General features: G+C 47.4%; 94 protein-coding genes and 1 riboswitch (2 of these 95 running past the window's edge). Of the genes, 17 read left to right on the top strand and 77 right to left on the bottom strand.

The genetic code is table 11. The features are described from left to right. The 45 genes from BLS69_RS22270 to prfA form a co-directional block, all read right to left on the bottom strand. Positions 1–2712: the 5' portion of a SwmB domain-containing protein gene (locus BLS69_RS22270; protein WP_091036344.1), read on the bottom strand. Its footprint begins 999 nt before the window's first position; the window shows 2712 of its 3711 coding nt (coding positions 1–2712); it begins with the start codon at positions 2710–2712; the stop codon falls past the left edge of the window. A gap of 192 nt (positions 2713–2904) precedes the next feature. After that, entirely contained in the window at positions 2905–4107 is a 1203-nt protein-coding gene (gene metK / locus BLS69_RS22265; RefSeq protein ID WP_091036339.1) for a methionine adenosyltransferase, read from the bottom strand. Between the two features lie 255 nt (positions 4108–4362). Continuing rightward, entirely contained in the window at positions 4363–4635 is a 273-nt protein-coding gene (locus BLS69_RS22260) for an alpha/beta-type small acid-soluble spore protein (protein WP_091036337.1), read from the bottom strand. 148 nt (positions 4636–4783) lie between these two features. Beyond that, entirely contained in the window at positions 4784–5350 is a 567-nt protein-coding gene (locus BLS69_RS22255) for a hypothetical protein (RefSeq protein WP_091036335.1), read from the bottom strand. Positions 5351–5490: 140 nt separating this feature from the next. Next, positions 5491–8091, bottom strand: coding sequence for a hypothetical protein (locus BLS69_RS22250; RefSeq protein ID WP_091036332.1), 2601 nt, complete (start codon positions 8089–8091; stop codon positions 5491–5493). Between the two features lie 128 nt (positions 8092–8219). Next, complete coding sequence (locus BLS69_RS22245) at positions 8220–11513, bottom strand: S-layer homology domain-containing protein (protein WP_176872931.1); 3294 nt, start codon at positions 11511–11513, stop codon at positions 8220–8222. Between the two features lie 586 nt (positions 11514–12099). Then, on the bottom strand, positions 12100–12441 hold the full coding sequence (locus BLS69_RS22240) for a hypothetical protein (protein ID WP_076332560.1): 342 nt from the start codon (positions 12439–12441) through the stop codon (positions 12100–12102). Between the two features lie 204 nt (positions 12442–12645). Beyond that, positions 12646–16608 carry an S-layer homology domain-containing protein gene (locus BLS69_RS22235; protein WP_091036327.1) on the bottom strand — a complete coding sequence of 1321 codons (3963 nt, stop codon included), beginning with the start codon at positions 16606–16608 and terminating at the stop codon, positions 12646–12648. A 165-nt stretch (positions 16609–16773) separates the two neighbouring features. After that, on the bottom strand, positions 16774–17901 hold the full coding sequence (locus BLS69_RS22230) for a glycosyltransferase family 4 protein (RefSeq protein ID WP_036612523.1): 1128 nt from the start codon (positions 17899–17901) through the stop codon (positions 16774–16776). 374 nt (positions 17902–18275) lie between these two features. Beyond that, entirely contained in the window at positions 18276–19034 is a 759-nt protein-coding gene (locus BLS69_RS22225; RefSeq protein ID WP_091036322.1) for a WecB/TagA/CpsF family glycosyltransferase, read from the bottom strand. Between the two features lie 7 nt (positions 19035–19041). Beyond that, positions 19042–20223 carry a polysaccharide pyruvyl transferase CsaB gene (gene csaB, locus BLS69_RS22220; RefSeq protein WP_091036320.1) on the bottom strand — a complete coding sequence of 394 codons (1182 nt, stop codon included), beginning with the start codon at positions 20221–20223 and terminating at the stop codon, positions 19042–19044. Beyond that, a complete protein-coding gene (locus BLS69_RS22215) occupies positions 20199–22220 on the bottom strand; it encodes a DUF5693 family protein (RefSeq protein WP_091036317.1) in 2022 nt (673 codons plus the stop codon). Before BLS69_RS22215 ends, csaB begins: the two co-directional genes overlap by 25 nt. 217 nt (positions 22221–22437) lie before the next feature. Beyond that, entirely contained in the window at positions 22438–24159 is a 1722-nt protein-coding gene (locus BLS69_RS22210; RefSeq protein ID WP_091036315.1) for a phospho-sugar mutase, read from the bottom strand. A gap of 111 nt (positions 24160–24270) precedes the next feature. Next, the gene (gene fabZ / locus BLS69_RS22205) at positions 24271–24702 is read right to left on the bottom strand and encodes a 3-hydroxyacyl-ACP dehydratase FabZ (RefSeq protein ID WP_076332554.1); all 432 of its coding nucleotides are present in this window, start codon (positions 24700–24702) and stop codon (positions 24271–24273) included. A gap of 486 nt (positions 24703–25188) precedes the next feature. After that, positions 25189–25413, bottom strand: coding sequence for a DNA-directed RNA polymerase subunit beta (locus tag BLS69_RS22200; protein WP_017691949.1), 225 nt, complete (start codon positions 25411–25413; stop codon positions 25189–25191). Positions 25414–25425: 12 nt separating this feature from the next. Further along, positions 25426–26265, bottom strand: a complete 840-nt coding sequence (locus BLS69_RS22195; protein ID WP_091036310.1) for a flagellar hook-basal body protein — start codon at positions 26263–26265, stop codon at positions 25426–25428. Positions 26266–26310: 45 nt separating this feature from the next. Further along, entirely contained in the window at positions 26311–27195 is an 885-nt protein-coding gene (locus BLS69_RS22190; RefSeq protein WP_091036308.1) for a flagellar hook-basal body protein, read from the bottom strand. A 102-nt stretch (positions 27196–27297) separates the two neighbouring features. Then, a complete protein-coding gene (locus BLS69_RS22185; RefSeq protein ID WP_036612542.1) occupies positions 27298–28296 on the bottom strand; it encodes a rod shape-determining protein in 999 nt (332 codons plus the stop codon). A 219-nt stretch (positions 28297–28515) separates the two neighbouring features. Further along, the gene (spoIIID, locus tag BLS69_RS22180) at positions 28516–28803 is read right to left on the bottom strand and encodes a sporulation transcriptional regulator SpoIIID (protein WP_024632710.1); all 288 of its coding nucleotides are present in this window, start codon (positions 28801–28803) and stop codon (positions 28516–28518) included. Between the two features lie 170 nt (positions 28804–28973). Next, entirely contained in the window at positions 28974–29711 is a 738-nt protein-coding gene (locus BLS69_RS22175) for a stage II sporulation protein SpoIIQ (protein WP_091036305.1), read from the bottom strand. Between the two features lie 1043 nt (positions 29712–30754). After that, positions 30755–32095, bottom strand: coding sequence for a stage II sporulation protein D (gene spoIID, locus BLS69_RS22170; RefSeq protein WP_091036302.1), 1341 nt, complete (start codon positions 32093–32095; stop codon positions 30755–30757). Positions 32096–32564: 469 nt separating this feature from the next. Further along, complete coding sequence (gene murA / locus BLS69_RS22165) at positions 32565–33911, bottom strand: UDP-N-acetylglucosamine 1-carboxyvinyltransferase (RefSeq protein ID WP_082762960.1); 1347 nt, start codon at positions 33909–33911, stop codon at positions 32565–32567. 521 nt (positions 33912–34432) lie between these two features. Beyond that, entirely contained in the window at positions 34433–34690 is a 258-nt protein-coding gene (locus BLS69_RS22160; RefSeq protein ID WP_017691941.1) for a DUF1146 family protein, read from the bottom strand. 607 nt (positions 34691–35297) lie between these two features. Then, a complete protein-coding gene (locus tag BLS69_RS22155) occupies positions 35298–35702 on the bottom strand; it encodes a F0F1 ATP synthase subunit epsilon (protein WP_091036299.1) in 405 nt (134 codons plus the stop codon). Between the two features lie 62 nt (positions 35703–35764). Then, positions 35765–37168, bottom strand: a complete 1404-nt coding sequence (atpD, locus tag BLS69_RS22150; protein WP_047840699.1) for a F0F1 ATP synthase subunit beta — start codon at positions 37166–37168, stop codon at positions 35765–35767. A 95-nt stretch (positions 37169–37263) separates the two neighbouring features. Further along, positions 37264–38136: an ATP synthase F1 subunit gamma gene (gene atpG / locus BLS69_RS22145; protein WP_076209796.1), complete on the bottom strand. Its 873-nt coding sequence runs from the start codon at positions 38134–38136 to the stop codon at positions 37264–37266. 209 nt (positions 38137–38345) lie between these two features. Further along, positions 38346–39860, bottom strand: a complete 1515-nt coding sequence (gene atpA / locus BLS69_RS22140; RefSeq protein WP_047840700.1) for a F0F1 ATP synthase subunit alpha — start codon at positions 39858–39860, stop codon at positions 38346–38348. Positions 39861–39876: 16 nt separating this feature from the next. After that, complete coding sequence (locus BLS69_RS22135) at positions 39877–40425, bottom strand: F0F1 ATP synthase subunit delta (protein ID WP_091036296.1); 549 nt, start codon at positions 40423–40425, stop codon at positions 39877–39879. Beyond that, a complete protein-coding gene (atpF, locus tag BLS69_RS22130; protein ID WP_036612568.1) occupies positions 40422–40910 on the bottom strand; it encodes a F0F1 ATP synthase subunit B in 489 nt (162 codons plus the stop codon). Before atpF ends, BLS69_RS22135 begins: the two co-directional genes overlap by 4 nt. A 113-nt stretch (positions 40911–41023) precedes the next feature. Beyond that, entirely contained in the window at positions 41024–41248 is a 225-nt protein-coding gene (gene atpE / locus BLS69_RS22125) for a F0F1 ATP synthase subunit C (RefSeq protein ID WP_017691934.1), read from the bottom strand. Positions 41249–41326: 78 nt separating this feature from the next. Next, on the bottom strand, positions 41327–42145 hold the full coding sequence (atpB, locus tag BLS69_RS22120; RefSeq protein ID WP_091036293.1) for a F0F1 ATP synthase subunit A: 819 nt from the start codon (positions 42143–42145) through the stop codon (positions 41327–41329). Between the two features lie 45 nt (positions 42146–42190). Then, positions 42191–42568: an ATP synthase subunit I gene (locus BLS69_RS22115; RefSeq protein ID WP_062836961.1), complete on the bottom strand. Its 378-nt coding sequence runs from the start codon at positions 42566–42568 to the stop codon at positions 42191–42193. Further along, positions 42561–42815, bottom strand: a complete 255-nt coding sequence (locus BLS69_RS22110) for an AtpZ/AtpI family protein (RefSeq protein WP_024632723.1) — start codon at positions 42813–42815, stop codon at positions 42561–42563. The genes BLS69_RS22115 and BLS69_RS22110 overlap by 8 nt, the downstream gene beginning before the upstream one ends. A gap of 186 nt (positions 42816–43001) precedes the next feature. Beyond that, a complete protein-coding gene (gene wecB / locus BLS69_RS22105) occupies positions 43002–44159 on the bottom strand; it encodes a non-hydrolyzing UDP-N-acetylglucosamine 2-epimerase (protein WP_036667768.1) in 1158 nt (385 codons plus the stop codon). A gap of 38 nt (positions 44160–44197) precedes the next feature. After that, positions 44198–44827, bottom strand: a complete 630-nt coding sequence (gene upp / locus BLS69_RS22100; protein WP_017691929.1) for a uracil phosphoribosyltransferase — start codon at positions 44825–44827, stop codon at positions 44198–44200. A 426-nt stretch (positions 44828–45253) separates the two neighbouring features. Beyond that, positions 45254–46501 carry a serine hydroxymethyltransferase gene (glyA, locus tag BLS69_RS22095; protein WP_165980299.1) on the bottom strand — a complete coding sequence of 416 codons (1248 nt, stop codon included), beginning with the start codon at positions 46499–46501 and terminating at the stop codon, positions 45254–45256. Positions 46502–46719: 218 nt separating this feature from the next. Next, positions 46720–47313, bottom strand: a complete 594-nt coding sequence (locus BLS69_RS22090) for a TIGR01440 family protein (RefSeq protein WP_091036289.1) — start codon at positions 47311–47313, stop codon at positions 46720–46722. Positions 47314–47454: 141 nt separating this feature from the next. Next, a riboswitch (ZMP/ZTP riboswitch) is annotated at positions 47455–47536 on the bottom strand. Between the two features lie 96 nt (positions 47537–47632). Further along, a complete protein-coding gene (locus tag BLS69_RS22085; RefSeq protein WP_036612575.1) occupies positions 47633–48205 on the bottom strand; it encodes a low molecular weight protein arginine phosphatase in 573 nt (190 codons plus the stop codon). Between the two features lie 58 nt (positions 48206–48263). Beyond that, positions 48264–48824: a manganese efflux pump MntP gene (locus BLS69_RS22080; protein ID WP_091036287.1), complete on the bottom strand. Its 561-nt coding sequence runs from the start codon at positions 48822–48824 to the stop codon at positions 48264–48266. A gap of 175 nt (positions 48825–48999) precedes the next feature. Next, the gene (locus BLS69_RS22075) at positions 49000–50199 is read right to left on the bottom strand and encodes an L-threonylcarbamoyladenylate synthase (protein WP_371129086.1); all 1200 of its coding nucleotides are present in this window, start codon (positions 50197–50199) and stop codon (positions 49000–49002) included. 237 nt (positions 50200–50436) lie between these two features. Further along, positions 50437–51096 (bottom strand): stage II sporulation protein R, encoded by a 660-nt coding sequence (gene spoIIR, locus BLS69_RS22070; RefSeq protein ID WP_091036283.1) that lies wholly within the window; start codon positions 51094–51096, stop codon positions 50437–50439. Between the two features lie 901 nt (positions 51097–51997). Then, complete coding sequence (locus BLS69_RS22065) at positions 51998–53218, bottom strand: FtsW/RodA/SpoVE family cell cycle protein (protein WP_091036280.1); 1221 nt, start codon at positions 53216–53218, stop codon at positions 51998–52000. A gap of 269 nt (positions 53219–53487) precedes the next feature. Beyond that, a complete protein-coding gene (locus BLS69_RS22060) occupies positions 53488–54708 on the bottom strand; it encodes an FtsW/RodA/SpoVE family cell cycle protein (protein ID WP_091036279.1) in 1221 nt (406 codons plus the stop codon). 85 nt (positions 54709–54793) lie between these two features. Continuing rightward, positions 54794–55678, bottom strand: a complete 885-nt coding sequence (prmC, locus tag BLS69_RS22055; RefSeq protein ID WP_091036570.1) for a peptide chain release factor N(5)-glutamine methyltransferase — start codon at positions 55676–55678, stop codon at positions 54794–54796. A 24-nt stretch (positions 55679–55702) separates the two neighbouring features. Beyond that, complete coding sequence (prfA, locus tag BLS69_RS22050) at positions 55703–56770, bottom strand: peptide chain release factor 1 (RefSeq protein ID WP_091036276.1); 1068 nt, start codon at positions 56768–56770, stop codon at positions 55703–55705. A 520-nt stretch (positions 56771–57290) separates the two neighbouring features. Between prfA and BLS69_RS22045 the strand changes: the two genes are divergently transcribed. Beyond that, complete coding sequence (locus BLS69_RS22045; RefSeq protein WP_176872929.1) at positions 57291–58145, top strand: carbon-nitrogen hydrolase family protein; 855 nt, start codon at positions 57291–57293, stop codon at positions 58143–58145. 140 nt (positions 58146–58285) lie between these two features. Here BLS69_RS22045 and ychF read toward each other — a convergent pair whose 3' ends face one another. Both ychF and BLS69_RS22035 read right to left on the bottom strand, forming a co-directional pair. Then, entirely contained in the window at positions 58286–59386 is a 1101-nt protein-coding gene (gene ychF / locus BLS69_RS22040) for a redox-regulated ATPase YchF (RefSeq protein ID WP_062836948.1), read from the bottom strand. Positions 59387–59578: 192 nt separating this feature from the next. Beyond that, positions 59579–60049, bottom strand: a complete 471-nt coding sequence (locus BLS69_RS22035) for a GNAT family N-acetyltransferase (protein WP_256332385.1) — start codon at positions 60047–60049, stop codon at positions 59579–59581. Positions 60050–60264: 215 nt separating this feature from the next. On the opposite strand from BLS69_RS22035, the gene BLS69_RS22030 reads away from it, so the two are divergent. Further along, positions 60265–60699 carry a hypothetical protein gene (locus tag BLS69_RS22030; RefSeq protein WP_091036271.1) on the top strand — a complete coding sequence of 145 codons (435 nt, stop codon included), beginning with the start codon at positions 60265–60267 and terminating at the stop codon, positions 60697–60699. Positions 60700–60774: 75 nt separating this feature from the next. Beyond that, positions 60775–61227, top strand: a complete 453-nt coding sequence (locus tag BLS69_RS22025) for a hypothetical protein (RefSeq protein ID WP_091036269.1) — start codon at positions 60775–60777, stop codon at positions 61225–61227. A gap of 150 nt (positions 61228–61377) precedes the next feature. Here BLS69_RS22025 and fni read toward each other — a convergent pair whose 3' ends face one another. The 9 genes from fni to BLS69_RS21980 all read right to left on the bottom strand — a co-directional run bounded on the left by fni (position 61378) and on the right by BLS69_RS21980 (position 71986). Then, positions 61378–62445 (bottom strand): type 2 isopentenyl-diphosphate Delta-isomerase, encoded by a 1068-nt coding sequence (fni, locus tag BLS69_RS22020; RefSeq protein WP_091036266.1) that lies wholly within the window; start codon positions 62443–62445, stop codon positions 61378–61380. 326 nt (positions 62446–62771) lie between these two features. Then, positions 62772–64253 (bottom strand): phytoene desaturase family protein, encoded by a 1482-nt coding sequence (locus BLS69_RS22015; protein ID WP_091036264.1) that lies wholly within the window; start codon positions 64251–64253, stop codon positions 62772–62774. Then, complete coding sequence (locus tag BLS69_RS22010; RefSeq protein ID WP_091036260.1) at positions 64250–65398, bottom strand: glycosyltransferase family 2 protein; 1149 nt, start codon at positions 65396–65398, stop codon at positions 64250–64252. Before BLS69_RS22010 ends, BLS69_RS22015 begins: the two co-directional genes overlap by 4 nt. Before the next feature lies 1 nt (position 65399). Next, the gene (locus BLS69_RS22005) at positions 65400–66161 is read right to left on the bottom strand and encodes a lysophospholipid acyltransferase family protein (RefSeq protein WP_091036257.1); all 762 of its coding nucleotides are present in this window, start codon (positions 66159–66161) and stop codon (positions 65400–65402) included. Then, positions 66130–66897 (bottom strand): carotenoid biosynthesis protein, encoded by a 768-nt coding sequence (locus BLS69_RS22000; RefSeq protein ID WP_091036254.1) that lies wholly within the window; start codon positions 66895–66897, stop codon positions 66130–66132. The genes BLS69_RS22005 and BLS69_RS22000 overlap by 32 nt, the downstream gene beginning before the upstream one ends. Next, complete coding sequence (locus tag BLS69_RS21995; RefSeq protein WP_091036253.1) at positions 66897–67769, bottom strand: phytoene/squalene synthase family protein; 873 nt, start codon at positions 67767–67769, stop codon at positions 66897–66899. The genes BLS69_RS22000 and BLS69_RS21995 overlap by 1 nt, the downstream gene beginning before the upstream one ends. After that, entirely contained in the window at positions 67766–69229 is a 1464-nt protein-coding gene (locus BLS69_RS21990) for a phytoene desaturase family protein (protein ID WP_091036250.1), read from the bottom strand. Before BLS69_RS21990 ends, BLS69_RS21995 begins: the two co-directional genes overlap by 4 nt. Continuing rightward, positions 69226–70776 carry a phytoene desaturase family protein gene (locus BLS69_RS21985; RefSeq protein ID WP_091036245.1) on the bottom strand — a complete coding sequence of 517 codons (1551 nt, stop codon included), beginning with the start codon at positions 70774–70776 and terminating at the stop codon, positions 69226–69228. Before BLS69_RS21985 ends, BLS69_RS21990 begins: the two co-directional genes overlap by 4 nt. Positions 70777–71041: 265 nt before the next feature. Further along, complete coding sequence (locus tag BLS69_RS21980; RefSeq protein ID WP_091036242.1) at positions 71042–71986, bottom strand: MerR family transcriptional regulator; 945 nt, start codon at positions 71984–71986, stop codon at positions 71042–71044. 268 nt (positions 71987–72254) lie between these two features. Here BLS69_RS21980 and BLS69_RS21975 point away from each other — a divergent pair, with 268 nt between their 5' ends. The 8 genes from BLS69_RS21975 (at position 72255) to BLS69_RS21945 (ending at position 82040) form a co-directional block, all read left to right on the top strand. Further along, positions 72255–73730, top strand: coding sequence for a phospholipase D family protein (locus tag BLS69_RS21975; protein ID WP_091036240.1), 1476 nt, complete (start codon positions 72255–72257; stop codon positions 73728–73730). 126 nt (positions 73731–73856) lie between these two features. Further along, positions 73857–74480, top strand: a complete 624-nt coding sequence (locus tag BLS69_RS21970) for a TetR/AcrR family transcriptional regulator (RefSeq protein WP_091036238.1) — start codon at positions 73857–73859, stop codon at positions 74478–74480. Further along, positions 74477–74818 (top strand): DMT family transporter, encoded by a 342-nt coding sequence (locus BLS69_RS21965; RefSeq protein WP_091036235.1) that lies wholly within the window; start codon positions 74477–74479, stop codon positions 74816–74818. Before BLS69_RS21970 ends, BLS69_RS21965 begins: the two co-directional genes overlap by 4 nt. Beyond that, a complete protein-coding gene (locus tag BLS69_RS21960; protein ID WP_017691901.1) occupies positions 74818–75132 on the top strand; it encodes a DMT family transporter in 315 nt (104 codons plus the stop codon). Before BLS69_RS21965 ends, BLS69_RS21960 begins: the two co-directional genes overlap by 1 nt. A 267-nt stretch (positions 75133–75399) precedes the next feature. Then, positions 75400–75531: a hypothetical protein gene (locus BLS69_RS32680; RefSeq protein ID WP_256332384.1), complete on the top strand. Its 132-nt coding sequence runs from the start codon at positions 75400–75402 to the stop codon at positions 75529–75531. Between the two features lie 213 nt (positions 75532–75744). Then, complete coding sequence (locus BLS69_RS21955) at positions 75745–76692, top strand: TetR/AcrR family transcriptional regulator (RefSeq protein ID WP_091036233.1); 948 nt, start codon at positions 75745–75747, stop codon at positions 76690–76692. Positions 76693–76725: 33 nt separating this feature from the next. Continuing rightward, positions 76726–79950, top strand: coding sequence for an efflux RND transporter permease subunit (locus BLS69_RS21950; protein ID WP_091036231.1), 3225 nt, complete (start codon positions 76726–76728; stop codon positions 79948–79950). Between the two features lie 413 nt (positions 79951–80363). Further along, complete coding sequence (locus BLS69_RS21945; protein ID WP_256332383.1) at positions 80364–82040, top strand: PucR family transcriptional regulator; 1677 nt, start codon at positions 80364–80366, stop codon at positions 82038–82040. Between the two features lie 16 nt (positions 82041–82056). Here the strand turns inward: BLS69_RS21945 and BLS69_RS21940 are convergent, their stop codons facing one another. The 11 genes from BLS69_RS21940 to BLS69_RS21890 all read right to left on the bottom strand — a co-directional run bounded on the left by BLS69_RS21940 (position 82057) and on the right by BLS69_RS21890 (position 94387). Continuing rightward, on the bottom strand, positions 82057–82284 hold the full coding sequence (locus tag BLS69_RS21940) for a hypothetical protein (RefSeq protein WP_091036229.1): 228 nt from the start codon (positions 82282–82284) through the stop codon (positions 82057–82059). After that, the gene (gene hydA / locus BLS69_RS21935; RefSeq protein WP_091036227.1) at positions 82284–83729 is read right to left on the bottom strand and encodes a dihydropyrimidinase; all 1446 of its coding nucleotides are present in this window, start codon (positions 83727–83729) and stop codon (positions 82284–82286) included. Before hydA ends, BLS69_RS21940 begins: the two co-directional genes overlap by 1 nt. Beyond that, positions 83726–85021 carry an NAD-dependent dihydropyrimidine dehydrogenase subunit PreA gene (gene preA, locus BLS69_RS21930; RefSeq protein WP_091036224.1) on the bottom strand — a complete coding sequence of 432 codons (1296 nt, stop codon included), beginning with the start codon at positions 85019–85021 and terminating at the stop codon, positions 83726–83728. Before preA ends, hydA begins: the two co-directional genes overlap by 4 nt. Before the next feature lie 646 nt (positions 85022–85667). After that, complete coding sequence (locus tag BLS69_RS21925; RefSeq protein WP_091036221.1) at positions 85668–87035, bottom strand: NAD(P)-dependent oxidoreductase; 1368 nt, start codon at positions 87033–87035, stop codon at positions 85668–85670. A gap of 50 nt (positions 87036–87085) precedes the next feature. Further along, entirely contained in the window at positions 87086–87967 is an 882-nt protein-coding gene (locus tag BLS69_RS21920; RefSeq protein WP_091036219.1) for a nitrilase-related carbon-nitrogen hydrolase, read from the bottom strand. A 4-nt stretch (positions 87968–87971) separates the two neighbouring features. After that, a complete protein-coding gene (locus BLS69_RS21915; RefSeq protein WP_091036216.1) occupies positions 87972–89261 on the bottom strand; it encodes a M20 family metallo-hydrolase in 1290 nt (429 codons plus the stop codon). 32 nt (positions 89262–89293) lie between these two features. Then, positions 89294–90667, bottom strand: a complete 1374-nt coding sequence (locus BLS69_RS21910; RefSeq protein WP_091036213.1) for an aspartate aminotransferase family protein — start codon at positions 90665–90667, stop codon at positions 89294–89296. A gap of 19 nt (positions 90668–90686) precedes the next feature. Further along, positions 90687–91751 carry an ABC transporter substrate-binding protein gene (locus BLS69_RS21905; RefSeq protein ID WP_091036210.1) on the bottom strand — a complete coding sequence of 355 codons (1065 nt, stop codon included), beginning with the start codon at positions 91749–91751 and terminating at the stop codon, positions 90687–90689. Positions 91752–91834: 83 nt separating this feature from the next. Further along, positions 91835–92773 (bottom strand): ABC transporter permease, encoded by a 939-nt coding sequence (locus BLS69_RS21900; protein WP_091036207.1) that lies wholly within the window; start codon positions 92771–92773, stop codon positions 91835–91837. Beyond that, positions 92770–93582 carry an ABC transporter permease gene (locus BLS69_RS21895; RefSeq protein WP_091036204.1) on the bottom strand — a complete coding sequence of 271 codons (813 nt, stop codon included), beginning with the start codon at positions 93580–93582 and terminating at the stop codon, positions 92770–92772. The genes BLS69_RS21900 and BLS69_RS21895 overlap by 4 nt, the downstream gene beginning before the upstream one ends. After that, entirely contained in the window at positions 93563–94387 is an 825-nt protein-coding gene (locus tag BLS69_RS21890; RefSeq protein WP_091036202.1) for an ABC transporter ATP-binding protein, read from the bottom strand. Before BLS69_RS21890 ends, BLS69_RS21895 begins: the two co-directional genes overlap by 20 nt. 443 nt (positions 94388–94830) lie before the next feature. Between BLS69_RS21890 and BLS69_RS21885 the strand changes: the two genes are divergently transcribed. The 3 genes from BLS69_RS21885 to BLS69_RS32870 all read left to right on the top strand — a co-directional run bounded on the left by BLS69_RS21885 (position 94831) and on the right by BLS69_RS32870 (position 99392). Then, positions 94831–97056, top strand: coding sequence for a methyl-accepting chemotaxis protein (locus tag BLS69_RS21885; protein ID WP_371129084.1), 2226 nt, complete (start codon positions 94831–94833; stop codon positions 97054–97056). A gap of 119 nt (positions 97057–97175) precedes the next feature. Next, entirely contained in the window at positions 97176–98177 is a 1002-nt protein-coding gene (gene moaA, locus BLS69_RS21880; protein ID WP_091036195.1) for a GTP 3',8-cyclase MoaA, read from the top strand. Between the two features lie 378 nt (positions 98178–98555). After that, complete coding sequence (locus BLS69_RS32870) at positions 98556–99392, top strand: methyl-accepting chemotaxis protein (protein WP_036612668.1); 837 nt, start codon at positions 98556–98558, stop codon at positions 99390–99392. 210 nt (positions 99393–99602) lie between these two features. Here BLS69_RS32870 and BLS69_RS21870 read toward each other — a convergent pair whose 3' ends face one another. Continuing rightward, positions 99603–100211: a LysE/ArgO family amino acid transporter gene (locus tag BLS69_RS21870; RefSeq protein WP_091036193.1), complete on the bottom strand. Its 609-nt coding sequence runs from the start codon at positions 100209–100211 to the stop codon at positions 99603–99605. A 135-nt stretch (positions 100212–100346) separates the two neighbouring features. Between BLS69_RS21870 and BLS69_RS21865 the strand changes: the two genes are divergently transcribed. Then, positions 100347–101840, top strand: coding sequence for an aminotransferase-like domain-containing protein (locus tag BLS69_RS21865; protein ID WP_091036190.1), 1494 nt, complete (start codon positions 100347–100349; stop codon positions 101838–101840). 159 nt (positions 101841–101999) lie between these two features. Here BLS69_RS21865 and BLS69_RS21860 read toward each other — a convergent pair whose 3' ends face one another. The 6 genes from BLS69_RS21860 to BLS69_RS21835 form a co-directional block, all read right to left on the bottom strand. Next, complete coding sequence (locus BLS69_RS21860; RefSeq protein WP_062836914.1) at positions 102000–102827, bottom strand: carbohydrate ABC transporter permease; 828 nt, start codon at positions 102825–102827, stop codon at positions 102000–102002. Then, positions 102824–103708, bottom strand: a complete 885-nt coding sequence (locus BLS69_RS21855) for a carbohydrate ABC transporter permease (RefSeq protein WP_017691891.1) — start codon at positions 103706–103708, stop codon at positions 102824–102826. Before BLS69_RS21855 ends, BLS69_RS21860 begins: the two co-directional genes overlap by 4 nt. A gap of 181 nt (positions 103709–103889) precedes the next feature. Then, entirely contained in the window at positions 103890–105170 is a 1281-nt protein-coding gene (locus tag BLS69_RS21850) for an ABC transporter substrate-binding protein (RefSeq protein WP_091036187.1), read from the bottom strand. A 147-nt stretch (positions 105171–105317) separates the two neighbouring features. Further along, the gene (locus BLS69_RS21845; protein WP_256332382.1) at positions 105318–106427 is read right to left on the bottom strand and encodes a response regulator transcription factor; all 1110 of its coding nucleotides are present in this window, start codon (positions 106425–106427) and stop codon (positions 105318–105320) included. Beyond that, the gene (locus BLS69_RS21840; RefSeq protein ID WP_091036185.1) at positions 106424–108214 is read right to left on the bottom strand and encodes a sensor histidine kinase; all 1791 of its coding nucleotides are present in this window, start codon (positions 108212–108214) and stop codon (positions 106424–106426) included. The genes BLS69_RS21845 and BLS69_RS21840 overlap by 4 nt, the downstream gene beginning before the upstream one ends. A gap of 347 nt (positions 108215–108561) precedes the next feature. Next, a complete protein-coding gene (locus BLS69_RS21835; RefSeq protein ID WP_091036182.1) occupies positions 108562–110565 on the bottom strand; it encodes a beta-galactosidase in 2004 nt (667 codons plus the stop codon). Between the two features lie 248 nt (positions 110566–110813). Here BLS69_RS21835 and BLS69_RS21830 point away from each other — a divergent pair, with 248 nt between their 5' ends. Then, on the top strand, positions 110814–111785 hold the full coding sequence (locus tag BLS69_RS21830; RefSeq protein ID WP_091036180.1) for an AraC family transcriptional regulator: 972 nt from the start codon (positions 110814–110816) through the stop codon (positions 111783–111785). On the opposite strand, the gene BLS69_RS21825 is transcribed toward BLS69_RS21830, so the two are convergent. Beyond that, the gene (locus BLS69_RS21825) at positions 111755–112384 is read right to left on the bottom strand and encodes a molybdenum cofactor guanylyltransferase (protein WP_091036176.1); all 630 of its coding nucleotides are present in this window, start codon (positions 112382–112384) and stop codon (positions 111755–111757) included. The genes BLS69_RS21830 and BLS69_RS21825 overlap by 31 nt on opposite strands. Positions 112385–112546: 162 nt before the next feature. On the opposite strand from BLS69_RS21825, the gene BLS69_RS21820 reads away from it, so the two are divergent. Beyond that, entirely contained in the window at positions 112547–113740 is a 1194-nt protein-coding gene (locus BLS69_RS21820) for an MFS transporter (protein ID WP_091036174.1), read from the top strand. A gap of 221 nt (positions 113741–113961) precedes the next feature. On the opposite strand, the gene BLS69_RS21815 is transcribed toward BLS69_RS21820, so the two are convergent. Both BLS69_RS21815 and BLS69_RS21810 read right to left on the bottom strand, forming a co-directional pair. Further along, positions 113962–114519 (bottom strand): stalk domain-containing protein, encoded by a 558-nt coding sequence (locus tag BLS69_RS21815; protein WP_091036171.1) that lies wholly within the window; start codon positions 114517–114519, stop codon positions 113962–113964. Positions 114520–114781: 262 nt separating this feature from the next. After that, positions 114782–115343 carry the 3' end of a glutamine--tRNA ligase/YqeY domain fusion protein gene (locus BLS69_RS21810; RefSeq protein ID WP_091036167.1) on the bottom strand. 1172 nt of this gene lie beyond the right edge of the window, so only the last 562 of its 1734 coding nucleotides appear in the window; its start codon lies beyond the right edge, outside the window — the gene reads right to left on this strand; it ends in the stop codon at positions 114782–114784.

Genomic DNA, 115343 nt, shown 5'->3' with positions numbered 1-115343 from the left:
GACACCAATTGAACCTGTACGGTTACTCGATGCAACCTGAGCCAATGTATTCAGCGGGAACCCTACATAAGCCGACGATTCGCTGGCAGGAACTTCAAATACAACAGGTTGTGTTGTTTTGCCAGTCGTTGTTGCGTACTGGAAGGCCTGCAAAAGCTTAGTACTATCTACATTGAACTGACGAGTAGAGCGATTGTTGCGTGACATCATGGAAGCTGTAGCTGCCGTATCCGTACTCATCACAAGCAGAGCTTGTCCATAACTTGACGAGTCTTGTTCTGTAAGCCAGGAAGGGCGGCTGTTTGTCTGGTTGCCTGTCGAACTACTGCCATTTTGTTGCAGAGGAAGCGGTCCAAAAGCAGCAATGGTGTTGTTCAACGAATCACGTAGTGGAACTGCCCCCGGAGTATAGCTGACAGTACCTGTCTGTCCTGCTGTTGCCGAGTTCGAAAGATTAAGTGTCACAATAGAACCTGATATCGAAGCATTCAGAACATTTGTTGTTGTTCCTCCAAGCTGTACACTAAACTGTGAAGCAGTTAGTGCCGTCTGAGCCTGAAGCGCATCTCGAAAGTTAATATATACTTTCTCCCCTTGAAGAGTAGCCGACAATATTTTCCCGTTACCAAAGGTATATTTTACTGGAGCCAGATTAACGTATCCTGCAGGATTGTTGTTTAGATCAGTTAACCGCAGGGTACCTGGCACATAAGAAAAGGTTACGTTTTGAGTACTGGCAACTGTGTTGGCCAGCGTTAATGTAATCAGATCATCCTCAATCTCGGAATCATTGACAAATACGGCTTTACCATCTACCAATACCGAATATTGGCTCTTGAGTGGTTTGTTCGTCCGGCTCAGCGGCTCATTATATCTGATCCACATCGTCGTACCACTCACTTCTGCACTCTTGAACTCAGGTGGTTTCGTATCAATACTGTTTCGTACATAGAACCCGATGAATCCAGCGAGAGCTTGACCACGACTGTCTTTCACTGGCCATGTTCCTGGCGCATAGGATACTTGTACCACTTCACCATTCTGGATGGAACGACTGAGATTGAGCGTTACCAACGAACTGTTATTGGTGGACATACTGCTGATGCCCACCGCTGATCCGTCTGCTGTAACACTGAATTGTCTCACCGCATCACTGGAGTTGATATAAACGGTCTCAGGATAGTACAGACTGATTGTATTGTAATACGCTGTACCTTCGCGTGGTTTCGACATAATGGAATCGAGACTGTTCTCTACATCTCTCGCTCCGAATGCTGGAGCCGCGTTAAGAGACAAATCCTGAATTTTACGTGTTCCTGTTCCCGGTGCATAGGCAATGCGGACAACCTGTCCTACAGCTACACCTGTATCCAGAACAACATACACACTGTCTCCAGAAACATAGGAAGAACTTACATTCCGGTTCTCTCCGTTAACCGTCACTGTGAAGCTGGAAGCAAACGGATCAAGGCTGGAGAGCAACTCATCATACGTTAATCGAATGATCGTATTGCTGTACATTTTGGCTGTTTTCAGTACAGGTGGTGTTGTGTCTACGGTCAGTGTTCTAAAGGTCCACGATGTGGCTCCATTCAGGCCAGTAAACAGATTTCCCGTTTGATCCCGGAACACATTTGCAGGAATATCAATCGTATACGTTGTGTTGCTCGTCAGAGTCGTTTGCGGGATGATGCGCAACTGTCTCGGGTTGGACGTACTAATTAATGTCGTCGAAGCCACAATCCCGCCGTTTGCATTCTTAACCGTAGCTGAACTTGTAAAATTCCGGTCCAGGTCTTTGTTGAATGTCAACGTAAACTCATTCGTGAGTGATACGCCTGTTGCTCCGTTTGCAGGAGACAGGCTGGATACGGTCACTGCCGTGGGATCGGATATCACATTGAATCCCCATGTAGTTCGCTGAATGGCTCCCGTATCATTGTTCAGGTCATCACGCAAAAAACCTTCCGGCACTGCTATGTAAATCGTGCTGTTATTCGCCCAATTGTTCACTGGATCAATCGTCACCGTTGTTCTCGCCGTATTGAAACTAATTCGGGTTGAATTGGCATCGATTTCTTCCAATAATGTACTACCATTATAGATCTGAAGCTTGCCTGTGCCGACCTTCATTACCCGATCATACGTAAGCTGAATATTGGCCGAAGGAGATACATTGGATGCCGCATTAAGAGGTGACTGCCCTGTTAATCGAGCTGTACTAACTCCTGCTGTACGAAATGTCCATTCTTTGTTCAAACCCTCAACCGGTTGACCGTCCCCATATACGAAAGACTGGCTACCAATCGTAACATAGAATGACCCTCCAGGTAGAGCCACAGGAAGCTGGATTTGCACACGTTTCCCCAAAGTTGCATCAATAGCAGCATCATCTGCAATGACAGTCACAGCTGCATCCGTTACGGGAACTTTTGTTACGATTGAGTCATCCTGAGCTCTGTAAACAGTAATTTCCTCAGTAGAAGTGTCGATTTTCTTCACTGGCTTAATAAAATCAATCGTCAGTGGTGCTGATCCACTTGCCTGTTGTTCGTTCACAGCAGGTGACGTTGTACTAATCCCTTTCCCCTTCAACTCATCGGCAGCATACGCAGACTCTACTCCTATCCATCCGGCGAGTATTCCTTGAGTGACTAACATCAAAATCATAAGACTAGCCAATCCCTTGCGGGCTATTTTTTTCACAAACACCCAACCTTCCCCCTTATCTCAATATCCTAATTGTCTGATATACAGACCTCTATATTTATGTCGGTCAGAGGGAGATTTTCAATTAACAAAATGGAAATGTATGGTTCTTAATTTTGTAAAAAGATGCAAAAAGCCCCTGATTCCATAGCGGAATCAAGGGCTTCATTGGATGACCATATAGCGTTAGCTAACTTACAGACCTGCTTGAGTTTTCAAAAGGTCTACTTTGTCCACTTGCTCCCAAGGTACATCCAGGTCTGTACGGCCGAAGTGACCGTAAGCAGCGGTTTGTTTGTAGATTGGGCGACGCAGATCCAGCATACGGATGATGCCAGCCGGACGAAGATCGAAGTTGTTGCGTACAAGCTCAACCAATTTCTCGTCGCTGACTTTGCCAGTTCCGTATGTATCCACGTTGATCGATACCGGGTTGGCTACACCAATCGCGTAAGCGAGCTGGATTTCCACTTTGTCTGCAAGTCCTGCAGCTACAAGGTTTTTCGCTACGTAACGAGCCGCATATGCTGCGGAGCGGTCTACTTTTGTTGGATCTTTACCCGAGAACGCACCACCGCCGTGACGTGCATAACCGCCGTAGGTATCTACGATGATTTTACGTCCAGTGAGGCCTGCATCTCCCTGAGGTCCGCCAATAACGAAACGTCCTGTTGGGTTGATGAAATATTTAGTCTGTTCATCCAGCAATTCAGCTGGAACGACAGGCAAGATTACATGTTCTTTGATGTCTTTTTGGATCTGCGCAAGTGTAGTCTCTTCAGCGTGCTGAGTAGACACAACGATTGTATCTACACGTACCGGCTTGTCACCGTCGTATTCAATCGTTACTTGCGTTTTACCATCCGGACGAAGATATTCCAATGTACCGTTCTTACGCACTTCCGCCAGACGGCGTGCGATACGGTGGGACAGGGCGATTGGCAAAGGCATGAGTTCTGGTGTCTCGTTCGTTGCAAAACCGAACATCAGACCTTGGTCACCTGCACCAATGTTTTCTGTTTCACGAGCGACTTGTTCCGGGTCACGATTCTCAAGCGCTGCGTTCACGCCTTGGGCAATATCAGCGGACTGCTCATTCAGAGAAGTCAGAACTGCACAAGTGTTATAATCAAAACCGAACTTGGCACGTGTGTAGCCAATATCCTTAATTGTATTACGAACGATGGACGGAATGTCCACGTATTCAGAAGCTGAACTGATTTCACCGATGACAAGCACTAAGCCTGTGGCTACGGAAACTTCGCAAGCTACGCGAGCATTAGGATCGTTCGCCAGGAACGCGTCCAACACGGCGTCTGAGATCTGATCGCAGATTTTATCCGGATGTCCTTCGGTTACAGACTCCGATGTAAATAGATGCCGGCCTTTAACAGACATGAAGTTTCAACCTCCCATAACTAGTAGTATGGCGATTGCCCGAACAAAACATGACAGCGATTCGTTCACTGTACCCTCGAAGCTTTCCAAAAAGGAATAAGGACGCGGAGTCCGCAGTACCGAAGATAAGGATTTTTCAGGTAATTGCCTCAAACGAAAATCAACCTTTCCCTAGTGGAAAAGGTTGCATACCTCAAGTGCCATCTTAACGTATTTGTCAAGACGTGTCAAACGAAATGGGGTAAGGAAAATGCCCTATAAGTGCTGCTCTGCCTGACGAATTAGCCTTTTGGTGATCTCTCCACCAACCGATCCATTCTCGCGGGAAGTCAGATGTCCCCACCCTTTGTATTGCCCATAAGAATGATCACTCACTTCACCCAGTTCAGATCCAAATTCTGTATCCGAACCAGCCAAACCTCTGCCACCATAGCCCACATTGAGACCAAATTCTGCAGCAATCTCATACTTCATCTGATCCAGCATTTGACGACTTTCGGGTACCACTTTACGATTGCTTCTAGCCATGGTTCCTGCACCTCCATTAATTGATTGTCAACAGTTATAGAGTGAGCAGGAACAAGGCTGGCTAGCCGTATTAATGTTTGTTAGAACTGGTTAATCTGAGCAAATGAAAAGTATGACTAATGAATAATTCCTTTAACAGCTACAAATCCTATTTCAAAGTATATCCACCACGAACCATTACCGTTAGGCTATATTTGTTTCCTTCCAATACCGTAATTCCCCGTCCATCCCTTGGAAAAGAGAGCAGGTGATTGGTCGGCGCTGCCTGTCCATTCGTCAGGTCAATCCCGTCCGTCAGATCCGCTACACCATTCGTACCTTCACTGACGATCACAGCTTTGCCGCTACGTACAATGAACTCCGCGCCAGACTTACCGATCAGCTGTTGACCCGGCTTCACGGTTACGATCTCAACGGCATCAGAAGCTCCTGAGACCAGTGGAGGAAGTGAAGTGTCTCCACCTGTGCTACCTGAGTTCCCGGTTCCCGTAGATCCGGAATTATTACCGGATGAATTGCCAGAACCCGTGCTAACGCCACCACCCAATGCTTTCTGAATCTGCTGATCTACATAGCTCTTCGTTACAACCGGATCGTCTGCTGTTCCTGGCTGGCTTGTACCTGCACCGATAGCTGTATTGCTGTATACCGACCCAACCCATACGCCAACACCAATTGCGAGCGCAGCAAGGGATACTTTCATATAAGGTTTCATGTGAATCATTTTCCTCCTCTGGTAATCTATTAACTTTAACTATAGAGAAAAAATAGGGATGCGACAAGCAAAACCTCGTTTCCTTTAGGATGGAAACGAGGTTTTGTGGACAAATCTAACGATTATTTAAATCTATGCCTCTATCTTATATCGACGGGTTCTTCCTTCGGAAGTTTGGTCAGGTCATATCCGTAGCTTTGTTCCGCAAGACGAACACGTTGTCCTTGGAACTGATCATCTACGCTTAAGCGATAAGAACCGCCACGCAGCTTCTCGAAGAAGCTGTCTTCTACGCTCCAACTCAGTGTCTGGTTGGTTCCCACTTTCAGATCGGTTCCCAAAGTCAGCTCTTTCTCATATGATTTACCTGCTTGATCCGTCATTGTAAGGATTAACTTGTGCTCGTTCTCACCCATCTCAATCTCTTCATTACGTGATAAGCTGTAATTCATCTCAATCTGCACAGATGAGCTGCCTGCCAGATATGCTCTTACACTGTTGGCAGTCCAAGAGTAAGGATAGAGATCAATATTGGTTAACGAGCCTTGAACACTAATGGAGGTTGGCGGCACTTCGAATGCCAGAGCATTCACATAAGCAGTTGCTTCCCCTTCACCCGTTACAAACTTGCTGTCTGCAATACCTTCACCCACAATCAGACGCAGGTCTGAGAAGGTAACGGACTTCGGAATCTTAGCCCAGAACGTAACAATCGACTTCTGTCCCGGACCAGGCAGACGCTCTGCTTGCTTCGCAGTTGCTCTATAATACTGGCCATCCGATGTTTTGAAATAACCTACCAGTTTACCGAGACCACTTTGACGCAGTGATTTGTTCGTCATTTCGAATTCAGTATATACGATGTCCGATGATGTTCCCGGATAACGAATCGTTCTCCGCACACCCATTTCGGTCTCTTTATCAGCCGTACCCGAAGTGTATGTCTTGCCGCTTCCAACATAAGATACCGGTGGAATTAATCCGGACGTATTTAACGTGATCCATTCATTTGTCTCTTCTTCACTAACTTTCTCGTTCAGACTAAGTTCAAGTCGAGATATACGTAACTCAGAAGGAATCTTGGTCAACAGATAAGCCTCAGTTGTCATGCCCGCTCCAAGTAGCTTGCCACTTTGTGTGTAGATTAGCTTCTTGTCTCCCTCAATCTCAGCAGAATCAATCATAAACATCGCTTCAAGCTCAGGAAGTTGAACTGTTTTGTTACCTGCATTACGAATAGTCACTTTAGCAGCAATAATATCATTATCAAGCCACGGCAACCGCTGTAACGATCCAAAAGACACACCAAATGTACCTTTGTTATTCTTAATCACCGCTTCGGTTGTCAATCCGTCTCCGCTGGATACCGATTCAGGAATCGCATAGACGCCTACAGGATAGGAGAAAACAAATCCATTGGTTGGAGAAGAAGCTGTTGCTGACTCTGTACTATCATTTTTGTCCACCGGACTCATTACATACAGCTTGATCTTTTTGGTATCCCCATCACCCTGAAGGGTTACATTTAGCTTAATTGTCTTGATATCACCTGGGTTCAACTTCAATGTATCCAATGCTTTAGTTTCGATCGGATAAACTGTTCCGTCTGTATTCCGTACCTCGAAGGTATATGTCGGTACCTTAATGGCTTTCTTGCCTTCATTCTTGAGCTTCATCTGAAGGTTAAGACTATACTCACCATCATCGATTCGAACTTTGGCGGATTCAAGCAATGTGGACAGTCGTTGTCCTTCAACTGAAATAATATTCGGTTGATTGGCAGCGACTTCTACATTTGTTTTGCTCGCTTCAGGCAGCTGTAATGCAGCAACAGGCAGAACACTCTTCTCTTCACCCTGTTCTTCTACAAGCAACAACTCAGACTTTTGCAGCTTCACTGACGTAGGAAGAGATGCCATCAGACTGAGAGCCTTATTAGCTTGGGCTTGAATACTGACATTCGTGCTGTCTTTATCCGGAGTTAAGGGATAGTTCGTACCACTTGGCGTACGTAAGATCCATTTGATATTCGGATTTTCAAGCAATTTATAACTAATATTGTTTAAATTCACGCCAATTTTCACATACTGTTTCTTATCTTCACCTGGAAACACTTTAATGCCTGATACTTTCACCTTCACCGCAGAGTCGCTCAGACGAACCGTCTTCGGCTTACCTACAGGTGTAGTAATGCTATAGGATGCGGGCACGTTAAACTTACCCAGCGTACGTTCATAGTTAGCTTGACTGAAATCCCATTTCACGATGAGGAAGTTCAGATCGCTCAGTTTCACTTCGCGACCCACTTTCATAACATAGGTCAACTCAACGGTTGATCCCGGCGCGACCGTTTTCTTCTCCTGATCTTTTGCGATCAGTTTAGGTGAGAACGATGTGCCACCCTTGGTTTTCACTTTGCTCCAGTAATCGAGCATCATCATTGGAGTACTGTCATTATTCTTATAAGACAATGTATATGTAACCACATTGCCATCGTCCTGCGCCAAGATATTGACATCTGTTAATCTTACGGAACTTCGTGCTGTCACTTTAACAGCCGATAGGTTACCGAGTGTATGTACAACCTGTTTCGTGGTGGTTGTTGTTTTCTTCGATGTACTGCTATTTGAACTGGTGGCAGACGTTTTATTGGTTGCGCTCGCTGCCATGGCAATGCCAGCCGTTGAACTGATCAACAAGACACTCGCGAGCAAGCTTACAAACATTTTCTTTTGATTCACTTCCAAACCTCCCATAAGTTGCTTGTTGCTATTATAGTATAAACGTTTGGGATGGGGAGAAAGTTACGATGTTGTTAAACAAAAAAAGCAAGCTAGGATATCCTAGCTTGCTTTAAAACAAATATTTATTAGTTTTTAGCTACTGTAATGTTACCTGCATCAGGGATAGTTACAGTGAATGTTTGAGTTGTTGTAGCTGCACCTTTAGTGATAGTAGCTGTTAACACAACTGTGTCAGAACCAGTAGCTGGTCTTGTAACAGCGTATGAACCAGTTGCAGTTGCAGCTGGATCTGCATTAAACTTGGAAGTCCAAGCGATTGCAGTACCGTTAGTTGCATCAGTTGCAGGAAGAGCAATTGTTGTTGTAGTTGCTGCAGTTGCATCAGCTGGAGCTACAGTCAAAGCAGTTTTAGAAGCAGCTACAGATGTTTGGTCAGCAGTGATTGCTGCTGCAGTTTCTGGCAATTCAGCACTGATTCCTTCGAATGCTGCAACAGAGTTACCAGCAAGGTCAGTAAGGATGTTAGTGTCTTTAACAGCTACTTTGTAACCAGTTGCAGCTGTGCGAGTAGCAAGATCATTAACAGTTACAGTTACTTTGTTTGCATCTGCGCCTGCTCCAATTGCAACAGCGAAATCATTATCAGATGCTTTCAATTCTTCGTTGTCACTATTACGGTGGATAGTGAACGCACCAGCTGCAAGAGCGTCAGAAGCAGATTTAACTGGCTCGGAGAATTCAATTACAAATTTATTATTTGTTGCAGTCACAATGTTGAAAGCGAATGAGTCATTAGCTTTAACAACAACTGGTTTAACAGAGTCAGTGAAGTTTGCAGTATTCACAACTGCTCCCGTTCCAGTACCTACGTTTCCAGCGTTAGTAGTCAATTGTGCATAGTTAACAGTCAAGTTAACATCGCTACCATCTGTTTTCAGATCAGAAGCAAATTTAACTGTTACAGTGGAAGTACCATTAACTTCAATGCTGGATACAGCTGGGTTACTAGCTGCATTCGTAATTGCTGCATTGGAAGTGTAGTTGTTGATTCCGCCATTGAATTTGAGTTTAACTGTTCTTCTGTCAACCAACTCAGCTTTTCCTTCGAGAGCAATAGAAGTGCTAGCGTTCAAAGAAATTACATTTGCTGCTCCACCTTGAGTGAACTCTTTCAGAACAACACCTGTAGCACTCTTAACAGCCAATACTGTCAGAGAGTTAATGTTTGTTGTAGTAGTAGAACCTGTACCTGAAGCCAATGCTACAGTTTTACCATTCAAGCTTTCTGCAAATTTGATAGAAACCGCGGAACCATCTTGGAATGGTGTGATTTCAGCAATTGCAGGAGTCAAAGATTGATTTTGGCTATCAATGCTAACCAAGTAGTTAGAATAATTAGTCAAGCTTTCGATATCCATTGCTTTATCGAATTTCACTACTACACGACGCTCAGAAGCTGAAGTATTAATTGTTTTGGACTCAATAACTGGAGCAGCTTTATCAGCCAAGTTTACTTTACCAGTGTAATCCAAGATAGTGTTTTGCAATTTAGTGTCATCTTTCACGTTTTGGATCGTGAATGTGTTATCACCAACAGACAGATCAGTGTACAGTTTCACACGAACAACTTTAGTGTCAAGAGTGTCACGAGTTGCACTTTGTACTGTAACTGTTTTTCCGTCTTTATCTTTTACAGTGTAGTTAGTGCTCAATTGCGCACTAGCTGAATCCACTGATTTCGAGAAAGTTACTTTAATTGTACGAGCGTCTTCAGCAGTTACAGAAGCAACTTCTGGACGAACTTGATCAATTACTGGAGTTACAACAACAGATGTATCTGCAGCAATTTGGTTTCCGGAGTAATCTTTCACACCTTCAACAAAGATCGAAACTGAACCTGTTGGAAGGGATCTGTTAACACCGAAAGTGAACTGCCATTTGTTATCAGCAAGTTGTTTTTTGCTTACTGCTGTAATTTTGTTAGTACCGGATTTCCAGTAAACTTTAGCAGCATCAATTGTATCTACATCTACATCTTCAGAGAAAGTAACTGTTACACTTTCCAAAGTTGCAGTTGCTTCAGAAATTGTAGGAGCAGTAGTATCTTCTACAACTTTGATGTCATGAGTAGAAGCCAAAGATACGAAGTCAGCGAAGTCTTTAACGCCGCTTACTGTAAGTTTGTGATCACCAACAGCCAATGCAGTTGTGCTGTATGGAGTCAATACAACTGTTCTGTAGTTGTTGCTTACAGTTACTTTACCGAAGTACTCTTTGCCATCCAAAGTAAAGTTGGATTGAGCAACGTTTTTAACTGGCTCGCTGAATACTACTTTAACAGATTTAGTTCCCAGAGATTGTACAGATGTAACTTCTGGAAGAACGTTATCTACTGCTGTGAATTCAACGTTAGTAGCGCTAACTGTAGCTGTTCCAGCTTTAACGTTGGAAACAGTTACTGCATCAACACGGTTGTTAGTCAATGCGCTGTCTTTCAAGAGCAATGTTGCAGAAGTTTGATCGTCGGAAAGTGTTACACTATCAACCACTTTACCAGATCTCAGAGTGTAGTTAACTACGTTCTCTGCGGAATCTTTATCAACTTTACCGTCAAATTTAACTACTACTTCTTTGAGGTTAGTTGCAGTTGCACTTTGTACTTTAGTAGCTGTAGTTACTACATAAGTAACTTTCTCAGTGAACTCTTTATCTTTGTAAGTGAATTTCACTTCAGTTTCTTTGTTAGCTTCAAGAGCTTTATCCAAAGTTACTTTTACAGTTTCGCCGTCGCTGATTTTGAACTCAACTACTTTACCAGCTTCAGTTACTGTGTAAGATTCTACTTTCAAGCTTTGAGCTTGATCGATAGAGTAAGCTGCACCTACCAACAATTCGCGGGAAGCATTACCAGAGAAGTTAGCGTTAGCGTCGATCAAACCTGCGTTGATCGCTGCTTGAACATAACCTTTAGCCCATGCTGCTGCATTGTTGTTAGTTTCAGTTGGGATTTCAAGATCAAGTGCACGAGTCAAGATTGTAGCCATTTCAGCTACTGTCACTTTACCATTGAAGTCGAAGATTTTTTTCTCTACGTTTTTACCTTCCATGATACCCGCAGCAGTTACTGCTTCGATGTAAGGTACAGCCCAGTTCTTAGCTGTGTAGTTTTTGTCGTTGTAAGAAAGAGTTCCAGTGATCTCTTTCAGACCCAACAATTTAGTGATAACTTTTGCGAACTCAGCGCGAGTCATCTCTTTGTCCAGACCAGCTGTGCCATCTGGGTAACCATTGAAGATACCTTTTGCTTTCAATGCATCAAACTGTTGTTGTGGTGTTACTGCTGTGTCACCGAATGCTACAGATGCAAACATTGAGAATGCCATTGCTGTAGACAGTGCTACGGATAAAATTTTCTTCATAACCTTTTTGTCTCCTCCTTGGGCGTTCATAACATTGGAATTTTCTTTAATAGGGTCGCTCGTATTCCTCATTCTATTGTCGCACCCCCTTTCCAGAGTTATGAGCAAGTTAATATAAATGATGTCTGTGAGCATATCACAGAAACTTGTAAACAAGAGTAAAAGATAGAATCATACGTAAATAGAGTAGTTTCCTAATCCTACCTTACGTATTATACAATGGGTCTCTCGTGCCGTAAAGCAATTTTTTCTAATAAATAGACAAGATTCTTCACGAGGTCATTCTTGGTAAGTTGCCCAATGTTTTCGACTCTACATCTTAAACGCAGCAGATTTCAAAAAGTTGCGGATTCCTCAAAAAAAGTTTTGAATTTATTTATGTATTGATGCAATGCGGGTCTATAACGGATTCAAAACCTTTAATGCAGTTGAATAAATGACGAATTCTCCGAGATCACCCTGTGTAAGGATTGATGTGGACGTTTATTTATACCCGTTATTTTCCACGATGAAGCGACAAATTCTACAAAATTGAAAATAAAAAAGAGGACCCTCAGGGCCCTCTTCTTGGATCAGTGACTATAACTTAGCGGATCTTCATCGCCAGCTCAATAATCTGAGCACGCATATTTGGATCACTGTTCAATCTCAGATACATATCGTCAATTGGCTGTCTGTTCTCCCGGTATGTCTTCTCATGCTTCATCGTGGTGTGAGACCATTCAATCAATTCATTCTCGGCCAGAACCAGACTGTTATACGCATCATGGAAGCCGGTGGACTGTACAAGTCCTTCCATGACTTCCTGAGAGATCTCCTCTGTCTTACGTGTATCTTCCAACTTTTTCTCCAGAATGACTGCCTGCTTCTCGAACTGTGTCTTTGCCTTCATGTAACCCAACTGGGCTCTCGAATAAATCGGTTTCATTAGCTAACTTCACCCTCTAGATCATTGTGTATTTACCGTTATTGTATCTTAATCTCTAGCAAATTACAAAAATAGTTATTGGTAAAAAACAGATTTCTTCTATTATAAATGAATTCTATACAAGCTCTTCTTCAGTCATAAAAAGAACCCATCCCTTTAGTAAAAGGGACAGGTCCTTCCTAAAATTATCTCAACTATGCTAGATTAGCTCAATGTTTTAGGGAATAACTTCGTGCTCTTCTTAAGAAGTTCTACAGCAATCTTGGCTGCTTCCGCACGAGTCATATTACCTTTTGGATTGAATTGGAATTGCGTTTTGGCTGCACCTGGAATATTTACAGGGCTTCCTTCCATGATTTTTGCTTTGGTAACCGCAACAATGGCTGGTCGTGCATAGAAATCGATAGAAGTTGAATCCAGGAACGATTTGGCCAAAGTAGCCGTCAATTTACTGTCATTGGCTGCAAGCTTGGCATTCATCGCCCGTGCGATCATAACAGCTGCCTGCTCCCGTGTAACCGGCTGATCCGGTCCAAAGAAGCCATCACTAAGCCCTTGAACAATACCTGCTCGTGCTGCTGTTTCAATTGCTTCATATGTCCAACGATCCGATTTGGTGTTCTCGGAAACGTCGGTGAAGGTTGTTTTACTTGGTTTAACCAATTGAATATCCATACCTTTGACAAGCAAAGTAGCAAATTCGCCACGTGTTGTCTGATCATCCGCACCAAATGCATTGGTTCTGAGCGGATTCATAATTCCTTTGGAATACATTGCATTTAACAAGTTCCGTGCCCATGGATGATTCGTGATATCCGGGTAGCTTTGACTTTGCTTCATGACTTTGTAATAACCAAATTCATCAAATGGAACGGTAATGGTGTGACTCTTCGTGTCTACTGCACCACCTATGGAAACCCATTTACCTACATTAGAATCATCCGAGTAACGATATACCGTAATCGTAGACCCTACGTCGTCAACAATGGATGGATCATAGCTCAGCGTTAACGTTCCGCGCTGGGATGGGGTCAGAATACGCTCTTGAGCATATCTTGTAAACTCTCCATCAATGGAATAAGGCGTAATACCGTTCGTACCTGCTTTGTATCCATTCGTACCACGATCACCCAGTTCACCCAGACCACCGTTGATCCAGTAAATATCAGATACTTGAGTAAAGTTGGCTGTATTGATCACCGAGGCGAAGAAGCTCGACAACTCGGTAGGAATACGGATTACGCTGGCACCATTGGTACTTCTGTCGTCTGCATTAACTCCGATAACATTACCGTAGTCATTCTTACGTTCTACAACACCGTCTTTTGGATCAGCGATACCAAACAACAGTTTGTTGTCTGGATAGAACTTCACCATGCCACTTGTTGTTGTCGATTGCAGTACCGTTCCTTTCGGGAATGAAAGCACCACATTTTTGTTAAACACAGTATATTTGTTGGCTACCTTAGGAGCCATGAACTGTGAATCAATCGCGATCGCACCTGTATAATACACATTAATAGTATCGTTAATCGTGCCGCCCTCGCGTATAATTTGAATCTTAATTGCATTATTCTTGTCTGCTTTGAGTCCTACATAATCCAATACAAAACGGTTATTCATATCTGTACGTTTAACAGCTGGCTCTTTACCGATCAATACTTGGGATGCTCCCTCTGCTTCAATATCGAAACGAACAAAGTTTTTGTTCACAACGATGTTGTTACCTACCGTAGGTTGTGGAGACAAAATGCGGTAAGAAGAAGGTTCCCGCACAATCTCAAGACGTTGTGTTGTTCTCGCACCTGTGCTGTTGATCAGTTCGAGTGTATACACATGTGTTCCTGGTACATCAAACTTAAGATTCTGAATCCGTGCAAGGAAAAGATCGCTATTACCTGTAATATCATAGCTTGGCAACCCAGCTGTAGCTGGTTGATTCACTTCAAAAATCGTTGTACTTGTCAGTTCTTTAGTGAAAATTTTATCAGAACCGAAGTAGACGTTCACAATATCAGCGCCACCGCCATTAATGACGAGGTCATAATTTTCTTCACTTGTTACATACTTGTCTTCTTTGAAAGCAAATTCAGGTGTAACGGAGAAAATGCGCTTCATCTCATCATCTTCATATTGGGTGATTGGTTTGTTGATAAATTGCTGACGTGAGTCCTTAGGAATCAGCGTAGGCATGAAAGATGTCACTGTTGATTGATTTTGGTCAATGACATTAATCTTCAATGTAGTCGAGATCGTGATTGGAAGTTTGTTCGCATCCTCGTCCGTAGCACGGATCAAGATCGTATTCTCACCATAGACAATCGGTCCTGATTTCAAGACGGGAAGATCTACACTGAACGTTCCATCATCTGGTTTCGGGAACGCTTCTGTCGTTGTATATTTTTTACCATTTACAAGTATTTCAGCGACAAAGTTATTACCGCCTAGGGTTTTGAAACCAATAAAACGTCCTTTTAACGTAAGCTTTTGCGAACTACTCTTGGAGTTAAAGGTGTAGGTTTGTCCGTTTTGAAGACTCTCCACATAAATAGAGCTCGCTGTTACATAAGAAATTTTTACAATCTTAGGCAAGTTCGTCGGACTACCATAGTAAAAGCGTACTTGTTGATCTCCACCAAGGAAACCGGAGACTTTATAGATTTTTTGGTTATCTTTCAGTTTCATCGCATCAACAGTAGCGACCGGGTCAATTTTAAGCTTTGTAGTACCTGTTGGTAAATATTCACCTACAAGCGTTCCTGAGATAGGTTCACTGGATTCTACCAAGATGAAGAATTGATCGGTTTGCAGCTTAGTTCCATCAAGCTTCGTCTGGGAATCAATGGCTTCCCCTTCTTTATAATCAGGCAAATAGTAGATCTCTGTGATATCCTGTGCCCCTGGGGAGAAGGTATAACTTGCGTTATATCCTGCACTGAAATTACCGTATGCGAGACGGAGACGAAGCGTTTGATCCTTCTTGGGAGATGTGCCATCTGCGGCAAGTTCCAAGTTATACGGTGTTGTAACCTCGAATTTCACCAATCGGTACTCAATGGTTACACCATCTGAACCCGTGATTAGTACTTCTTCAGCCGGGTCCGACTCAAACACAAAATTAGTTGGTTGCGTCAAGTTGCCATTAGACAACGTGATCTCACCATTCGTCGGACTAAAGGGATTAGGGCTCGCTGAATACGGAAGCAACACCTGTCCTGTTAACGTTGCTGTTGCTTCAGCTGTGCCTGTAAATACCGGATTACTGTCCAGAATAGATTTATTCTGGCCCCCCAATTGTACCTTCAAATCTGTGAATGGTTGGTCTTTATCAAAATAGTAAATCGAACGTTCAGTTTCAATGGCATTGGATGCACTTGAAATTTTGAATTTCAAATTATTTAGTCCTGCTTTTAATGCTAGCTGTGGCAAAAAGAATGATCCATCTTGCAGCATGGAGGCATTGATTTCATCCCCACCGTTAACTTTCACACTAACTAGGGTGGAGTTCTGTACTTTACCTTGAATGGACACACGTTGTGTATCTACAACCGTGTTGGAACCCTCATTTAGGTTATAAGACTTGTTACCGCCAGTAGCGGAACTGTCCGTAAATACTTGGAAGCTCTCAATAAATGGAGCCTGATCGTACAATACATAGAATGTATCTGACCGTTCAACTGATCCCTGGTTACCAGAGAAAGTAACTCGGTTGAACCCCGGGAACAGATTTAGATTATTCGCTGTGAATTTGTTATTACCACTTGGATCAGCAGTAACTGCAGTTGTGATTGATTTAGTCGAGTCTGGAACCCATTTGCTATCTGAACCGGATGTAACCAAGTTCAGTTGTTCAACCTTAACCTTCAAGCTCGTATTGGACACAAATGCATAAGAACCTGAAATTGTAATTGCTGAAGTTGAGGTTGTATATGCATTCGAACGTGTCAAGAAAGCCTTGGTTGCATCTTGAACTATAGATAGAGCAGCGGTCTCCCGCAATGTTCTAAGATCTGGCGTAAAATATGTGGTATAAGCATTAGATCCAGGAGTTACCGGATCACCGTCTGCAGCCGAAGCAACAGCCCCACCGAATAGACCTTGTGGGAACAATGAGAACACCATGGTGACCAACATGATCCAGACCAACGGCCGTTTCTTTTGTTGCATTACGTATCATCTCTCCTCTTTTTAAGTCAGTTACCTTTATATATCGGCAAAAGGTTCCAATTATTTAGTAAAAACCTCAAAATAAACAAAAAACCTTATCCACAAGGGATAAGGTTGGGTCTGGAATAATATTCAAGAATAGCTGTAACCATTACATTTATCTATTTATGATTTCGAACGAGTCTCCGGATTTAACTTGACGCGCATGCGCATCAGGAAGTTAATAACCGGTCTTCTCGTTTTGCTAACAAGTCCGATAACTTCTGCTCCCACCTGGAGGAAGAACATCATGATACAGATGACCACAAATGTTACCCAGTTCGCTTCAAACATGGCAGCGGAAGATTGGATAATCGCCAGAACTCCGAAGAATGCGGCAATTCCATAAATGATCAGTACCGTCTGACGGTGACTGAATCCAAGTTCACGCAAGCAGTGATGCAGATGACCTTTGTCCGGTGCGAAAATCGGTTTCCGCTGTACTGCACGACGGATAATCGCGAAGAAGGTATCCGAGAGCGGCACACCGATAATGATCAGCGGGGTAATAAAGGACACGATAGCAATTTGTTTGAATCCCAGCATGGACAGCATCGCCAGAGAGAAACCAAGGAATAGCGATCCGGTATCCCCCATGAAGATCTTGGCTGGGTGGAAGTTGAAAAACAGGAATCCAATGATGCTACCCAACAACACAAGGCACATCAAGGCGATCATCATGTTACCCATCAGGAATGACATCACGGCAATGGTACCAATCGCGATACCAGATACACCAGCTGCCAGACCATCCAAACCGTCAATCAGGTTAATCGCATTCGTTACACCAACGATCCATAAGATCGTGAGCGGAATGGATACCCAAGCTTCGAGTGAAGAATAGGAATCCTGAAAAGGAATGTTAACGAAATCTACCCGGATATTAAATCCGAATACAACGACAGAAGCAGCAACGATCTGACCGAGCAACTTCACTTTGGCCGACAGCTCAAACCGATCATCGAGTGCTCCGATCAGTACGATAATGGTTCCACCAATCAGAAACGCGCTGACAAAACTCATATCACGAGTCGTGAACCATGCCGATACAAACGGAAGCAATGCAGCAACTGTAATAATAAAGGCCAGGAATATCCCCAGACCACCAAGACGTGGCATGATCCGTGTGTGTACTTTACGTGCATTCGGCGTATCCATTGCGCCAATGCGGACTGCGAACTTTTTGACAAGTGGTGTCAGGGCAAGAGCCAGTCCCATTGACACGATAAATCCAATGATAAAGATCGCTACCATTTGAACATTCGACCCCCAATTATAATACCTGTACGAAATTATAAATCCCCTGATCTCTTTTTATATATAAAAAATTATTGTTAGTCACTTTTGATGAAAAATTCTGTTACACGATAACGAAGAGTGCAAGGAAAACCTAGAGAAGTGTAACGTTCGCATTTATCGCCGGATTTCATCCTTTGGAAAAGGATAAAAGGAAATCTGGGGATAACGGCGATCGACAGGTTGCCTTGCAATCGTAGTGCCAAGTGTAACGCTTCTGTTTTCATGGAGTGGCACACATGTAATCCGGAATGAATTATACGCTCATCACACCCGAAAAGCCATCCTCAATTTCTAGCAAAAACACGCATTTATCTCGCAATTACCTGTTTTTAACGGACTTTCGTCACGTTTTCTTTGTCACGCATCACCTTAACAGCGAATTTCGGAAGCGCAAGCATCCGGCCAGCCCGGCTTGGTTCACGCAATAAGCGATAGAACCACTCCAGTCTTAACTTTTGGAACAGCATAGGCGCACGTTTGGTTTTACCCGAAATCACATCAAAGCTGCCGCCAACGCCCATGGTTACGGGAACTTGTAGTGCATCTTTGTGCTGGTGAATCCACGGTTCTTGGGTGTCTGCCCCACGTGCTACAAACAACAGATCAGGTGCTGCTTCCCGTATGGAAGCGACAACCTGTTCATCCTCAGCCGGACCAAAATAACCGTCGCGATAACCCACAATTCGAATCGCCGGATACTGCTGTTGTAACCGAACTGCCGTTTCTTGAATCACCTCAGGGGTGGAACCCAGCAGATATACGCCCCATCGATAGTTTTCTCCAACACGCAGCAATTCATGTAAAAGCTCAAAACCCGGCACTCGCTCAGCTACAGGATCTCCACAATAGTTTGCAGCCCATACGACACCTGTTCCATCAGGAACAATCAAATCCGCAGCTTGCATGACTTCCATGATTGCGGGATTTTCCAGCGCAGCCATAACCATAATCGGGTTAGCTGTAATGACTTGGTGTGGTTGCTTGGACAGCACAGCTTCCTGAAGAACCTTTACCGTTTCTTTCATCGTCAGTTTGGAAAAAGGAATGCCGTAGATCGAAACGGTAGGTATTGATCCGGTCTGACTCATCTTTATCTCATCCTTTGCGGCCTAAATAGTTAATAATCTGCTGTGCAGGCACTCTGGCTTCCTGCTTCAGTTGAGTGATACCTTCTTCATGTTCCTTCAACCACTGTGAACGTTGATCCAGCAGTCCAACAACAGTCTTCGCGAGTTTGTTGCCATCGAGTGTATCCGTATTGCCTGCTGGTTCACTATCCAGACGAAGCAGGAATTGATCAATTTTCGGATCATACGAGATACCCACCGGAGGCACATATTGCGAAGCTGCATAGATCAGACTGTGCAGACGCATACCGATGACGAGATCACACTTGCTGACTTCCTCCAGCATAAGCTGAGGGTCGGTCAGATCTTCTGTGATGCTAATCTCGCTGCCTTTGCTGGTCACATCACCGAGCATTTCCATAAGGAATCGTGATGCCTGTTCATCAACTGGCAGATGAAATGGCAGAAAACGCAAGTGCACCGCTCTTTTGGAGCACAGTTTTTTCAAACCGGCTGCAATAGCCGTAAGTTCCTTCCGGTCCGACTCCCAGAACCGTACCGATATACCGATCACAGGAAGCTTGGTATGTCCTCCAGTTGAAGGTTCCACTCGATTAGCCTGGTTAACAGCATCTACTGAAGTAGCGCCTGCTACAGCCTTCGAATTTGTTTCAGGTAATGGCAAGCCCATTACGGGGTCGGGTACAACATGGATCTGATTCCACTGTAACCCGAGCCCACGCAGGTAATCTGCAGATTGTTCATCCCGAACGGATACATAGGTGCAGGCCTTGAAGACTGATTTGATCATTGGATTAAAAATTTTATGATTCACAGGGCCAATCCCCTGTGCGTAGATAAACGTTGGTTTTTTCAGCCACTGGGCCAGCTTGATTACACCCAGATAATAAGGAATGGATTTCAGTCCAGTTGCATCCTGCAATAGACTTCCTCCGCCACTGATTAACCCGTCGCTCTCCTTGAGTGCTTCACGGACTTCCTTCAATTTCATACGATGCACGGAGCGCACACCGTACATGGCGGTTGTCGACTCGGGATCACCCGAGAGAACAATAGGTTCAATGGTTATGTTCGACCTTTGGCTTTCCTCTTCCAGCGCTGTCAAAATCGACTTTAGCACCGCTTCGTCTCCGCTGTTGCGGAATCCGTAATACCCCGAGATGACTAACTTTTGAGAAGTGGTGACCATTTTTTCCAACATCCTTCCGCTACTTGCCACACACCCACAGCAATGATACCGAAGATTAAGCCAAGTCCCAATCCCATCACTCCACGAATGAGTGACAATACAGCCGGCGTATGGATATGCGCGAACGTATCCACCATGGACAATTGTCCAATCGCTGCAATAATGAGCACAAAGATGACTTTACGATATTTTAAAGCGGCGAACACGCCAACGATAAATAGCGGGTGTCCCAGCATAAATTCTTTGAATCTCGGCCGCACACCGAACGTATCTTCCAACGTGGTACGAAGGAACATCTCGAATGGTGTTACTGAACCCGAGTTGCCTGTACGGCTCAAGTAATAGTATCCAACAACGGCAGCAACAAGCGCCAAAACAACCATTAACACATTAATTGGCATACGAAGCATTTCTTTAATTTTCTTAATAGAGAATGAACCCGAACCACGATAAAACACAATATAGATCGCTACCAGTGCCATAGGTGCAAAGTGCAACAGACTTACGCCGCGGAACTGGTTAATTACCAGACTGTACGTAATACTGTTAAGCAACGCGATGACAAAAGGTACCGCCAGGAACGACAGAATTGACGTTCTTACATATAAAACTAATGTTTGCTTCAAACGACGACCCGCGGATGCGTCTGGTTGACGCTGTTGCTGATAGTTCACTGTACGAACGGCCAGCACCATCGCTATGGTCGGCGCCGCTATGGCCACAAGCAAGGCAATTCCTTGCTCCAGCAGCGTTGGTTTCAAGAGGAACAATCCTGCACTGCCCACCAGAGCAACTACAAATGCGATCAAGGTCAGTAGTGGGATAAAATAAGAAACCATAAGTGCAATCATGGCAATTGCACCAACAAGAGCAACCAGCTTGGCATAACGCTGAATCGAAGAATCCTTAACTGTAAATGCCTCAGCTTGTCCTAGCTCGAATCCATGCTTCGCCATGCGTTCTACGGCATGACCCGGCTCACCCAGGCTGTTGATCAGATTCTCAATTGGATCTGTAATCATGGCCTTTGCTGTATTCCGGCTTGGTGATGCATTCATATAGAGCATACGAATATTGCGATCCTTGGTTGCGAGAACAAAACGGTCAGCAATCGTGTCTACGTCCAAATTGGCATCTCCATCACTAAGCGAGTACAGACGCGTAACGTTGTAATCCGTTTTATAAGCAAGGGTCTGGAATCCAGACTGCGGTTTCTTCAAGTTCTCGATGGCTGCAAGACCAATATTGTGCTTATTCAGCAACTGTGCAAATTGGTCTAGACTTTTCATGTCTTCATTATCATTGTACCCTTTCACAGCATCACCATCAAACAAGATGCGCTTTACGCCATTCTCTTCGAAGAAGGTAAGCAAGCGCTCCATCGATTCTTGGCTGTATGGCACACTGTCCGAGATCCGCGGCAAAATGTAAAACCCTTTATCGCGCAGCATCTTCACGGCAACCGGATCGGGCTGCAAAGGCTGCATGTTGGCATTCTCCGGAGGAGTCTGCAATATTAAGCCGCTACGACCTTCATATTCCCATGGTACTACCGGAATCTGCCGATCAGCGAACGTTTGTTCAATAATAGGGGTATACGTCTGTGCGTTTTCCTCCGATGTAAATAACACATACGTGTAATTTTCATTAGAAGGAATCACATTTTTGGTCAAGTTCGCGAGATCTTGGCCATTGTACACCATTAGTCGGCGTGTCTTTCTCAGCTCGTCCAATGTACTTTCGAACACTGCCATCGTTGTTACGCCTGCGTCTTTCAAACGAGTCAATTGTTCATTCATGAAATCTTGCGGATGTGCCTGATAAGCAGAAATATCCAGCAGACCCCGATAGTTGAAGACAAGCTCCACCTTTTTGGCAGAAGATTCTGTCTGCACCCGATCACTGATTACAGGGATGGACGCAACCAGACCGATAATAACGACGAGCCACAACCACTTCCGAGAAGCGTTATTCCAATAAAGCCATTTTTGACGCACTACATGTACCTCCTCAAGTGTTGGAACCAAATGCACGTTCAGCTCAAGTAATTCGTTCATTTAACATTTATACAATAGGTTACAAACAGCTTGTGTCAACAAGCCTTCTTATATGCTAGATCCATCTACACTTTTATTTCAAAGAAAAACCCCTCCGCCAACCAACCTTACGGTGCGGAGAGGCCTTCTCATGTTCTTGCTCATTGTTGCATTCGTATTATTGTGCGTCTACACGTGACATCACTGTAGTCACCAGACGCTCGATCCGGCTTTCCGCATCTTCCAAATTCTCTCCACGTACGGCGAAGTATACTTTGATCTTAGGTTCTGTTCCTGAAGGGCGCAAGCAGAACCATGAACCGTCTGCCAAAATGAACTTCAGTACGTTCTCCTTCGGAAGACCGTCCAGACCAAGGGAGTAGTCCAGTACATCTTGTACTGCAATTCCCGCTACTTCTTGTGGCGGATTCGAACGCCAGTCCGTCATTTTGGCTTGAATCTGAGCTACGCCGTCTTTGCCTTTCAGCGTACGGGACTCCAGCTTCTCCAAGAAGTATCCGAATTGGTTGTACAGCTCTTGCAAGACATCATACAACGTCTTGCCTTGGCTCTTATAATACGCAGCTGCTTCAGCAATCAGCATCGAGGCAAGGACAGCATCCTTGTCACGGGCATAGTTGCCTGAAAGGTAGCCATAACTCTCTTCATATCCGAACAAGAATGTATGACTGCCTGTTGCTTCGAACTGGTTCATTTTTTCACCGATATATTTGAAGCCTGTCAGTGTGTTCATCACTTCTGCCCCGTAATGTTCAGCAATGACAGCACCCATCTCACTTGTTACGATTGTTTTGACAACCGCACCGTTGCTTGGCAGCGTTCCAGTCTCTTGGAGGCGACTGAGCAGGTAATGTACCATAATGGCACCAGACTGGTTACCAGACAAGACGAAATATTTGCCATCGTTGTCTTTCACGACAGCACCCATACGGTCTGCATCCGGATCTGTACCGATCAGAATGTCAGCGCCAACGGATTCCCCCAGCTTCATTGCAAGCGTAAACGCTTCGCGTTCTTCCGGGTTAGGGGATTTCACGGTAGAGAACTCAGCATCCGGCTGTTCTTGTTCAGCCACAATGTGCACTTGCTCGAATCCGATTTGCTCCAGCACGCGACGTACAGGGATGTTGCCTGTTCCGTGCAGCGGTGTGTAAACGATTTTGAAATCACGGCCTATGCCGGATTGAATCAGTTCGCGGCTCAGACTGCGGCTTGCTACGGTATCCACAAACGCTTGGTCTTGGTCTTCACCCAACCAGATCAGGAGCCCTTGAGCTTCTGCTTCTTCTTGCGTCAGTTTCTTCACGTCAGCAAGGGAAGGCACTTCTTGGATGTACTGAATGACTTTTTCCGCTTCATCCGGTACCAATTGACCGCCCTCATGATTGTACACTTTGTATCCGTTATATTCCGGTGGGTTATGACTCGCTGTTACAACGATTCCGCCAGTTGCCTTCTGATGACGCACCGCAAATGACAACTCAGGAGTTGAACGCAGGGATGGGAACAGCTTGGCTACAATGCCGTTTCCAGCCAGTACAAGCGCAGCATCCAGTGTGAATTCAGGTGAGAAATGACGGGAATCATGAGCTATGACAACAGAAGGTTTGCCTTCTTGGTCACCATGCTGCTCAAGCAAATAACGCGCAAATCCTTGCGTCGCCCGACCTACGGTGTAACGGTTCATCCGGTTGCTTCCGGCACCAATGACTCCGCGCAATCCCCCTGTACCAAACTCCAGGTTTCTATAAAAACGTTCCTCCAGCTCTTTCGGCTGATCCTGCAAGTCACGAAGCTCTTGTTTCGTTGCTTCATCAATCGAAGCATCCTCCAACCATTGCTGCAACGTCTCTGCTGCTGCTGTGCTTAACTGTTCCATTCCGATAAACCCCTTCCGTCTATATAAATTCAGGTGTGCTGAGTTACTTCAGCATCTTGCATCATTCGGTCCGTCTACGTTCCTGCATGATGTAAGTGCTCACGTATGTAATCAGCTTGGGTCAGACAGTGCAAACATAATCTCGCCTTCAGCGACCACTTTGTCGTTCACTCGGGCAGTTGCTTTACCTTTACCGATAGAACCCTTCAGACGTGTAATCTCCACTTCCAGAATCAACGTATCTCCGGGCACAACTTGTCCACGGAATCGGAAATTGTCCAGTCCCGCCAAAAAGCCGATTTTGCCTTTGTTTCCTTCCAAATTCAGAATAGCTACTGCACCAACTTGTGCCAGCGCTTCTGTAATCAGTACACCCGGCATTACCGGATACTCAGGGAAATGACCGATAAAGAATGGTTCATTAATCGTTACATTTTTCAAACCAACAGCACGTTTGCCATCTTCCATCTCCAAAATTCTGTCCACCAACAGGAACGGCGGACGATGCGGGATAATTTCTTGAATCTGTTTGATATCGAGCACAGTGTAATCTCCTCTCAGGATGTTTATAGGAGCATTCTTCATCATGGATTTTTCATGTGCGCATAGGTGACCGTTACGGTTACGGATCGTTCTTTCGATCGCTGTTGTTTCCTAATGTTTCTGAACTATATTCAGATGTATACCATTAGGAAACAAAGGCGAGCGCTTCGCTTCTTTCGAACGATTCCGTTCCCTTCACTTACTTCAGTGCGCATGGAAAACCTCATTATGATCAAGTCGAAGCTCATATAAATGGGTTTTTAATTTTTAAATTTTGTATGGAAAGCATATTTTCGGTTAACACTAGTTATATCCTTCATGACTGCAGTAGTGAAGGTTAAGATAAGGGGTCTCTCTTCGCGATGACGAATGTCTTTCGCAGGGGAGGCCTCTTTTGTGACGTCAAACGTCATCCATCATTATACTGTTTTCAACGTCAAAAAGAAAACTCCTGCCTGCGCAGGAGTTTTCGCTTAACTCGTTACATTATGGAGCGAACACCAGATTATATACATGTTCCCATGTACTCCATTGCCATACGGAACCGATATCCTGTTTGCCCAGTACCACATATCCAGCTACCATTCCGCCAGCAAGGGCAAGAACAAGCAGGACCGGGACCAAGAACCATCTTGCGATGCGCCATCCACTCTTCTTCTTCTTGACTTCCTTTTTCTCCGGCTTACTGTTCTGCTGCTGTGTTTCTGTCATCACATTCACCTTTTACGCTCTCATATTGTTGGCAAGACCCAACATGGAATCACTTGAAGTTAGCGCCTTTGCCGCCAGCTGATATGTCCGCTGTCCTTGCATAAGCAAAGACATCTCCTGTGCCATATCCACATTGGATTGCTCCAGATATCCTGGACGGATCAATGCAGCTGCTTGGCGTGTAGCTGCATTCGCGCCAAATACATCATCTTCGGTTAATCCCGCATCCAGGCCAAAGAGGTTATCCGCATATTGTACCAGACCTTCAGGGCGTTCAATGTCTACCACTTGCAGTTGTGCCCCAATGGTTGCGTTCGCCTCATTACCGCGTCGGATTAACAGGTTGCCATTTTCATCAAAAGCAACTTTGCTATTGTTCGGTGCCGTAATTCGATTGCCTTGACGATCCAGGGCAAAGTGGCCTTCGCCATTAACCATCACCATCATATCAGGTGAATTCGGAGTAGGCTTAGGTCTTGTATCCGGTACAAAATGAAATGCACCCTGACGTGTCCACATTTTCTCCCCGTTCGCTTCAACTGCAAACATGGCATTCCCCTCAATGGCCAGATCGGTCGGAAGGCCAGTCTCGTTTAAGGTGCCTTGAGACATATCCTTCGTCACATCCGCCAAACGGGCACCAAACCCAAGATTATACCCCATTGGTGTGGAACGTCCGTCGAGTTTGTACTTGTCGTGTTGTTGTTGCACCCGTGTGAGCACATCCTCGAAAGCCGCTTGTTTACTCTTATAGCCTGCCGTATTCACGTTGGCAATATTATCGGCAATGACATCCAGACGTTGCTGTATGGCAGTCATGGAAACTTTGGCACTAATCATGGAATTATTCATCGGTGGTTTACCCTCCCGCTACGCGGTTATATTTAAACGTCGGCGTTATACACGCCCGACTTCATTGACGGCTTTATCCAGACTGCGGTCGTAGAATTGTACGATCTTCTGGTTTGCTTCATACGCACGGAATGCCGCGTTCATATCAACCGTTGCCTGTGAAGCATCAACATTCGAGCCTTCCAGGTATCCCTGACGGATCTGCACATTATCACCAGCTGCCATCATCCGGGCTGTTGCCCCGTTTTCATCACTGAGACTAAAATTTCCATTACCTTGACGAACCAGTTGATTCGGCTGGTCAATGACACTAATGCCAAGAGTAACCCCTGTCGGTGCACCTGTTGCTGCATCCACCAAACGGCCTTGCTCATCCACTTTAAATTGCTCTACGGAACCTGTCAACACTACAGGTTGTCCATTATTATCCAACACTTGTGAACCTGTTGAGCTCAGCAATTGTCCCGTTCCTGTGATCTCGAAGTGACCATCGCGTGTATATCCGGTGTTACCTTCTGCATCCTGAACCGTAAAATACGCCTGAGGCTGGTAAGTCACCGTGCCGTCGGCCCGTACAAATTTGCCTGATGCGTCAAACGGGACAGGTTGTCCAGTCTGTGGATCATTGACAGTCATATTGGATGAAATGGAAAAATCATTTTTCTGCCCAGTCTCCATAATGGTCCCCTGCAAATTCATGGACAAACTCTCTTCCGCGAACACCCCCGTGTTCAGCTTGCCCAGCCGCTTTGTTGGAAGATTTGCATCTCCGCCTACCAAAGTAATGAGCATTTCCGGGAAGGAACGGCTTACGCTGTTCACTTGTTTATATCCCGTGGTGTTCATATTTACGATATTCTGTGTTGCTGTGTCATGGCGGCGTTGTTGCGTAATCATTCCCGCAGTAGCGGTGTACAGACCTCTTAACATGAATTAACCCCTCTCCTCAAGCGCTTGACCTGCATCACAGGTTGGCTGCTTGTCCGTTCTGCTTTCCGAGCATGGCAAACCTTTGCTATTTATATCGGCAGATTAGAACTTTTTCTTAACTACCTGATCCAAATTATTAAGCATTATGCCTGTCCCCTTCACGACACAGTGCATTGGATCTTCCGCAACCCATACCGGTACATGCAATTCATTGGACAAAAGCTCGTCCAGTCCGTTCAGCAATGCACCTCCACCAGTCAATACAACACCACGGTCGATAATGTCCGCTGACAATTCAGGCGGTGTACGTTCCAATACCGACTTCGCTGCCACGATGATGGATTGTACGGAATCCCAGAGTGCTTCCTGTACTTCATTTCCCGATATCGTTACGGTAACAGGAAGGCCGGATACCATATCACGTCCGCGAATGTCCATCTCCGTTTGATGTCCACCCGGATGTACGGTTCCAATTGCAATTTTGATATCTTCCGCGGTCCGTTCACCGATCATGAGCTTATACTTGGCTTTGATAAACTTGATAATGGCTTCGTCGAACTTGTCCCCTGCGACTTTAATAGAAGAGGCGGTGACCACGTCGCCCATAGACAGGACTGCAACGTCAGTCGTACCGCCGCCGATATCCACGACCATATTGCCGCTCGGCTGAAAAATATCCATTCCCGCACCGATCGCTGCCGCTTTCGGCTCTTCTTCAAGAAACACTTCTTTGGCACCACTGCGTTCTGCTGCCTCGCGGATGGCCTTCTGCTCCACGGAAGTAATGTTCGTTGGTGCACAGATCAAAATTCGAGGGTGGCTGTACCAGCTTCTTGCACCCACACGATTAATGAAATGTCTGAGCATCGCTTCTGTAATCTCGAAGTCCGCAATAACGCCGTCACGCAGCGGTCTAATGGCAACAATGTTACCTGGAGTACGCCCCACCATACGACGCGCTTCTTCCCCAACAGCAAGGACACGCTTCGTATCTCTTTCAATGGTCACGACGGAAGGTTCATCGAGGACAACCCCACTTCCTTTCACGTGAATAAGCACGTTGGCCGTGCCAAGATCAATACCGATATCCTTGCTAAACATAAAAGAGCCCCCAAAGTGATATTATTTGGTCAGCGTATCCTGTGAAAAAGAGTCCCTTATCACGTCACCGCTCGTTCGACAAAGTGCAACATATATATGTAAAAATCGGGCTGATAAGATGTCATAATTCGATCCTGTACCAGCTTTTAACATATCATACTTCAGGGGAGGGATTCAATGCATGTGTGAGCTTTTTGGCCTACGTCTTTGTGAAGATGCTTACGATTTGGCGGAAGCCAACACCTCACGTTTCTTGCCACTCGTTTTTTTGTATTTAATTTTGGTCGCTTCACCGCCCCGCAAATGGCGGATGGACTTGTGATACTCCAAAATGTGTTTCACCTGGTCAGCAAGATCAGGGTTGATTTCCGGCAGACGCTCCGTCAGATCCTTATGCACAGTACTCTTTGACACGCCGAATTCTTTGGCTATGGTACGGACCGTATTCCTCGTCTCAACAATGCAGCGACCAATTTTGATGGTCCGTTCCTTGATGTAATCGTGCACGCTCCCGCCTCCCTACTGTGTGGATAGTTTGGTACATTATATGAGGAGCATGCCTATATATTCGCGGTTTAGAGGTGTGACAAGCTTCGAAGGTCCCATTATTTTCTGAAAAGCACAAAAAGAGCAGAGGTTCAACCCTCTGCCCATCATGTTACTGCGGTAAAATTCATTTATTTTTCCGGAAGATATCCTTGCGGGTTAACCGGCTGTCCGTCTTCGTACACTTCAAAGTGAAGGTGGTTGCCAAGCGTTTTACCCAATTCATTGACACCAGCGGATGCAATCGCATCTCCCTGTTTCACTTCGTCGTCCTGTTTCACTTTGACGTCCGCCAGGCTTTGGTATACCGTTTTCAGGTTATCGCTGTGTGTGATTTCCACAACTTGACCTGTGAGCGGATTTTGCTCAACCCGGGTAACTTTACCGGCAAGCGCTGCTTTGACTTCAAACGTTTTGTTATCCCCACGTGCCAAATCCACACCCGTGTTCGGGATGAATGTATCATTGTACTGCACCATTGCCGCTTCATGTTCCTCGGTTGAAGCTTCGCTATCATAGAAAGGTTTTACTACCGAAATTTCGGACGGTACCGCTACCGGCCATACAAAATTCTCCGACTTTGCAACAACTTCCACACTTTCTTCTTCGCCTACTGCTGTTCCTTCTGTACCCACCGATGCGCCTGTTTCTACTGCTTCTTTAGCAGAGTCCGGGTTCATAGCTTTGTCGCCTGTTCCCTGATAGACCCACACTAAGGTTAGTATAATACCTGCTGCTGCGATGTAGGCTGCCGGGAAGACCCAGCGTTTGGACATTGCTCTTTTCCATGAAGAGGGCTGACTAGCCGGTACTCCTTGAGTTGTTTTAGGAGTTTCTTCTTGGTTTGTTTTTTTGTTTTGTTCATTCATGTTAATCACCTCAGTAACAAGTGTTACCGGGTGCAACTCTTTTATACACGCGCGACTCTAATTATTTTCACGGAGGTTTCAGAGAGTGCTATATATGTGAGGGGTGAGTGGTTAGTGCGTGCGCCGCTTCGGGGCCAGAAAACCTTTCGACCGGCTTTTACTACCAGATTTCTTCTATCACCTTCTTCAAAGGTGAAATCCGGTAGTAAAGGCGGACACTTTGTTTCTACAGGTCTTTTCTGTCCCCTGCGCTCCCCATACGCTAGCACTCTCCGCATATATAGCCAAATCTCGAAAGCTCCGGAATGGGTGTTGGTAGACTGGTCCGGATTGGCTGTAGAGGCCAATCCTTCTATGAAGTGCATTTATCGGTGAGAGCGAAATGATATAGGATGTGACTGGATAATACAGATTTAAGGTGCTCTAGGTTCGTTAAAGTGTGATGTGAGATTAGAGATAGACAAGGCGCGCCACTACTGACTGTTCCATCTAAACATACTGATTTAGAAAAGGCTGGATCTTGATTGGTTACAGTATAGTCTGAAATTCCTTAGTAGATTGGGGACATAAATCAAATTTGTAAGCTTATAACTTGGAAATTTGATTTCATCGTTCTGGTTCTATTTTGGTTTTGGTTCAGCTTGCTTATTGCGGAATGAGCATCTAGTGAATGACAGCACCCTCAATTTGGCTAATGATTAGATAATAAAATATTTCTAACGAACTCAGGCGGCCTTATTGGCGGGGAAATCTCAGCTTAGGAATTCTAATGAACCGTAGACACGCTAATCACTCTTTTGGGCGCTATTATCGGATCAGTTCGGTGGTATACCCTGATATAACGTGTCTGAGATTCGTTAGAATTTCCATTCGTTGTGATAACGCCCAATAAGGTCTCTCAGATTCGTTAGCGCGCCAATGGTATATGGGAAGACTGATGAGTACCAAACCTAAACTGCTCTCATTCCCATACTTTTGCACACATTCGCACATATTCCTACCCATTCGAATTATTTCGCTTTATCCATCCGTGTTCATCTCGCCTACTTCGATGCAAGCATCTTGGATGCCTGTCCGAATGAAATGCCGGTATAGTAGTGTTTGAGAATCTGGGTGGCCGTGTGTCCCTCCTGCGCCATGCCGTTTGCTCCCCATTGGCTCATGCCCACCCCATGCCCATACCCGAACGTTGTAATCTGGACCTCATCACCTGTGGTCTTCCAACTGAACTGACTGGATCTTAATCCAAGCAACTTACGGACCTCGGGTCCGCTGAATGTTTCACCTGCGATCTGCATTTCCTTAATCCGATGCCCTTTGGTTGTAGACAATACTTCCATCCACGATCCACCCTTCTGAGTGGTAACCGGAATGGCATCCAAGTTTAACTTCTGCAGAATCTCATTACGCTTCATGGTAACGGTTTGCTTGTAGCCTGGTGCCAGATTTTTGTCCCACGGACTATCTACACTTTGCAGATACGGTACAGCGTTACCCCATACATCCTCCGCATTCTCGGTATACCCATTACTTGTGGAAAAAAAGGATGCAGTGATTGCCTTGCCCTGATAGGTCATCACCGTATCTCGACTTTCGCGTACAGCCTGTTGCAGCTTCTCCCATTCCTTCGCCTTCCCTAGACGCGTCCAATCCGCTTTCACCTGATCTGGCGGAATAAACACCTGATGGCTGACCGTATCCGTCACATCCGCCGCACCTGATGGAACACCGCTTGTATCACTAGCAGCAAGTCTTCGCACGATAAATGTGCGAGCTGCTATCGCCTGCGCCTTTAACGCCTCCAGTCTGAATTCAGCCGGCATCTCGGCTGCCACAACCCCGGTAACATAGTCTTCCAGTGGCAGATTCATCGTTGTCCCTGTTGCAGACAGGTATACGCGCACTTGGGGTTCAGGGTAGGTGACAGGAACGGCTGGCACAGGAGCTGGGGTTTTTGTACTGCTGGCATCTGTTGGAGCAGGGATCGGCTTAGGTGATTCGCTTGTCCGCGGCCATACCAAAATTACTGGTATCAGCAGTGCCATGGCCAATAAGGCAGATACAGCGGCAGCAGGTTGCCATCGCGTCGTATTTCGTCCCCATCGGGGTTTTCGTCCAAATGTACGCATTCGACGACGCTTCACACGGCGGAACTGGTCCAGCTCAATAACAGGTATATGAATATGCTCGGTTGTCTTTCGGTTCAGTTCATCTGTCGACACCCGTCCTGGATTGGATAATCTTGCAGGCTGTGATGGAACAGTCCTCAGGTTCGATGGGGCAGGCTTGTCTTTTTCCACTTTAGAAACGGTATTTCCCTCCGGCTCTTGCATACCTGGACGAGGGACAAGGGGTACCTTTACCTGTACACGAGCTTCTTTCATTCGAATATAACCCTCCGTTATCTATGGCCGGTCATGTGCCGGTCGTGTTGTTCAAATCCATAGTTTAGGTTATGAGCTGGCTTGATCTGATAGAACCTAATTTAAGAGAAACGAGGCCCTATTCGTTCTGTTTAATTTCCTGTTTTCTTTTGCTATGTACCTCTTAGAAACGTTGATCTGTCGCTGAATACCGGTGTTTAGCTGGATCCGACACCCTATATAAAGTTCGCTCTTTCATTTGGTTCAGAATCGATACAGAATACGATGTTATGCTATACAAGTTAGGACCAGCTATTAATAGAATCAGGTATCAAATATCTCGTTGTCTTCTTAAAAGTAAACACAAAAAAAGCCAAGCCAGATGGCTTAGCTTTATCATTTTTTACAATATACGTTCCTTCGCATTCATAATCCACACAACTGTGTGACTCATCATAGGGGGACCATATTTTTTCTATTCAAACCAGTGTTAAGCCAAAGTTGGTTGCACCTTAAACATCGGTACTTCTTTCTCCACTTTTTCACTAGGTGCTTTGGTTGCTTCAAGCTTAGGCTCATCAACAGAGATCCGATAGATGTCAGCGCCAAGTCCGTTAAGCTTCTCAGCGAGATGTACATAGCCACGGTCGATGTGATGAACACCGCCCACTTCCGTTGTACCTTCAGCAACAAGACCTGCAATAATGAGTGCGGCACCCGCACGCAAATCGGTAGCCGTTACTTTGGCACCCTTCAGTTTGGCATTACCTGTGATGATGGACGAACGTCCTTCAACTTTGATCTCCGCATTCATCAATTGGAATTCATCCACATGCATGAATCGGTTTTCAAAAACAGTCTCTGTCACGACACTTGTTCCTTCAGATGCGAGCAAGAGTGCCATCATCTGGGATTGCATATCTGTCGGGAAGCCTGGGTATGGTAATGTTTTCACATCCACAGCCTTAAGAGGACGATCTGCGATTACACGCACGCCATTCTCATCCGGTTGGATTGTTACACCCATCTCTTCAAGCTTCGCGATAACGGAGCCTAAATGATCCGAGATTGCACCTTCAATGTACACGTCACCACCAGAGATTGCAGCAGCAGCCATATACGTACCAGCTTCTACCCGATCCGGAATAACTGTGTGTGTAACGCCTGTAAGTTTCTCCACACCTTCAATGCGGATCACTCCAGTCCCAGCACCACGTACGATGGCACCCATTCCATTCAGGAAGTTGGCAAGATCCACAATCTCAGGTTCTTTTGCCGCGTTCTCCAGAACAGTTACACCTTCGGCCAATGTTGCAGCCATCATAATATTTTGAGTGGCACCTACGGAAGCCACATCCAGATAAATTTTCGCGCCACGCAACCGTCCTTGGCTACGAGCTTCGATATAACCTTGGCCCAAGCTGATCTCTGCGCCCATGGCTTCAAAACCTTTCAAATGCTGATCAATAGGCCGTGTACCGATGGCACATCCACCAGGAAGTGAGATTCTTGTATGACCCATTCGAGTCAACAAAGGCCCCATGACCAGGAAAGACGCCCGCATTTTACTTACCCATTCATACGGGGCTTCACAGGAAGTAAGTTTCTCCGCATTTACGGTAATCACTTCGTCCCGGTATGTAACTCCCGCTCCCAGCGATTCCAACACCTTGTTAATCGTCATCACATCGTCTAGAGGAGGCGCGTCAATAATAACGCTTTGTCCTTCTTCCCCTAAGAGAGAGGCAGCGATGATCGGAAGAACAGAATTTTTAGCGCCGCTAACTTTGACACTTCCGGTCAACCTTTTGCCACCGCGGACGATAAATTTGCTCATCATGGTTCCCTCCGCGCTTTTATTCCCTTTTCTTCATTCCGGAATACGTAAGCCCCACTATGCTAGAAAGGACTGTTGCTGTGTGTGGAATTTCGACATATTCTGGCATATTGCCACAGATGTCTGTTCAGAAAAGAATTGGTTTTTATAATCCATATCAATGATACCATGTGCCGTGCATCTTGCTATTCAGCATGTAAAATGAGTGTCTTACAAGCCAGCAGAGCATCAGAACAGACAGAGTGGGATGGTTATTAGCCGGCATGAACCGGATATCCCGTTTATAACTACAAAATAAGTGAACAATTGTGAATTCCCTAACTTCCATCATAACATTGTTGAATTGTACGATACAAGCATTTTTACATAAAACATCTCAAATTCATCCAATTTTACGTCACATTTTTTTCTTAATTTCTTTACCGACAACTCATACTCTAATTGTTAACACAATTAATCGATGTTATTCGACAATGAGCAGCTTGAAGAACCTAACAGATGATTAACCAACCATCTCAACATTAAAACAAATTACGCAACATTTGAGTCCAGGACAAGTAGTCAATGACAAAGCCAGCAACGGCATGCCCCAAAATGATGGCGAGCAACAAATGCAACAGTCTTCCCTGAGCACCTCGTGGTTGCCTGATGATTAAATCCAGTTTGAGATTGGTCAAAGCCCACCAAGACAATGCTATACATAACAGGGAGACGATGATTGAGACCAAGCCATTGGTGCTTAACGCCTGGTTCACCTGATTCGTCAGATCAGTATCCATATATTCTTTACCTCCACATTTGTTGCAGCGATCAGCATATCATATGCCCGGCACCCATAACTTGTTAGTATACTGGAATGTCTTGAGCACAACATACTGAGCGTACTGTCAGATTTACTCCTGCCAGGCAGGAATCTCCTGATGCCCAATCACCGAGCAGCAACAATGCGGCTGTGCATGACTATGGAATCTACTACGCAGCTTCCTGCTTCTGCTGACTCTATGGAATATAGGCTCTTTCATCATACATTGTCAATTACATTGATTTCCACTTCTAAAATATTTTAATTTTAAAATGCCGGGATTTTGTGACTAAAACGACATAAAAGAGCGCTATTTCGATATCGATTCTGTCATTTCCTCGGAAATAATTTATATTTATTCATGAAAAAAATGGTTCTCTTAGTGGTAAATGCGCCCACTACTTTAGTCCTACATTCTATTCAAATCCTCATCATCGGTGAATAATTTGCTTAAAATACTTCTGTTTACTGAAGGGATAGGATGGAATTTGTTGTCAGCCTTTTTGATATGTTCGATAAAACAATTCTATCAAACAAACTCAAAAAAGCCCGGCAGACTAAGCCGCCGGGCTTCCAAGAATCGTTTATTTGCCGAACACATTAATCCGGTTAACCGCTTTTTGCAGCGCAATCTCTGCACGACGGTGATCAAAGTGGTCCTGATTGCTTTGGCTTGCAAGCCGACGTTCTGCCCGCTCTTTCGCCGCACGCGCACGATCCACATCAATGTTTTCCGGGAATTCAGCACTCTCTGCGAGTACAACAACCTTATCTTTACGTACTTCAATAAACCCGCCACCGATAGCAACTCGTTTATTTTCTTTTCCGTTATGGATATAGATCGGTGCAATCTGCAAAGGTGTAACCATAGGAATATGACCGGGCAGAATGCCCAGTTCCCCTTCAATACCACGAGCCGTAATGCTATTCACCTGTTCTGAATAGACCAAACGCTCAGGTGTTACGATTTCCAACAAAAAGGTGCTCAATTCCATCCCTCCTGAAATATCCGAAGGATAGCCCGCTTCATAAGGACAATCCTGGATTCAGACTAAACCAGTGTTTTGGCTTTCTCCACTGCCTCTTCAATTGTACCAACAAAGAGGAAAGCTGCTTCCGGAAGATCATCATACTTACCTTCGAGAATCTCTTTAAAGCTGCGCACCGTTTCTTTAACTGGAACGTATTTACCCGGAATACCGTTAAATGCTTCAGCAACGTGGAAAGGCTGGGACAAGAAACGTTGGATTTTACGAGCACGGTATACAAGCGCTCTGTCTTCTTCACTCAACTCGTCCATACCCAGGATTGCAATGATATCTTGCAATTCATTGTAACGTGCCAAGATGCGTTTAACGCCTTGAGCTACGCTGTAGTGTTCTTCACCTACAACTTCAGGGGACAAGATCCGGGAGCTGGAAGCCAGTGGATCTACCGCAGGGTAGATACCCATCTCGGAAATTTTACGCTCCAAGTTCGTCGTTGCATCCAAGTGAGCAAACGTCGTTGCAGGAGCCGGGTCAGTGTAGTCATCCGCAGGCACATAGATGGCCTGGATGGATGTTACAGAACCTTTTTTCGTTGATGTGATACGTTCTTGCAGCTGACCCATTTCTGTTGCCAGTGTAGGTTGGTAACCTACCGCGGAAGGCATACGTCCAAGCAAGGCAGATACTTCTGAACCCGCTTGGGTGAAACGGAAGATATTATCGATAAAGAGCAACACGTCACGGCCTTCTTCATCACGGAAGTATTCCGCCATCGTCAGACCTGTGAGGGCTACACGAAGACGTGCGCCTGGAGGCTCGTTCATTTGTCCGAAGACCATTGCTGTTTTGTTGATAACGCCGGAATCACTCATCTCGTGATACAAGTCATTACCTTCACGTGTACGCTCACCAACACCCGCAAATACGGAGATACCGCCGTGCTCTTGTGCGATGTTGTTGATCAATTCTTGAATGGTTACCGTCTTACCTACACCGGCACCACCGAAGAGACCGATTTTACCACCTTTAGCGTAAGGAGCGAGCAAGTCGATAACTTTGATTCCTGTCTCCAGCATCTCTGCTTGGGTAGTCAGTTCATCAAACGCAGGTGCTGAACGGTGAATCGGGTTCTTGTGCTCAGCAGCTACGGCACCGCCAGTATCAATTGCTTCGCCGAGTACGTTAAATACACGACCCAGTGTTGCTTCTCCAACGGGTACAGAGATTGGTGCTCCTGTATCTAAAGCTTCCATACCACGAACAAGTCCATCCGTGGAGGACATCGCAATACAACGTACTCGGTTGTCACCCAGATGTTTCGAAGCTTCGAGTGTAAGGTTTACACTAACGCCGCTCTCACTTACTGTAGTGATCGTAATGGCATTGAGGATTTCCGGCAGACCGCCGCGATCAAACTCGACGTCAACAACCGGACCCATGATGCTCACAACGCGTCCTTTGTTCATCTTAACGTTCCCCTCCTACAAGCCTGCTACTTTTGCAAAAATAATGTACCGTTCGTTTATCTTTGCTCTGCAAGCCTTCATTAATAAAAAAACGGTTAGCCTTGTGCTGCGTTGGCACCTGCCACAATTTCCGTAATCTCCTGCGTAATCGCCGCTTGACGGGCACGGTTGTATGTCAATGACAAGTCGTTAATGAGTTTGGATGCATTTTTGGTTGCATTACCCATTGCCGTCATTTTCGCGCCGAGCTCACTTGCCTTACCGTTCAGAAGTGCACCATAGATCAGCGTTTCCGCGTAACGCGGAAGCAAAACCTCCAGTACAGCCTCAGCAGACGGCTCGTATTCGTAGCTTGCCGTTGGTCCTTCCGCAGCAGTTACCTCAGGTGTTTCCATCGGAAGAAGTTTTTCTACCGTAGGAATCTGGGTCAACGCATTCACAAAGCGGTTATAACAAATGTACAATTCATCAAATTCAGCCAGTTCAAACCCATGAACAGCTTCGTGTGCGATGGATTTGATGTCTGCAAATGAAGGCGAATCCGACAGATCCGTTGTTGTGGATGCCATCGCCATCTCACGACGTCTGAAGTAATCGCGTCCTTTACGTCCAATGACGAACAATTCGTAGTCATCTTGGGAGTTGTGGCGCTCTTTGAGCGTCTGATTAACCTGACGCAAAACGTTCGCATTGTATCCACCTGCAAGACCACGGTCCGATGTAATGATCAGGTAAGCTGTCTTTTTGACCGGACGGCTCTCCAGCATCGGATGCTGTATCCCTTGCGTGCTTGATGCAATACTAGCTACAACTTCTTTCAGTTTCTCCGAATAAGGACGGGCTGCTTCCGCTTTTTCCTGCGCTTTACGCAGTTTTGCAGCAGCTACCATCTCCATTGCTTTGGTGATCTGCTTGGTGCTTTGTACGCTTTTAATTTGCCGCTTAATTTCGCGCATGCCTTTTGCCATGATTTCACCACCTTAAAGTTTTGACAAAGTCAAAACTACATCGTAAGCACAACCCTACTTTGACGGAGTCAAAGTTACTTCGTAAGCATCACCACTAGTTTTGACAAAGTCAAAACTACATCGTAAGCATCATCTTTTTTGACAGAGTCAAAGTATTACATGCAGACATGCGGAATCGGTTAGACAACTCCGCACCTGCAATCATTTATTTAGACAGAGACAGCAAAGCTCTTTCTGAACTTCTCAATTGCACCTTTCAGTGCATTTTCGTTGTCTGCAGTCAATTCTTTAGTATCACGGATGGATGCAAGAATCTCCGGATGGCTGCTCTCCATGAACGCGAGGAACTCACGCTCGAAACGAGTAACATCACCTGTTGGAATCTCATCCAGGAATCCTTTAACCGCAGTGTACAAGCTGACAACCTGTTGTTCTACAGGCAGTGGCTGGTTAACACCTTGCTTCAGGATTTCCATCATACGCGCACCACGATTCAGGCGGGCCTGAGTCGCTTTATCCAGATCGGAACCGAACTGGGAGAACGCTTGAAGCTCACGATATTGAGCGAGGTCGAGACGCAGGGAACCTGCAACCTTTTTCATCGCTTTGATCTGAGCAGAACCACCGACACGAGATACGGAAATACCTACGTTGATCGCCGGGCGTTGTCCAGCATTGAACAAGTCAGCTTCCAAGAAGATTTGTCCGTCCGTGATGGAGATTACGTTCGTTGGAATGTATGCAGATACGTCGGAAGCTTGTGTTTCAATGAACGGAAGTGCGGTTAAAGAACCACCACCAAGTTCATCATTCAGCTTCGCAGCACGCTCCAGCAAACGGGAGTGCAGGTAGAAGACGTCACCCGGATAAGCCTCACGGCCCGGTGGACGACGAAGCAACAAGGAAAGCTCACGGTATGCAGAGGCTTGTTTGGTCAAGTCATCATAGATGACCAGAACGTGCTCGCCTTTGTACATGAAGTACTCACCCATCGAACAACCGGAATACGGTGCGATGTACAAGAGTGGTGATGGATCAGAAGCTGCTGCAGTTACAACGATTGTGTACTCCATTGCGCCTTTACGACGAAGAGTTTCCACAACTTGAGCAACCGTAGACTGTTTCTGACCAATAGCCACATAGATACACTTCATGCCGCTACCTTTTTGGTTCAGGATCGCATCAATCGCGATTGATGTTTTACCTGTTTGACGGTCACCGATGATCAACTCACGTTGTCCACGACCGATTGGAACCATTGCATCAATGGCTTTGATCCCTGTTTGCATCGGCTCATGAACCGATTTACGATCCATTACACCTGGTGCTTTACCTTCAACTGGACGGAATTCCGTTGTAGCGATTGGCCCTTTGCCATCTACAGGAATACCGAGCGGGTTCACAACGCGTCCAATCAATGCTTCGCCTACAGGCACTTGCATGATTTGACCAGTACGTTTCACTTGGTCACCTTCACGAATATCGTAGTAAGGTCCCAGGATAACGACACCGACATTGCTTTCTTCTACGTTCATGGCGAGTCCCATAACACCGCTTGGGAATTCAACCAACTCGTTGGACATGACGTTCTCAAGTCCATAAACACGAGCGATACCATCACCAACCTCGATTACCGTTCCGACTTCGACTACATCGATATCGGTCTTGTATTGTTCGATTTGGCTCTTAATTAATGTACTGATTTCTTCTGGTTTGATACTCAAGTGTCCTCACCCCAATCTACTGTACTCGTCTGTTAAAAGACTGCTCAAGACGTTCGAGCTTGCCAGCCAAGCTGCCGTCATAGATCGTATCGCCAATGGCGACTTTCAATCCGCCCAGCAGAGTCGGATCAACAATGTTCTCGATACGAATCTTTTTATTCACACGGCCACCGAATTCACGGGCTACCGCTTCTTTTTCTTCATCATTCAACGCATAAGTTGAGTAGACACGTGCATCAGCGATGCCCAGCGACTCACCTTGGATCTTCCGATAATCATTCAGCAAGTCTCCCAGCAATTCAACGCGTCCGCGTTCAATTAACAACAAGACTGTACGAAGGACAGAATCGGATACCTTGCCATCAAGACTTGAGTGAATCACCTTCTGTTTGGCTTCATCAGAAATATTAGGGGATACGATAAATTTCTCGATATCTGCATCTCCCGTCAATGCACTGACTACTGCAACCAGTTCCTGTTCAACCTCAAGCACCTGCTGTTGCTGAAGAGCAACTTCGAACAATGCTTTCGCATAACGCTTGGCAACAATCGTATCGCGGCTCATTGTCGGCCTCCTACCTCATTGAGGTATTGGTTCACAAGCTCTTCTTGTGCAGGACCGTTCTCAACTTCTTTTTTGATCAACTTGGATGCAATCTGAACGGAAGCTGTACCCAGTTCGCTGCGAAGTGCTGCGACTGCTTTGTTCTTCTCGCTCTCGATTTCGCGTACTGCATCGTCTTTCAGACGATTAGCTTCAGCTTTTGCATCAGCCAAAATCGATTCAGCTTGTTTGCCACCTGTTTGTTTGGATTGTTCAATGATGTCGTAAGCATCTTGACGAGCCTGCTCAAGAGCTTGTTTTTGTTCCTCCACATAGGCAATGGCCTGTTCCCGAGTCTGTGCAGCCTCATTCATCTGCGTCATCACGAGTTCACGACGTTTTTCCATAATGGAGAACAAAGGCCCGAAGGCATAACGGCTAAGCAGCCAATATAAAATTGCAAATGCAACAATCGCAAGAAGCGTATTTTCCCATATGAAACTCAATCTGTTCACTCCTTCCTGGAGGTATCCTTGAAACGTCATCCGTTAGAACGGACATTACCTAAAAAGAAGGCGCGGATGGCTATGGCCTTCCCCGCCAAACCTTTAAAATTTAATTAAGCCATACCGTAGAACATGAACGCGAGTACCACACCGATGATCGGCAATACCTCGATCAAACCTACACCGATAAACATTGTTGTTTGAAGAGTGGATTTTGCTTCCGGTTGACGGGCAATACCTTCCACCGTTTTGCTGATTACCATACCGTTACCAATACCTGCGCCAAACGCGCCCAGTCCTGCAACAATTGCTGCTGCGATTAATGCCATTGCTCCCATTTGTATATCCTCCTTAAAATGATAAATCGAATTTTTTATTGTTCAGCCTGGTGAAGAAATCTTCGTAGGGCTTGAAACTTAATGCTCGTCGTGCGTCTCGATGCTCTGTGAAATGTACACCATCATCAAGATAACAAACACAAATGCCTGGATTGCGCCGATAAAGATACTAAAGCCTTGCCACACCATTAGTAGCGGAATCGCTGCAATAGCACCAAACACTTTGAATGTGGTCAGTTTCAGGATCGTTGCGATCAGTACCTCACCCGCGAAGATATTCGCGAATAGACGCATACCATGTGTCAACAGCTTGGATGCCGTCTCAATCAAGTTGATTGGCAAGAACAAGGCGAATGGCTTGAGGTAATGCTGGAGATACCCTTTTGTGTTGCGGAACAATCCCAGTCCATGAGATACAAGGAACGCTACGAGAGCGAGTCCCATCGTTACAGACAAGTCGGCTGTTGGTGATTTCCACCAAGCCAGTTCAACGTGTGGGTGTGCTTCAGGATCCTTGGCATGCGCTTCTTCAAACGCCTCCACCGCTGTAACAATCGGCTTACCGAATACCTGTGCCTGACTAACATCTGTTACCTCAGATACAGCTACGAGCGGAAGGCCTAGCATATTCCCTACAAAAATGAACATAATCATGGAAAGAGCGAGAGAGATAAAATGTTTACCTTTCTTCATATCCATTGTGCTGGAAATCAGATTGCGGACGAATTCTACTGCCCACTCCATAAAATTTTGCAGCTTGCCGGGATTTTCAACGGATAATCTCCGTGTTGCCAGTACAGCAAAAATAAAAACAATTGCACCTGTAACTACCAGCATCAACAGAACCGATAGATCCAGTCGAAATCCGCCAAGCATAATAATTGGAGCTTCATGCATATTTTTCTCACCCCTTTCTCGACTTGAAAGCTGCAGCCCTTAACATCATTCTGCTCTGCGGGAATGGACAATCCCTATAATCAGTAAGGAAAATTGTGCAATGACGAGACCGCCTGCAACCGCATATGTATTGAAGTACTGCGGAAAGCGCATCGATATGAATATACCGAGCACAGCGAGTGCCGCTCTTGTCAAAAATCCCAGGTTCACACGCTTCAAGTTACCTTCTGCCGCATCATCAGACATTTTCCTTACTTTGTAGCCCAAGTAAAATGCATTGATCCAGCTAATTCCTGTACCCAGGGCTAGTCCCAAAGCAATTGTCTCCACACGTGGCATAAAGGCCGCTGCGAGAAAACAAATCATAAGAAAGTACATGATGAAAACAGTCATCGATCTGCGGTATCTGGTTAGTTCACTCATCACTTTCCCCCATGAATTTTTTCGCGATAAAGTAGATGCTTACACCGCCTGCCGCAAGAAAAAAGAGAACGCTTACGGCGATCCATATTCCGTTACCTCCGATGGTCTTGTCCAACCAGGAGCCAGCGTAATATCCGGCAACAGCGAGAATGGCAATCTCGATCCCAAAAGCTGTCACGAGTCCCATCGCTTTCCATACATTATCGTCATGGTTACGGGATGAATTTGGTTTGTTCGAATCGGCCATTTTCCACGCCACCCTTGCAATCCCAGTTAATTTTACTGAATGATGAGAGCCTTTGTCAATTGAATGATTTTAGCGTTTTAAAGGGGAAAACGACGGGTATACAGACCCTCAAAGCCCATAAACCCGCGTAAACCGTACAGTTTAACTGTATGCTATGCCCTTTATAAATCCGTCAGAAAAATTGTATTATTTTTTGAATTTTCTGTGAAATGATTCCGGACGCTCACTATTTACACCAAAATGGTGCAAAATCGCATTGACAATTCTTTCCGAAGCATGTCCATCACCGTATGGATTGGCAGCCTGACTCATGCTTGCATACAGGGTTTTGTCTGTAAGCAGAGCTTTGGTCCGTTCATACACACGTTCCTCTTCGGTACCTACCAATTCCAGCGTTCCGGCTTCAATACCTTCCGGGCGCTCTGTTGTATCGCGCAATACGAGCACAGGCACACCAAACGAAGGTGCTTCTTCCTGCAAACCGCCTGAATCGGTCAAAATCAAGTGAGTGTGCGGGTAAAAGTTATGCAAATCCACCACGTCTAGTGGATCAATTAATTGAATACGGGGATGATTCCCCAAAATCGCGTGAGCCGGCTCCTTCACAGCAGGACTTGGATGCACCGGGTACACGATGGCAATATCTTCAAATTCGTCGGCAATCCGTTTGACGGCCTGGAAAATGTTGCGGTGAGGCTCGCCTTGAGATTCACGGCGATGAGCTGTCATCAGCACAAGGCGTTTGCCTTGGGCCCAATCAAGTACCGGGTGTGTGTAGTCCTCCCGTACTGTATATTGAAACACATCTGTTACCGTGTTGCCTGTGACGTACGTACTAGACTCCGATTTATTTTCTTTGGCAAGATTGGAAGAAGACCAATCCGTAGGCGCAAAGTGTAGATCAGCCAGTACTCCCGTCAGCTGACGATTCATCTCTTCCGGATATGGAGACAGCTTGTTCCACGTCCGCAGCCCCGCTTCCACATGCCCTACCTGAATCTGTTGCAAGAATGCTGCGTAGCTCGCTACAAAGGTAGTTAATGTATCTCCGTGAACCAGCACAATATCCGGCTTAGCTTCAGCTAACACCGGCTCCAGACCGCCAAGCACACGAATTGTGATTTCATTCAATGTCTGACGGTCCTTCATCACATCCAGATCATAATCGGGATGAATGTCGAAAACTTCAAGTACCTGATCCAACATCTGGCGATGCTGCGCAGTTACGCAAACAATAGATTCAATAGACTCAGGGTGTTTTTGCAATTCCAAAATAAGCGGAGCCATCTTAATGGCTTCCGGACGCACCCCGAAGATCGTCATGACTTTAATTTTGTTGGACATTCGAGCAAAGCCCCTTTTCTACTCCGCATGCAATATGCTTATTTAGTTCCGTATAGACGGTCTCCTGCATCTCCAAGCCCTGGAACGATATAACCATGATCATCCAGACGGTCGTCCAATGCTGCTACATAGATGTCCACATCGGGATGTGCATCTTGCACAGCTTTTACGCCTTCCGGTGCTGCAACCAGGTTCATCATTTTGATTTGGGTACAGCCACGTTTTTTGAGCACGTCAATAGCTGCAATTGCCGAACCACCCGTTGCCAGCATCGGATCAATTACAATCAATTGACGCTCTGTTACGTCTGTAGGCAGTTTGGTGTAGTATTCTACCGGTTGCAGTGTTTCCGGGTCACGGAACAGACCAACATGTCCAACTTTTGCCGCTGGCAACAATTTCACAACACCATCCAGCATTCCGAGTCCTGCACGCAGAATCGGCACCAGTCCAAGCATACGTCCAGAGATGACTTTACCTTGTGTTGCAGCTACAGGTGTCTGTACATCAATCGTCTCCAGTTCAACATCTCTTGTAATCTCATAAGCCATCAACGTTGCTACTTCATCCACCAATTCACGAAAATCTTTCGTATTCGTACGCATGTCGCGTATAAACGTCAGTTTGTGTTGAATCAAAGGGTGATCACATATTACTAATTTTCCCATCTAATTTGTCCCTCCGGTAAGTTCTTCATGTTAAGCATTTCCAAATATACCTAGCCACCATTCATGGGCTCGATAAATCCTGTATATTATATCATCACCAACAACGAATTACACCATCAAAGGGCACCCAATCATTACAGATTACCGAATCCTATAAAAAACAGGACCGGAAAATGATCCATCCGGTCCTGTTTTGCTCTTGCTGTTATGTCGTTGAGTATGTTCAAAAACGTGTAAACACTAATGGTGCTCCGCAAACCGAATGACCTTCCGATCGCTGTTATCCCCAGATTTCTTTGATCCAATTATAATTGTTGAAATCTGGGGATAAAGGCGAGCGCTACGCTTCTTCAGGTTCTTTCGGTTTGCTCCGCCTGCGTGTGTACATTAAGAACACTCAAATACAAACACCATTAGCAAAGTTTTTTAGTATTTAAGATCGGTATAGAGCGGGAATTGGTCTGTCAGTGCAGTCACTTCTGCACGAGCTTCATCCAACTTCGCTGTATCTTTTGGATTTTTCAGTGTTTTGGCAATGATCTTACCGATCGCTACCATAGCTTCTTCGTTCATGCCACGGGAAGTTGCAGCAGGTGTACCAATTCGAATACCACTCGTTACAAACGGGCTTGTAGGGTCGAATGGAATTGCATTTTTGTTCACGGTAATACCGATGGAATCGAGCACATGCTCAGCTTCCTTACCTGTGATGTTTACACTGCGTGTGTCAATCAGCATCAAGTGGTTATCTGTACCACCGGATACGATGTTCAATCCTTCAGCGATCAGTGTTTCAGCCAGAACCTGTGCGTTTTTCACAACGTTCTGTGCATATGTTTTGAACGAAGGCTGCAAAGCTTCTCCAAATGCTACCGCTTTGGAAGCGATCACGTGCATTAGAGGTCCACCTTGGGAACCAGGGAATACGGCTTTATCAATCGCTGCTGCCCACGCTTTGCGGCACAGAATCATACCACCACGAGGTCCACGAAGCGTTTTGTGTGTTGTTGTTGTTACGAAATGCGCATGTGGAACCGGGTTTGGGTGCAAACCAGCAGCAACCAGTCCTGCGATGTGAGCCATGTCCACCATGAACAAAGCACCTACATCATTGGCAATGGAAGCCAACTTTTCAAAATCAATGGTACGCGGATATGCACTTGCACCTGCAACGATCAGACGAGGGCGGTGTTTGAAAGCCGCTTTGCGTACTTCATCATAATCAATCAGGAATGTATCTTCCTGTACGCCGTATGCTACAAAGTTGTACAGCAAACCGGATGCGTTAACCGGGCTACCGTGTGTGAGGTGTCCACCATGGGCAAGGTTCATACCAAGTACAGTATCACCAGGTTTCAACGCTGCAAGATAAACTGCCATGTTCGCTTGTGCACCGGAGTGAGGTTGAACATTCACGTGTTCTGCTCCGAACAATTCTTTTGCACGATCACGCGCGATGTCTTCAACGATGTCCACATGCTCACAACCGCCATAGTAACGTTTGCCTGGATATCCTTCAGCGTACTTGTTGGTCAGAACAGATCCCAATGCTTCGATTACTGCTTCACTTACGATGTTCTCGGATGCAATCAGTTCGATGTTGTTCTGTTGACGTTTCAGTTCAAGATTCATCGCTTCCAGTACTGCCGGGTCATTCTTGCGCAATTGTTCCATGATTAAATTCCTCCCAGGTATAAGTGAAGTTATAAAGTGAAACTAATGTTTACACAAAAACGGCGAGTGCAACACCAATCTGAAGAAACGAAGTGGTCGCCTTTATCAGCGGATTTCCCCTTCAAATAGGGAATAAAAAAATCTGGGGATAACAGCGATCGGAAGATGGTGATGCAATCAAAGTCAGGAGTGTAACCCAATTAGTCTCGCTTTATATGTTAGTCACAAAATGTCGAATCTGGTTGTTCTTCCATACGATACACCGCGCGTTCGCCGCCAATCAACTTCGGACGAGTCAACGCTGTGGTCACACGTGCATCTCCAACATAGCGGAGCGCTGTACGATAGGGTACGGCTACATGCCGGAGATGCATCCCAATCATCGTCTCCCCAATGTCCAGTCCCGCATGGGCCTGCACATGTTCAGCCAGGCATGGATCGGTCAGCGAACGATATGCTGCGGATGCCATTGAACCTCCGGCCTTGGGCACGGGTACTGCACCAACCTCGGTCAATCCAAGACGAGTAAGCACAGAACGTTCCATTACCAGCGCACGGTTCAGATGCTCACAACATTGGAATACCGTGTCAAAACCGAATTCCTCCTGCACCTCGCGTATACCCGCAAGAAGCAGCTGCGCCACTTCAATGGCACCACTCGTACCAATCCGAGCGCCTGCGACTTCACTTGTGCTTGTACCGATCACAACGATCTGTCCAGGCCCAAGCTGTCCAGCAAGCGCCAGTTCATGCAGAATAGACGCGGTCTGTTCCTGCAATCCGGGTTGTTCCGAATCTAACTCTATAGTCATCCTATCATCGCCTCCCGATAAAATCATGCCCGCTGTCTCTTGGTTGTCCTTCGTATTCTTGCACGGCATCTCAGGTACTATTATAGCGAATAATCAGATGAAAGACGAAAAAAAGAGCAGTCTGCGGGTAACGCAGAATTGCTCTTTTGCCCAGGCGACCGGCCGTTTGTTCCGGTGCTCCATCGTGGTTATGCCCACTTCGTCGCCAGTTACACCGGATCCCTGTTTTCCCCTTCATCATAAAACAACCCGCGTCTAAAATCAACGGTTAATTTACATCACATGTCCTATTTTTATAACCTGCCCCGCAGGATCAGAATTATCCCAGCTTATCCAAAAGCCGGTCCAATGCAGTCCGAATCTCAGCTGCAGCTATATTGTAATCATCACGACTTCCCCCAAATGGATCGGAGATGTCGAAACTTGGGATTCGTTGTCTAATCTCAATGGCTCGTTCACGCTCCGATGCCAGGATCTCTTGCCCAAGGGCACGTTTCATCTCCAGCGTTGCAAACAGGCTGTCCAACTCCTGAACATCACTTAATACCTGTTCATCATCCTCCACATATTCTTTCAATGTATAGGTTTTGTGGACTGAATCGGGAAATACCTGCATGACATGTTGCTTATGACTCCGTGTTAATGTTAGAACCAGATCGGCCCAACCTACCAGGTTAGAGCTAAGTTGTGTGGAATGAGGTGGACCTTCAACGTTATGATCTCTCAACACTGCTTCCGCATGACGGGAGATCGGCATACCCGACGTTGCTGCCACACCTGCAGAGCGAACCTCTACCTGAATGCCACGCTCTGATGCCAGTTTTCGCAAAAGCCCCTCTGCCATGGGGCTGCGGCACGTATTTCCTGTACATACGAATAAAATATGTTTCATTGTGTTAGCCTCCCCATTTTACATATGATGCAAATGATATGATATCTCAAGTTTTATTCTAAAATATAAACAAAAGTCCAAACGCAAGCAAGATTGCGCCACCAATAGCTTCGCCGTAATCCCCTAGATTCTGGCTCACCCGACGGCCTAATAGCAAACCCATCACCGACATCACCCCGCCACAAACGCCGAAAGCAAGTACGGTTATGATCAGATCACTGCTAAACATCCCTAAGGAAACGCCAACGGAGAACGAATCCACACTTACGCTGAGGGAGAACAAAACAACACCGAGCAGGGAACGGTGGTCCACCAGCTTTGTATCACCTTCACGGAATGCATTCAGAATCATATGAGCACCCAACAGAACAAGCAATCCACCTGCCGCATACGTCGTAATGTCACCAAGCAGCGAGCTTACGTATTTGCCCATATACATGCCGATGAGCGGCATGATGATATGAAATAGCGCCGTTACTGTACTGATTCGCAATACATCCCTCAGCCGAATTCCTTTCATACCAATTCCGATTCCGAGCGAGAACGCATCGAGGCCAAGCGCAACAGCCATGATCAAAATGGTTACCAACTGCCCTACATGGGCAGACACATCCCACATCCCCATACCCCCAAGTCACGTAAAGGTTCTTGTACACGATATGCGGACAAGGACCTAAACATGACCGATGAAAGGCAAACGGCGACGGTTCTATGATTGGATGCTGGCTTTATAGAATCTTGATTTTGTTTTGGAAAAAGAGTGATTACTCTCCTGACTGTATGATCAGGAGAGATTAAGAGGATTGCTGGTTGCCAACTTGTATGAGTTGGTTCCCTGCAGCCTTGAGCAGCCGATTCATAACGGCTGCTCCCAGCCCTTCGCGTGAGCAGGCTTCAGCCACAATATATGTGGCGCCTTGCTCATCGCAGCTGCGCAGCGCGGCGTATAGCCTGCGCGCTGCTTCTTCCAGCTCGCTGGCGTCGCCCAGCGAGAACACGGCATCGGCGCGGTACTGCTCCGCGTGCTCGGCGAACGCCAGCACCGCGGTGCGCTCTCCGCGCTGCGCCGCCTCTGCGAGGGCGGCGCTGATCCAGGCCGCCACCGCTGCGGGCGGCCCTTCTACCACGCACAGCGCCCCTGCGGGTGCGTAGTGCGTGTACTTCATGCCCGGCGAGCGCGGCGCCGGGCTGCCCACGCCATCGGCCCCCTCCGCGAGTAGCGCGGGGTCCGTGGCGACACGGGCGGCAACGGCGGAAAGTTGTTCCGCCGTAATACCGCCAGGGCGCAGGATGGTGACGGTACCATCGTCACCGACCTGCACAACAGTGGACTCGACGCCCACCCCGGTGGGGCCGCCGTCCACGATGCCGCCGATGCGGCCATCCAGATCCTCGCGTACATGAGACGCGAGTGTCGGGCTTGGCCGTCCGGAGCGATTGGCGCTTGGCGCAGCCACAGGGCATGCCGCCGCCGCGATCAACTGCAAGGCCACCGGATGGTCCGGCATGCGCACGGCCACCGTGTCCAAACCGGCGGTGACACGTAGGGACACCGCCCCCGGCCTAACCGGCAGCACCAGCGTCAGTGGTCCCGGCCAGAAGGCCGCCATCAGCGCTTCGGCTGTTTCGTTCACTTCCGTGACCAGCGCATCCAACTGGTCACGGTGCGCGATATGCACAATCAGTGGATTGTCGGAAGGTCGGCCTTTGGCGACAAATACAGCCTCCACGGCTGCTGTGCTACGCGCATTAGCACCCAGGCCATAGACCGTCTCGGTCGGAAAGGCCACCGTCTGACCTTGACGAATGCAGGCTGCAGCAGCCTGCAAGTCGGCGAGCGCCTGTTGTTCGGCGCTCCCCTTTTTCATACCCAACAATTCAATATTACCCAATCCGTGATCATTCTCAGCGCTCACCAAGACGCGTACATCCCACATCTCGGTGACCAGTGCTACCGGAGCTTTCATATCACGTTCTTCTCTACCATCCCTCATCTCAGAGGTGTGTTGCGCTGGTTCGTTTTCTCTGCTCATATATCATCATTCCTAAGTTTCAAGTAGGTTAGTTCATATCCATATTCAATATAAGTAATTATAACATACCTGTCCCAACTCGGATGCCCTTCAAACTTCACTCCACGCATAAGTCTCGCTATATCCTCGCCACTAATTCATATCAAAAGGGCAGCTCCCTGAATCGAAGTCGCCCTTATTCATAGTATAAATTCGTTGTTATACGAACAATCCAGTTATCCAACTCCACAGTTTCACAGCCATATCCCACAGAAAGAATCTTGCTTCCGGTGTATCTCCCTGCACAGATGCCTCTGCATCTCCAGGTTCAGCTGCAGCGGCCGATACCGTTGAAGGTTTCGCCAGGGCATCCCCAGTCCCTGCATCAATGAAGCACAGCGGCGGGAACAACACACACCACCAATTCTGACCTTTTCCTTCGCCCAGCGTAATCCGAACCGCTTCATAATCTCCGGCAGGATACACAGTTCCACCATATAGTTTGGTCGGGAACGGAACGGAACCCAGCTCCACCTGATACTCATAATTTAAACCGCGACTGGCCAACTCTTCTCCTACTCTATTCTCAATCTCGGACAAATGCTCACGAATAACCTTGCGCGCTTCATCCAGACTTTGCGGATTCTCCAGTTCGGCTACCCACTCGCCCATCTGAGCAACGACAGCATCCCGAATCTCGCGTTTCACCAATTGATCTCCCGGTGCATCCGAGTTTGCTAGAATACGCAAGCGAATCGATTGTTCCGGAATTGCTGTGGCCGCCACAGCTGCATCCGTTTTCTGACCTTCCCACATCATGATAATCATCATAAGACATACAATAATAAGTCCAATTTGCTTTACAATTCGTCTGCTCATTCCGTTCTCCCCCTCGGCTCTCTGATCACGTTGCCTGCAACTCTCTCATGTCTATCAGTATGCCCCGGAGAATCGGAAGTAAACCTATCATTTGCAATAAATCTACTAGAGTTTGTTCAAAAGTCCGCTTTAAATTACGAAGGATGCCTAGCTGCATCATCAACGTTGAATATGAAATTCAGACGAAATAAGCGGGAGGCTTACGAAGGTTGTTTCCGAAGGAAATATTTTGGTTGCTCACGTAGTTTATCCTACGTTCCACTACTCCACTTCTAGCTTCATCACATCTTCTCGGTCCTGAAAACCCAACTTTTTGAGCACGTACTACTAGAATGTGTGTTTAAAACCAGGCAAGTTATACGATGACAAATGTCAGCGTCCAAAAAGCCTTGAAGACTGTACTGGCTGACCCTAGGCGAATGACCAGTCGATGTTCCAAGGAACCGAGGACGTCTTATTTGGCCTTCAGGTCTTCTTTTGAAATTGTAATGAACATGAGGCACGTTATTTCCCAAAATCATCTGATCAACACGATACAAAAGGCTGTTTATGCTGATATAACATGTCTCAGATTCCTTAGCTTTCTCCGGACACTTCAAATCCCCGAATAAGACGTGCGTGGCTCGTTAGCTCCCAACACCACCTAACACCTAACAACTGGCACCTGAAACTCCAACCATGCCCATATACGCTCCTCCAGAATCTTTCGGTGCGCCTCAGCCTACAGCAGGCTCGAAGACACCTATGCATTGCTTCTCTCATCTCTCATTCAAACTTTCTCACCCATCATGTTAAAAAGGCTGATCTGCACCTGGTTACAGGGCAAATCAACCTCTTTATTCCTACGAACGATCACGTTATACGTCTCACCGCTTTACTTTTCACTATACCGATTCAACAGTTACACAGCACTTTTCTCTTTCTTGAGCATATTCCATAAACGTTCCGACCATCGGGGTTGCTGCTCCCCCATCAGAAGTTCATCCTCCTCTTCTTGCCCATACAACTTAATGCTCATGACTACACCAATGCAAGCCATATTAATAAGCAAAGAGGTTCCCCCGTAACTGATGAACGGCAACGTAATACCTGTGAGCGGCATCAGCCCGAGGAACGCGCCCACATTCTCAAACACCTGATACAATAACATTCCGATAATACCAACAATGATGACTGGTCCAGCGCGATCTCTGCATGCCAGAGCAATCAGCACCATACGTTGAATCAGAATAAAGTACAACAGAATCAGTACGGATGCACCAACAAAGCCAAACTCCTCTGCGATCACAACAAAAATGGAATCAGAATACGTATAGGGGACTCGTCCACTCTGAACGGATGTTCCTTGCAAATAACCTTTGCCAATGATGCCCCCTGAACCGATGGCTAAACCTGCATTTTTCGTATGCCAGGAAGCTTTGGAGGTAGCCTTTTCCGGTACAAGCCAGGGATCAATACGCTCTGCCCAATGCTCACGTTTTATCTTCTCAAGAAAAGTGAATACTTCATCATGGTAGAAGGTATAGGCTTTAACAAAACCAAAGAACGCTACCCCCACGATCGCCAGTGCAATCAATGCGTGCTTCAGCCTCATATTTCCGATCCAGAATACCGCAGCCAGAATCACCACGTACCCCAGCGCATTTCCCAGATCATTCTGAGCCATAACAAGGGCAAACGGAATAAACGCCCAGCAGCCAATCGGCACAATATCTCTCCAAAATTTCAACGTGCCTCGTTGTCTCTTCACAATTAAATGGGCGAGGAACAGAATCAGAATCATCTTGAACAGCTCTGCCGGTTGAAAAGAAAAATTCTCGCCAAGCTTCAGCCAACCGTTGGCGTTATTGATCGAACTTCCCAGGACATTAGCCAGAATCAGCAGTATAATTCCCAAGCCATACAAATAAAACGCATATCTCACGTATAACTTGTAATTCACAAGCCCGATCACAAGCACCGCAATGAACCCGGCCACATAGAAATAAATTGTTTTGACATGGTGATTCGCCAGTTTGGCATCTGTCTGCGTTCCGCTGTAAATCGCAAATACACTAATAATCATGAGCAACAGCATTACAAAAAGAATAACACCGTCCATCTTTTTCAGCATTCTCAACATGACTCCGTCCATCCCCCTGAAATCTAGCATTATATGATTTCCAATTAAGATCAATATTACCATTGTATATAATTGGATAATAAAATGGAAATCTGGATGCTTCAGGGTGACAATTAAACCATTCAATGGCCTGACTCACACTCTAAAAACAATAAGAACCCCAAAACATCCACCCAATGTGACTTGGGTTGGTCTGTTCCAGGGCTCTATAGTTATCTAGCTTATATACATAAATCTAACGTGTTATTTCACGGTTTGATTCGAGAACGTTATTGCTCCTGCTGGGATGGCTTGCGTCTTAGCAATTTCATCACCAGATCTGTAATACTCGGTTGTTCCGCAGAGCCAAGAATATCCTCGTTCTCTTCCGTGTGGACCTTAATACTCATCACAAGACCCATGCTGATCATGTTGATCATAATGGAGGTACCACCCGAACTGATAAACGGGAGCGTAATTCCTGTCAACGGCATCAGACCAATGAATGGACCAATATTAACAAAGATCTGGTAGAGCAGCATCGCTATAATACCCACAATTAGATAAGGCCCCGCGCGATCCTTACACTCCAGTGCAATCAGCACCAGCCTGTGAATCAGGATAAAGTACAGCAAAAGCAATACGGAAGCACCGATGAAGCCAAATTCCTCCCCAATCTGTACGAAGATGGAGTCAGCATAGGCCAGCGGCACCCGATTCGACTGAATCGTCGTGCCTTCCATATACCCTTTGCCCGTAATACCACCAGAACCAATCGCAAGCTTTGCATTATACGTTTGCCAGAGCACATCTCTTGAGGTCAGCTCTGGTACAAGCCAGGGGTCAAAACGATCCGCCCAGTGCGAACGTCCAATGTCATTCAGAAATTTAACAATCTCATCATGATAATGAATATATGCTTGTGTACCGCCGATAAAGGTAGCCACAGCAATAATAAAACCAATAAGGGCATGCGTAAATTTAATGTTGCCGATCCATAAAAGGCCCACAAGAATGACAACATAACTCAACGCATTTCCCAAGTCATTTTGAAGCAATACGAGTAGTAATGGCGGCAGAACACAAAGTGAGATCGGAATAACATCACGTCCAAAATAGAGCGGACGATTCTTCTTTCGGGCCAAAAAGGCCGACAAAAACACAATCAGGCATAACTTGAACAACTCAGCAGGCTGCAAACTGACCCCGAAGATGGACAGCCAACCTTTTGCACCGTAGTACTCTTTACCAAAGAACATAACGAATATGAGCAGCAGCATACCCACGCCATAGATATATAAATAATTTTTGATTATGAATTTATAATTGATCATCGACATCCCAAAAAAGACTACGAATCCCAAAATATAAAAGATCACTGCACTTTTCGGGAGTCCCTCCAGCTTTGGACGACCAAACGTTGTACTGTAAATCGACAAAATACTGATAACCATCAGAATAACCAGTATAAACACAATAGAATAGTCTATCTTTTTAAATTTGTGCAGCATGTAATTATGTTCCCCCAAGCATTCAGAAATCTTCGGTATATCTCATTGTAGAGGATTTCACGGTAAAAAGAAAACCCGCGGAACCTTACATTTTCGTCACCTGTTCCGAAGTACGAACACCCAGGACATGCCGCTCGATTCCGGCAAGGTCCGGTACAATGATTATTTCCGGCCAATGTCCCGCCGATTCAAGCAAAGCTGCGATGTCGCGAGCTTGCCCCTGGCCCAGCTCAAAACCAATGATCTGTGGCATCGCAGGCAGCAGCGCCAACTGCTCCAGCATGATACGGTACGGTGAAAGCCCGTCCGGACCGCCGTCCAGTGCCATGCGCGGCTCATGATCGCGCACCTCTTGCTGCAACCCGGCGATATCCGCCGCCGGGATGTATGGCGGGTTGGACACCAGGATGTCCACCCGAGCCCCGGCGAACGGGGCCAGCAGATCGCCTTCACGGAAGTCGATCTGTACCCCGTTCGCGGCCGCGTTACGCGCGGCCACTTGCAGGGCAGCCGCCGAGAGATCTCCGGCGCCTACCTGCCAGCGCGGGCGTAGTGAAGCCATCGTCACCGCGATGGCACCACTGCCCGTGCCAATATCGACGGCGAGCGGAGCACCGTCAGGAAACACGCGGTCGGCTTCGCGCAGCACAGCCTCGACCAGCAGCTCGGTCTCCGGCCGCGGAATCAGCACGGCCGGCGTGACCTCGAACGGCAGCCCATAGAACTCCTGGCTGCCGATAATATATTGCGCCGGCTCACCCGCAGCCTTGCGCGAGACGGCGTCTTCCCAGCGGCTGCGATGCTCGCTGGGAAAGGGCTCCGGCTGCATCATGTAGTACTGGGCGCCATAGACGCCGAGTACATGTTCCAGCAGCAGCCGAGCATTGTTTTGCGGCTCGTACACGCCGCACTTCTCCAAAAAAGAGGAAGCCTCCACGAAGGCTTCCCGACAGCTCTGTTCCGGCGTCATGACAAACTGCGCGCGGGTCACAGATTATTCTCCTCTATCCATCATCTCAGTCTGCTGAGCAATGGTCAGTGCAGACAAAATATCTTCAATCTCTCCGTTCATCACCTGATCCAGCTTGTGCATTGTCAGGCCGATGCGGTGATCGGTCACACGGCTTTGCGGGAAGTTGTACGTACGAATACGCTCACTGCGGTCGCCCGTTCCCACTTTGCTCTTCCGCTCAACAGAGATCTTTGCTTCCTCTTCCATACGTTTCATATCGAAGATACGTGTACGCAGAACCTGCAACGCTTTTTCCTTGTTGGAGTTCTGTGATTTTCCATCCTGACATGTCGCCACGATTCCCGTTGGAACGTGCGTTACCCGTACTGCGGATTTCGTCGTATTAACCGATTGTCCACCGGCACCACTGGAACAGAACGTATCAACACGGATGTCTTTATCATGAATTTCGATATCGAAATCTTCGGCTTCAGGCATAACTGCAACCGTTGAAGTTGACGTATGAATACGTCCGCCGGATTCGGTTGTTGGAATACGCTGTACACGGTGTGCGCCGCTTTCGTATTTCATTTTGCTGTATGCGCCACGTCCGTTGATCAAGAAAACAACCTCTTTGAATCCACCGAGATCATTTGTGTTCACGTCCATCAGCTCTACACGCCAGCCTTGTGCATCTGCATAACGTGTGTACATGCGGTACAGATCTGCTGCAAACAACGCTGCTTCATCTCCACCAGCTGCTCCGCGAATCTCAACAATAACGTTTTTGTCGTCATTCGGATCTTTTGGCAACATGAGTACACGAATCAATTCGTCCAATTCCTTCTGGCGAGTGCTCAGTTCGTCAATTTCCATTTTGACCATTTCGCGCATCTCATCATCCAGTTTCTCACCCTGCATTTCCTTCGCAGCTTCGAGATCCTGACTTACCTGTTTGTATTCATTGTACGCTTCATAAGTCGGTTGCAGATCGGATTGTTCTTTGGAGTATTCCCGCAACTTTTTGTTGTCACTTGCCACATCCGGGTCACACAAAAGCTCGCTCAACTTGTCATAACGGTCGGCTAACGCCTGTAATTTATCCAACATGTATAGTCACCTCACGCATTATTTTGTCCAAGCACATAACATTTTCAATAATTATTTCAATTCAACATTAATTACATCTATAATCTATATTCCACAACGCACAGGATTCTCACGAACCCCCTGACCGCAGCATGTATTCACATTCATGTATGATCGACGTATAACATCGCTACAACGTCATCAAATCCTTTACTTTTAAAGTGATATCAAGAAATCGTGTACCCTGTATGAAATCCGCTTCAGCTCATCTGTTCAATCGCGAATTTTAACGTGGTATACGACTCTTAATTATAGCATATTCTTATGGTTCTGAATAGTAACTATTCCGCATGCAGATGAACTAATTTTTGTGTTGCAAATTTTTCAACCTTCACACGTTGCCATCCTGCTCATGGATCATCCTACCGGAAATGTTTGTAACAAATAGATCATTCAAGTTTATTTCTGATGTTGTAAAATATATACAAGGGACTCTATAATTCATAGTTTTGATATTTTAGTTTAGGAGGAAATGGATGATATGAACTTAACACCAGCTGTTTTTCCAACAGAAAAATTAAAGATTGCTCTGGCACAATGTTCCTCGATCAACGGAAATATTGAAGAGAACGTTAATAGGGCTTATGAGATGATTGAAGAAGCTGGAAAAGAGCACGCCGATATTATCATGTTTCCAGAAAAATATCTGACGGGATATGTGCCAGAAATCGTAGAATCCAATTTAACTGAATATACACTCTCCATTAATGATGCGAGGATTGAAAAGTTGCGTCAAGCATGCAAAAAGTACGGCATTTGGTCAATCATCGGAACCCCTGCAAGAAGAGGCGAGGATGTGTTCATCTCTTCAATTATAATAGATTCCAATGGAAAGGAAGTAGGTGTTTATGACAAGTCTCATTTATTTCAGACCGAAAAGGAAATCTTTTCAACCAATAATGAGCAGGTCATCATTAAATTAAAGAACTGGAATATTGGGATGGCCATCTGTTATGACGCAGGTTTTCCTGAACATTCTCGTCTTTTAGCACAACATGGCTGTCATTTATATATGGGTAGCTCTCTTTTTAGTAAAGGAATGGGGTACAAAGAGTCACGAGTATGGTTTCCTGCCCGCGCTCTGGATAATACGATATTTACAGCGATGTGTAATCACGTTGGAACAACCGGAATCTGGGATACGTGTGGACATAGTGGTGTATGGAACCCTCTTGGTGATAATATAATTGATGCCTCGCAAGACAACGTTGAGTTGCTCATAGCTGAATTAGACCCCGATCTTCTTAATCAAGCTAGAAATGGCGAAAGAATGCTTGCGGATTCGTTTGATATAAATAAAGAACACTATTCTTTCAAGACTATTGTTGGTAACTAAGCAAACCTCATATGAACTGAAGAGCACATAAGTACATTAAGATTGAAGTGGCCTCATACATCGATACTAAAAACCCTACAATCTTCACGAGAAGATCGTAGGGTTTTGGTTATTGAATCTACATATAAAGGTGTAACAACTTATACGTTGAAACGGAAGTGCATAACGTCGCCGTCATTTACAACGTACTCTTTACCTTCAAGACGAAGTTGTCCGCGCTCTTTGGCACCGTTCATGGAACCCGCTGCAACCAGATCATCGTAGGAAACAACTTCTGCACGGATGAATCCACGTTCGAAGTCGGTGTGAATAACACCCGCTGCGCCTGGTGCTTTCGTTCCTTTACGGATTGTCCACGCACGAACTTCCTGCACACCTGCTGTGAAGTATGTGTACAGACCGAGCAATTTGTAAGCCGCTTTGATCAACAAGTTCAGACCGGAATCCTCGATACCGAGTTCTTCCAGGAACATTTGTTTATCTTCGCCTTCCAGCTCAGAGATCTCTTCTTCAACCTTTGCACTGATTGGCACCACTTCTGCGTTCTCAGCAGCTGCGAATTCTCTTACTTTTTGCACGTAAGCATTGTTCGCCACGTCGCCGATTTCGTCCTCAGCTACATTGGCTGCGTACAGAACAGGCTTCAGGGTAAGCAAGTGCAGATCACGTATGATCAGAAGCTCATCATCGGTAAGTTCCATGCTGCGTGCCGGCTTGTCATCGTACAGAACAGCCTTCACTCTCTCCAATACTTCTACTTCTTGAGAGGCAGTCTTGTTGCCGCCCTTCATGTTTTTCTTGGAGCGATCGATTTTCTTCTCAACACTCTCGATATCGGCCAGGATCAGCTCCAGATTGATCGTCTGGATGTCGCTTACCGGGTCAATTTTGCCATCAACGTGTGTAATGTTCTCATCTACAAAGCAACGTACCACGTGTACAATCGCGTCTACTTCACGGATGTGGGCAAGGAACTTGTTACCAAGACCTTCGCCTTTGCTCGCACCACGAACAAGACCAGCGATATCTACAAACTCAAACGCCGTTGGTACTGTTTTCTTAGGTACAACGAGTTCTGTCAGTTTGTCCAAACGCTCATCTGGTACTTCAACGATCCCCACGTTAGGGTCAATCGTACAGAACGGATAGTTTGCCGATTCGGCACCTGCTTGTGTAATTGCGTTAAACAATGTAGATTTACCAACGTTAGGCAAACCCACGATTCCAGCTTTCAAAGCCATGTATATGACAACTCCTCATTGATTACTTGTTCGGTATGGATAATCCTATACATTATATATGACAAACCTCAAGGCATCAAGGAACTTCGCCAATTCGACCAGAGTCCCATCCGCTTCCCGAAATCCCCGGTTAATGCAGATAATTCGTTTTGCGCAGATCTTAAGTTTTGCCTAGAATATCCGCTATTAGGTTTACCCTTTGATTTCCTTATACATCGTCAGATCCGTTACCTCATATCCCATCTTGCGATACAGGCTGCTCGCCCGCACATTATTTCCAAAGACATGCAAACCAATGCGATCCACGCCAAGACTCAAGGCCGTCTGTTCAAGCGCCTGCATCGTCTCTGTTCCGTATCCCTTACCACGGTGTGCTTCTTCAACCACAATATCCAGCAAAAAAGCATCTTTTCCACGGCGATTATCCGTGATATTAAACCAGATATACCCCACGTTGCCGTCCACAGGGTGCACCAGATTGTAGAGATACGCTCCAGGTGTGTTCAAGCCTTCTGGCAGATAACGTTCATAAGATTCCTCCGCCAGTTGCTGTGCCTCTTCCTCAGCCCAGGTGCCCGCTTCTACTTTTTCCTGTGCAAAATCCTTAATCGATCGAATGCGAAAACTCGCATAATCTTCCTGATTCATTGGAGAAAGTTTCAACTTTTTCCCCTCCTTATTTCGAGTGATCTTGATTATGTATGATCTCTGTGCAGCCCTTTTTGCACTACTAGTATCTTATTGTATCCTGTTCTTCCGCTTAACGCATGAAGTTATTCTGACGATTTGGATTTCAATTTTCATATTTATCCATTTTAATTATAACTTTTAATCTCTTCCAATCGTTTATACCTCATGAAGGAAAGGAGTAGATCATATTGAACACACGTCGCCGATTCTCCAAAAAGAAAATTATTATCTTGTCCGCTATTATAATCGTCATAGGCATCATCGCCTTTAGGAGCTTGCTGAATGCAGTCGATCCCTTTCGCCACTTAAGGATCACGATCCATAATCAGTCCGACTATGACCTCACCAATATTCAGGCTAGCCTGGTCCAAGGCGACAACTCATCTAACAACAACGAGAGCGGCTCCACCTACGTATTCGATAAGGATATTCCCAGCGGAGCAAACGTGAAATTCGCCCCGCAGCTGAAACTTTCTGGGGAGGGGGTCGTCTCCTTGGCGCTTACGGACAGCCGCGGAAAAACCTATAACAAAATGGTTTGCGGTTATACGGAATACTTGTCCGGCAATTCCTACGTCACTGTAACCAATGAGAATATCACCGTGAAAGATGAATGTATGTAATAATTTGAAAACATAATTATTTAAGTAATTGGAACATCCTCATTACATACTAAAAGCATAGAGGAGGAAATCACATTGTCATTAAACATAATTTTAGGTGCAGGCTTAGCTTTCTCTATATTAATTTCTGCACATCCAGCTAGTGCTGTTAGATTAGAGGACAGAGTGAAAGATGCTTTCACTACCCCTCCAATCACTGTGGAGAACTCTAATGATCCGATTATTAATCCAATGGATATACAGCTTATCAGACCATTCAATTACAGCAGTTACAATGCATACGAAAAATCCTTCACATTGGATCCTGACAATGGAGAAGATGCCGATGTTTGGATTCAGAACAATAGTACGAATACTATTTATGCCAAACTTACTGTGGGCAATCTTTCCCCAATTGATATTCCAATCAAAAAAGGGACTCAAAAAACAACAAGAATAGGTGTCATAGGCACAACAAACGTCAAAGTTTATATCTATAGTTCAACAGGTCATAAAATGGATATGAATATCAGTGCCCGACAATTTTAATATTATAAATAGTGTAGAGGATACTTCTTAATGAAATATCCTCTACACTATTTTTGTTCCAGATTATATAGGAAGCAATATGAGTAGACTCAAAATATATAAATAAATAACTCCAATGAAGTTTATATCATCTTCATTTTCATCCCCGGCCTAACGCCGTTCCACCAGACGTGACGTCTGCTTCAAATCTCCAATCCGCCCAGCCCCAATGCCAAACATCACGGTACGCAACTCGAATTCGACCTGTTCCAACCGCTCATTCAGCGCATCATCGGACGCTACTGCGGATTCGAGCAGAGATCGACCGAAGCCTGCGAGATCCGCCCCGAGCGCTAGGGCTTTGGCCGCATCCACGCCAGTGTGCAGTCCACCACTACCAATCAGAGCGCCCTCTGGGTTCAGCGCTCGTACTTCCTGAATACACTCCGCTGTGGGAATGCCCCAGTCGGCAAAAGCTTCAGCAGCTGCCCGGCGTACCGGGTTATTGTTGCGGTACTTCTCCACCTGTACCCAGCTTGTACCTCCAGCGCCGGCTACATCGATAAACGCGACACCCGCTTCATATAGGCGTTGAGCCGTCACACCATCGATGCCAAAACCTACTTCTTTCACGCCAACAGGTACTTCTAGCTCGCGACACAAGTTCTCAATCCGCTGAAATAATCCGCTAAAGTTGGTGTTGCCTTCCGGCTGGAAAACTTCCTGCAACGTGTTCAGATGAAGCACGAGCATGTCCGCACCCGCAATATCTACGGCACGCTGGAAATCGGCAGTGGTGAAGCCATAGTTCAGCTGGACCGCTCCCAAGTTTGCAATGACCGGGATGTCCGGTGCCCAGCGCCGCACATCGAAGGTACTTGCGAGTTCCGGTTGTTCCACGGCAGCCCGGATCGAACCTACGCCAAGCGCCCAGCCTCTGGCGTTTGCTACTCGGGCGAGGCGCTCATTGATGGCGCCTGTTGTTTTGCTTCCACCCGTCATCGAACTGATGAGCAAGGGTGTGCGTACTTTTTTTCCAATAAACGAAGTCTCCAGATGCACCTCTTCAAAATCCAGTTCCGGCAGTGGGTGATGGCGAAAAGCAAACCGCTCCATACCGCTGGTTACCCCTTCTCCTGCCACATTCTCCTCAAGACAGAGGCGCACGTGTTCCAGCTTCCGTTCTCCCGTAGCCACTTCGGGAAGCAGCCGTTCGCCGGCTCGCTCTTGTTCATTCATGATGAGACCTCCTATGTGAGAATCGTGCGGATCGACAGGATAACCTGCCTGTTCCTTGCTTCTATGTATATATGTCTTATGCAAAAGACAAAAACATTCATCTAAATAAGCATTGCAGCATAACTCTATCCAGTATAACGTTCCAATCCGGCTATGGAAAGGATGCCCCGACACCAAATGTCTCACTTAAATCTCGGAGCACCACTATTTTCACCTACGCAAAAGCACGGATCTTCCGTCGCACCTTCAAAGCTGGTTAGCACAGACGATGCACACGCACATTGATCAACAGAATACATTTCACTCCATCATCCTGCACAACGAGCTTATCTCAAGATTTCCGATGCCAATTGCTCACCAACAAGCTGTCCGGACAATGTCACAATCGGGGTTCCGCCGCCTGGATGTGTCGTTCCGCCGACGTACCAGAGTCCTTGTACATCTTTGCTTCGGTTGCCCGGACGCATAAAGGTCTGCTTCACGGAGTTGGACGAGATACCGTAGATTGAACCTTGATGCGCCAAGGTATCCCGTTCGATATCTCGCGGCGTGTATCGGATCAGCACATCAGATTGGTTCAACCCGGTAATTCCTCGCGCCTCCAATCGTTCCAGTACAAACGCACCGTAACGTTCCGTCTGCTGCTCCCAATTCCACGAATCCGACAAGTAGGGGGCATTGACTAGAATGAATAGGTTACTGGCTCCCGCCGGGGCCATGCCTGCTTCCGAATAACCGGAATAACAGATGTAGATTGTGGGATCAGCAGGCATTTTACGTTCACGGAAAATATGGTCGAACTCCGGTTCATAACGTTCCGGGAAGAAAACCGTATGATGCAACAGTGCATCATATTGTCTTCGCACACCCGCCAGCGTCACAAATCCCGAAATGGATGGCTCATACTTCCGTATACGGGCATCACTCATTTCTTTCCGATGTTCCGGTGCGAGCAGCAGTCGATTCACGCTAAGTACATCTCCATTGGCAACTACCTGATCGGCTTCTCGGAAGCCTTGATCCGTATCCACACCAGCCACTTTGCCATTCCGAACAACAATCTGCCGAACCTCTATGCCTGTAATAATTTGTACGCCTTTTTCCTGTGCCAGACGAGTCATTCCTTCGATTAGTTGATAGGTTCCACCTTTGACTCCGTAGATGCCCACCTCTGCTTCCACATGACCCATCATGGCAAAGATGGAAGGCGATTGATACGGCGATGATCCCACATAGGTCGCGTACCGTCCGAACATAGCCAGCGTATGTGGATGCTGGAAATACGAACGCAGTAACTTATCCAGCTTCACCGTTGGCCGCACGCGGAGCAGGCTGCGCAGCATCTGAAGATTGTATTTGTCAGAAGGAGACAGCAACAACTTACCCAGAAAATGACGATTGGCTTCCGCATACAGTGCAGCAGACTCATCCATAAACGCATCATAACGGGCCGCATCCTCCGGACTGTACGCCGCGATCTGCTCCTTCATCCACCCGCGATTGCCTGACAAATCTACCACTGTGCCATCTGCGAATATATTACGCGTGCGGGGCTCTAACTCATATAACTGTACGTAATCTTCCATTGCTACTCCCGCATGGTCGAAGACTGAACGAAAGGTGGATGGCATCGTGATTGTGCTCGGTCCCCGGTCAAAATGATACCCGTCCCGCTCAATCTGCTGCAGCTTGCCACCTACGTGTTGCTGCCGTTCCAGAATGGTTACCTGCACACCTTGTGAAGCCAGTCGTATCGCACACGACAGACCTCCGAATCCTGCTCCGATAATAATGACGTTACCTCTCAACTGTACCGCCTACCTTTCCATACATACCCCTGGCCGGAGCGGCCTGCCTGCCAGGAAGCAAGTCCGATGGCAATGACACAGGCCATGCTGACCGGTTGCAGAAGGGCAAGCCACCAGGGTTGTCCGCCAGCATGATCCGCTACTCTTTTCACAGCCATACCAAGTAATGTTCCTATCAATCCATACAGAATGAACATCGAACTGCCCATCATAATTCCAATAATCAAGCCTAGCGGGGGCACAATATACATCAGTGTATACATGAACATCGTGCCAAGCAGCAGTACGTCTTTACGTCCCATACCTTCGTACATATTTTTCTTATATCCGTTCCATACTTCTGCCCCGTTCTGATACATGCGGGTATTCGTTACGTCATGCACGTCTGTCAGCATCACCGGATGACCTGCACGCTTGACCGCTTTCGCAAGACTCATGTCATCCACCAGATGTGCCTGAATAGCAGCATGACCGCCGGATGCTTCGTAACTGGAGCGATGAATCAACAAAAAAGCCCCCGTAGCGGCCACAAACATCGGACTGGATGATCTGCGTATCATAAAAATGGGCAGATGACTGATGATGGTGAAGACCATCATCGGCACAACCAACTTTTCCATCCACGTCTTCGTTACCTGATAAGGAAAACCGGTTACCACACCCCCGCTCTGCTCACATCCTGCCGCGAGAGTCTGCCGAATGGCAATTGGCTCCAGACGTACATCCGCATCTACAAACATAAACCATTCTCCCTTGGCTTCCTGAACCAATCTGTGACACGCATGGGATTTCCCCATCCAGCCTTCGGGAAGATCGACGCCATGCAGCAGACGCACACTTGCATCGCGATCCGCAATCGCTTGTACCATGGCCGCTGTCTCATCTTCGGAGCGATCATCCAGCACCAGCACTTCCATCCGGAATCCCGTTGTATCACTCGCGAGTACACTTTCAAGACATCCTTCGATATGTAGTCTTTCATTTCTGGCTGGAATCAGAACCGAGACCAGCAGGTCAGGTGGTTGTATCTTGTCTGCCCGGAATGAACGTACTTTGGGCAGACAGGAGACGTTCCATAGAGCGAACAGCAACTGTATGCCCAATATGCATGTAAGCACAATCCAGAAGATTTCAGATGCATTCATGCTAACGGTTCACCCGCTTTCGTGCCGCATCGTATTTTTCACTTGTCGAACGTACATGACGAATCAGCGGAAGCGCATCTGGCAAACTTCCCTGCCCCATCCGTACAAGTGCTGATCTGTGATCGTCTAACTGCTTTTCCAACAAAAGGCCGAGTCTGGAGGCAATCTCTTCACTCTTCCATGCCTTCCAGTCTTCCGTCACAGCCGGGCCCGCCTGCATCGATATTTCCGGTAGATCATGCTGGACCATCCCATGACACAAGGTTACCGGTACGGCGATGGCATTCGGAGAGCGACGAAGCAACAATCCGATGCCTGGACGGAACCGAATCGGTCTGGCCTCCTGATGCAGAATTTCTCCTTGGGGAAAAATCCAGACCCTTTTGCCCGAATTCAATAGTTCACTGGTGTACTGTAGAGAGGTCCGAATACCGGACGCACTCTCCTTATTGATCGAATACGCACCCAATTTACGAAAAAAAGCATATTGCTGAAGCTGTTGCTCCTCCATCATCACATAATGATCTCCCCGCGATGTCTGCCTAGCCGCATGATAGAGCAGCAGACCATCCCACCAGGAACTGTGGTTCATGAAATAGATCACCGGACGAGTCGGTTCAATCGGGGAGTTGTCCCTGATGTCCACCTGCGGGTCCAGTGACCCTGTGAGCGTGAAGGAGCGGAAGCGCCGACGCAGCAGATAATAATGATTGTATAAGGCAAAAATATGATTAAACGGTTTTGATTTTACGGCGCGAATCATAGAGCCAGCTCCCTTCGGCAAGAAGCACCCCAGCAATGGCGATGATAAAGCTTCCTGTAATCCCTTCCTTTAGGGCAAGCAGGCCGAACAGAAGAATAAACAGCTGATACAGCCATTTTGCACGCAGCAATGAGCTACGGTCATTAGGCATGGCCGGAAGGAAGAGGGACAGGAATGCACCCATGATAAACCAGCTTATGTAATTGGTCCACGGAACACCGTAGAATCCACCTGGAGCTTGCCACTCCCAGAATCCTCTCGCATGTGCAACAGGGTCGAGTACCAGGTCGAGTACAATCGCCCAGAACCCGGTCTTCACTGCTCGAAGCAATTTGCCAGTCCATGTTGAACCACCACCACTTAACAGCGCCGAGTTACCAACCACTGCGATCCAGGCAAAACCCAGCGTAACTGGCACACTGAACACATGAATCCCGAAGAAGTCAGAATAGGCATACTCCCCAAAGGGCCAATGGGTATGAACCCCTACCCACTCCACGCCCATACCTCCCAGCCAGATGATCACAGAGGAAATCCAGAGTCCGGGTTTCAGCCAGATGACTGACTGGTCGGACAGACCTGTCCGATTACGCCCTTGGTAGATCAGATCCAGCACATACAATGCGTAGAAGATTAAGAATAAACCATTGGAAAAGGACAATACGTCCGGCACGCCGATCGTCAGCATCAAGGTTGCTCCAATGACATACCACGCCCAGTAAAGCCACTGGATCATCAGGATACCGCCGTTCGGGAGGCTTGATAGGCCAGCATCGGGTAACGTTTCACAATCGCACCCAGCATCTCCAGTTTCAATTCATCGCTAACATATGCCCGTTTGGTATATACGTCATAGTCGTTGCGTTCAACCGCGTGTAGAATGGTGGAGTAAAAGGCTGCTGCCAGCTCGATGGAAAACGCACTTTCCGTTGGGTACGTCTCCAGACGATCCATGCCAATACGGAACCAGTTCAATGCTGCAGCTTTTAATTCATGAACAATGGCAATAAAGCGTTCGTCCACGACCCCGTCTTCAAAGTCCTGCTCGGTGTAGCCATGCTTCTCCATGATCTCCAGCGGAACATACCGACGCACTCTGGCCCGATCTTCACCAACATCCCGAATTATATTAACGATCTGCATCCCTTTACCCAAAGCAATCCCGTTCATGGCTACTTCTGCGCCGTTATCATCCCGCAATACAGGCAACAACATCTCCCCTACGGTTCCGGCCACCAGATAACAATAATGCTCCAGTTCCTGCATCGTTGCATAATGCGTTACTTTAAGATCTGTGAGTTGCCCTTCCATCTGGCGGAAAAATGGCCCCTTATCCAGATGAGGAAAACTGCTGAACAACCATCTCAGTGCTGGCCAGATAAAGTGTCCTTCCGCTTCCTCTAGCCGATCAAACAAGTCATGGATCTCGTGAATCGTATAGGGCGAATGTTCCGGCTCGTCTACACTGTCATCAATCATGCGGCAGAAGGCATAAATGACATATACCGCTTCCCGACGTGGACTAGGCAGCCCTCTAAAGGCCTGATAAAAAGAGGAAGAACCCTTTTGCATCAACTCTTCACACCTGCTCAAAATCGCTTCATTCATGTTCCCATCTCCTTCATGAGTTGATTGACGGCCATACGTGCACTCTGCATCACAATCGGCACTCCGCCACCTGGATGTACAGATGCTCCTGCGGCATATAATCCCTTTATATTAGGGAATGGTTTGGGTTGTGGTCGGTATACACCGGACTGGAACAATACAGGTGCTATACCGAAGCTTCCGCCCCCATAGAGACCGTCTCGCTCTGCGTCAGCGGGTGTACGTACCTTTTTCCACTTGATCGCTGCACGAAGTCCCGGGAATCCTCGTTGCTCCGCTTCTACCAGTACCCGTTCTGCCAATGCTTCGCTCTCCTGATCCCAGTCGACACCTGCGGCATCTGGTACGGGAATGAGGAAATACAATACACTCTGTCCTTGAGGCGCTGCAGTTTCATCCAATGCGACCGGATTAAATACGTAAAATGAGGGCTTTGCCGGAATGCGTCGCTGATTGAAGACTTCCTGCAAACTACCTTCAAGACTCGGTGGCAGGAAGAACTGGTGTGTCGTTGCATCTTCCCAGGTTTTATCTACGCCCACATAGAGCAGTACACATCCGGAGGAGGGACGATACGGCTTTCTTTTGCGCGCTACCTCTGGTGACTGTCCAAGCAAACCTGATAGATGGGGGAAATCACCATTGTAGATAACTGCATCCACATTTTCTGCGCCTGCTGCCGTTTCTATACTTTCACATACACCATTTTTAATCGTGAGCCCGGTAACTTCCGAATTCAGCACGACACGCCCACCACGCGATATCAGCTCCTGTTCCAGAATGGCTGGTAATGCTGCATATCCGCCTTTGACCATCCAGATTCCATATTCATGCTCTGCATAAGGCAAAAGGGAATAGATGCCAGGGGTCCCGAACGGTGATCCACCGATATACAGACTTTGCAGAGAATAAGCGTCGAGCAATTCCTCGTGCTGAAAATAATCACCTACCGCTTTCCGGACACTTTTGTGTGCGCGTAATCTGCCCATGAGTGACATGAGAGATGGTGTGAAGAAATCCCTTTTGCGCGGAAAAGCCCTTTCCAGGAACGCTGCCCGGCCTGCCGGAAACAACGTGTCCATATCTTTCATGAATCGTGTGAATCCCCGGCTTTCTCCCGGGAACAAACGTTCAATCTCCGCCGTCTGCTCTTCACGTGACGTCATCTTGGTCATGACCCGACCACTGTGGTAATGCACTCTGTATAGCGGATCACAGCGAAGCAATTCAATCTTCGAACGATCTACGCCTGCTTCCTCCAATATACCAAGTAACATCTCAGGCAGAAGCACAATGGTTGGCCCCTGATCGATCCGGTACTCCCCTTCCTGCTCATACCCAATTCGTCCGCCAACGCGGGAACCCCGTTCATACACGGTGACATCCCATCCCTGACGGTTCAATAACAGTGCAGAAGTAAGTCCGCCAATCCCTGCGCCTACGATAGCGGCCCGCTTCATGAATGTCCTCCAGCTTCTGCCGTCTTCACATACGAGGAAGGTTTGGAGCGTGTGCGCGCGTCCTCTTCCTGAATCAGTCTCACACTGATCCGTGCCGATTCGAAGATCGTGGGCAACCCGCTGCCCGGATGTGTTCCGCCGCCTACCAGCCATACACTTTTCAACTCTTCAAACTCGTTATGGGGACGCAGGTACATCATCTGACCCAGATTATGTGCCATATTAAACGTTGCTCCGCGATACACATCCAGTTCAGTCTCCCAATCAAGTGGAGTGAACAGCATACATTCTTCAATGCGACTGCGTATGTCTGCCAGCTCAGGAATGCCTTCCATGCGTTTCATCATGGCCTCTTGCACATTCTCCCGTTCTGCCTCCCAATCAATGTCTGCGGTAAGGTTAGGCGTAGGCATGAGAACATATAAAGCAGATTTCCCTTCCGGTGCCAGCGTCGAATCAAGTCTGGAAGGGTTATGAATATATAGAGATGGATCGGCTGATAACATTTTATGCTTCGTAATTTCATCAACGTTCAACCGGTAGTCCTCGGGAAAATAGATCGAGTGATGCGGCAGGTCCACCTCACCATCCACACCCAGATACAGCATTGCTGTAGAGCAGGAATACTTTTTGCGTTTCATTTTCTCAGGGGTATATTTCTTAAGTACGCCCGGTTCGAACAGATGATTCACCGCATGTGCGAAGTCGGCGTTCACCACCACATGGTCTGCTTCGATGCGTTCACCATTCTCAAGCAACACACCTTCTGCACGACCATTGCGAACGATGACCTGTTTCACCGGGGTGGAAGTATGTATTCGTCCTCCGTATTCTTCCACGACATCAGCCATGGCCTGAAAGATCCGATTCACGCCGCCAATGGGGTGGAACAATCCGTAGTGATGCTCAATAAACGATAGTATGGTAAAGGTGCCCGGACAATCCCAAGCAGACATGCCAAGGTATTTGGATTGGAATGTAAATGCCCAGCGTAGACGCTCATCTGTAAAATAGCGAGACAAGATTCCATAGACTGTATTGTGGACATCAAGCTTGGGTAGAGCTGTTACCGCATCTTTGCGCAAATAGTCAGTCAGCTTGCCAAAAGGACGACGGAGCAAAGGCATGACTTTGCTAAACTTCACTTCCTCTTCTTGCATGAACCGAAGGTAATTGTCTTCATTGCCCGGGAACAATTTCTTAATCTGTGCAGCTGTATCTTCCCGATTACGAGAAGGCATGAACACCTTATCACCAAAGTTCAGTGCGTACAGTGGGGTTAACTCTTTCATATGCACATAATCGGATAACTTACGTCCCACCACGTCGAACATCTCTTCAATCAGCTGGGGCATCATCAAAAATGTAGCACCCCGGTCGAATCGATACTCACCCAGTTCCAATCTGGCAGAACGCCCCCCGATGACTGGCTGTTTCTCATACACATCTACCTCGTACCCCTGACCGGACAATAACATCGCTGCTGCAAGTCCACCCGGACCTGCGCCAATGACAGCTGCACGTTTGCGTTGTTGATTCGGTATCATGCCACTCACCTTTCTATGTAGGGAATTCCTATAGTTCTCTAGCCCCTAACCTATTATTAAACCGCCCAAGAACACTTTAAGCGGTAACTAGCAAAAACATTATACAAATATAATACAAATATTATACGACCTTGTAAACCAAAAAATGACCCGTCGGTCAAAATACGAGAATACTCCATTTATAAACACAAAAAACATCCCTTGATCACTTTCGTCAAAGGATGTCCTGTATTCACTAACCTATTCATATCATTTGAGATTATGTTTAGTTATTTGCCTGTCCAAACCTCGCACCAGTTGGTCGATTTGCGAGATACTCACGTTCTATCCATGACTGCCAATCCGCTGAATCCTCTGGCATAATCCATTGCGGATAACGTGCATGCTCTGCACGCTCATAGCCCTTTCCACCAAGTACAAAGCGAATATGTGGAAACTCGTTTTTAATTCGCTCTATAAGCTGATCACACCGTTCAAGAAGCCCTGGGCTTGTGATTGAAAGGCAGACCAACTTGATCTTTTGCTCCCGAATAATCGGGAAGATGCCTTCTTCTGGCGTGTTCGCACCGAGATACAGTACTTCCGCTCCATTTTTACGCATAAAGAGAGAGAACAGCAGCAATCCAACCTGATGGTGCTCCCCTTCCGGACACAACGCCAGAACTTTGGGCAGATGCGGATAGATCGGGAACAGATGGAAAAACTGATAAAACCGCTGTGAAATCAGCTGTGTCATGAAGTGTTCCTGAGCCACCGAAGCCCTGCCTTGCTCCCATGCATCTCCAACCCGAACCAGAATGGGCACCAACACATGATAGAACATCGAGTCATACCCATACATGGTGAAACCAAAATCAATCAAACCATTGGCACGTTCACCCTGAAAGTTGTAGAGCGAGTCATAGATCTGATCTGCCATGCGTGCGTAGGCTTCTTCCATCGTAGGCACCGGAGCCATGATCGGCGTGGGTACAGCCTCTGGCGGATTTAATTTGTTTACTTTCAACATCCGTACCGCTTCCGAAATATTGGTCTGATGTAGCTCAACCTGTTCTTTCAACCAGCGCAGATCCGCAACATTCTCTTCGGTATACATTCGATAACCCGATTCCGTCCGCTCAGGGGTGACCGCACTATACCGATTCTCCCAAGCCCGGAGCGTCACCGTCGGGATACCGAGCATGGCAGCGACTTGTTTGATGGAATACACCTTATTACCCACTTTCTTTCCTAAATGTCCAGATTTCAAAGGTTATATCATTGGTTCCCCGTCCTTGTCAGGCATATAAAAACCCTAACATTCTACAAAAATAATACACTCATTATACACAACGCTCAGACACCTGTCGATTGCATACTGCCAATTTTGCCATATGCATTTTACTGCTATATTCCTTATGCTGGCGGGTTCTCCTGCGTCAACGTTATCATCCGTGTGGTAATAGAAGTCAGCAAGTTACAGAAGGGGGAGTCCACCGTTGGTCTCATTACGCCGCCAATCTTCAGACCGCAAATCTTCACGCGGCAAATTTCCATACATACGCACAGGAATCGTCCTATTAGTCCTATGGCTCATCGCCGTCATGCTCTATCAGACCTACAAACCATTACCAACGGGCATTTCCTACGAAAGTCCGGAGTATCGTGTAGATCAAGTCGAGTTCCTGCATGACCTCACATATCCTTCTTCCGACGGACAGATGGAGCACGAACAGCAGATTTTCCAGCGCATGATGCAAATTGTGGAGGAAGCAGAGCAGTTTGTCCTGGTGGATATGTTCCTGTTCAATAATTATCAGCACAAGGGACAGAACTTTCCTCCCGTGAGTACTGAATTCACCAAAGCGCTGGTCGCCAAAAAAAATCAACATCCTGATATGGACATCTGGTTTATTACAGATGAAGTAAATACCAACTATAACTCAGCACCCAATCCGTTGCTGGAACAAATGAAACAGGCAGGCATTCATGTGGTCATCACGGATGTGGACCCTTTGCGTGATTCAACTCCAGTATACTCTGCGGTCTGGCGGACCTTCTTCCAATGGTTTGGCCAATCTGGAGATGGCTGGATCAAAAACCTGATGGCCACCGATGGTCCAGATGTAACTGTAAGTTCCTATCTCAAGCTGCTCAATGTGAAGGCCAATCATCGCAAAGTTGTTGTTAGTGAGAAGAAGGCCATTGTCTCTTCTGGCAATATTCATGATGCGAGTGCCTACCACTCGAACATTGCATTTGAAGTAACAGGTCCAATCATTGGCGATATTCTTCAGTCAGAGCAAGCGGTTCTCGACATCTCAGGCGGAGGTCAGGTTCCTGCCTACACAGCCCCTTCCACGAATACAAACACGGGAGATATACGAATACGCTATTTAACGGAAGGCAAAGTGAATGACGCTGTACTCCATGAGATCAATCAGGCTGGCAAAGGTGACACCTTATGGATGGGCATGTTCTATGTGGCCTCTCCAAAAGTATTGGAAGCCCTGCTGGAAGCCGCAAAACGAGGAACCGAGATCCGGCTTGTACTTGATCCAAATGAAAATGCCTTTGGTCAGGAAAAGATCGGCATTCCGAACCGTCCTGTCGCTGCTGAATTGCATGATAAATCCGACGGTAAAATTCAGATCCGCTGGTATAACACCACCAAGGAGCAATACCATACCAAGATGATCTATCTTGCCAAAGCAACCGGTGATCATATTGTCCTGGGAGGTTCAACTAATTTCACACCCCGAAACATGAATGACTACAATTTGGAGAATGATTTATGGATTTCTGCTCCTCCAGACAATAAGTTCACGCTTGATATCGCGAATTATTTCGAGCGTATTTGGAATAATGATGATGCGGAGTTTACGCTAAACCTGGATGAGTTTCAGGAGAAGACTACGTTTTTGAAAGGTATCCTATATAAGCTGCAGCTGATTCTGGGTCTTACGACCTTTTGATCAAAAACCACATTCATACCTGTTATATCCGCCTGTACTCTACTGTGCAGGCGGATATTTTCATCTTGACAGGCGATGTGAAGTGTGAAAATATAATTACCTAACGACCGTTAGGAAGGTGATTGAATGACTGCACAATCCATTCGGGATGCTGCCCTGTTCCATTTTGCGAGAGATGGCTATGAGGGAGCTTCTCTGAGAGCTATTGCTGATGAAGTCGGGATTAAAAAACCGTCCATATATGCACATTTTAGCTGCAAGGATGACTTGTTTTTGCACACTCTGGCCTTTGCTTTTCACGAGGTAAAACGGCACACACTGGAATATTTCCGCGATCATGCGGATCTGCCATTGGAGCAGAGGCTGAAAGGCTTGTTGATCTGGTTCGAACAAGAATACAATGCCCATGCTTCGGCTCGATTGATGTTGCGTAATTGTTTTTACCCACCCCTTTCTCTGTATGGCGAAGTGATGGATCAGGTGTATCCGTTTATCGATGGCATGGAACGTGCACTGAATCGTCTGCTGCAACGGGCAATGCGTAATGGAGATATACCGCCCCTTCCCGCGGAACAAGCCGCCATTGCATTTATGACGTTCCTCGACGGCATTACCGTGGAAATTATCTATGGAAGCTCACGTCGGTACAAGAGACGGTTGGAAGCATCCTGGCCTGTCTTTTGGCATGGCATTCATCATTTGAACGAAGAGGCACAAAGCGTTGTGCCGAAAGGAGATTTAACAACATGAACCGCAACTGGTTATATGTATTTATCGGTGGAATTATTGAGATTGTCTGGGTAAGCGGGCTGAAACATGCCTCGAATGCCTGGGAGTGGACTTTAACGGGGATTGCCATCGTGATCAGCTTTGGACTGATCATTGCCGCTTCCAAAAGACTGCCTGTGGGTACGGTGTATGCCGTCTTTACGGGAATTGGTACGGCGGGTACCGTCCTTACGGAAATGGTACTGTTCGGTGAACCGTTCCGCTTGGCCAAAGTATTGCTCATCGGGCTGCTGCTCTGCGGCGTAATCGGACTGAAGCTGGTTACGGATCAGCAAGAAGCCCAAGGAGGTGCAGCGTAATGGCTTGGATGGCAATTGTAGGTGCAGGGATATGTGAAATTTTCGGTGTAATCGGTATTAATGGTGCTTCCACCAAGAAAGGATGGCCATACATCGTACTTATGCTGGTGTCGTTTGTGTTCAGCTTCTCGTTGTTGTCCTACGCCATGACGTCCATTCCCATGGGCACAGCGTATGCCGTGTGGACGGGGATCGGGACGGTCGGCAGTACGTTAACAGGCATGTTCCTGTTCGGTGAACGGAAAGAAGCGAAGCGTATCCTGTTTATCGCGATGATTTTGGTGGCAGCCGTTGGTCTGAAACTGATCACATAACGGAACAACTGAATTACACTTTATATCTCCGGTGATAGCATATGCTTCCGAAGAAGCTTTCTTACAGAAAGCTTTAAGGCGAACACTTCGTTTCTTCAAGTTGGTTCTGCAATCTCCGTTATCGTGTAATTCTTAGCTTCCATTATGATATCTATTAAATTCTGTAATATAAAAAGACGACTTCGATCAGGAAGTCGTCTTTTTTGGGATATGATATAAATAGGGAACCTCTCTACAATCTGCTACGTAAGAAAGGATGTCGTAATCATGAAAAAATTATTGGCACGCATGGGTTCTTATACAGGGTATACCCTTCTGATCGGCATAGCCCTCTTCTATCTCATCGCTTTTGTCGCCATTATTATACTCGCCTTGTACGCCTTTGCCGGAGTAAACTAACTTATCCATTCTTGATACCTTATCCATAACGTACATACAAGCTACACCTTGTTACTTGCCGTCTCTACTTCCATTTGATCAACCTCTTTTCTCCGCTCTAATTTTCCAATTTACTCCCATTTGAATTCCTTCAACCAGATCGTTTATACTAAGTTTGACCCTAGAGTCAATTCAAGAACTCATAAGTTCCCTGATGAGGTGAAAGTATCGTTAATGAACCCTATACATGAGATGAATGAGAAGAAAAAACTCATCATTACTACAGCACTCAAGCTATTCTCGGAAAAAGGCAGTGCCGCAACCTCCATGCAGGAGATTGCAGAGATATGCGGGATGTCTAAGGGAAGCCTTTACCTTATATTCAAATCCAAAGAGGAATTGGAAGACAGCACGATGGAGTACTGCTTATTTACGCTCATAGACGAACTATCCCAGATCGAACATGAAGCTGACCTTACTCCGAGAGAACGTTCACTCAAACAGATTGAGACACTGCTGGGCCATGTGTCCGAGCTAAAGGAATTTTTGCGTGTACAGATGCAAAGCATGATGATGAATGATGAGCCACATCGCAAGGAAAAATGCAGCCCGCAGCATAAAGATTTGGAGATCCTTACCCTACACGGTTTCAAGGACAAACTGGAAGATATGTACGGACCGGAGATTGAACCCTATACGATAGATCTTATTTTGCTCATACAGGGTATGTTCCTCTCCTACGTTAAGATCTGGTTTACCGAAATGCCTTCCCTTACCGTCTCCAAAATGGCAACCAATATGCTGCAAATGATTGATTATGCAGCTTACGGATTGCTCGATCAGCGCCCTGCGCCTTTGATTTTGTTGGAAGACTGGCCCGCATGGAATAGTGATCCAAACACAGACTCCACTGTGATGCGTCATCCCATTCACATCATCAAGCAAATGCAGGATATCGCTGGTTCCGAACTGCCCGCAGGGCAAACAAAGAATGATGTGCTCGAAACTATCGCCATTCTCAGACAGGAGATGATGGAATTCACGCCTCGGCGTGCCATCATTCTCGGCATGATGCACAATTTGGAGAGCGTATCTGCCATCAAACCTTTGCACTCTGAGCTTAAGCACAGTCTGGATGCCAAGTATAGCCGGTTTATCCAGGCTGACTCGTCACACATATAAACAGGAGAAACAGAGAGGAGAAGAAACCATCGTATGAAAGGTATTATTAATTTTTCACTGAACAACAAGTTTGCGATCTGGATTCTGACAATTATCATCTCTTTCGCAGGTTTGTACAGCGGACTGACGATGAAACAAGAGACAATCCCGAACATCAACGTACCGTTTCTGAATGTCACTGCCATTGATCCGGGGGCTGCACCGGAGGGAATTGTTGAGGATGTCACGAAGCCGCTGGAAGTAAAACTACGTAATGTAGATGGCGTGAAGACGGTGACCTCCACTTCCATGGAGAATGCAGCATCCATTACACTCGAATTTGATTATGGAACAGATCTGACCAACGCAACTGCAACCGTTCGTGAGGCACTGAATGAAGTTCAATTGCCTGACAGCGTGCAGAAGCCGACCATTTCCAAGTTCAGCATTAACTCTTTCCCGGTTGTATCTCTAAGCCTGTCCGACAAGGACGGTGGTGACCTGGAGCAATTGACACGATTGGTTGAATCGGATATTCAGCCTGCACTCGAAGATATTGACGGTGTAGCTCAGGTTCAGGTGTCTGGTCAATATGTAAAAGAAGTTCAATTGAAGTTTGACCAAGCCAAAATGGCCGAGCTGGGCCTGACCGAAGATACGGTAAACGGCATCGTTCAAGGTTCATCCATTCGTGTGCCCCTTGGACTGTTTGAACTGGATAAATCCCAGAAGGCCGTTGTTGTAGATGGAAACATCGTCGACATCGATGATCTGAAAAACCTTGCCATTCCAGTCGTACCCGGCGGTGCTGGCGCTTCTGCAGGTAATGGTGCAAGCGCAGCCCCACAAGGCTCTGGAGCACCAACTGGCGAAGCAGGTCAAGGTACCGCTCCAAGTGCTTCACAAGGAACGGACCAGGCTGCTGGCGGTAATGCCGGCTTGGGTAGTCCTTCGGGCGCTGCCAACGCAGCTGGTATCCCTACAGTGAAATTAAGTGAAATTGCCAAGATCGAAGTCATCGGTCAAGCGGAATCCATTTCCCGGACAGACGGCAAGGAATCGATCGGTATTTCCATTGTAAAATCCAACGATGCCAACACGGTTGATGTCGTTAACGCAGTCAAAGATAAAGCGGAAGAGTTGCAATCGCAGTTCAAAAATGCTGATTTGACTGTACTGCTCGACCAAGGTAAGCCGATTCAGGACTCAGTGAACACGATGCTGGGCAAAGCCGTTTTTGGCGCCTTGTTTGCCATCCTGATCATCCTGCTCTTCCTGCGTAATATTCGTTCAACCATTATCTCCATTATCTCGATCCCGCTCTCCTTGCTGATGGCATTGACTGCGCTCAATATGATGGATATTACTTTGAACATGATGACGCTGGGTGCCATGACGGTTGCCATCGGACGGGTTGTCGATGACTCCATCGTTGTTATCGAGAACATCTACCGCAGATTAACACTCAAAGGCGAGAGATTGAAAGGCCGTGAACTGGTCCGCGAAGCAACTCGCGAGATGTTCATTCCAATTCTTTCTTCCACCATCGTAACAATTGCTGTATTCCTGCCACTGGCATTGGTAAGCGGTATGGTTGGTGAGCTATTCACACCATTTGCACTGACAATGGTATTCGCTTTGCTGGCATCCCTGATCGTTGCCATTACCATTGTGCCGATGCTCGCGCATACCCTGTTCCGTAAAGGGTTGAAGAATAAGCAGAATCATGAAGAAAAACCAGGCAAAATGGCGGAAGGTTACAAACGCCTGCTGAACTGGACACTGTCTCACAAACTCATCACGGTCAGTATTGCAGTGATCCTGCTGGTCGGCAGTTTATTCCTGTACCCGTTCATCGGTGCAAGCTTCTTGCCGGAACAACAAGATAAATATGTGACCATTACGTACAGCCCACAAACCGGAGCTTTGCGTGAAGATGTAGAAAAAGAAGCACTCGTTGCCGAGAAGTGGTTGCTGGAACAACCGGGTCTGGAGAAAATGCAATATTCCATCGGCGGAAGTAATCCACTGAGCAGTATGGGTGGCGGTGGTTCCAACTCGGCTCTATTCTATATTGAATATAACGAAGATACGAAAGACTTTACTCAAGTGAAGGAACAGCTTGTAGAAGGTCTGAAGAAGGAAGTTAGCGTAGGAACCTGGAGTGAGCTTGATATGTCCGGGGGTCTGGGTGGCAGCGGACTGAGCCTCTCCATCTATGGCGATAATGTAGAGCAACTCAAACCTGTATCGGATGAAATTCTGAAACTGGTTGAAGCGGATAAGGATAATTTTGAAAAAGCAGATACGACACTCGCTGACACCTACGGGCAGTATACGCTCGTTGCAGATCAGGAGAAACTAAGTTCCTTGGGCCTGACTGCAGGACAACTGGCTATGGCACTGAGCCCGACACGGGAACGTCCTGTGCTCACGGAAGTTGATATCGATAATAAAACGTACAAAGTATATGTAGAGACAGACGATAAAACATTCAGCAGTATTGATGAGATTGAGGATGAAACCGTCACTTCACCGCTTGGCATCCAAGTTCCGATCAAAGATGTTGCCAAAGTGGAAGAAGGTACGTCCCCGAACTCCATCATGCAAATTGATGGTAAGGTTGTTGTTCAAGTTACAGCCAACATCTTGGCTTCGGATGTAACGAAAGCTTCGAGTAACTTACAGGCTGAGATCGACAAACTGGATCTGCCTGATGGCGTTGAAGTGAAGTTCGGCGGTACAACTGAACAGATTAATGATACATTCACTCAACTGGGTCTCGCCATGCTGGCAGCCATCGCCATTGTATACTTCGTGCTCGTTGTTACATTCGGCGGCGGATTGGCACCATTCGCAATCCTGTTCTCCCTGCCATTTACGGTTATCGGTATTATGGTAGGTCTGTTCATCGCTGGTGGTACGCTTGATGTCTCCGCCATGATGGGTGGACTGATGCTCATCGGTATCGTGGTCACCAACGCCATCGTGTTGATCGACCGTGTTATTCACAAGGAAAAAGAGGGTATGCCTACCCGTGAAGCCTTGCTGGAAGCCGGTGCAACTCGTCTGCGTCCAATTCTGATGACCGCTCTCGCGACTATCGGTGCACTGTTGCCACTGGTAACGGGTCTCGAAGAGAGTGCCGGTATCATCTCCAAAGGATTGGGAATCACTGTAATCGGCGGTCTGATCAGCTCCACGCTGCTCACGCTGGTTATCGTACCGATTGTGTATGAGTTCCTAATGAAGTTTAAAAAGAAAAGAATCGAAGATTAAGAAGTTGTTAGTCTTGCTCATGTAAAGACTTGAGTACAACTTAACTACAGAATTTAAGCTCTAAGCTCTCGCCCCTTAGCCCATATTGGAATGATTGAATTCCGATGTGATGCTAAGGGTTTTTTTTTATAGCCTAGAGAAGCAGAGCTAAAAACTTTACATAAGAGAAGGCTACTTCAGGAGATATACTTCACTCTCATTTGAGTCGAAATAATGTCACATAGAATGACATATAAACAATTCATTTTAATCAAAATCACAAAAAGAATAGTCTCGATTGTCATTTGAAACAAATGAACGTCAGATTTCAATTCATCGGCTGTAAATCGACTTATAATATGGATTAATTATGCAAGTTAACGGATTCCAGACTCCAGATAGATCACATGTGATTGGGGAAGGACGGTGGTTGTGTGGGGGAGACAACGCTTCATATTCAAGTCAGAGACATGTTAAAACGTCCCGTGTTTCGCAAGGCAGAAGTCCTTGCTAGTGAACGCGCACTGGAGCGGTATGTTCGCTGGGTTCATATTATGGAGGTTCCTGAAGTAGGGGACTTGCTCAATGGCGGGGAATTGGTACTGACGACAGGCATTGGCTGGCAGGAAGGTGAACAGCAAGGTCTGTCTTTTCTGCGTCAGTTAATTGCACGCGGGGCTGCCGGACTCTGTATGGAACTGGGGGATCACACCAAGTCGCAGCTCGGTGCCATGAAGGAAATTGCAGTCGCAGCGGATTTCCCGTTGATCTGGTTCCACGAACAAGTCCGTTATATTGATATTACGCAAGATCTGCATTTCACCCTGATTCGCAGTCATCAGCGGATGATCGCCGAACTCGATAGTCTCACCACCTCATTTAACCAGCTTCTTCTGAATGGAGATGGCGTACAACCTCTGCTTCGATTATTGTCACGAACAACCGGATGTGCCGTGGCATTATATCCACTTGAAGGGGAAGCAAGTGCCGTTCCCTACTGCCCTCCAGAGGAGCTGGAGACTCGTCGGCAGGATTGGTTTTTGCAGCGGGGACATTTGGCGGGAGAGGATATTCCGAATTTAATGCGGCTGTCAGATAACATATTGCATGCGTTCAGCATGCCTGTTCGAGCGTTAGACTACACCTTTGCCGATCTTGTACTCATGCATCAGAAGCTGCCGGATCACGATTCAAGCATACCGATCAAACCCTCAGATGAATTCATCATTCAGGCACTGGAACGTTGCGCGGCCGCGATTGCCCAGGACTGGATGCGAACCAAATACATGGAAGAAAAACGCCGCTACAAGGAAGATATGTGGGTCATTGACTGGCTTAACGGACATCACTCCACGAAGGAAATCCATGAATATGTATCTACCGTTAATCCCCTTCTTGCAACGAGCAAAGCCACCATAATCTTATTCGACAGCAACCCCGCGTACACAGACAGCCTCAAACTTCAGAAATTATTGATCCAACGCAACATCGTTGCCCGTTCCGTGTTCACTCGGGAGAACTTCACCCTCTACAGCACCGTTCTGAACCACCAGATCATTCTTATCATTCTCGACCCACTCCCTGGATCTCAGCGCAAAAGCAGTCTCTGGCGCTGCATCGAACAGCTGCAGCAGCACGAGCAGGAACAGACCCACTGCCTATTCTCAGGCCTGATCGGTATCGGTCATAGCTGCACGGACCTCTCCCGTCTCAAGGACAGCCTGGATTCTGCGAAGGAGACACTGCGAATCCAGAAGGACATCGGTGTGATGCAACAGCCCTTTTACAGTAATCTTCATTGTTACCGCATCATCGCCAGTATGAAGCAGAGTGGCAATCTGGATGATTTCATCGAAGAATATCTGGGGCCGCTCATCCGTTACGATGTAGAAAAAGGAGGTCAGCTGCTGCGCACGCTCAAGCAATATTTGCTCCTGTGCTGCTCCAAGCAAGAGACCGCCACCGCTCTATATATCGTCAGACAGACCCTGTATCACCGGTTGGACAAAATCGAAGTCCTTTTGGGAGAAGACTATATCCTCCCAGAGAAGCGGGTAGCGATCGAACTTGCACTCTATGCCTATGAGTACGTACACGGCCCGATCGCATGAAAAGCTTCAGCATGGTCTACGCTCCCCGTTGTTCCTGAAGCTGGCGAATCAGGATGTGACTGAACCACTTCCGTCCAGACGCCGTGCCCACGTATTGCTCTTGTTTCTCTTCGGGAAGATCCGGGTGCCCCCATATGACGTGAGCACCCTCCAGATGTTCCCGTACCGCATAGATCCGATAACCCTGTGCAACCATTCGCTCTATGGCGATCCTCTCGGCCTCAAACACATCATAATCCGACATCAGCTTCTCCCTCCATTCACTGCCGTCACAGGCTGTTTCATCGGTATAGGTGCGCCTGCATCATACTTGTTGCGCTTCACATATTGGCCTGCCCCTGCTGTTCCGGCATACTGCCGATCTCGAATGACATACTCCCCGCGGCACAACACCGTCACCGGACAACCCTGTACCTGCATACCTTCAAATGCACTGTAATCCACATTCATATGATGCGTATCTGCCGAGATCACCCTGTTTACAGATGGGTCAAAAATAACGATATCCGCATCTGTCCCTACAGCCAGAGTCCCTTTCTGCGGGAATAATCCAAATAACTTGCTCGCTCTTGTCGAACATAGATCGACCCACTGATTGAGCGTAATCCGCCCCATGGCTACACCTTCTGAATACAGAATGCTGAGGCGATCTTCGATGACGGGCCCACCGTTCGGAATTTTACTGAAATCATCCTTACCCAGATCCTTCTGCCCTTTGAAATTAAACGAACAATGATCGGAGCCGATCGTCTGCAACTGACCGCTTTTCAATGCATTCCACAACACTTCCTGATGTGCTGCTTCCCGTAGCGGTGGGGACCAAACATACTTTGCACCTTCAAAGTCCGGCTGATCCATGATCGACTGATCCAACGTCAAATACTGAGGACAGGTCTCCCCCCAGATTCGGTAACCCATTTCACGCATACGCGCGATTTGCTCTACAGCCTCCGCACAGGTCACATGCACCACATACAACTGTGAATCCGCAAGTGCAGCCAAACGGGCCGCCCGGCCTGTCGCTTCTCCCTCCAGCATGGATGGGCGCGTTAAGGCATGATGAATTGGTTCCGTGCGCCCTTCGGCGAGCGCCTGTCGAACCAGCAGGTCAATGACATCCCCGTTCTCGGCATGCACCATGACGAGTGCGCCGTACTCTTTTGCCTTTTGCAACGTCTGGAAGAGAATCCCGTCATCGGCTTGAAACTGATTTTTATACGCCATGAACACCTTAAAGGATGACACACCCTCTTCTTCAATGATCTGCGGTAACTCTTCCAGCACCTGATCGTTCATCTCCCCAATCATGAGATGGAAACCGTAGTCAATGGCGGCCTTACCCTCGGCTTTGGCATGCCACTCCTGGAGGGATTCGATTAACGGGCGGCCTTTTTGTGTCAGGCAGAAATCAATGATCGTCGTTGTACCACCAAAGGCTGCCGCTGTTGTTCCCGTCGCAAAATCATCCGCCGTTACCGTTCCACCAAATGGCATATCCAGATGCGTATGCGGGTCGATCCCGCCCGGAATGACGTAACAGCCCGTTGCATCCACAATTTCCGTTCGTTCGTCTGGCACCAGTCCGATGCCAATCTGTGTGATTTTACCCTTTTCGATCAAAATATCTGCTTCAAAGGTATCTGACGCTGTGACCAACACACCATTACGAATCAATTTGCGGGTACTCATGATATCGCCTCCTTGGTTGATTGATCTCTAACCGATTGCAGCATGGCAATCGCAGACTGACGTTCATTCCAGGTTACAGGTTCCTGCTCAGGTACAAGTTCAACCATGTCAATCGCCCCATCCACCGGGCAAACGATCGAACACAGATTACAGCCAACACAGTCCTCTTCCACCACTTCCAGATAGGAGCCGGACGGGTCGGTCAACATATCAATACACTGATGCGAGGTGTCCTCACAAGCAATATGGCATTTGTTGCAATTGATGCAGATATCACGGTTGATGCGGGCGACGACTTTGTAGTTCAGATCGAGATTGCCCCAATCGGAGTAACGCGGAACCGTCTGACCTACCAGTTCTGCAACGCTGCTCAGACCCTTTTCATCCAAATAATCGTTCAGCCCATCAATCATGTCCTCCACAATGCGGAATCCATGATGCATCGCTGCGGTACATACCTGAACCCCTGTAGCACCCATGAGCAGAAACTCTGCCGTATCACGCCAGTCGGATATGCCACCAATACCCGAGATCGGCACACCCACCTCCGGATTACGGGCGCACTCGGCAACCATGTTCAGTGCAATGGGCTTCACCGCTGGGCCACAATAACCGCCATGTGCTCCTTTGCCGCCCACATGGGGCACGGTATTCCACGAATCCAGATCCACACCTGCGAGAGAGTTAATGGTATTGATCAGGGAGATCGCATCCGCGCCACCTCGTACTGCTGCCCGGGCGGTTGCCGTAATATCCGTGATATTCGGCGTAAGCTTCACGATCACCGGTGTGGTCGCCACTTCCTTCACCCACATCGTCTGGAGTTCGACCAGGTCAGGTTGCTGACCCGAGGCAGCTCCCATACCACGTTCGGCCATGCCATGCGGGCAGCCAAAGTTCAGCTCCAGACCGTCGACGCCGACGGCTTCCACCTTTTTCACAATCTCATGCCACTTCTCCCGCGTAGGCTCCACCATCAGTGAAGCGACAACCGCGCGATCCGGAAATCGCTTCTTGGTCTCGGCAATCTCCCGCAGATTCACTTCCAGCGGACGATCGGATATCAATTCAATATTGTTAAACCCCGCCACCCGCTGCCCACCAAAATGGACCGCCGCGAAACGGGAGGATGTATTGATAATTGGCTCACCCAGCGTCTTCCACACCGCGCCACCCCAACCCGCCTCGAACGCACGCTGAACTTGATACCCCGTATTAGTCGGTGGTGCAGAAGCCAGCCAGAATGGATTGGGTGATCGAATACCTGCCAGATTAATAGATAAGTCAGCCATAACGATCCCTCCTTGGTGTTGTTTGAACTTACTAGTTACACTGAACACTCCGATGACAGAACAACCTTCCGATCGCTGTTATTCCCAGATTTTTTTTGATTCCTTTTCTAAAGGGAAAATCCGGGAATAAAGGCGAGCTTATGCTTCCGATGCAGCTTTCCTTCAGAAAGCTTTTAACTCCGTTTCTTCAGGTTCTTTCTGTCCTCTCCGTTTCGTGTAAATGTTTAGTTCAATGTATATCGTTGTATTGGATATTTGGTCGTGCTCAGGATCTCTGCGTAGTAATAGGTTCTAGATAGCACGCAACTAAATACTAACGAACTATACAGCTCTTATTCGGCCCATATGCGGTGAATTCAAAATCTAACGAATCGTAGAAGTCTTATTGTGCTGTATTCGCTCATTTCGGCTTCATTTCAACGGTTCTTCATCAACATAAGACGTGTGAGATTCGTTAGATTTTCCAATTCTTCATAATTGCCACTATAAGGTTCGTAAGGTTCGTTAGCGCGTCAGGGACACCGCACCAGACCTCTCGCTCAGATCTACACCTTCAACACTCTAGCAGTCCCTTGCGCCCTCCCACCCGCGCATCTCCTTCCACGCTTTCCGTGCACTCTCCACTTTTCTTTGTCTCCCTCACTGCTCACGCCGTCTCTTCCACCTGTCCAGGCAATGCCTTCATGACTGCCGCAGCAGCCAGCTTACCCTGCTGTGCAGCCGAGACAACCATCGCCTCACCCTGGCCCTGACCAAAAATAACGTCTCCTGCCGCATAGATCTGAGGATGCGAGGTACGGTACGTATGCGGATCGATCTCAACGACACCCCAGTGGTGACTCAGCCCAAACGCTTCAATTAATGGTAATAAACGATGCTGCCCAATCGCCCGGATGACCGTATCACATTCAATCATGAACTCCGATCCCTCCACAGGCACAGGCAACGCGCGCCCACCACCAGGCGGGGTAATCAGCTCCATTTTCACGCATTCCACAGCCTGAACCCGACCGTTCTCGTCTCCAATAATACGCTGCGGCATCGTAAACCAGCGGAACTCCACACCCTCCTGCTTGGCAAAAGTATATTCAAACGCATACGCCGTCATCTGGCTTTCCCCGCGTCGATATAACATCTGCACCCGCTCGGCACCAAGACGTACCGAACAGGTCGCTGCATCTACCGCCGTATTGCCCGCGCCAATAACGACAACCTTCAGACCATTCAGCGCGGGCGGAACACCCTGCTTGGTAGACTCCACCAGTTCAATCGCATCATACACACCTTCCAGGGTTTCCCCTTCAATGCCTATCATAGGTACTGAACCCATGCCACAGGCCAGAATGACCGCTTCATGCTGCTCCAGCAACTGCGAAGCAGGGATATCTACACCGATGCGCACCCCATAACGGATCTGCACACCAAGTGCCTCCACCTGCTCCACTTCCCATAGTGCAACCGATTCGGGCAAACGGAAGGATACGATGCCGTACGTATTCAGCCCGCCGCCTTTGGATTTTGCCTCGTAGATCGTCACCTCATACCCTTCGCGCCCCAGTTCACGTGCAGCCGACAGTCCCGCAGGACCTGCTCCCACAACGGCGACGCTTCTCCCATTGGCAGGCGCTGCCTGAAATAACGGCTCATTATTCGCCCGCGCCCAGTCGGTGGCGTAACGCTGCAAGTCACCGATCCGAATCGGCTTCGACGATTCGTTCAGCACACATGCGCCTTCACACAGTTCCTCTGTGGGACATACCCGTGCGCAGCTGGCTCCAACCGGATTAGCATCCATGATGGTGCGGGCCGATCCTTTCAGGTGCCCTGTTGATATTTTGCTAATAAAAGAAGGGATGTTGATGTCGGTTGGACAGGCCTTGATACAAGGTGCATCGTAACAGTACAGACAGCGGTTTGACTCCTCCATCGCTTCCTTACCTGTCATAGCGGGTTTCATCTCGGCAAACCGACTCTCCCACCCATAATCGGATAACGTTGTTCCTGAGCTGTTCATCAATGTCATGCACCTCCTGAAGTTTGATCTGGGCTAGTTTCCAGCTACGTTTACAAACTAACCAGATGTTCGTACGTTTCCGGCCTGCGATCGCGGTAGAACTGCCACACATTACGCACCTCACGAATCATCTCCGTATCCATCTCGCCAATGACGACCTCATCCTGATCCCTGCTGCCGATCGCTACCATCCTGCCTCGCGGGTCGACCAGGTACGACTGTCCATAAAATTCACCCATATTCCATGGCGCTTCCACGCCGACCCGGTTAATAGCTGCAACATAATAGCCGTTAGCTACCGCGTGAGCAGGCTGTTCCAGTTTCCACAGATATTCCGATGTACCCGCAACCGTAGCGGACGGATTGAACACAATCTCTGCCCCTGCCAGCCCGAGCAATCGTGCGCCTTCCGGAAAATGACGATCATAACAGATGTACACGCCGACTCTGGCGTAGGCCGTATCAAATACCGGAAACCCGAGGTTGCCTGGTTTGAAATAATACTTTTCCCAGAACCCATTTGTACCCTCACCTGCTTCCACATGCGGGATATGATGTTTGCGGTATTTGCCCAGATACGTACCATCTGCATCAATGACGGCTGCCGTATTGTAATACGAAGCAATGCCCTCCACCTCGTACACCGGCAAAATAATCACCACTGCAAGCTCCTTCGCCAGCTCCTGAAAAAGCTTGGTCGTAGGTCCTTCTGGCACCGGTTCAGCGGATGCATACCATCTGGGATTCTGCTCTGTGCAAAAGTACGGGCCATAGAATACTTCCTGCAATCCAATGATCTTGGCCCCTCGCGCAGCAGCTTCACGGACCAGCGTTATGTGCTTCTGAACCGCAGCTTCTTTGTGTACCTCAACGGGAGCCGAACCTTCAATCTCATGAGAAGCCTGGATTAATCCGATGCTAATTTTGCCCATAACGTCACAACGCCTCCTCAGGTAAAATGGTTGGTTCACTCTCTCCACTGCACATCCTCCGAATGGTGCGATATAACACTTCCGTGCCGAGTCCAATATCCTCCGGGGAGGAATATTCGCTGGGATGATGACTGATGCCGTCCTTGCTGCGGACAAAAATCATGCCATAATCACATACAAGCGAAAGGGCCAATGCATCATGGAACGGACCACTCATCAGTTCTGGCAAAGTAACCCCGATCTCTTCCGCGGATGAACGAATCACCGACTTGATTGACTCTGCACAATACCGCGGCTCACTGTTCGTATCCTCTGTCAGCGAGTAGGTTAGACCATATCGGGAACTCACGTCATCCAAAATGTTCATCAATCGGGCTTCAAGCCGGTTCCTGCGCTCCATCTGCATATCTCGTAAATCAACCGTGAAACTGACTTCCTCCGGGATGATATTCCGCGAATCTGGAAACACCCTCAGACTACCCACCGTACCTACGGTTGGAGCTTCCGGGTCTTCTCTCACCATGTCGTCAAAAGCCGCAATGACTTTGGCGCTGCCTACCAAAGCATCATGTCGCATTGCCATTGGAACGGAGCCAGCATGACCCGCCATACCTTTCATCGTCACCGTAAGCCATAGCGGGCCCGAGATGCCCGTCACCAGACCCACAGGAGCATTGAGTGCTTCCAGTACAGGCCCCTGCTCAATGTGCAGCTCCAGATAACTGCCGATGGAACCTGGCGGATAGATCGCTTCTTCAAAATCCGAAGGAGAACAGCCGAAGGCTTCCAGTGCCTCCCGGCGGGTCACTCCGTTTTTATCCTGCCGATCCAGTTCGCCTTCTTCCAACTGACCGGTTATGCCACGTGAGCCGAACAGGCCTTTGTTAAAACGGGAACCCTCTTCATCGCAAAAAGCAATCACCTCAATCGGCATACGGGGCTGAATGCCATTTTCGATCAAGCATTGCACCGCTTCGAGTGCGCCGAGCACACCAATCGCTCCATCATATCGACCGCCATATGGCTGAGAGTCGATATGGGAACCAATCATGAGGATCGGCAGCGCCTGATCCGCGCCTTCCAGACGACCAATCAGATTGCCGAAGGCATCAAGTCGTGTCGTCAGACCGGCCTTTTCCATCCAGAGACGAACCTGAATGATGCCGTCCATATCTTCCGGGGTCAGGGCAAGTCGGCAGACACCCGTCTCCGCGATTCGGCCAATGCGTGATAACTGCTCAATTCGCTCATTCAGCCGAAGCTCATTAATGAGTGTGCCTGTTGTGGTCTGCATCCTCCCTCGCCTCCTTTCGCTTATTTGTTGTGTTAACCTGCGTCCAGACTACGTAGTGCAACGAGCAAGCTACCCGCGATCAGATCCAGCTCTTCCTCGGTGGTTACAAACGGTGGGGAGATCGTCAAAATGTTCGCAAACCCCGGCACGGTATCACCGTTCTTGCCAATCAGAATGCCATCCCTTTTACAACTGGCGAGCACCTTCATTACTTTATCCGCTTCCGCAGGAGAACCATCTGCTTCAATCAATTCCACCCCACAGGCGAATCCAAATGAACGGATATCCCCCACAATGGACAGCTCTAGCAAAGGTTCCAGCTTCTCACGAAGCAGATAACCCAGTTCCTCCGCGCGGCGGACCAAATTCTCTCGTTCCAGAATCTCCAGATTCGTCAGTGCCACCCGGCAGGAAACGGGATTCCCGCCAAAGGTATTCACATGGCGAAAATGGGCATCCGGTCCGGGTTCCCGGAACGTGTCATACAGATCGGCTCGCACGGCCGTTGCTGAGAGCGGTGAATACGCACTGGTCATGCCTTTTGCCATCGTCACAATATCAGGCTGTACGCCATAGTTCTGATGACCAAACTTCTGCCCCGAGCGGCCAAAACCACAGATTACCTCATCTACAATGAGCAGCACTCCATAGCGCTGACAGATCTCTTGCACGGTGCGCATATAATCCGGCGGGGGCACAATCATGCCGCCTCCTGTGATCACCGGCTCCATAATTACTGCGGCAACCGTCTCAGGACCTTCCCAACGAATCACCTCTTCATAGATGGTTGCACATTCGAGTCCGCATCCATCTTTGTTCCGTCCAAACGGACAGCGATAACAATACGGTGGCGGAACATGAGAGAAACCTACGCCGAGTGGCTCGTACTTGATCTTGCGAGCGGCTTGCCCGGTCGCGCCCAGCGCGCCCATGGAGTTGCCGTGATAGGCACGGTGACGGGAGATGAATTTGTGCCGAGTAGGCTCACCATTCTGATGGTGATACTGACGGGCTATTTTGAAAGCCACCTCATTTGCATCTGAACCCGAGTTGGAGAAGAATATTCGATATTCCCCCTCCAGCCAGTCATTCAACTTCTCCGCCAGCAAAATCGCCGGTTCGTGACTCTGCGTCATCGGTACGTAAGCGAGTGCTTTCATCTGTTCGTAGGCACTTCTCGCAATCTCCTCCCGCCCATGCCCCACATTCACACACCACAGTCCAGACATCGCATCCAGATAACGTGTACCATCCTGATCAGTAATCCAGCTGCCCTCCCCACTTACCGCAATCATTGGATGATCGTTATGAGGCGAGATGTGATGCCACACGTATTTGCGATCCTTCTCCAGCCATTCTTCCTTCGTACCGCCAAGCGGCTGCGGCTGCTGATCTAAAGAACTCATTCGTCATCCTCCTCCACGCTTATTTCACCGCTTCTTCATAGATGCTTTTCTCCAGCGCTTCATCCAGATTTGCGGCTTTTTTGATCAGGCCATAGTTCAGTGCAATATCCGCAGTTCGGGTAAATGACTCATCCACAAAACTGCCGACTTGCTGCTCCGTAAATCCTTCCGGGCGAATCAGCTTTGCAATCTCTTCGAGCATTGTGACCTGATGTTCACGAGTGGTGCTGCCCTCCGTCACATTACTCATCACGATATCCACCGTCTCATCCTGATTGTCGATGGCGTAATTCCAGCCTTTCAGAATGGCACGAGTCACTTTAACCGCAAGCTCACGGTTGCTGTCTACCCATTCCTTCTTGGCAATCAGCGTATCCTCCAGCATGCCAACACCGGCATCTTCAATGTTGAATACATCCAGATCGGATTCTTTTGTTCCACTTTCCAGCACCACGTGATATTCGTTGTAGATCGTTGCCGTCGCCACATCTACCTGATCATTGAAAAACTGATCCATCGTGAACCCCTGCTTCACCAGTTCAATGTCTTTCTTTGGATCCAGGCCATTCTTCTCCATGAACGCGAGCACCTGAAACTGCTGACTGCCGAACCAGGTACTGACCTTTTTTCCTTTCATCTGAGCGGGATCGGTAATACCTAGAGACTTCTTGGCAATCAAGCGATAACTGCTCTTCTGTGAGATCTGGGCGAGCGAGACGAGCGGCAGACCGTTATCCCGGCTGACCAACAGACTGTCTACTCCCGTGATCCCCACATCGGCCGCGCCATTGACCACCTGCTGCTCAATCACGATATCCGGCCCACCTGGAATAATCTCGGCATCAATGCCTTCATCTGCAAAAAAACCTTTTTCCTTCGCTGCGTAAATCCCGGCAAATTGGGCCTGCGGCACCCATTTCAGTTGGATTTTCACTTTGGTTAAAGGTTGATCTGCTTCGCCCGTTCCTCCTGAACTCGCAGCAACAGGCTCAGTAGCCGGCTCGGACTTCGTAGAACATGCGCCCAGCATCGTAACAACCAACAGGACCAATACCAGCAAACCCGGCTTCAACGTTTTGTACATGTACAGAACAACCCCCTGTTTATATACGATTTTTCAATCAGGTATTACGATCTATGAATCTATGGTTGTTACCCTGATGTACGTTAGTGATCTGTGCGTGCACGATTCCACGGAATGAGTCGTTTTTCTGCCAGGACAACCGCTTCATACAACACAATACCGAGCGCGGCGGCGATGACAATGCAGGACCAGGCCAAGGGCATGTTCGCCAGTCGAATCTGATCCGAGAGCAAGTATCCGAGCCCTTGTGAGGCTATGAAAAATTCACCCACAATGGCCCCGATAATACTGGTCGACATGTTGATCTTCAGTCCTGCAAAGAGGGAAGGCAGCGCGTAAGGCAGTCTTAGCTTCCAAAAAAACTGCATCCTGCTTGCAGCAAGGCCACTCAGCAGATCACTGTACTGCGGCTGAATGGAAGTCAGTCCTTTGAATAGGCTAACGGCCATGGCGGCCATCGTAATCACCGTGACAACAGCAATACGCGACCAGATCCCGTCTCCAAACCAATTGTTCATAATTGGGGCAAGAGCCACGATCGGAACAGCGTTCAGTGCAGACAGAACCGTAACCGCCGCCCTGCCGCTTGTTGGGAAGAACGATGCACCTGCCGCTGCCAGAGCGCCGAGCAGTGAGCCGAGCAAGAAACCTCCCAGCATTTCGGCTCCGCTGTACACCGCATAACGAAAGAGCATATTGGCATTTTCCTGTATCGATGCCGCAATCGCGGAAGGCACAGGCAGTTGGTAGCTTTCCAGCGAGAATATCCAATGAAACAGCCTGAGCTGCCAGAGAGCGAGAAACATCACACCTGCCCCCCAAGGAAGCATGCTCAGTACAATTGAGCGCCCGCGAACGCTGGTTCCCGATCTGGCCTTTTCGGCTTGTCCCTGTTGTCCATGAATTTCCGATCCAGGGGCAGATGTCACCTGTGAACCCGTGAGGGGCGTAGCTGCTCCAGTTACAGCAGCAATTGCCACACCTTCATCACGCTTCCGTTGCAAAACTCTACCTTCACTCATGTGGCATCACCTCCTTTGGCCCTGAACTCAGGCTGCCAGGGGGTTAGCCAACGTTCAGCCAGACTGATGACCAGATACGAGATCAGGCCAATGCCAATGCTAAGCATGATGGTGGCCCAGAACATGCCAACTTGGGCATGGCCGTAATATAACGAACTGACCATCAGGACGCCGAGTCCGTCGGGAGCGCCCATCAATTCCACAACGATGGAGGAAGTCACCGCGAGCGGAGCAGCTATTTTCATACCAGAAAATAGTCCCGGTAGTGCTGAGGGCAGCAGACATTTGATATATCGTGCGGTCAGTGAAGCTCCACAGGAACGCATAAGTTCCAGATGCTCTGGTGCTGCACTTTTCAATCCTTTTAACGTATGGATAATGATCGGGAAGAAGGTGACATACGCCGCCATAACAATTCGGGCCCACTCCGCGTTGTGGATGATGCCGTACACGATTGGTGCGAGACCAATAACCGGAACCATCTGTGAGGAGACAACATATGGCGATAACGTGCGCTCCAGCCAGATAGCCCCACTCATGAGTAGAGCCAGACCCAGACCAAGCAGCGTTCCCCCTGCAAAACCAATGGCTGCATTGCCAAAGGTGACAGCCCCCTGCTCTGCCAGCGTACCCGAGTAACGAAACAAGGCTACAAGGACATCATGCAGATAAGGAAGGCGAGACGCCGCCTGCTGGGGTGACAGGAACAGTTGGAGCATCCAGGCGATTCCTTCCCACAGCATCAATACGGATACAATCCAGATGACGATCCAAGATCGATATCCTGGTTTAAAGAACCTCAGGGACATGAGATTCATCACGCTCCTCGTAGAAGCAATTGCGAATGGTTGTGATCATGTGGTAGAAAGCTTCCGTTTCTCTCAGTTCACTATGGCGGTCAGAAGGCAGATTAACAGAATGAATGGAGTGCACTTGCCCCGGATGCGCCGAGAGTACGATGATCCGGTCGGACAGAAATACGGCTTCGGGGATGCTGTGTGTGACAAAGAGGAAGGTCTTGCCTGTTGAGCGCTTGATCTCAAGCAGCTCCAATTGAAGTTTTTCTTTGGTGAATTCGTCCAGGGCGGAAAAGGGTTCATCCATGAGCAACAATGGCGGATCAAGCGCAAGGGCTCGTGCAATGGATACACGTTGCTGCATCCCTCCACTGAGTTGCCATGGATAATGGTCGGCGAAGCGAGTTAGTCCTACCATTTCAAGCAGTTCACTACTAATGCGGCGGCACTCCTTACGGCGGGTACCCAGCAGTTCCAAGGGCAATTCCACATTGTGACGCACGGTGCGCCAATCGAACAAGGCTGGTGTCTGGAAGACAATGCCGAACTGTCGCTGTAGCCGGGCCCGCTCAGGCTCCTGACCTGCAATGCGAACGGTGCCTAAGGTGGGCTGAAGTAGATCACCCACCAGCCGGAGCAAAGTCGACTTGCCGCAGCCGGAAGGGCCAAGCAGCGAGACAAACTCATTGGACTGGATCTGGAATGTAACATCCGACAAAGCAGTGACCTGTTGTGTACCTGTACCAAAAACAACGGACACATGATCTACATCAATATGGCAGGCTTCGGGGACTGTAGCTGAGGATATGGAGGACATGGGCATTCTCCTTTGTGGAAGTTATTTTCATTACACACCAAGGCTGAATGGGAGGTTTATATACACGAACGTAACAGGTTTTGCTTGTTAGATAATACTATATCGCTTTGGGCGGGGATTACATTATACAGTGTGTTTTGAGTATGGGCCTGTTCATGTTACACAATGTAAAATGAGATGGATTCTCAGATACATCCATGTGAGTTTTCTTCGTAGATAGCTAACATTCAATTCACCTAACAACAAGCGCACAATCATTTGTATTTATTGATTAAATATTCGGAAAATATGACATATCCCCTCGTATTCTTGTTCGTTTTCTTGTATAAAGATTGAATAGATAGGTTGGTTTCCTCTGTCACATATCACTTTGAAAATCACATATATAGGTCTATCCAAAGATCAGTAGAACGAAGCTTTCAAATCCAGAAATCGGGGTGGTCATGATGTTTGATTGGCTGGGATGGAAAAAAGGATTGCCGCTGTGGCGATCGTATCGGTTGAACGCACATATGAAAGAAGATGTGGAACAGATTTTTGAGGGAATTGCCGAAACGAGACGGCAGCTTATGATGGACTGGGCAGATGAACAATGGAATCACCTGGATCGTTTGCTTCAACAGATACAGTCGGTCCAATTACAGGATGTATTACAAGGTTCACAGCAACTAAGCAAACTAGATGCATGGTTTCAATCCAGTTATATTCGAGCCGTAGACAGTACGGAGCTATTCATGCTGAACGAACAGAATCAGGTGGTATTCTCTACATATAAGAAACATATTGGACAGATTTATGAAGATTACGAAGCTTTAATTGGACCAGGATTGAAATACTCCAGAGCAGATCGTCATGGAAAAAAATGCTTGTATGGTCCATATTCTGATCCACTGACGTTGGATATTGGTCCACGCTCGTCCAATTTTCACGATGATGTCACCTTGCTGTTTATCTCCCCAATCCTGCAGGAAGGTCGATATGTCGGTTCATTATGCAGCCGAGTACCCGGGGATGTACTCGGTGACCTGATCCAACGAGAATCAGGTCATATCTATCCCGATTCTGGTGACAATTATCTCTTTATGGCTGAGTCGATATTAAGGCCCCATCTGCAACCCGGCACCGCCTTATCTCGAAGCCGCTTCGAAGACCGCACCTTTACGCATGGGGAAAATCTCAAAGATGGTGTCACCACCGAATGGGGTATCGTTTCAGTCAAGGAGCATACCGAACTGGAACTCATGTTCACTGATCCATCGACTGGAGAACTACACCCCGGAGTAGCAAACACCATTCAGAATGGTTCCAATCTGTTCGTAGCCTTTCCCGGCTACTCGGATTATCGCCATATTTCTGTGATCGGCAAAGGCATCACCTTCCAGCTGCCACACTGTCCTGATCGCTGGGGCATGATGTGTGAAGGGGATCTGGAGGAAGTGTATCGGATACGAAGCATCGGCTGGCGCCAGTTCAAGCAGCACAGTCTCTTCACGCTTTTGTCAGGCGTTGCAGGAGCCGCTCTTGTCTATGCCCTCACTGGTAGTGGTTGGAGTGCGGCAGCAATGGCCGCTTTTAATGTGTTATTCGGATTCTTCACTGCATTACAGCTGCATCGTAGCCAATATCGACGGGTTCATGAAGACTTACGCCGCATCAGCCGATTTATTCGAATTAACGCCGAAGGCAGGGGGGATCTGACCCAACGTCTAGACACGTCTGCTTTTGCCCAAGACGAATCGGGTGAACTGGCGAAGTGGATCAACAACATGATTGACTCTCTGGAAGGCATTATGCTGAAGGTACAACTTGCCACGGTAGACGTTATGGACAACCAGTATCAGATGCGAACTTCAACAGAGACAACCCAGGGTACGACTGAGCGTGTGAACCACAAGCTTGGTTCGATGATTCAGGCCATTCGCACCCAACTGGAAGATCTCGATCAGGCCAGAATCGCTGCCGATCACATGCGCATAACGCTGCAACAACTGGAGACCTCTGCAACCGAACAGATCGGCGTGGCCCAGCAGGAAGTGGAACGAATCGGCGACAAAATGACCCAAATCTCAGGAGCGGTATCCGATACCAACCGTACCATCCTGTCCTTCATGGATACGATGAAAGAGATTTACCGTGCACTGGCTGTCATTGATGAAATTTCAGCTCAGACCAACCTGCTGGCTCTCAATGCTACCATTGAGGCTGCACGCGTGGGCGAACATGGTCAAGGCTTCTCGGTCGTGGCAGGGGAAATCCGCAAGCTGGCCGAGTTATCCCGCTCTTCTACTGAAAATATTCATCAGATTCTGGACCGAATCTCAACGGCAGCAGGAGCTGCATCTCAATTAATCACAGAGGGTGATCAGGTACTGGCTGAAGGAACAACACTGGTTCAGGCCGCTTCGCAACTTCTGCAAAATGCTACCACTGAAGAACCTGAGCGCACACAAGTCGTGGATCAAGTGGTCATGCTGATGGAGAATATTGCTGCAATCAGCCATCAAAATCGGGCGACTTCTGCTGAGGTAGAAGCTGAGATGATGGAGCTGATTCATGATATGTTGCAGGTTCAGCATTCTTCGCATAACGTGGAAGCCATTACGGTCTTTCTGCAACAACTCGTGGGACAATTCCATCTGAATCACCCCGCCAAAAATACTGTCATCTGACGTCATCGTTGACGCGGATTGGAGAAATAGCTAAAATTTGATGCAACTGTTCCTTTTGAAATTGTCGTATCATTTATAATAGAAGATTTCCAATCTGAACCGATGAAAGGGTGGTCTGCATGGAACTGCTTCAGGATTCATTTGGCCGGATACATGACTACATCCGTATTTCTGTTACGGACCGCTGTAATTTACGCTGTGTGTACTGCATGCCTGCAGAGGGCATGGAATTTGCTCCACATGATGAGATTATGAGCTACGAAGAAATAGCACAGGTGCTGAAAGTGCTTGCTCCAATGGGCATGCGCAAAGTCCGACTCACCGGGGGCGAACCGTTGGTACGCAAGGATCTGCATAAGCTCGTCAGCATGATCTCGGCAATTGACGGGATTGACGATATTGCCCTGACTACTAACGCTCTTCTACTGGATAAGCAAGCTCAGGCATTGAAAGACGCTGGATTGAGCCGGATTAACATCAGTCTGGATTCCCTGCGGGCTGATCGCTTCTCCATGATTACCCGCGGCGGAGAAGTGAACAAGGTACTGAAAGGCATTGAAGCTGCAACAGCCGCTGGCCTTGCTCCGATCAAGCTCAATGTTGTACTGATGAAGGGTATCAACGATGATGAGATCAAGGATTTTATTGCAATGACGATTGATCAACCTCTTCATGTGCGTTTTATTGAATATATGCCGATTGGACAGGCTTCGGATTCATGGCGCAAATCTTATTTGCCGCTGGAAGCCGTGACAGATGTATGTGCTGAAGCAGGCTGGACGGTAGAAAATACAACAGGCCCTGCGGGCAATGGCCCATCACGCAATATGAAAATTGCGGGCTCCGAAGGCACATTTGGATTGATTCATCCCGTGAGCGATCACTTCTGTGACAATTGCAACCGACTTCGGCTGACCGCTGACGGACATATCAAAGCCTGCCTCTACTGGTCGGATGAGTATAATGTTCGTCGCTTCGTGGATGATCCGGATGCCATGGCGGCGCTCTTCCTCAAAGCGCTGGGTACGAAACCAAAGAACCATGAGATGGCTCTGGCTTTGGAACAAAAAATGCAATCTCACACACCGACGGTACGGCGCATGTCCCAGATTGGCGGATAACAACAGTACGCATATAACACAACCGCGTATTACTGCGTACGTACGGTACATATTTGTACCGTCAGGATGACCTCTTCACACAACGGATGAGGTAACGCTGGCGCGGTGAACCCTTACGTAAATCAGCATCCATCACGTGAAGTGGAGCGTGTCATATGGCAAAGGTGGATAGCCAAAGCAGACAAGAACATGATGTTCTTGTCTGCTTTTTCGTTATGTTTTCATAAATCCCCGAAAAACTTCCATTCTCCTGTTTCATTTGTTGAAAATTTAATTAATATACTTTATGCCCTTATTAGGCCTTCAAGATTAACCTCATTCTGACGATGTATACAATACATCTAGATGATACATATACATTATAGGAGCTGAATCTTATTGAACATCGTTGAAGCACTCGTTGCAGCCAGTCCATATTTTAAAATTATGCTGAAAGAACACGATATCATGATTGCGGTAACCGATACCGAGAAGTTCTGGTATTATGTTCCCAGCAACGAGCTTGATCTGGGCATCAAGGCAGGAGACCCCGTTTCCCTCGATGACCCTACACTCCGCCGGGCACTTATACATGGGGAAACTTCAGCGAACCGAATTGATGCAAAATTCTATGGCACATCAATCAACTCGGCGGCTACCCCACTTCGGGATGAGCAAGGAAATATCGTGGGTACACTTGCCATCGGTTTCTCTCTTCAGAATGAGGAAAAACTGGAGTACTTCACTGAATTGATCGGCGGTATCAGCGGAAAATTAACAGATATGGTGCAGACGGTAGCTGCCCAGTCCGAGCAGTTGACGGCATCTTCCACGCAGATTTTGGATAATACCCGCATGGCTGTACAGAACTCAGGCGAAGTTAATAAGGTCGCCGCATTCATCCGTGAAATCTCAGAACAGACCAATCTACTGGGGCTGAATGCGGCCATCGAAGCAGCACGAGCCGGCGAAGCAGGCGCCGGATTTAGCGTCGTTGCATCTGAAGTGCGTAAACTTTCTACAGGTACCAAAGAAGCTACGGTGAATATCGAACGTTCTTTGAAGGATGTTCAGCATTCCATTCAGCAGATGGAGCAAGAGATCACATCCATCTCACAGTCTAGCAACCAACAAGCGGTGCTGGTAACCGAGTTCAGCGAGGTCATTGATCAGTTGAACAGTGTAAGCCGTGATCTGAAAGTGTTTATTGAATCCATGTTACTGAAGGCAGAATAAATCCGATTACGATGACCTTAACTCAAATGAGCAACCATATATAAGAGACGCTACACCAAAGCGTTATCAAGCACTACATGTTCCAACTCAATAGATCACCAGGCTATGCTGATCACCAATTTCAGCATCCACATTGAACTCTTCGTGCGATTAACGTCACGGGGAGTTTTTTATTTTAACAAGTTGTGTCAGCCACATCACGGTCCTTTTTTAGGAATAGATGAGCTTCCACAGCATCATAACCGCCAACCCAACCATGACCACAGCAGACAACCGATTAAACACCAGACTGATGCGTCCAGTTCGATCCGTTCTCCCAACCACCCTGCCTGCGCCTGCAAGTCCCAAGAACCATATCCACGACACAGCTGCCGCTGTCAGGGCAAAATACATGCGCTCCACCCCATCATACTGAAGTGAACTGGTGCCAATCACGGCAACCGTATCCAGCAGAGCATGCGGATTAAGTAAAGATACCGATGCAGCAAACGCAATCTGGCGCCCCGCTGACATTACCGTCTGCGAACCTTCCACAGATTCGGACGACCTCCAGATACTCCAAGCCATATACAGCAAAAACAAGCTTCCTGCGCCATACAACACATTCGCCAGCAATGGCCATTGCAGCAAAATGAGTGATACTCCTCCAACGGCTGCCCCGATCAACAGCGTATCACTGACCCCTGCCGTTATTACAGCAGGCAGTGCATGTATATAACGCCTCTGGCTCATGCCCTGGTTAAAAATAAATACATTCTGCACACCCAGTGGCAAGATCAGGCCAAACGCCAAAACCACTGCATGAATAACAACCTCCATCGTTCTTCCCCCTTATCTTTGTCCTCCATATTAGGGCAGATGATAACTGACGTAACCAACCACTTGGATGGCATCAGACCCAACCAAATGATATAGTGTTTGTTACAAAGAAAAACGGAGGTGATTCTGCCGGTTATGGAACGCTCTGATTCCCGGCTAAACATGGGTTGGAAGCCAAATCCTTCTCTCGACTTGCCCTTATATCGCCAGATTGAAGCCTATATCCGGCAGAAAATCACAACGGGCGAATGGTCCGCAGGATACCGTCTCCCATCACAGCGAATATGGGCTGAGTCCATGGGAGTAAACCGCAGTACATTGGTCACTGCCCTTGATAATCTGGCCGCTGCGGGTCTGCTTGAAGGCAGACATGGCGGGGGAACTTATATTTCCGGCTCCGGTTGGCATGGCATGGCTCACGGAGCCATGCCCAACTGGAACGAAGCCATTGAGGAGGGCTGGTATTATCCCAACCTGCCCGAGATCCAGCAGATTAATCAGGCTGAATTCAGGCCTGGCATCATACGTCTTGGTACAGGGGAACTTGCCCCGGACCTGATGCCTCAGGATGCTTTTAACGACATTCTGTACTCCCTGTCCCATCGTTCTCGTACACTGAACTACCTGGAACCTCAAGGAAGCCTGGAGCTTCGTGAGGCTTTATCCGTCCATTTGCAGACTACCGGCATTCAGGCCTCTCCAGATTCCATACTGATTGTATCCGGTTCTCTTCAGGCGCTGCACTTGATTTCGGTCGGACTGCTCCCTCGCGGATCAGCGGTTCTGTTGGAAAAACCGTCGTATCTCTATTCCATTCACGCCTTTCAGTCAGCAGGGTTGAAAATGAGTGGTATCCCGATGGATAACGAAGGCCTACACATTGCACGCCTGGAGGATGCTGCGCAGCATGTCAAAGATCAAGATCATATCTCGCTTCTCTACACGATCCCGAGCTTTCACAATCCCACCAGCTCTGTCATGAGTGATCACCGCCGGGAAGAACTCATGACCACCGCTCGAACACTAGGCATCTCCATACTGGAGGATGCCGCCTACGGTGATCTATGGCTGGATACACCTCCTCCGTCATCACTGAAGGCGCGTGATCAGGAAGGACGGGTGCTGCATATGGGTACCCTGTCAAAGGCAGTCAGTCCCGGTCTGCGCCTCGGATGGCTGGTTGGGCCAGAGCCGGTCATTCGCCGTCTCGCAGATATCAAGATGCAGACCGATTATGGCACCAGTTCACTCGCCCAAGAAGCTGCTGCCCTGTGGTTCGCAGAAGGACATCATGCAGGACATATGGAACGCCTTCGCCCTGAGTTACGCAAACGAAGAGACTTCATGCTGGATCTGTTGCAACAGCACTTTCATGGCATAGCGGAGTGGGAAATACCCGCTGGGGGCTTTTATATCTGGTTGCAATTCACTGTATCCCCTCTCTCCATCCGCCAATTGTTCCATACCTGTCTGGAGCAAAATGTACTTATCCACCCGGGCTATCTGTATGACAGGCTGGACGCGAGTCACATTCGGCTCTCATACGCGTATGCTTCACCTGATGAGATGGAACGTGGAATACAATGCCTCGCAGATGCCGTCCACAGACTTATAGACTCTAGCTCCTGACTTCGACGAATACTGTTTCCTGATTTCACCACAAAAAAACAGCCTTGACCTGGAAGGACCATGTCCTTCAGATCAAGGCTATTCGCGTAAGTTTCGTAAGTTTGTCCGAATACCAGTACGGGCAAATACCAGCTGCGCTGCGGGATACCTTTGAATGTTTTACCCTTTGACCGCACCCTCCGCAATCCCCTCCATGATAAACTTCTGGAAGAACGCATAGATCAGAATAACCGGAATCGCAGTCAGTACCAGGGAGGACAGAATCAACGGCCATTCCTTGTTATATTCACCAAACAGCATGTTCGTGGACAGAATCAGCGTATAACGATTCACATCGGTCAACATGAGCAGTGGCAGCAAGAAGTCATTCCAGATCCACAGGAAGTCCAGAATTGCGATGGTGACTGTGATCGGAAGCAGCAGCGGGAAGATAATCTGGAAGAACGTCTGGAACTCATTACATCCGTCAATCTGAGCCGACTCCTCCAATTCACGCGGAATGGACTTCACAAACCCGTGATAGAGGAAGATCGCCATGTTCACACCAAGCCCGATATAGATCAGGGCCAATCCGTACGTGCTTCCTTGCACACCCATGCCTTTGGCTACCCGTGTCAACGGAATCATGATCGAGTGGAACGGTACCAGCATGGAAGCAACAAACAGGAAGAAGATCAGGTTGCTCAAACGTCCGGAGGTACGTGACAGCTTGTATCCCGCAAGTGAGGCACAGAAGACAATTCCCCCGATCCCCAGAAAAGATACAATCGCCGAATTCATCGAACTGCCCAGCAGATTGATTTTGTTAAACGCGTCCGAATAATTCTCCCAGTGCAACGTTGTTGGCAGCGCGATAAAGGATTGGAACATCTCACCTTGTGTTTTGAAAGAGTTCACCACGGCCATGTAGATCGGCAGCATAGCGACGAGAGAACCCAGAATCAGCAGCAGTCGAATCAGATAACTGTTCAGTCGTTGCATCCTCATGCTTCCACCTCTTTCTTCTTCATGACGGTGATCTGGATGAGTGTAAAGATGAGCACGATGATGAACAGCACAACCGATTTGGCACTCGCATAGCCGTATCTGAAGTTATTGGAGAACGCTTCTTCATAGATGTTCATCGTGATAACCTGCGTGGCCCGGCCCGGTCCACCACCAGTCAGTCCATACACCACTTCAAACACTTTGAATGCTCCGTTCAATGTCAGGAAGAAACAGATGGTCACGGCATGAGTAATCATCGGCAACACCACATTGCGCAGTACCTGGAATGCGTTGGCCCCATCAATAACAGCCGCTTCCTTGAGACTTTTTGGCACCCCCTGGAGAGCGGCCAAATAGATGATCATCATATACCCTACACCGTTCCAGAGCGATACGATCAGAATGGAGTAAAATGAAAACTTCGGATCACCCAGCCACTGCTGGTCGAGGAACGAAAAAGCCAGTTTCTCTGCGAGTTGTGGTAACACCTGAGAGAAGATGAATGTCCACATGAAAGCACTGATGATTGTACTGATCATGTTAGGCATGAAGAACAGCGTCCGGAAAAGCCCTTTGCTGCGCGTCCGTGACTCTATCAACACGGCGAGTAACAAGGCAATTCCATTTTGCAGAATCAGCATAAATATTACATATTTCATCGTGAACCACAGGGAGTTCAGAAAGTCGGGATCTTCTTTGAACAATTCCACAAAGTTGCCCAGACCGATAAAACTGTAATCCCGATTGAGTCCGTTCCAATCCGTCAGACTATAGAACATGCCACTAAACGTGGGATACAGCAGGAAAATCGCATAGATGACAAAGGCAGGCGCAGTGAACGCGAGCAGTGACAGATACTTCTTGAACACATTCGTAGCCATTGGTTCTCCCCCTTTTCACTCGAAGCGGATGATTGTAAACGAGGGAACGAAGAACGTTCTGCCTGCCATATCATCTGCTTGGAGACTGCGACGAAATAAAGTACCGCTAATTTGTTGACAAAACTCCCAAAACCGTTGAGATTTTGCCAACAAAAGCAGGTACTAAATTTCTCGCAACTCCTTACTTGTTGACCTTGTTGTAGGATTTCCACGCCTTGTCGAGCGCATCGATAACCTGCTGTTGATTTAGTTGTCCAGAGTAGTAGCCTTGCAACGCTTTGCCTGACTCGTCTTTCACCGCTTGAGGAAGGGATGGGTCCTCATAAGCTTTACCTTCACTCACATATTTCTGGGCATCGTCTACCCACGGGAAGCTCTTGAAGTCATGGATCTTGGCAATCGGATTGAACTTGAGTGCTTCGAAGAATGCACTTGAATCCTTGTCATCGAGAATGTAGTTCACGAAATCGAGTGCCACTTCTTTGTTTTTGCTAGATGACGATACTGCCAGTGAAGTGGAGGTGCTCAGATTGATTTTGGTATCATCCGGATTGTCATTGATCGGCATTGGTGCTACACCAAAGTTAAAGTCCGGGTTGGACTTCAGAATCGTTTCGGCAAACCATGGTCCCTGAATCCACATCGCGGCGCTTCCTGATGCGAAGGCTGCTGAACCATCATCTCCACCCACTTCCAGCGCTTTGTCTGTTCCATTGGCATTGACGAGATCGAAGATATCAAACAATGCTTTCATATCGGAAAAGGAGCCCTGATCCTGATTCATCTTCTCCACGAAGTCTTTGTGCTCAGACTGAGTTAATGCACCCACGGTAAGTGGCAGGAATAATTGCGGAATCCAGGCTTCTTTGTAGGACAGTTCAAACGGTGTAATGTTGGCTGCTTTGAGTTTCTCCACGACCGCTTTCATTTCCGTTAACGTCGTTGGCACTTCCAGTCCTTGCTCTTTGAAAATATCTTTATTGTACAGATAGCCCCATGATACTGTTTCCAATGGAACAGCTACGATTTTGCCCTCCGCATCCGTTATGGAAGGTTTAACCGAATCCAGCAGCTTATCGACAAAAGGTTGGCCCGACAGATCTTCCAGATAACCAGCTTTGCTGAACGGTGGAATCTCATTGACCGCATGCAAGGCGAACACATCCGGTGCATCATTGGAGGCGAGTCGTGTCTTCAGAATCTGAGGCGCATTGTCCGCAGGCGGCATCTCCAGTTGCACGTTCACCTCAATGTTTTTCTCTGCTTTCTCCTTGGCTTTGAACTGTTCTATATATTTATCGTAATGTTCTTTCAGCCGAGGTTGTGCAACAAATACTTTGAGTGATACCGTGCTGCCTGACGCCGATTCCTCCTGCCCATTGTCCGTTCCTGCATTGGAACCGCAACCTGCGAGCAGAACACTGACCAGTACCGCACTTGCTACGCTTTTCCATACTTTCATCTCTTATGACCTCCCGGTGTGTAACTGGTTTGTCTTTCATAGGCTCATTATATATCAGAGAATGAAAGCGCTTCATTGGACAAAATTAGACTTGTGTATTGGATTATTTTAAACCTTAATCCTGCCACAAATGCTCTCTCAAACGACTCATTCCGTGCTACTGCCTGAATTGCCTGACATACGAGCTTGTCCCTTCCGCATCTCCCCTGGAGATACTCCGAAATGCTTCTTGAATACCCGATAGAAGTAGGACACATCCTCATAACCCGCCATCTCGGCAACATGCTTGAACGGAATCTGTTCATCCATCACCCATTCTTTCGCTCTCGTCATACGTAATTGGACAACATAGTCGGTCACGTTCACATCGTACTCTTTCTTGAATACCTTGCTGAGATATTCCTTGCTGACAAAAAAGATCTGGGCGAGCTGCTCCAGCGTAATCATCTCCATACAGTGCTGCTCAATATATTGCTTCACCTCGTCTAGGTTCAGCTTGTTCTTGAATTTACGCTGCGCAATCAGCTGCTCCAAAGCCTGGTAGTATGGAGTCGAAATCCATGTGATCGTGGATTCAATGGAAGCCAGTGCAGCCGCAGGAGGTAGCGCCGTTGCTTCGGGCCGCTCGTACAAGCCATTGGAGACGCACAGTTCATCCAACAAAGCCTGTAGTTCATGAGCCACCCTTCCAAGCTGCCGAGGTCTGTTAATCTCGCATCGTTCCAGCTTCTGCTTCAATTGTTGGAACCACTCACGCAGACTCTGAACGTTCAGGTCATTAAACCGCAAGCGAGCCTGCTGCTGAAACAGGGAGAACTCACCTGCGAACGTAGAAGGATACGATTCCCATGATTCAGGCGCTGATTCAACCTTTTCCAACTCTTTTGCACATTTGGCAAGTACACCATTCAGTTCATCCGGATTCACCGGTTTGAGCAGATAATCTGCAGCCCGATGGCGGATTGCATGTTTTGCATAATTGAAGTCGTCATATCCGCTCACCACGATCACCTTGATCTGTGGGTACTGTCCGCTCAGCGTCTGTAGCAGCTCCACACCGTCTGTACCGGGCATGCGCATATCCGTAATGATAATGTGAGGCTGATGCTGCTTGACCAGTTGTATGGCCTGCTCGCCATCCTCTGCCTCACCTGCAATGGTCATGCGGAGTTCATTCCAATCTCCGAGATTGCGTAAAATATCCCGGTTCCACGGTTCATCGTCCACCAGCAGCACTCTGTACAGTTCCTTTGTCACAAGGCTTCGCCTCCTGTATTGCAGGGGATTCGTACCGTAACGCTCGTCCCCTGTCCGTATTCACTTTCCATGCTCATCCCATATTCAGGTCCAAAATGCATTACTATTCGTGAGGCCGCATTGACCAGTCCAATACTTGTGCCTGAGCTCCATACCCGATCTGCCTGCCGGGTAAGCCGCTCCAGTCTGGACTGCATCTCCATTAGTTTCTCAGCATCCATACCCACGCCGTTATCACAAATTCGAATGGTTACATCTGTAGGTTCACAGACGACCTCAATGCCCAGCTTCCATTCGCCCTGTTTCTTCTCCAGACCATGCAAAAATGCATTCTCCACAATGGGTTGCAAAGACAACTTGGGAATATAACACGCCCGAAGTTCTCCGGTAATCTCCAGTTTATATTCAAGCCTGCCGGCAAAACGTTGCTTCTGAATCAGCATATAATGCTCCAACTGATCGAGTTCAGACTGTAGAGGGACAAGTCCATCCGGCGCTCGCACAATATAACGAAACATCTCGCTTAAGGCTCGAATGACTTTGTAACTGTCTGCCGGTTTTTGCGAGTAGACCATGCCGCCAATCATTTGTAGTGTGTTTTGCAGGAAATGCGGATGGATCTGGGATTGCAGTGCTTTGAGCTCGGCCGTCTGCTTCTCCAGATTCATTAGGTAGTTGTCGCGAATATGTTCGCGAATACGACTTGCCATGCCGTGCAGGTTTTTCTCCAGCAGGCCAATCTCATCTACCCGGCCGCTTCGTACCACTTCCCTGTCCTTGATCAGTTGGATACCCTTCATGGAATTTGCCAGTCTGACAATGGGCTTTGATGTACGCCAGGCCACCAGCGCAGCTAGTCCCACAGATATGACGGTTGCTAGGCCACCCACAACCAATCCATATTTCATCGTGTCCAAAGCACTTTCGTTAACGACATGGGCAGGTACAATCTTGATCACACGCAATCCTGACGGCTCGATGGAGTGAAAGAATACATATTCTTTGGCTGTCCGTATGAAGCCCGAACTTTCTTTTGTGCCTGCCAATTTCTCCAGTGCTTCCGCAGACGGCTGAATCTCTTGGTTTGGCTGATAGACCGGACTGCCCGTATTGTCCGCAATGTATACCCCATAGTCTCCCCGGCTATTCAGCAGCTCCAGGGTCTGGTTGAACTCAGCCCACTTGACCTCCAGACTGATGGCCCCGATCTGTGCCTGATCCTCGAAGCGGTTCATACTACGGGTCATGTGAAACTTTTGCGGATCGTCCGGATCATTGATAATCGTAAAATCTTTATGTTGTGCAAAAAGCTCATGATACCCCTCCGGTATTTCCGATACCGCCTTGATGCGAGAATCCATGGAGTTGAAGGTGAACAGGGTGTCCAATTCTTTCAGATACAGTTCAACGCCAAATACATAATTGCCGGCAGAATAGTATACACTGTTCAGCATATTGAACATGGCCTTCTGTTCGTCGAATCGGCTGGCTGCCGGCGCTTCCTCGTTCAACGCCAGATATTGATGCAATTCGTCACTGATCTGAATCGAATAGATAATATTGTTCATGCGAGCGAACTGTTCACCCAGATAGATGGAGGCCCAGTTCATATTGGCTCGGTTGGTCTCCATAATCTCCTCTTCCATGGAAGAGCGGGTATTCTCGGCTGCCATAGCGGTCATGGCAATGACGGGCAGAACGGCCAGCAGCGTCATGGTAAGAATCAATTTATTGCGAATGCTGCGTTTGAAAGGATCTGTCAGCTTCCGATAACATTCGGTAAACACAGCGCATCCACTCCTGAGCTAAAATAGACAAACGCCCCAGCATGGAAGCCGAGGGCGCTTTGGTCTTTATATTCGTTTGGAAATGTTAAAATATCACGTTATACAATAGATTGAATGGTTACACGAGATCACTACGTGGTCAGAACAACGCTCTGATCGCTGTTATCACCGGATTTTTTTGATTCCCTTTTCGAAGGGGAAAATCCGTTGATAAAGGCGAGGTGTATGCTTCCGATGCAGCTTTCTTTCAGAAAGCTTTTAGCTCCGCTTCCTCAGGTTATTTCTGCCCTCTCCGTTAACGTGCACATGTTAAATTCAACTTATATACCTATATTTATTATTTCCTATTATTGTTCGATAATCCGTATGCCCCATGGCTCAAGTTCGATCTTCTCTCCCGCAGCTATCGGGGTTCCTGCCAGGAGTTCGGTCCCTTCGCCATAGGCGTTCACGAAGGATGTTGCCTCATCCGCATAATTGAAATAATAGCGAATCCTGTTCCCCTGATCGTTCACACCTGTCTTCACAATGATAGGAAAAGCCAGTTCCTGATCCGCTCCCCATACGCCCGCTTCCTTCATGACACGTTCCAACACCTTACGGATCACCGCAGAACTGGTATAACATCCGACATAGGTTGCTTTGCCTTTTCCATAGGTGTTCTGGGTAATTGCCGCATATTCGCCCCAATGTGGATGATCATACCAAGCAAGTACTTCAGCCGTTGTTGGTGTGATCAGTTCCATCCAGGTGTGAATCTGGTTCTGCTCCTGACCAACCTCGAATGGATCATCGCGCAGCGAGACATGTTTGGGCTCTACAAAAAGGTTATAACTGATCCCGCATGCCTCACTGATCAGGCCGGGCTGGCGGGTAGAGCGTACCTTGATATGCTCATTTGTGAATCCGCTTTTGAACGAGTAGACGATATGTCCGCCATCCTGTACGAATTGATTCAATTTTTCCAGCAATGCATCCGAAGCAGCATACAGAGCAGGTACAACGAGCACATCATACCCCGCATAACTCTCAACCGATGGATCGATCAGGTCACAGCCAATGTTCATCTTGTACAATTCATCGTACATCCAGCGCACCACGTCATTGTAGTTCTTGTCACTGGTGAAGTTAAATCCAAACCATTTAATCGATGTGAGCGCCTCATTGCTGAACAGCACAGCTACCCGATTCTTTTTCTTCAGATTAACGAGCTTTGGACTGAGTCGGGCAAAATCCCTGCCAATGGTCTTTGCTTCGTTGTACACCGGATTCGGTTCGAAATCATGACTGAGCAAACCTTTCCAATACGTCTCAAACGAATTGTGCAACGAATGCCAGTGCCAGTAAGCGACCATGTTCGCTCCTGATGCCAGATGACTGAATGCCTGCAAACGTAGCTGTCCCGGATAGGGAACCCAATGCCAGAACGCCTGGGCTTCGGTCTCCAGCACCAGATAGTTCGATTGTTTGGTGGAACGCGCCACATCGCCGCCGAATGAAATCTCGATGCCCGTCAGATCATCCTGGGAAGGATGGTAGATGTCCACACTAGTGATGTCAAAAGGTTTCGATGCGGCAAAATGATCCACATCCCCTTGAATGCCGTAAGAATATCCACGCCAGTCAAAGTCAAAATTCTGAGTAACAAACTGTCCTTCCTGTTTGTATTCATTCACGATTCCCACTTGCCAAGCCAAAAAGTTGGTTACCAGCTGTCGCTGGAACTTGGCAAATTCAGCGCCAAGACTGCCGTTGATCGTTCCTACAACAGACGGGAAGTCTTCCCAGCTATTGATTCGATTGCTCCAGTAGTCGAGGCCAAATTCCTTGTTGAGTTCATCCAGAGAACTGAACTTGTTCCGCATATATTTGACGAATTGCAGTTGTACATTATCTCCGGCCGTATTGTAATGCTTCGTCTCGTTATCTGTCTGATATCCAATTACCGCTGGATGTGTGCTTACCCGAGAGATCAGCTTGCGGATGATCCGCTCGGCATAGAATAGATAGGTCGGATGGGTAATGTCCATAATCTGTCTTGCGCCGTATTTACCAGGTCCCTGTGAGGTTGTAGCCAGAACGTCCGGATGTTCTTTAACCATCCACGTTGGAACAGCATACGTTGGTGTGCCAACGATGACCTGAATCCCCGCCTCATGCATGGCATCCAGCACACGGTCTACGGAAGAGAAGTCAAATACGCCATTCTGCGGTTCATGGGTACTCCAGGTTGATTCTGCAATGCGGACCACATTGATCCCTGCATCCTTCATCATCTGAATGTCCTTGTCCAATCTTTCGTAAGGCATATATTCATCATAGTAGGCTACACCATATAATAATTTGTCCATGATTTAATCTCCTTTTTAGGTGGAAAATTTAATGATCTTGACGTGTGAAAGAGTTGACATATTCCAATCCACAATGGTAGCGTTTACATTATTATCGGTTGAAGAACTTCGATTGTTCAGCAACCACTTCAAACGCTGATGTGTTTCATGGATTATCCATGCCCGCGTTAAACTGATTATAATGAAGTATACTACGAGTGCCGATTGTATAAGGCAAGTTGTTTTTACCCTTTTCCGAGGTGAATATGATGGATATCCGATCACAGCTCCGAGAAATGCCTCACCATACGCTGGCCCACTGGCTACCTATTATCGACTGTAACATCAAATTCTATGGTGCGCACAGCCAACAAGTACCCTATGGATGGGCGATGCCGGAAGAATCACATCCAGGCTTTGAGATTATGTTGATCATCGAAGGTACGCAGGAGAGTGTGATTCATGGTTTTACCTATACCGTGGAGGAAGGTTCCATTCTTCTCATTCCTCCAGGGTTCAAACATACGAATCAATGTGTATCCACGGAAGGCATGACTTATTTTAGCGCTCATTTTAATGTGGATGATCCCGTCTTCACCCTGAAGCTGATGTCACAGCATAGCCAAATCTACGCAGCAGATACAGCTGATAATAAGAAGATGCGCGTTGTACTGGAGAGTTGGATGGGGATGATTAACGTATCTGAAGCCTACACGTCCACTGACAAAATGATCATGCAGGCCCGCATGTTTGAACTGTTCGCCCTGTTGTCCCAAGCCGCTGACAATGAACCGGAGACCACCACTTCCGTTGCTGCTTCACATGCACCAGCTCCAACAGCCATGCATTATGCGGGAGCTATAGCGGAGGCAATCAAGCAGGCATTCCATGCCCAGCTTCGAACCAAGGAAAGCAGTGTATCCACGGTCAAAGTAGAGCAGATTATATCCTCGTTTGGCATCAGCCCGGGATATGGTCTACAGGTCTTTCGCAAGGTGTACGGGCGTTCACCCAGAGCTTACTTGTCCAGCTTGAAGTTGCAGGAGGCCAAAGTGCTGATCGAACAGCCAGAGCTGTCGCTCGGGGAAATTGCGTGGAAGCTCGGTTACACCCATCTGTCCCATTTCAGCAGACAATTCAAACGTTGGACAGGCCAAAGCCCGCTTCAATATCGCAATCATCATGCAGATGCATCAGGTGATCCTGTATCCTACAGATCGGAATCGAGTCCAGAAGCTTGATTACGGATACGTTCGTACTCTTCCGGCGTGTTCATATTATTCATTTGCATCGCTACTTGATGAACGCCAGCTCTCTCAAGCTCTTCCGCTTCGACATAACAGCAACCGATTTCTTCAAGCCATCTCATAACTCGAAGATGATCCTGTATCAGACGCTGCTCGAGATCAGGAAGCACTCGTTTGTGGTAAGCCCCTGCAAGAGGGTGGACATGTCCATCCACGCGTGGAACGATAGCAGAATAAGAGTTATGCGATTCGACCAGTTTTTTTATTCCATCAAAGAAAGACGTTTGCAGGAGCGGCATATCGCAGGCGCATACCAGATTCCAGTCTGTATCGGAAGCTTCCAGTGCCGCGTGAAGACCGGCGAGTGGCCCCTTCCCCGGATAGTGATCATGAACGCAGTCGTAGCCCATTGCTCCGTAGGTTGTCACATTGGGTCCGGCAGCCACGATGATACGGGATACGGCGGGTCTCATGGCCTTGGTGACATGTTGCAGTACAAGGGAACCATTCAGTTCCAACATGGCCTTGTTGCTCCCCATGCGACTGGATAAACCTCCTGCCAATATGATGCCTGTCCATTCCCTCGTGTTCATGATGTCTTGCTCCCTCCTTGTAACGATGTGAGCTTGTTATATCAATGGATCAACTTTTTCTATAGATTGAATCCCCTTTCAACAAATGATACATTGAACAATATGCATTTGAAAGGAATGGCTTAATTGGACAGACCTGCACCTTCAAGAGGCAATCCCTCATTGGTTTCTCTGAAACTATATAACTTTTTCATATATGGAGCCATCTCGATCTTCGCCGGATTCCTGCAGCTTTACCTGCAAGAGATCGGCATGACCAAGCTGGAGATTGGCAGTCTCATGGCGATTGGACCCTTTGTATCCTTGTTTGCCAACCCATTCTGGGGTTTCTGGAGCGATAAATCTCGCAACATTCGCATCATTCTGATGATTATGATGGGAGGTACATTTGTGCTCGCCCAGGGTGTATTCTATGCGCCCACTTATACATGGATCTATGTAGCCATGATTTTCTTTTATTTTTTTCAAAGTCCATTATTCGCCCAAACGAACAGCCTGATTCTCGGATATATCGATGGGACAACCCAAAAATTTGGGTCATTCCGGCTCTGGGGTTCACTCGGTTGGGCACTGACTGCCGTCGCAGCCGGACCGCTCATTGACCGTTTTGGCATCGGCAGTGTATCCATTATATTTGCGTGCATGATTGCCACCGCCTTTGTATTATCCGTATTTCTACCCAGACAGCCGATCGCTTCGGATACACCCGTGGTTACTTTTCGGCGGTTTGGCAAAGTCATGTTCAATCCGTATTTTATGGCATTTATCGGCCTGGGTGTACTCGTATCGGTGCCTAATGCGATGAACAGTACTTTTATGTCACTATATATTGTAGAAATGGGTGGCGACAAACAGATGGTCGGCTGGGCCATCTTCACCTCATCCATTCTCGAAGTCGGCGTATTCCTGCTGCTCGACCGCCTACTCAAACGCAAGATGAGCATGCTCTTGGCATCTCTCATTTTGATCAGTTTGCTGTTTGCACTGCGCTGGCAGCTCATGGCACTGGCTAACAACCCGCTGGAGATTGTATTCATTCAGTTGATGCACTCCATTACGTTTGGTGGGTACTTCTATGTGGGTACGCAACTGACCATGCTGTTTATTCCAAGACCTTACCGTTCCTCCGGTCAAGCGGTGTATACGATGGCCTGGGGCGGTCTCTCCGGCGTGATTGCCGGTCTGTTCGGCGGCTGGTTGTTCCAGAGCTTCGGTGCGGAAATCATGTATAGCATCGGCGTATTCTTCTCGCTCATCGGCGCGGTCGGATTTGGCATCATGTGGTTATCGAATCGACGTAACGGCTATCAGCCAGTTGTATTGACGGAGATGGGTAATATGGATGAGGATAGATAATCTTTTGTTACAGGCTATTTCGAACGTTAAGGTTACACTGGAGCACTCCGATGACAGAACAATCTTTCGATCGCTGTTATCCCCGGATTTTCTTGATTTCCTTTTCAAAGGGTGAAATCCGGGGATATAGCGGAGCTGTAGTTCGTTCTATCACAATATGAATACTATGCTAGTTTCTCTATAGATTTTAAAGTTGAACAAAAGAAAATACACGATTTTAACTAATCATTAAACTGAACAAACACATGCATATACTTATCTAATCCTGGAAGTCCGGTCGTTTCATTGATTTCCAAAAAATTGAGTTTTTCTTCCCAATCCAATCTTTCCTGATCGGAATCGTCAGCAGCATATTCAAAAATATATACTAAGACAAAAGCATCAATACTCGAGACCCCGTTTTTCAACTGTACCCACTCTTGAGGGAGCACAACTTGATTTTTACCCGCTGTGATTTCTTTGCCAGAGAAATTAAGAATCAGTTCTTGTCCTTCATTTTTAATCGTGGTGATTTTTTTCTTTCCATCCCATTCAAACGTTGCTCCGGATCGTTTAAAAACATCTTTCACTGGGATATAAATGGAATTATAAGTTGATTTTGTTGACTTTCCTTCCTTAATGACACTTAGTTCAACTTTTTTTAGTGATGAATTATACACATTTGCCGCACGTTCCTTAAAAGGGAGATCCATTAGGGATTGGTCCAAAGCAGCAGATGCAACGGATCCTACACAGACAACTAAAGTTAACATCAACAATAAAGAAACAAATCGCTTCATCTTGATTCCTCCTTGGAATTATTGTTCACATTAACTTAAACGTCGAAAGTTGGAAAAATGTTCATTTTAGTATCCCGTTGTATTAATAATTATTTTCTTGTGTATCCACACAGAACCAGGACTTGTACCAGTACAACCTTCTTTAGCAATTGCAGGCGCACAAGAAAAAGGCGTCTCCATTGGCTTATTGCCCTGGAGACGCCTTTTACGTTCATAGATTTAAGTTTACTGCTAACCTATCGTCCTACCTATACGCTTCACATTATGCCTTCGGCAGTTGGAATGAGCTTTTCAGGGATACAACCCGGTTAAATACCGGACGACCTGGCTCGGAATGTTTTGGATCTACACTGAAGTAACCATGACGGAAGAATTGGAATTTATCCTGCGCGTTCGCTTCCTTCATTTCTTGCTCCACATACCCGTGAACAACCTCAAGGGAGTTCGGGTTCAGTTGATCCAGGAACGTTTTCTCCGGTTGCTCTTCCACAACCTCAGTTTCAGCTCCAGCTACTGCCACTTCCACCTCTGCTTCCGGTGCTTCATCCAAGATCAAAGGCTCATACAGACGGAATTCAGCAGGTACCGCTTGAGTCGCTTCTACCCAGTGGATCGTACCTTTAACTTTACGGCCTGTGAATCCACTGCCGCTCTTCGTCTCTACATCATAGGTACAATGAATCTCGGTCACATTGCCTTCTGCGTCCTTGATCACATCATTACATTTGATGAAGTATGCATGTTTCAGACGAACTTCGTTGCCAGGGAACAAACGGAAGTATTTGTTCGGCGGATTTTCCATGAAATCGTCTTGTTCAATATAA

Origin of the sequence: Paenibacillus sp. CF095 (assembly GCF_900101225.1) — a bacterium.
Classification (GTDB): Bacteria; Bacillota; Bacilli; order Paenibacillales; family Paenibacillaceae; genus Paenibacillus.
This window is presented reverse-complemented; position numbering and strand designations above follow the sequence as displayed.

Coding starts and splice junctions, on each gene's coding strand:
- metK (WP_091036339.1), bottom strand. CDS start 4,107: ATGTCTGTTAAAGGCCGGCATCTATTTACATCGGAGTCTGTAACCGAA.
- BLS69_RS22260 (WP_091036337.1), bottom strand. CDS start 4,635: ATGGCTAGAAGCAATCGTAAAGTGGTACCCGAAAGTCGTCAAATGCTG.
- BLS69_RS22255 (WP_091036335.1), bottom strand. CDS start 5,350: ATGAAACCTTATATGAAAGTATCCCTTGCTGCGCTCGCAATTGGTGTT.
- BLS69_RS22245 (WP_176872931.1), bottom strand. CDS start 11,513: ATGAAGAAAATTTTATCCGTAGCACTGTCTACAGCAATGGCATTCTCA.
- BLS69_RS22240 (WP_076332560.1), bottom strand. CDS start 12,441: ATGAAACCGATTTATTCGAGAGCCCAGTTGGGTTACATGAAGGCAAAG.
- BLS69_RS22235 (WP_091036327.1), bottom strand. CDS start 16,608: ATGCAACAAAAGAAACGGCCGTTGGTCTGGATCATGTTGGTCACCATG.
- BLS69_RS22230 (WP_036612523.1), bottom strand. CDS start 17,901: ATGGTAGCGATCTTTATCATTGGATTTATCGTGTCAATGGGACTGGCT.
- BLS69_RS22225 (WP_091036322.1), bottom strand. CDS start 19,034: ATGAGTCAGACCGGATCAATACCTACCGTTTCGATCTACGGCATTCCT.
- csaB (WP_091036320.1), bottom strand. CDS start 20,223: ATGGTCACCACTTCTCAAAAGTTAGTCATCTCGGGGTATTACGGATTC.
- BLS69_RS22210 (WP_091036315.1), bottom strand. CDS start 24,159: ATGGAACAGTTAAGCACAGCAGCAGCAGAGACGTTGCAGCAATGGTTG.
- BLS69_RS22200 (WP_017691949.1), bottom strand. CDS start 25,413: ATGACAGAAACACAGCAGCAGAACAGTAAGCCGGAGAAAAAGGAAGTC.
- BLS69_RS22195 (WP_091036310.1), bottom strand. CDS start 26,265: ATGAATAATTCCATGATTAGTGCCAAAGTTTCCATGACTGCCATACAG.
- BLS69_RS22190 (WP_091036308.1), bottom strand. CDS start 27,195: ATGTTAAGAGGTCTGTACACCGCTACTGCGGGAATGATTACGCAACAA.
- BLS69_RS22185 (WP_036612542.1), bottom strand. CDS start 28,296: ATGTTTAGCAAGGATATCGGTATTGATCTTGGCACGGCCAACGTGCTT.
- BLS69_RS22175 (WP_091036305.1), bottom strand. CDS start 29,711: ATGAATGAACAAAACAAAAAAACAAACCAAGAAGAAACTCCTAAAACA.
- spoIID (WP_091036302.1), bottom strand. CDS start 32,095: ATGAAAGAAGCTCGTGTACAGGTAAAGGTACCCCTTGTCCCTCGTCCA.
- murA (WP_082762960.1), bottom strand. CDS start 33,911: ATGAGCAAATTTATCGTCCGCGGTGGCAAAAGGTTGACCGGAAGTGTC.
- BLS69_RS22160 (WP_017691941.1), bottom strand. CDS start 34,690: ATGGATACTGATCTGACGAATCAGGTGAACCAGGCGTTAAGCACCAAT.
- atpD (WP_047840699.1), bottom strand. CDS start 37,168: ATGAACAAAGGACGCGTTGTGAGCATCATGGGTCCGGTTGTTGACGTC.
- atpG (WP_076209796.1), bottom strand. CDS start 38,136: ATGGCAAAAGGCATGCGCGAAATTAAGCGGCAAATTAAAAGCGTACAA.
- BLS69_RS22135 (WP_091036296.1), bottom strand. CDS start 40,425: ATGAGCCGCGATACGATTGTTGCCAAGCGTTATGCGAAAGCATTGTTC.
- atpE (WP_017691934.1), bottom strand. CDS start 41,248: ATGGGAGCAATGGCATTAATCGCAGCAGCAATTGTTGCAGGACTGGGC.
- atpB (WP_091036293.1), bottom strand. CDS start 42,145: ATGCATGAAGCTCCAATTATTATGCTTGGCGGATTTCGACTGGATCTA.
- BLS69_RS22115 (WP_062836961.1), bottom strand. CDS start 42,568: ATGAGTGAACTAACCAGATACCGCAGATCGATGACTGTTTTCATCATG.
- BLS69_RS22110 (WP_024632723.1), bottom strand. CDS start 42,815: ATGGCCGATTCGAACAAACCAAATTCATCCCGTAACCATGACGATAAT.
- wecB (WP_036667768.1), bottom strand. CDS start 44,159: ATGTCCAACAAAATTAAAGTCATGACGATCTTCGGGGTGCGTCCGGAA.
- upp (WP_017691929.1), bottom strand. CDS start 44,827: ATGGGAAAATTAGTAATATGTGATCACCCTTTGATTCAACACAAACTG.
- glyA (WP_165980299.1), bottom strand. CDS start 46,501: ATGGAACAATTGCGCAAGAATGACCCGGCAGTACTGGAAGCGATGAAT.
- BLS69_RS22090 (WP_091036289.1), bottom strand. CDS start 47,313: ATGACTATAGAGTTAGATTCGGAACAACCCGGATTGCAGGAACAGACC.
- BLS69_RS22085 (WP_036612575.1), bottom strand. CDS start 48,205: ATGAAACATATTTTATTCGTATGTACAGGAAATACGTGCCGCAGCCCC.
- BLS69_RS22080 (WP_091036287.1), bottom strand. CDS start 48,824: ATGTGGGATGTGTCTGCCCATGTAGGGCAGTTGGTAACCATTTTGATC.
- BLS69_RS22075 (WP_371129086.1), bottom strand. CDS start 50,199: ATGAGGGATGGTAGAGAAGAACGTGATATGAAAGCTCCGGTAGCACTG.
- spoIIR (WP_091036283.1), bottom strand. CDS start 51,096: ATGAGCAGACGAATTGTAAAGCAAATTGGACTTATTATTGTATGTCTT.
- BLS69_RS22065 (WP_091036280.1), bottom strand. CDS start 53,218: ATGTTGAGAATGCTGAAAAAGATGGACGGTGTTATTCTTTTTGTAATG.
- BLS69_RS22060 (WP_091036279.1), bottom strand. CDS start 54,708: ATGCTGCACAAATTTAAAAAGATAGACTATTCTATTGTGTTTATACTG.
- prmC (WP_091036570.1), bottom strand. CDS start 55,678: ATGACGCCGGAACAGAGCTGTCGGGAAGCCTTCGTGGAGGCTTCCTCT.
- prfA (WP_091036276.1), bottom strand. CDS start 56,770: ATGTTGGATAAATTACAGGCGTTAGCCGACCGTTATGACAAGTTGAGC.
- BLS69_RS22045 (WP_176872929.1), top strand. CDS start 57,291: ATGAACTTAACACCAGCTGTTTTTCCAACAGAAAAATTAAAGATTGCT.
- ychF (WP_062836948.1), bottom strand. CDS start 59,386: ATGGCTTTGAAAGCTGGAATCGTGGGTTTGCCTAACGTTGGTAAATCT.
- fni (WP_091036266.1), bottom strand. CDS start 62,445: ATGAATGAACAAGAGCGAGCCGGCGAACGGCTGCTTCCCGAAGTGGCT.
- BLS69_RS22010 (WP_091036260.1), bottom strand. CDS start 65,398: ATGAATGCATCTGAAATCTTCTGGATTGTGCTTACATGCATATTGGGC.
- BLS69_RS22005 (WP_091036257.1), bottom strand. CDS start 66,161: ATGATTCGCGCCGTAAAATCAAAACCGTTTAATCATATTTTTGCCTTA.
- BLS69_RS22000 (WP_091036254.1), bottom strand. CDS start 66,897: ATGATCCAGTGGCTTTACTGGGCGTGGTATGTCATTGGAGCAACCTTG.
- BLS69_RS21995 (WP_091036253.1), bottom strand. CDS start 67,769: ATGAATGAAGCGATTTTGAGCAGGTGTGAAGAGTTGATGCAAAAGGGT.
- BLS69_RS21990 (WP_091036250.1), bottom strand. CDS start 69,229: ATGAAGCGGGCCGCTATCGTAGGCGCAGGGATTGGCGGACTTACTTCT.
- BLS69_RS21985 (WP_091036245.1), bottom strand. CDS start 70,776: ATGATACCGAATCAACAACGCAAACGTGCAGCTGTCATTGGCGCAGGT.
- BLS69_RS21970 (WP_091036238.1), top strand. CDS start 73,857: ATGACTGCACAATCCATTCGGGATGCTGCCCTGTTCCATTTTGCGAGA.
- BLS69_RS21965 (WP_091036235.1), top strand. CDS start 74,477: ATGAACCGCAACTGGTTATATGTATTTATCGGTGGAATTATTGAGATT.
- BLS69_RS21960 (WP_017691901.1), top strand. CDS start 74,818: ATGGCTTGGATGGCAATTGTAGGTGCAGGGATATGTGAAATTTTCGGT.
- BLS69_RS32680 (WP_256332384.1), top strand. CDS start 75,400: ATGAAAAAATTATTGGCACGCATGGGTTCTTATACAGGGTATACCCTT.
- BLS69_RS21955 (WP_091036233.1), top strand. CDS start 75,745: ATGAACCCTATACATGAGATGAATGAGAAGAAAAAACTCATCATTACT.
- BLS69_RS21950 (WP_091036231.1), top strand. CDS start 76,726: ATGAAAGGTATTATTAATTTTTCACTGAACAACAAGTTTGCGATCTGG.
- BLS69_RS21940 (WP_091036229.1), bottom strand. CDS start 82,284: ATGTCGGATTATGATGTGTTTGAGGCCGAGAGGATCGCCATAGAGCGA.
- hydA (WP_091036227.1), bottom strand. CDS start 83,729: ATGAGTACCCGCAAATTGATTCGTAATGGTGTGTTGGTCACAGCGTCA.
- preA (WP_091036224.1), bottom strand. CDS start 85,021: ATGGCTGACTTATCTATTAATCTGGCAGGTATTCGATCACCCAATCCA.
- BLS69_RS21925 (WP_091036221.1), bottom strand. CDS start 87,035: ATGAACAGCTCAGGAACAACGTTATCCGATTATGGGTGGGAGAGTCGG.
- BLS69_RS21920 (WP_091036219.1), bottom strand. CDS start 87,967: ATGGGCAAAATTAGCATCGGATTAATCCAGGCTTCTCATGAGATTGAA.
- BLS69_RS21915 (WP_091036216.1), bottom strand. CDS start 89,261: ATGCAGACCACAACAGGCACACTCATTAATGAGCTTCGGCTGAATGAG.
- BLS69_RS21910 (WP_091036213.1), bottom strand. CDS start 90,667: ATGAGTTCTTTAGATCAGCAGCCGCAGCCGCTTGGCGGTACGAAGGAA.
- BLS69_RS21905 (WP_091036210.1), bottom strand. CDS start 91,751: ATGTACAAAACGTTGAAGCCGGGTTTGCTGGTATTGGTCCTGTTGGTT.
- BLS69_RS21900 (WP_091036207.1), bottom strand. CDS start 92,773: ATGAGTGAAGGTAGAGTTTTGCAACGGAAGCGTGATGAAGGTGTGGCA.
- BLS69_RS21895 (WP_091036204.1), bottom strand. CDS start 93,582: ATGTCCCTGAGGTTCTTTAAACCAGGATATCGATCTTGGATCGTCATC.
- BLS69_RS21890 (WP_091036202.1), bottom strand. CDS start 94,387: ATGTCCTCCATATCCTCAGCTACAGTCCCCGAAGCCTGCCATATTGAT.
- BLS69_RS21885 (WP_371129084.1), top strand. CDS start 94,831: ATGATGTTTGATTGGCTGGGATGGAAAAAAGGATTGCCGCTGTGGCGA.
- moaA (WP_091036195.1), top strand. CDS start 97,176: ATGGAACTGCTTCAGGATTCATTTGGCCGGATACATGACTACATCCGT.
- BLS69_RS21870 (WP_091036193.1), bottom strand. CDS start 100,211: ATGGAGGTTGTTATTCATGCAGTGGTTTTGGCGTTTGGCCTGATCTTG.
- BLS69_RS21865 (WP_091036190.1), top strand. CDS start 100,347: ATGGAACGCTCTGATTCCCGGCTAAACATGGGTTGGAAGCCAAATCCT.
- BLS69_RS21860 (WP_062836914.1), bottom strand. CDS start 102,827: ATGAGGATGCAACGACTGAACAGTTATCTGATTCGACTGCTGCTGATT.
- BLS69_RS21855 (WP_017691891.1), bottom strand. CDS start 103,708: ATGGCTACGAATGTGTTCAAGAAGTATCTGTCACTGCTCGCGTTCACT.
- BLS69_RS21850 (WP_091036187.1), bottom strand. CDS start 105,170: ATGAAAGTATGGAAAAGCGTAGCAAGTGCGGTACTGGTCAGTGTTCTG.
- BLS69_RS21835 (WP_091036182.1), bottom strand. CDS start 110,565: ATGGACAAATTATTATATGGTGTAGCCTACTATGATGAATATATGCCT.
- BLS69_RS21830 (WP_091036180.1), top strand. CDS start 110,814: ATGGATATCCGATCACAGCTCCGAGAAATGCCTCACCATACGCTGGCC.
- BLS69_RS21825 (WP_091036176.1), bottom strand. CDS start 112,384: ATGAACACGAGGGAATGGACAGGCATCATATTGGCAGGAGGTTTATCC.
- BLS69_RS21815 (WP_091036171.1), bottom strand. CDS start 114,519: ATGAAGCGATTTGTTTCTTTATTGTTGATGTTAACTTTAGTTGTCTGT.